This is a genomic window from Pseudomonas sp. FYR_2 (assembly GCF_043106425.1).
In the GTDB taxonomy this organism is placed as follows: domain Bacteria; phylum Pseudomonadota; class Gammaproteobacteria; order Pseudomonadales; family Pseudomonadaceae; genus Aquipseudomonas; species Aquipseudomonas monteilii.
This window is the reverse complement of the sequence record NZ_JBICMM010000012.1, coordinates 226809-338416: the sequence shown is the minus strand read 5'-3', so window position 1 is coordinate 338416 and position 111608 is coordinate 226809. Positions and strand designations below refer to the sequence as shown.

Genomic DNA, 111608 nt, shown 5'->3' with positions numbered 1-111608 from the left:
GGTCGTAACGCCCGCCATCCTTGGGCAGGTCGGCAGGGGCAAGGTTCTGGGTAATGCGCCGCTGCGGGTAGTTCAGCCCGGAGTTGACGATGGCGCTGCGCACCCGGTCCTTGCTTTCCTTGACGGTGGTTTCCGGCAAACCGACCAGGGTGAGATGGGGCAGGCCATTGGCCAAGTGGGTTTCAACGCTGACTGCCGGTGCCTGCACACCCACCTGGGCGCGGCTATGGACGAGGGCTAGGGACATGGACGCTCCGTTGTCGCTGGAAAGGGCCGCTTCCTGCGGCTGGGCCAAGGATAGCCAGCTCCGTGCCTGGGTGGCGCAAGAAGTGTGCGTCATGGTTTTTCAGGGCAGGGACTTTCCCTGTATTTTCAGGCAGATTGGCAAGAATGGATCCAATTACCTTTGCGCAGGTGCCCGCGATGGCTTAGTGTTGTTGGGCAACTGCCGTTGCCATGGGATGGCATCGCGGCTTCTTTCAAATGGACTTGAGGTATTGCTCCGTGCAAACGCTCGCCCGCACGCGCCAGGTTATCCGCGAACTGGTGCAGGCCAATTCATTCATAGAGCTCACCCGCTTTTTCGACAGCCTCGAGGCGCAATGGCACCAAGCCCCGCCCGGCGAGTTTCCCGCCTACATGGCGGCCCTCGAGGGGCACATGCTGGTCGACCTGGGCAGCCAGGGCGACAGGGCGCTGAGCCAGGTGCTCAAAGCCTGGATCGACGTCTGCCCCAAGGCCTACCACCCGCAGGTGGTAATGGGCCTGCATTGTTTTCATCGCGCCTGTCAGGTGCAGGGCGGCGGCCAAAGCAACGCGGCACGCGTGCTGGCCGTCGAGCAGATGTGTGAACGCGCGACGGCGCACTTGCTCCGCGCCATGGACCGTTCTGCCCAGCCTGTGGCAGCGGCCATTGGTATGCTGCGCATCAGTGCGCAATTGCGCGAGCCCGGCTGGTTGGTCGAACTGTTCCAGGGTCAGCCCGCACGCTACAGGCCCAGTGCCCATACCGATGTGGAGGTGCAGGAGGCTGCGGCCCCACTGCTGGTGAAGCATGGGTTGCTGCCCCTGGCCGAATTGCCACTGGCATTGCCGGCATGCCTCAGCAGGCGAGTCGATCACGAGAACGAAGCCCCCCGCTATTACTGGCTGCGCCATGCGCTGGTTGCCCGCCCGGGTTGCTTCGAAGCGATCCAGGCCCTCGCCGAATACTTGCTGCCCCGTTGGGGCGCCAGCTTCGATGCGCTGGAGCTATTGGCCAATGGACCGTTGTGCGAGGCGTGGGACGAAGCGTTGCGTAATGCGTTGCGCTGGATGGCCGTCGAAGACCGGCTGAAACTGCCCCATGGCGACCAGTTGCAGGCCGTCGCGGATTGGCAGCAGCTGTTCGACGCCTGGTTGCAACGCTCGCTAAGGCCCAGGGAGCGCGCTGTCGTGTTGGCTTGGCGAGCCGCGCTGCGCAGCAGTGCCTTGCAGGACGCTGTCGGTGGTATGCGCGACTTTACCGCGAGCTTTGCGTGCAACGCCGATCACGGCGCAATCCGCGCCATGGGCGTGCCGTTTCGCTGTCTGGTCGAGCTGATACTGCGCGATGGCATGGCAGATGAACAACAGCTGTTGCGCACCGCCATCGAGCGCCTGTGTGACGGTCGCTTGCATGCTGGCGCCAGTGCACTGCGCGCTGTCGGGCATCGCTTCGGCCTCTGGGGGATGCCGCGCTCGGCCGAGCAGGCAAGGGTATGGTCGCAGGTGGCGGTGAAACTCCAGCGCGCGGGCCAGGTATCGGGCCTCGAGGTGCTTGGCGCGGCGCGGCTGCTGTGGGCTGCCAACCGGCATGAGCTGGCCTGTTACCTGTATGAGCGCTGTGCCGAGCTGAACCTGCCGGGGGCTGCCCTGGGACTGTACGAGCTGCACAGCGGCGGCCTGAGCAACACGCCGGCGCACTATCTGGATGACGAGGCGGCAGAGCACTGGCTGCTGCGTGCGGTGGAAACAGGCAGCCGGCAAGCCAAGTACAACCTGGCCTGCTTGCGCATGGAGGGTGATGAGGACCTTAACGAGCGCAGTGCCATGCTGGCCGTCAGGTGCCTGCTGGTCGACGCGCTGGGCAATGCACAAACCAATGCACGCGCGCGCTTGCACCTGGGGATTCTGTTGCGCCAGTTTGGCCAAACGCAGGAACGGGCCGAAGCGGTCGCCTACCTGTCGAGCCTGGTCGAGCACCCGGACCCGTGGATTGCCGGGCGTGCCAGCGCCGAACTGGGGCTGGCCTGGATGCAGGGGCGCGGCACCCGCAAGCAGAGCCGTTTTGCCGCCATCGAATGGGCCAACCGTGCGGCCGCTTTGCAGCCAGGGGATTCGGCCATCGAGGATATCCAGGCCGAGATACTCAATTCACACAACCGGGTGAAAACCCTGTTCACTCAGTGCGGTGCGGCCCTGTTTCGCGGCACTCTGCATGCCAGTGAGCTACCGCCGAAACAAGCGGCATCCCGGCTACCTCGATTACGGGCCTCGGCCTGATTCAGGCGCGCACATAAACCCAGGCAGTCAGGCCCGAGGCAAGGGTGACGGCGACACGCTTGTAGTCGGCGACTTCATAGCGGTCTGCTGCCGCCAGCTCTTCTTCGCTGATCTGGAAGACCATGCCGGCCACGCTGTCATCGGCCTGGCTGCTGGGGGAAACGATGGGGTGACGGGATTTGCCGCTGGCCGCCAGTACGGCCGGGTCGGTGATCTCGACCCAGTCCTGGCGGTAGCCCGGCATGCGGTCGGCCTGGCCGTTCAGCTCACGGCCGAAGTTGGCCAGTTGCACGGCCTTGTCCTGCAAGGTGCCGTAGGAAAACAGCAATACCGGGTAGGCGCTGGAGGGCTGCATTCACTCATCCTGTGGGGTCGGGTTCAGCCGTGCTTCCAGCTCGGCTACTTGTTTTTCCAGGGTCTCGAGGCGTGCGCGGGTGCGCGCCAGCACGACCATCTGGCTGTCAAATTCATCGCGGCTGACCAGGTCCAGCTTGCTGAAGGCACCTTGCATCAGCACCTTGAACTGGCTTTCCAGCTCTGCGCGGGGCTGGGCGGTATCGCCGCTGAACAGGCGCGAGGCCTGGTCGCTCAGGGCATCGAGAAGGGCTTTTGGCGCGAGCATGGGGCTGTCCACTGAAACTGAGAATGGCCGGCAGTGTAGCACGGGCCATGACGCGGCTTGGGGCCACACGCCTGCACGTTTTTCGCGCAGCGCGGCCTGCCGGTGCGCACCGAAATTGTGCATGTTTTCCATGCTGGCGACTGGCCAATCCCGACTGATTTGCATAACCCACTGTTTTCCGGTGCTTTGCCCGAACTGGCAAGGTTTCTGCAAAGACCTGTACGAGCCATGCACTGATGCAGTTCCTTGTGACCAGGCAGTGCGCACGCGGAGCCGGATGCCGACGACGCGTTACAAAGCCAACCGCTGCGCTTAGACTTGAGACGGGTTTGTTTTCCTGGGGCAAGTCCACCAAATCGGGAGAGAGTTTCATGAAGCTAGTCACAGCCATCATCAAGCCGTTCAAGCTGGACGACGTGCGCGAGTCGCTGTCGGAAATCGGCGTGCAGGGCATCACCGTCACCGAAGTCAAAGGTTTCGGTCGCCAGAAGGGCCACACCGAGCTGTATCGCGGTGCTGAATATGTGGTCGATTTCCTGCCCAAGGTGAAGATCGATGTCGCCATCGATGACAAGGACCTTGATCGGGTAATCGAAGCCATCACCAAGGCAGCCAACACCGGCAAGATCGGTGACGGCAAGATTTTCGTGGTGAATCTGGAGCAGGCGATCCGCATCCGTACCGGCGAAACCGATACCGACGCGATCTAAGCAGCAACAAAGCCTCACCAAACCCAAAGCCCCAGGAGAAAACAACATGACTCTGCGTAAGATCGCAGGGCTAGGAGCCCTATTGTCCCTCGTAATGCCCGGGCTTGCCCTGGCAGAGGAAGCTGCCCCAGCGCTGAACTCCGGCGACACCGCTTGGATGCTGACCGCAACGGCGCTGGTGCTGTTCATGACCATTCCGGGCCTGGCCCTGTTCTATGGCGGTATGGTGCGCTCCAAGAACGTGCTGTCGGTGATGATGCAGTGTTTTGCAATCACCGGCCTGATGAGCATTCTCTGGGTCGTCTACGGCTACAGCATGGCCTTCGATACCACCGGTATGGAAAAGGGCGTGCTCAACTTCAACTCCTTCGTCGGCGGCTTCTCCAAGGCCTTCCTCAGTGGCGTCACGCCCGAGAACCTGACGTCGGCCACCGCGCTGTTCCCTGAGGCGGTGTTCATCACCTTCCAGATGACTTTCGCCATCATCACCCCGGCGCTGATCGTGGGTGCCTTCGCCGAGCGCATGAAGTTCTCCGCGATGCTGGTGTTCATGGGCATCTGGTTCACTTTGGTGTACGCGCCGATCGCGCACATGGTGTGGAGCGGTGACGGTGCACTGATGTGGGACTGGGGCGTACTGGACTTCGCGGGCGGCACCGTGGTGCACATCAACGCCGGTATCGCAGGCCTGGTCTGCTGTCTGGTGCTGGGCAAGCGCAAGGGCTACCCGACCACCCCGATGGCCCCGCACAACCTGGGTTACACCCTGATGGGCGCCGCCATGCTGTGGATCGGATGGTTCGGCTTCAACGCAGGCTCCGCCGCTGCCGCCAACGGCACCGCCGGCATGGCCATGCTGGTTACCCAGATCGCCACTGCCGCTGCTGCACTGGGCTGGATGTTCGCCGAGTGGATCGGCCACGGTAAGCCAAGTGCCCTGGGCATTGCCTCGGGTGTGGTTGCCGGCCTGGTCGCCATCACCCCGGCTGCAGGCACCGTAGGCCCGATGGGCGCCCTGGTGATCGGTCTGGCTTCGGGTGTGATCTGCTACTTCTGCGCCACCACCCTCAAGCGCAAGCTGGGTTATGACGACTCGCTGGACGCCTTCGGCGTGCACGGTATCGGCGGCATCATCGGTGCCATTCTCACTGGCGTGTTCGCAGCTCCGGCGCTGGGCGGCTTCGGCGCCGTCACCGACATCGGCATGCAGGTCTGGATCCAGGCCAAGGGCGTGATCTTCACCGTGGTCTACACCGCCATCGTTACCTACGTGATCCTCAAGGTGCTGGATGTGGTGATGGGCCTGCGGGTCAACGAAGAAGAAGAGTCGGTCGGTCTCGACCTGGCTCAACACAACGAACGCGGCTACAACCTGTAACTGCGACGCGGTAAAAACTTGCCCGGCTTGCCGGGCATTTTTTTGCCAGATTTTTAGCATTTCCCGCACGGCAAACGGTTTATCCAACACGTTCGCGACGTAGGTAGAAAACTTACAAGTCGTAGGGCATTTATGGTGCTTTGCTTTTTCCACGGGCGCGCTAGAATGCGCGCCGAAGGGTGTTTTACGAGTAGTCCACACACTTCTCCAGCCTTTGCTAGGCTTGCCAATAGCGTGTGGCCAGCAGGGGCTAATGGATTTGTCAGGTCCTGCCAGGAGCAGGGCCTGCTGGGTGCCGCCTCCCATCAGGAGCGCCGACCCAAGGGCAGTGGCCTAACCCACGGCCAGTTGAATTTTCACTGGTGGCTGCCGGTCTACGGCTGCACTGGTCTATAACTAACCTGCTTTTCGCAAGTCATGAGGTAGAACATGAGCGACGACGATCTGGAAAACGACGACCTCGAAGTAGGCGACGAAGACGAGGGTGATGAAGGCCTCGACGCGGCAGCTGACGACGGCGCCGAAGACGCTGGCGATGACGACAGCAGCCCGGCACCCACTGCCAAGGGCAAATCCAAGGCGGCGGTCTCGGTAGACGAGATGCCGAGCATGGAAGCCAAGCAGAAAGAGCGTGATGCACTGGCCAAGGCGATGGAAGAATTCCTTTCTCGCGGTGGCAAGGTGCAGGAAGTCGAGGCCAACGTGGTCGCTGACCCGCCCAAGAAGCCGGACAACAAGTACGGCAGCCGCCCTATCTGAGTGGCTGATCGCAAAAAAGCCCGCCGTCGCTGCGGGCTTTTTTGTGCCTGCGGGTTATGGGTTGCCTGTGCCCGCGAATGGGCCGCGTAGCGGACCCTGTCAGCGCCAGCGCGAAAGGACGTCGGGTAACTGCGACAGCCGCTGGATCTCGGCATCCGGCGCCTGCTCACCCGCCCAGGCCTTGCCCTGTGGGTTGAACCACACTGCCCGCAGTCCGGCGCGTTGGGCGCCGGCAATGTCATCGCCAGGGTGGTCGCCGATGTGCACAGCCGCGCTGGCGTCCACTTCGCCACGGCGAAGGGCTTCCAGGAACGGGGCCGGGTCTGGCTTGCCGATGCCAAGGTCCTCGGCGCACAGGGCAAAGCGGAAGTAGTCCGCCAGCCCCAGTCGGCTTACGTCGGCGTTGCCGTTGGTAACCACACCCAGGGTGTACTGATGGCGCAAGATCTCCAGCACCGGCTGCACCTCGGGGAAGATCTCCACCTGGTGGCGAGCATGCAGGAACACTTCAAAGCCTTCATTGGCCAGCTCCTGCGCATGTTTTTCGCTGTAGCCGACCTCTTCCAGGGCATGGAACAGCACCCGCCGGCGCAGGGCGCTGATGCGGTGCTTGAGGCCGGGCTCGGCCTGCACCAGGCGCTCGCGGATAGCAAACAGGTGCTCTACCGGCACACCGCCCAGGATCGGGGCGTTGGCTTCCAGCCAGTCGCGCAGCACGACTTCTGCACTGGCGATGACCGGCGCGGTGTCCCACAGGGTGTCGTCAAGGTCGAAGGTGATCAGCTTGATGCTCATGAGTCTGTGCCTTTGCTGCGTTTGGCCCGAGGGTGGGCGCTGTCGTACACCGCGGCCAAGTGCTGGAAGTCCAGGTGGGTGTAGATCTGGGTGGTGCTGATGTCGGCGTGGCCGAGCAGCTCTTGCACCGCGCGCAGGTCCTGAGACGACTCCAGTATATGGCTGGCGAAGGAATGGCGAAGCATGTGAGGGTGCAGGTGCTGGCCCAGCTCGCGTTCGCCGGCTGCCTTCACCCTTCGCCGAACGTCCCGGGGGCTGATGCGGTTGCCGTTGCGGGTGATGAACACCGCGCGATCGCGCGGGTTACCGATGCCGCGCAGGCGATACCAAGCCTGCAACGCCTCGCGTGCCTTGCGGCCCACCGGCAGCACGCGTGCCTTGCCGCCTTTGCCCAACACCTGTACCAGGCCGGCGGCCAGGTCGAGGTGATCGAGGTCGAGGTTGGTCAGCTCGGACAGGCGCAGGCCCGACGAGTAGAGCAGTTCCAGGATGGCGTGGTCACGGCGGGCGAAGAAGTCGTCGTCGACGCCGCCATCGAGCAGCTGCTGGGCACGGTCGGTGTCCAGCACCTTGGGCAGCCGTCGCTCACCTTTGGGCGCGCTCAGGCCGGAAGCCGGATCGTGCTGGCACAGGCCTTCGCGGATGAGGTAGCGGTACAGGCCGCGTACTGCCGAAAGTAGCCGTGCCAGGCTGCGCGAAGACTGGCCGTGGTGGTGCAGGCGGGCGATCAGCTGGCGCAACGGCTGGATCTGCAGCGTTTGCCAGTCGGCAATGCCGTGCTCTTCGCAGTAGGCCATGACCTTGTTCAGGTCGCGACGGTAGCCCAGCAGGGTGTGCTCCGACACCTGGCGCTCGTTGCGCAGGTGTGCGCAATAAGCCTCCAGTTGGCGCTCCATCAGCGTACCGGGCGCAGGGTTTGGGTCACGCGTGGCACAACGCGGCCGAGCACCTCGGCAATGTAGCCGAGGAACAGGGTACCGACGCTGCTCTTGTAGTGTTGCGGGTCGCGGCTGCCGATTGCCAGCACCCCATGCAGCCCTTGGTACTCAAGGGTAGCGACGGCGCTGGAGCCCACTTCCCGGCGCTGTTCCTCACCGAACAGAAAGGCCAGCTCGTGCTCGCGCAGGTTGCCACTGACCGTCTTGCCGCCGCCCAGCAGGGCTCCGATGGCTTGTTGCGCTTCGGTGTTGCTGACCCAGCGCCCGACCGGCGCGACGTTGTCGCCGAACAGGATCAGGCTGACGAAGGGCACCTGGAACTCCTGGCGCAGGCTGTCCTCGACGGCCATCACCACTTCTTCCAGGCTGCCGGCATCGAGCAGGTCCAGGATCAGCCGGCGGGTCTTGTCGAACAGCCGGTCGTTGTCGCGGGCCACGTCCATCAGTTGCGACAGGCGATGGCGCATCTCGATGTTGCGGTCACGCAGCAGCTTCAGCTGGCGCTCAACCAGCGAAACGCTGTCGCCACGCTGGTGCGGGATGCGCTGCTCGATCAGCAGCTCGTCGTGCTCGGCGAAGAAGGTGGGGTGGGCGCGCAGGTAGGCGACCACCGCTTCGGCATCGAGCTCGACGGACTGCGTGGGTACAACCTTGGGCTGATCGGTCATGGCGTTTACTCGCTTAGAGACGAACCTGTCCTTCGTAGACGCGTACGGCCGGGCCGGTCATCAGCACGGGCTTGCCGGGGCCGGCCCATTCGATGTGCAGGCGGCCGCCGGGCAGATCGAGGGACACCGGGGAGTCCATCCAGCCTTGGCTGATTGCCGCCACGGCTGCGGCGCACGCGCCGGTGCCGCAGGCCTGGGTTTCGCCCGCGCCGCGCTCCCACACGCGCAGGTTGGCGCGGTGGCGGTCGATGACCTGGATGAAGCCGGCATTCACCCGCTGCGGGAAGCGTGGGTGGTTTTCGATCTTCGGGCCCAGCTCATGCACGGGGGCAGTCTGCACGTCGTCAACGCGCAGCACCGCATGCGGGTTACCCATGGACACGGCGGCAATCGAATACAGCTGGCCGTCGACGTCCAGTGGGTAGCTCTGTGCTTGCGCGTCAGCGATGAAGGGGATTTCGGCAGGGATGAAGCGCGGAGGGCCCATGTCGACACTCACCTGGCCGTCGTTCTGCACGTCCAGCACGATGATGCCGCTCTTGGTTTCCACCCGAATGCGCTTTTTCGCGGTCAGGCGCTTGTCCAGCACGAAGCGGGCGAAGCAACGCGCACCATTGCCGCACTGCTCGACCTCGGAGCCGTCGGCGTTGAAGATGCGGTAGCGGAAGTCCACTTCCGGGTTGTTCGGCGCCTCGACGATCAGCAACTGGTCGAAGCCGATACCGGTGTGGCGGTCACCCCATTGCTTGGCATGCTTGGGCTGGATGTGCGCGTGCTGGCTGACCAGGTCGAGGACCATGAAGTCGTTGCCCAGCCCATGCATCTTGGTAAAACGCAGCAGCATGGGCTTACTCCGGCAGCAGGCTTTCGCCAGCGTACAGTTCGGCGATGGTCTCGCGGCGGCGTACTTCGAACGCCTGGTCGCCGTCGACCAGGATTTCAGCGCAACGGCCACGGGTGTTGTAGTTGGAGCTCATGACAAAACCATAGGCGCCCGCGGACTGTACGGCCAGCAGGTCACCTTCGGCCAGGTTCAGTACACGGTCCTTGCCCAGGAAGTCCCCGGTCTCGCAGATCGGGCCGACCAGGTCGTAGGCACGGCCTTCACCGGCGCGTGGTTTGACCGCACTGACACCCATCCAGGCCTGGTACAGGGCCGGGCGGATCAGGTCGTTCATGGCCGCATCGATGATGGCGAAATCTTTGTGCTCGGTGTGCTTGAGGTATTCCACGCGGGTCAGCAGCACGCCAGCGTTGGCCACGATGTAGCGGCCCGGCTCGAACACCAGGGCCAGGTCGCGCGTGCCTACGCGTTCGCGGATGGCCTTGATGTAGTCGGCCACCAGCGGCGGCTGTTCATCGCGGTAACGCACGCCCACACCGCCGCCCAGGTCCAGGTGGCGCAGGTGGATGCCGCATTCGGCCAGGCGGTCGACCAGCACCAGCAGGCGGTCGAGGGCGTCGAGGAACGGCTCTACGGTGGTCAGCTGCGAGCCGATGTGGCAGTCGACACCGACCACTTCCAGGTTCGGCAACTGCGCGGCGCGCACGTAGATGGCCTCGGCGTCGGCAATGGCGATGCCGAACTTGTTTTCTTTAAGGCCGGTGGAAATGTACGGATGGGTACCGGCGTCGACGTCCGGGTTGACCCGCAGCGACACCGGGGCCACCTTGCCCATCTCGGCGGCCACCACTTGCAGGCGCTCCAGCTCGTCGGTGGATTCGACGTTGAAGCAGTGCACGCCCACTTCCAGGGCGCGGCGCATGTCTTCGCGGGTTTTGCCAACGCCCGAGAACACCACGCGGTCAGCGCGCCCGCCAGCGGCCAGCACGCGCTCCAGCTCACCGCCGGAGACGATGTCGAAGCCTGCGCCCAGGCGCGCCAGTACGTTCAGCACGCCCAGGTTCGAGTTGGCCTTGACCGCGAAGCACACCAGGTGCTCGGCGCCTTGCAGGGCGTCGGTGTAGCTGCGGTACTGGGCCTCGATGTGGGCGCGCGAGTACACGTAGGTCGGGGTGCCGAACTGTTCGGCGATGGCCGACAGGGCCACCCCCTCCGCGAACAGCTCACCGTCGCGGTAGTTGAAAGCATTCATCTGGTTTCCTTACTGCGCAGGCGACTGCTCGGGCTCGGACGGCAGCTCGGGCTGCTGTCCTTGTACCGGGGCCGGCTTGGCTTTTGGCTGGTGCTGATGTGCCTTGTGCGCTTTGCCGTTATCGCCGTCTTCAGGCAGATACAGCGGGCCCTTCTGGCCGCAGGCAGAAACGAGGCAGGCAACAGCGACCAGCGCCGCGAAGGAGGAAATCAGGCGCTTCATGGGTGAAATCCTTAGAAAATGCAGTATTGCGCCCGAGTATACCGAGCGACCGGCGGCTTGCCTATGCAAGGGCCGGTCAGCCGGACGGAGCAGCAGAAAACTGCAAGTTCTAGGCTTCAAGCGGCAAGAAAAGGCTGCCAGGTGTAGGCTGAGCTTTTTCTTGCCGCTTGAAGCTAGCAGCTTGCAGCTGGCGCTTTGTGCCCGTATCTTGCCCGGCTTGCCTGTAACGCAGCCAATTTCGAGGTTCCTGCAATGAGTTTGAGTGAAGCGCGTTTCCATGATCTGGTCGACGCGACCCAACAGGCCCTGGAAGACCTGTTCGACGAGAGCGGCCTGGACCTGGACATGGAGAACTCCGCTGGTGTCCTGACCATCAAGTTCGACAATGGCAGCACGCTGATCTTCAGCCGCCAGGAGCCGCTGCGCCAGCTGTGGCTGGCCGACCGTTCCGGCGGTTTCCATTTCGACTACGACGAAGAAAGCGGCAAGTGGGTGTGCGAGAAGAGCGAGGAGCTGCTGGGCGAAATGCTCGAGCGCATCGTCTGGGAGCGGGCCGGCGAGAAGCTGGACTTCGACGAGATCTGACATGAGCAGCACCCAGGCCCGGCCGCCCAAGCCGCTCTACAGCAACGTCAGCCCCGCAGTACCGTCGCCCTGCATCAGTGTTTGCCGGCTGGACGAACAGCGGGTCTGCACGGGTTGCCATCGGCATGTCGAGCACATCCGCGAATGGCGTTCGGCCGATGACGAACGGCGCCGGCAGATCTGCCGCGAGGCACAGGCCCTGCGCGACCAGGCTAAGGCACACTGAACGCAGGGGCTTGAGTATTTGCCCGGCTGTGGTAACGTCGGGTTCTGCGTCGGTGACGCCAAAGCCTTCTCAAACCCCGCCCTTGGGCGGGGTTTTGCTTTATCTGCACGATGAAAACCGCCTGTTCAAAGGAGTCTGACTGGATCATGAGCACCAAGCCTTCCCTCATCCTCACCCGATTGGACGTACAACGTCTGGAGCGTCTGATCGACAGCCTCGACGAGAGTACGCCGGGTGTGCTCGCCCTGCAGGACGAGCTGGACCGCGCCGAGCAGGTGGTCGGTCACGAGGAAGTGCCGGCAGGCGTGGTGACCATGAATTCCCGCGTGCACTGCCGTGAGGAAGCCAGTGGCAAGGACTACCACCTGACCCTGGTGTACCCGAAGGATGCCGGGCCGGAAGGCAAGGTTTCGATCCTGGCGCCGATCGGCTGTGCGCTGCTGGGGCTGTCGGTGGGCGAGCAGATCGACTGGCCGGCACCGGGCGGCAAAACCCTCAAGCTGAAGCTGCTGGAAGTGGAATACCAGCCGGAAGCGGCGGGCGATTTCGACCTGTAAGGGTCAAGGGGTCGCAAAGCGGCCCCGGCATTTCAGGCGCCTTCCGCCAACACCTGCTCCAAACCCTCATTCAACGCCTGCTCCAGCACCCGCTTGTAGCTCAGGTACACCTGCGTCGCCCCCAGCCGGTCATCCAGCAGCTCGGACAAATCCAGGTCGGTGATGTAGCACCGGTACCGCCCCGCGCCACGCCGCTGCCCGATGATCTGCCGGGCCACCACCGCATACAGCTGGTCACCATGCTCCAGCTCGGAAAACTCTTGCTGGTCGCAGTACAGCGTCACATGTGCCGTACCCGCCACACCGGCCTGGATGATGGCCTGCACCTCGTAGTAAGGCTGAGCGCTACCCTCGACCGGGGCCGGGCATGGCTCGATGCTGCGCGCCTTGCCAGGGCCGGCAGGCAACAGTTGTGCATAGTGGATGTCCAGCGAGGCCGCGCGCTGGCTGTCCAGCGGCAAGCGGGCATCGCGGCGCATCACCACCGAACGCAGGAAGCGCTGTAGCGGTAGCAGCAGGTGCGCTTCGTCATGCAAGGGCAGGCGTTGCTGCCAGAGGGCATTGTATTCATCCAGCACATACAGGTCGGCCCAGCCATCTTGCAGGCGGTAGAACACCTGGATGCACGCCGGCCGGCCTTGTTCCAGCACCAGGCGCAGATCGTGGTCCAGCAGGGCGTTGGCATCCAGGTACAGCGGGCTGTAGGCACTGCGCTCCTCGCCCAGGTGGCTGAGCAGCGCATCGTGCTCGGCCAGGGTGGCCAGGCTGACATGCCCGGGTAACAGCTCCAGTACATGGGTGTGCTGGGCTACCTGAAGCAGATAGCGGTGGTTCAGGCCTTGGTCCAGCAATAGCTGCACGGTGTCGAATATTTCCTCCACACGCTGGCCGATGGCCTGGGCGCGGCTCTGGCAGAAGCAACGCACCCGCACCCGTGGCCGGTGCCCGCGCAGCACCGGGCTGTTGAGGAAGTCGCGCAGGCAGCGTACCAGCGCGTGTTCGCCTTCGTAGCGCTGCACCAGCACTTCGTTCCAGCTGTTCAGGGTGACCTGGTCCAGGGTCAGCACCAGGTTCTCGCGCACGCCGGCATAGCTCAAGGCGTCGGTACGCTCGGTGGTCATCAGGATGTTCAGGTCGCGGTGGTGGCGCAGCGGGTCGACGGCGACGTTGACCAGCAATAGCACCTCGTCGGCAACACTGGGTTGCAGCAGGCGCACTTCGCTGACGATCGGCAAGGGCAGAGGGATACGCTGCTGCAGGCAGCCCACCAGATTGAACAGCTCGTACTCGGTGAGGTCGCTGACGCCCGGGTGCAGTGCCAGGCGCGTGCTGCTGTCGATTACGCCGTTGCGGTGTGCCCAGGCCAGCAGTTCAAGCAGCTCGCGGCAGCGTTTGATCGGGCTGAAGTGTTCAACTTCATGGGTATTCAGGTTGCCGGTGTACAGCTCCCAGTGGTAGCTGCCGGGCTCCCTGCGGTTGGGTGCCTGGACCAGGGTCAGGGTGCCTTCGGCAAGGTCCGGGGCGATGCCGGGGTTGATCACTTCGACCTTGCCTGCACGGCGCTCGAAGGCTGCATACAAACGCCGGCCCAGCACGTTGAGGTCGCGCTGGTCGGCGCGGCTGCTTGCGTTCTGGGTGCGCGCAAACTCGCTGAGGAAGCGATAGCTATGGTTCAGCTCGGCCACCAGTTCGCGGCGTTCGGCGGCCACCTGCTGCACTTTCCATTGGCTGCGGGTGTCCAGCAGGGCCAACTGACGTTTGTCCCAGCCCCACTCGTCGGCCAGGCGCTGCAACAGGCGGCGCTGCCAGCCCTGATTGCGGCCTTGGTCACTGAGTTTCTTGTTCACCTTCAGGTACAGGCTGCGCCGTACCAGTTCCAGGCGCGCAGGCTCGCCACGTTGCAGCAGGTAGCGCTCGATACGGCGGTAGACCATCACATACGGGTCCAGCTCGTCGAGGTCGAGCTGGTTGGCGAATACGGCTTGCTTGTAGTCCAGGCTCAGGCAGCGCACAGCGGGGTGTTCGCTGGCGTAGGTTTCGGTCAGCAGCAGCTTGAGCAGCGACTTGTAGGGTGAATCGATGCCCTTGAACAATTGCCACAGGCCGGCGCCGACGAACTCGCCTGGCGGTATGTGCGCGAGGTTGCCAAGGTCGAGTGCGTCCTGGCTGCGGATGAAACGCTTGGTCAGCAGGGTCTGGGTATACGCGTGGTAGTTGTGTTCCTGGTAGACGGGTACCAGCCACCACAGCGGTGTGCGCCCGGCTAGCCAGAGGGTGGTGCGGTAGAACTCGTCCAGCAGCAGGTAGTGCTGGGTGGTGCCGCAGTCGTCGGAGCCCAGCTGGCCCTCCCGCTGGCCCCGGGCAAAGCCTTGCGTGTCGATCAGGAAGAAGTGTGCCTCGGCGCCCAGGCTTGCGGCCCAGTCCTCCAGCAATTGGCATTTGCGGCGCAGCTCTTCCAGCAACGGCTCGGGTAAACCGGGCGCGTGGCACACCCACAGGTCCATGTCGCTTTGCTCGGCCTGGGCCAGCGAGCCCAGGCTGCCCATCAGGAACAGGCCGTGGATCGGGCGTGGCGGGTTGCCATGGCGGGCTTTGTAGGTGAACGAGCGGGCCAGGCGCTGGGCCTCGATCACCAGGTCGGCGCCTGGCTCGTAGCCCGATACGCCGGCTGGAGTGCTGCCCGAGACGTAACCCGGCAACAGCGGGTGGTTCACATGGAACAGCAGCGGCAGCAGCGTCAGTACCTGTTGCTGGCGCGTCGACAGGCCTTCCATGGCCCGCTGCAGCCGCCCTTGGTTCAGCCGCAGGAAGCGCGCACGCAACGTCGCCAGGACCTTGCGGTCGATGCCTTCGTCCAGGTCTGGGCGGATTTCGTGAGGGTGGTTCATTGCGCACTCGGGCAGGCCAGTGGGGCTGTGGCGAGTTTAGCCTGAGTGGCGGGGTCGGATAAGCGGCAATCGAAATATTGGCGCCATTTTTACAGCGCTTGCCGGGCGGCTGCAGTTTTCACCGGGCTTGAGGCATGATGGGGGCCTTGAATTCATGAAGAGTAGTCCGATGCGTGTATGGATCGATGCCGACGCCTGTCCCAAGGCGGCCAAGGATCTGATCGTCAAGTTCGCCCTCAAGCGCAAGTTCGAAGTGGTGATGGTGGCGGGCCAGGCCGTCGCCAAGCCGGCGTTCTCGATCGTGCGGTTGATCGTGGTGCCAAGCGGCATGGACGCAGCCGACGATTACCTGGTCGAGCACGCTGTGTCGGGCGAGTTGGTGATCTGCAGTGATGTGCCGTTGGCTGACCGCCTGGTGAAAAAGGGCGTGGCGGCGCTGGACCCGCGCGGGCGCGAATTCGACGAACGCAACATGGGCGACCGCCTGGCGGCGCGCAACCTGTTTACCGAGCTGCGTGAGCAAGGCCAGGTGGGGGGAGGGCAGGCGGCCTATGGCGAGCGCGACAAACAGGCGTTCGCCAATGCGCTGGACCGGATCATTGCCCGGCTGTCCAAGCCCTGAGGCGACCCTGTGAGGGCATGTTGTGGGTTAACTGTCTTCTGCAAATATTGGAAGCTTGCGCGGTACCTGTGGGAGCGGGCTTGCCCGCGAACACGGGCGAAGCCCGTGCCATCCACCGCGGTGCCTGCTTCGCGGGCTTGCCCGCTCTCACAGGGATTTGCGTAATACTTGCGGGTTACTCGTGCGTCAGCTCCAGCACCCGATCCACCAGCTTGTAGATCCCGCCAGCCGCTTCGCTGATCGACTTGGCCTCCATGTACGCCGGTGTCGTCACCAGTTTGCGCTGGGTATCTTCGACAATATCGTGCACATCGCACTCTTCATGGGTGCCGCCCATTTTCGTCACGGCTGCCGCAGTGCCTGCGTCGGTACCGATGGTGCAGACCACGCCCGGCCCGTAGATTTTCGCCGCCAGTGCCGGCGAGATGCAGATCAGGCCGACCGGCTTGCAGGCGTCGGCGAAGGCTTCGGCCAGGGCCAGCACGTCCGGGTTGACGCTGCAGTTGGCGCCTTCCACGGCAAAGTTGGACAGGTTTTTCGCTGCACCAAAACCGCCAGGCACGATCAGCGCATCGAAGTCTTCGGCCTTGGCTTCGCGGATGTCCTTGACCTCACCGCGGGCAATGCGCGCCGATTCCACCAGCACATTGCGTGATTCGGGCATTTCTTCGCCGGTCAGGTGGTTGATCACATGCATCTGCGCAATGTTCGGCGCGAAGCACTGCACCTGAGCGCCGCGCTGGTCGAGGCGCAGCAGGGTGATCACGCTTTCGTGGATTTCGGCGCCGTCATACACGCCACAGCCGGAAAGAATCACCGCCACTTTTTTTGTCATGTTTAAAACTCCAGTATTTTATGGCGCCTGGGAGATCGAGCGCCGCCCGCGCGGCGCATCGCGAGCTGGCGCTCGCTCCTACGTTTGTTTCGGGCCAGTCATGTCTGTGACAGGCCCATGGCTGCGATGTTCGTACTACGCGATACCAAGCCATTCGCCAAGGCGGTCGCGCGCAAATCCCACAGGTATTATTGGCCAGAAACAAACGTAGGAGCGAGCGCCAGCTCGCGATGCGCCGCGCGGGCTGCGCTCGATTTATGCATCACCTGAAAACTCAAGGCAGGCACTACTGGCCGGCGCAGTGGGCCTAGCGGTGGTCGCGCCGCTGGCCTGGTTCCTGCTCGTGGCTTACAGCCTGCTTAGCCTCTGGGGCCTGGCCCGCCGCCTTGCGCTCCGCACGCAGGGTGCGGAAGCGCCGGCGCAGCCACAGCAGGCCGCCCAGCGCCAGCAGGCCACCGAGCACCCATAGCTCGTAACGCTTCACATTGCCCAGCAGGCCTTCGAGAATGGCGCCGAAGTGGTAGGCAGCGGCGCCCAAGGCTATTGCCCAGATGGCCGCACCAATGCCGTTCAGCAGCAGGTAGCGGCGAGGCGGGTAGCCCGACAGGCCAATGGCCACCGGCATGACCGTGCGCAGGCCATAAACGAAGCGGAAACTCAGCACCCAGATATCGGGGTGGCGGCGGATGTGGTCCAGCGCCCGGTCACCCATGGCCTGCCAGCGCGGCTTGCGCGCCAGGATCCTGCGCCCGTGGCGGCGGCCCATGAAATACCACAGCTGGTCGCCGGCGTAGCTGCCGAAGAAGGCCACCAGGCACACCAGGTTGATGTCCATGTAACCGCGGAACGCAAGGAATCCTGCAAGCACCAGGATGGTCTCGCCTTCGAAGAAGGTGCCTAGAAAAAGGGCGAAGTAGCCGAAATCCTGCAGGAATTGTTGAAGCATTTTCTGAGGTGCTGGCGAAATGAACGCGCAGCCTACCCCTTCGCGCGCGTTCGTGAAAGTGTCCAAATGTGTCTCGACATGAACAATCCCTACTCAGACAATGCCAGAAGCCACGCGCCATGGCTTGCCCTGGTGTGTAACACAGGCGTCATAATGGGCGCTTATCTTGCCGCTCAATTGATGATAGGGCGTTAACGTCCTCAGGAACGCCAGATGAATAACGAAGTGCTCACCCCTGTCGCGATCAAGGATGCCCAGGAGCTCCCAGAAGAGATGGTGCAGACCCCGCCAGACCTGCCGCCTGCGCCCGAGCCGGTAGCGGAGCAGGTGGCCGAGCCTGTGGCCCCGGTGCCTGCCCCCGCGCCCGCCCCGGCAATCGCCGTCCCTGGCCTGGACGACAGCAGCCTGTACATTCATCGCGAACTCTCGCAGCTGCAGTTCAACATCCGCGTGCTGGAACAGGCGCTGGACGAGAGCTACCCGCTGCTCGAACGCCTCAAGTTCCTGTTGATCTTCTCCAGTAACCTCGACGAGTTCTTCGAGATCCGCGTCGCCGGCCTGAAGAAGCAGATCAACTTCGCCCGTGAGCAGGCTGGCGCCGACGGCCTGCAGCCGCACCAGGCGCTGGCGCGCATCAGCGAGCTGGTGCACATCGAGGTAGAGCGCCAGTACGCGATCCTCAACGACGTGCTGTTGCCAGAGCTGGAAAAACACCAGATCCGCTTCATTCGCCGCCGTTACTGGACACCCAAGCTCAAGACCTGGGTGCGCCGCTATTTCCGCGACGAAATCGCCCCGATCATCACCCCGATCGGCCTCGACCCGACTCACCCGTTCCCGCTGCTGGTGAACAAGAGCCTCAACTTCATCGTCGAGCTCGAAGGTGTCGACGCCTTTGGTCGCGATTCAGGCCTGGCGATCATCCCGGCCCCGCGCCTGCTGCCGCGGGTGATCCGCGTGCCGGAGGAGGTCGGTGGCCCAGGCGCCAACTACGTGTTCCTGTCGTCGATGATCCACGCGCACGCCGACGACCTGTTCCAGGGCATGAAGGTGAAGGGCTGCTACCAGTTCCGCCTGACCCGTAACGCCGACCTGGCGCTGGACTCTGAAGAAGTCGACGACCTGGCCCGCGCCCTGCGCGGCGAACTGTTCTCGCGCCGTTACGGCGACGCCGTTCGCCTGGAAGTGGCCGACACCTGCCCGAAACACCTGTCGGACTACCTGCTCAAGCAGTTCAGCCTCAGCGAAAGCGAGCTGTATCAGGTCAATGGCCCGGTCAACCTCACCCGCTTGTTCAGCATCACCGGTCTGGACAGCCACCCGGAGCTGCAATACACGCCGTTCACCCCGGCGATTCCAAAACTGCTGCAGAACGCCGACAACATCTTCAGCGTGATCGGCAAGCAGGACATCCTGCTGATGCACCCTTTCGAGTCCTTCACCCCGGTGATCGACCTGCTGCGCCAGGCCGCCAAGGATCCACACGTACTGGCCGTGCGCCAGACCCTGTACCGCTCCGGGGCCAACTCGGAAATCGTCGATGCCCTGGTGGACGCGGCGCGTAACGGTAAGGAGGTCACTGCGGTGATCGAATTGCGCGCGCGCTTCGACGAAGAGTCCAACCTGCAGATGGCCAGCCGCCTGCAAGCGGCCGGTGCGGTGGTGATCTACGGCGTGGTCGGCTTCAAGACCCACGCCAAGATGATGCTGATCCTGCGCCGCGAACAGGGCGAGATCGTGCGGTATGCGCACCTGGGTACCGGTAACTACCACGCCGGCAACGCCCGCCTGTACACCGACTACAGCCTGCTCACCTCTGACGACGCCCTCACCGAAGACGTCGGCAAGCTGTTCAGCCAGCTGATCGGCATGGGCAAGACCCTGCGCATGAAAAAGCTGCTGCACGCGCCGTTCACCCTGAAAAAGGGCATGCTCGACATGATCGCGCGGGAAACCCAGTTCGCCCTCGAGGGCAAGCCGGCGCACATCATTGCCAAGTTCAACTCGCTGACCGACGCCAAGGTCATCAAGGCGCTGTACAAAGCCAGCCAGTCGGGCGTGAAGATCGACCTGATAGTGCGTGGCATGTGCTGCCTGCGCCCAGGCATTCCGGGGGTTTCGCACAACATCCAAGTGCGCTCGATCATCGGCCGCTTCCTGGAGCACACGCGGGTGTTCTACTTCCTCAATGGCGGCGAAGAGCAGATCTACCTGTCCAGCGCCGACTGGATGGAGCGCAACCTCGACAAGCGTGTGGAGACCTGCTTCCCGGTGGAAGGCAAGAAGCTGTTGCTGCGGGTGAAGAAGGAGCTGGAAGGCTACCTGACCGACAACACCCACGCCTGGACCTTGCAGCCAGACGGGCGCTACGTGCGCAGCACGCCAACCGGCAACCAGAACCCGCGCAGTGCCCAGGCGACCCTGCTGGAGCGCCTGAGCAACCCGGTCCTCAACGTACGCTGAGGACGAAGCCGACCCGGGTCAGCCACTCCGCCTCGTTGGCGAAGTCGGCCTGGGTTAGCTGGTTCTGTTCCAGCCAGCCTTCCGGGAAGGCGACATCGAGGCTGTCATCGGCAGCCTTGAGCTGAACTTTTGGCATCTGCTGGTTGCCACGGATGTGGTGGAACAGGATGGCGAAGCGCAGCAGCACGCACAGGCGTAGCAGTTTGACGCCTTCTTCACCCAGTTCGGCGAACTTGTCCTTGGGGATGTTGCGGCGGTGGCCGCGCACCAGCAGGGCCATCATCTGCTGGTCCTCGCGGGAAAAGCCCGACAAGTCGGAGTGCTCGATCAGGTAGGCGCCGTGCTTATGGTAGTGGTAGTGGGCAATATCCAGGCCGATTTCGTGCACTTTCGCCGCCCAGCCTAGCAGATCGCGCCAGTTGCCGTCTTTCAGGTCCCAGGCATCGGCCACTTGGTCGAAGGCGTGCAACGCCTTGCGCTCGACGCGCGCGGCCTGGCCTTGGTCCACATGGTAGCGCTCCATCAGCGAGTTCAACGTGCGTTCGCGCACGTCTTCATGGTGGTGGCGGCCGAGCAGGTCGAACAGCACACCTTCGCGCAGTGCGCCGTCACAGTGGTCCATGCGCTGCAGTTCCAGGGCGTCGAAGATCGCCTCCAGAATCGCCAGGCCCGCTGGGAAGATGGTGCGGCGGTCCGGTTTGACGCCGTCGAAGTCAATCTTGTCGACCTCGCCCAGTTTGAACAGCTTGCGTTTGACCCAGGCCAGGCCTTCAGCGTTGACCTCGCCATTGCCCAGGCCGCCGGCCTTGATGGCGGCGCCGATGGCACGGATGGTGCCGGACGAGCCGATGGCCTCGTCCCAGGTCAGGCGGTGCAGGGCGTGTTCGATGCTCATCAGCTCCAGGCGTGCAGCGGTGTAGGCCTGTGCATAACGCGCCGGGGTGATCTTGCCGTCGCGGAAGTAGCGCTGGGTGAAGCTGACGCAGCCCATCTGCAGGCTTTCGCGCAGCAGCGGCTCGAAGCGCTGGCCGATGATGAATTCGGTACTGCCACCGCCAATGTCGGCCACCAGGCGCTTGCCTGGGGTGTCGGCCAGGGTGTGCGACACACCCAGGTAGATCAGGCGCGCCTCTTCACGGCCGGAGATGACCTCCACCGGGTGGCCGAGAATGGCCTCGGCGCGCTGGATGAATGCATTACGGTTGCGCGCTTCGCGCAGGGCGTTGGTACCGACGATACGCACGGCGCCGGCCGGCATGCCGTTGATCAGCTGTGCGAAGCGCTTGAGGCATTCGAGGCCCCGTTCCATGGCTTCTTCGCTAAGCAGGCGGTCCTCGCCGATGCCGGCGGCCAGCTGAACCTTCTCGCCCAGCCGCTCGAGAATGCGGATTTCGGTATGGTGGGCCTTGGCCACGACCATATGGAAGCTGTTGGAGCCAAGGTCGATGGCAGCGATCAGGGACAGGTTCTTCGCGATGGTATGCGGCATGATCTGGTTGTTCTCGGTCGTTAACCCGGCAATCGTGCCACGATAGCAGGCTGTCGCCAACGCGTGACACGCAGCCGGTGTGCTGGCCTTGATGCAAGGCAATGTGCCATTCGATTCTATGACGGCTGTGTGACAGTTTCGATTCGCGGCGTCTTGCACAACTATAGTTACACTCAATCGTCCGCAGCTTCCTGTAGACGGCAGGGGCGGCTATGATGGGCAACGTTTTTTATTGCTTACGACCTTGGAGATTTCCATGAGCGACAAAATCAAACACGTCACCGACGCCAGCTTCGACGCCGACGTACTGCAGGCTCAAGGCCCGGTGCTGGTCGACTACTGGGCTGAATGGTGCGGCCCATGCAAGATGATCGCTCCGGTTCTGGACGACATCGCTGCCACCTACGAGGGCAAACTGACCGTCGCCAAGCTGAACATCGACGAGAACCAGGAAACCCCGGCCAAGCACGGCGTGCGTGGTATCCCGACGCTGATGCTGTTCAAGAACGGCAACGTCGAAGCCACCAAGGTTGGCGCTCTGTCCAAATCGCAGCTGGCCGCGTTCCTCGACGCCCACCTGTGATGTGAAAAGGCCCCGCAAATGCGGGGCTTTTCTTTTTCAGAGCACTAGACGCAGAAAAAAGCAAGTGTTACATTCGGCCTCGCACTGCTTTTCCAGTGCCCTCTACACGCCGTCGCCGAAGCATCCCTAATTCGAATCAGTACGCGATCCTGTCGCCATCTAGCGGCGCGGCCTCATTAAGCCAGAAGCTTAATTCTCCCTTCTTACATGATTACGTCACTCCCCTTATGAACCTGACTGAACTCAAGCAAAAGCCGATTACCGATCTTTTGGAAATGGCCGAACAGATGGGCATCGAAAACATGGCCCGTTCGCGCAAACAGGACGTGATTTTCGCCCTGCTGAAGAAGCACGCGAAAAGCGGCGAAGAGATCTCGGGTGACGGCGTGCTGGAGATTCTCCAGGATGGTTTCGGTTTCCTGCGTTCGGCTGATGCGTCCTACCTGGCCGGCCCAGACGATATCTACGTCTCGCCTAGCCAGATCCGCCGTTTCAACCTGCGTACCGGCGACACCATCGTCGGCAAGATCCGCCCACCGAAGGAAGGGGAGCGTTACTTCGCCCTGCTGAAGGTCGACACCATCAACTTCGACCGTCCGGAAAACGCGAAGAACAAGATCCTGTTCGAAAACCTGACGCCGCTGTTCCCGAACAAGCGCCTGAAGATGGAGGCTGGTAACGGCTCCACCGAGGACTTGACCGGTCGCGTCATCGACCTGTGCGCCCCGATCGGCAAAGGCCAGCGTGGCCTGATCGTCGCTCCGCCAAAAGCGGGCAAGACGATCATGCTGCAGAACATTGCGGCCAACATCACCCGTAACAACCCCGAGTGCCACCTGATCGTCCTGCTGATCGACGAGCGCCCGGAAGAAGTGACCGAAATGCAGCGCACCGTGCGCGGCGAAGTGGTTGCCTCCACCTTCGACGAGCCGCCAACCCGCCACGTGCAGGTTGCCGAAATGGTGATCGAAAAGGCCAAGCGCCTGGTCGAGCACAAGAAGGACGTGGTCATCCTGCTGGACTCCATCACCCGTCTGGCGCGGGCCTACAACACCGTGATCCCGAGCTCCGGCAAGGTGCTGACCGGTGGTGTCGACGCCCACGCCCTGGAGAAGCCGAAGCGCTTCTTTGGTGCTGCGCGTAACATCGAGGAAGGCGGCTCGCTGACCATCATCGCCACCGCGCTGGTCGAAACCGGCTCGAAGATGGACGAAGTGATCTACGAAGAGTTCAAGGGCACCGGCAACATGGAGCTGCCACTGGACCGCCGCATCGCCGAGAAACGCGTGTTCCCGGCCATCAACATCAACCGTTCCGGTACCCGTCGCGAAGAGCTGCTGACCGCCGACGACGAACTGCAGCGCATGTGGATCCTGCGCAAGCTGCTGCACCCGATGGACGAAATCGCCGCCATCGAGTTCCTGGTCGACAAGCTCAAGCAGACCAAGACCAACGACGAGTTCTTCTTGTCGATGAAGCGCAAGTAAGATCGTCGTACCACGCAAAAGCCGGGGAAACCCGGCTTTTTGCTATCTGTACTTTGGCTATTGCGGCCCTATCGGCGCTACACTCTGCACCCCGACCGATACGGCCAACACGAGGCTTATGCATGCAGTATCGCGACTTGCGCGACTTCATCCGTGGCCTGGAGCAGCGCGGCGAACTCAAGCGCATCCAGGTTCCGATTTCCCCCGTCCTGGAAATGACCGAGGTCTGCGACCGCACCTTGCGTGCCAAAGGCCCGGCTTTGCTGTTCGAAAAGCCCACCGGCTTCGACATCCCGGTACTCGGCAACCTGTTCGGTACGCCAGAGCGCGTGGCCATGGGCATGGGCGCCGAGTCGGTCGACGAACTGCGTGAGATCGGCAAGCTACTGGCCTTCCTCAAGGAGCCCGAGCCGCCAAAGGGCCTGAAGGACGCCTGGTCCAAGCTGCCGATCTTCAAGAAGGTCGTGTCGATGGCGCCGAAAGTGGTCAAGGACGCGGTGTGCCAGGAAGTGGTGGTCGAGGGTGACGATGTCGACCTTGGTGCACTGCCGATCCAGCACTGCTGGCCGGGCGACGTGGCGCCGCTGATCACCTGGGGCCTTACGGTTACCCGTGGCCCGAACAAGGACCGCCAGAACCTGGGCATCTACCGCCAGCAGGTCATCGGCCGCAACAAGGTCATCATGCGCTGGCTCAGCCACCGTGGTGGCGCCCTCGACTACCGCGAGTGGTGCGAGAAGAACCCCGGCCAGCCGTTCCCGGTTGCCGTGGCACTGGGCGCTGACCCGGCAACCATCCTCGGCGCCGTGACCCCGGTGCCGGACACCCTCTCTGAATATGCCTTCGCCGGCCTGCTGCGTGGCAACCGCACCGAGTTGGTCAAGTGCCGTGGCAGCAACCTTCAGGTGCCGGCCACTGCCGAAATCATCCTGGAAGGTGTGATTCATCCGGGCGAAATGGCCCCGGAAGGCCCGTACGGCGACCACACCGGTTACTACAACGAAGTGGACAGCTTCCCGGTGTTCACCGTCGAGCGCATCACGCACCGGCAAAAGCCGATCTACCACAGCACCTACACCGGCCGGCCGCCAGATGAGCCGGCAATCCTCGGTGTGGCGTTGAACGAAGTGTTCGTGCCAATCCTGCAGAAGCAGTTCCCGGAAATTACCGACTTCTACCTGCCGCCGGAAGGCTGCTCGTACCGTATGGCGGTGGTGACCATGAAGAAGCAGTACCCGGGCCACGCCAAGCGCGTGATGCTGGGTGTGTGGTCGTTCCTGCGACAGTTCATGTACACCAAGTTCGTTATTGTGACCGATGACGATATCAACGCCCGTGACTGGAACGATGTGATCTGGGCCATTACCACGCGCATGGACCCCAAGCGTGATACGGTGATGATCGACAACACGCCGATCGACTACCTGGACTTCGCGTCGCCGGTATCGGGGCTGGGGTCGAAGATGGGCCTGGACGCCACGCACAAGTGGCCGGGCGAGACAACACGCGAATGGGGACGGGTCATCGTCAAGGACGAAGCCGTCACCCGCCGTATCGATGAGCTGTGGGATCAGTTGGGAATAGATTGATGCAGGTAACGTTGCAGCCGTCCGGGGCGGTGCTGGCGCTCGAACCCGGGGAACGGATCCTGGATGGAGCGCGGCGGTTGGGCTATGACTGCCCGAACAGCTGCCGCAATGGCAATTGCCATGTTTGCGCCGCGTTGTTGGTCGAAGGCCGGGTACGCCAGGATGGCGAAGTCCGCGACCATGGCGAGTTGTTCACCTGCATTGCCGAACCGCTGGAGGACTGTGTGTTGCTCTGGGACGGTGTGCTCGCCCTGGGCGAGCTGCCAGTGCGCAAGCTGGCGTGCAGCGTCAGCGAGTGCGTCGACGTCGGTGGCGACGTGTGGCGGGTGCGTTTGCGCGCGCCAGCCGGCAAGCCGCCGCGTTACCACGCCGGGCAATACCTGATGATCGAGCGCGAGGGCGGCAAGCAGGCGGCCTTCTCGCTGGCCTCCGCGCCCCACGGCGGTCGTGAGCTGGAGCTGCATGTGCTGGCGCGTGAGCCCAGTGCGCTGCAACTGATCGAGCAACTCAAGCGTGACGGTTTGGCGCGCATCGAAATGCCATTCGGCGACACTCACCTGGCCGAGCTGCCGGATGGGCCGCTGGTGCTGATCGCCGCGGGTACCGGCATGGGCCAGATGCACAGCCTGGTCGAGCATTGCCGGGCCAAGGGCTTCAAGCACCCGGTGCACCTGTACTGGGGCGTGCGCAGGCCCGAAGACTTCTACCAGATCGAGCACTGGGATGAATGGCAGCGCCTGCCCAACCTGTTCCTGCATCAGGTTGTCAGCGACCTGTGTGGCTGGGAAGGCCGTTGCGGCATGTTGCACGAGGCGGTTTGCGAGGACATTGCCGACCTCAACACCGTGCATGTGTATGCCAGTGGTTCCCCAAACATGATCTACGCCACCCTCGACGCCCTGGTCGAAGCCGGCATGGATGCACACCGCATGCGTGCGGATGTGTTTGCCTACGCACCGCGCGGTTAATAACCGAAGTTTGAAAGTGTGGGTATAAGGCGGTAATTGTTACCGCCTTGGCTAATAACTTTCACCGCTGTTGAAACAGTACTTTCCAGTCGTCGGAACCGCGCATGAAACACTGATGCGAGGGCTTGAGTATTCCTGCCGTTCTGGCCTATGTTTACTGCAAGCGCCCTTGGTATAGAGGCCTTGGGCCGCAGCGTAATCGAATCTCGCTACATCCGTAGTTCACAGGGATAATGGCGGCAGCTTATGTCGGCACTTGAAAGTATGTCCTGGGAAGTTTCATATCCTCCGGCACTCGACTTCGGTCAGCAACATACTCACGACCAGTTGTTCAACTCGATGAAGACGACCATGTCGCGCCATCAGGGTGGGCCGGTGTGGTTGTTTGCCTATGGTTCGTTGATCTGGCGGCCGGAGTGCAATTCGGTAGAACGCCAGCGCGCGCGGGTACATGGCTATCACCGGGGCTTGTACCTGTGGTCGCACGAACACCGCGGTACCCCGGAAACGCCCGGGCTGGTGTTTGGCCTGGACCGTGGCGGTTCCTGCAGCGGCTTTGCCTACCGGCTGGATGAAAGCAACCTGGATGACTCGCTGATGGCCCTGTGGCAGCGCGAGATGCCGTACCCGGCATACCGACCGCACTGGCTCACCTGCCGGCTGGGCGATGGTAGCAAGGTGCAGGCTTTAGGCTTTGTGCTGGAGCGGCATTTGCCGTGCTATGCGGGGAACTTGCCAGATACCTTGCTCAGCCAGATTCTGGCCAGTGCCAAAGGGCGTTATGGCACCACGCGGGACTACGTGGAACAGACGTTGAATGCCTTGCGCAGCCACCAGATGCCCGATCGCAACCTGGAGGCGCGGTTCCGGCGCTGCCATAACCTGCGCGAAGTGTGAGTAACCTGTACCGGCCTCTTCGCGCGCAAGCCCGCTCCCACAGGTACTGCACATTTCTCAAGGTCGGTGCGATCCCTGTGAGAGCGGGCTTGCCCGCGAAAGGGCCGGAACTTTCTTACTTGGCCAACACCACCAACTTACCCACAGCCTGCCGCTGCCCCAACTTCTCGATGGCAGCTCCAGCCTCAGCCAGTGGATAAGTCTGCGACACCAGCGGTTTCAACTTGCCCTCGGCATGCCAGGCAAACAGCTGCCTGAAGTTGGCCGCGTTATCTTCCGGCTGGCGCTGTGCAAACGCCCCCCAGAACACCCCCAGCACCGCAGCGCCCTTGAGCAACACCAGGTTGGCCGCCAACTGCGGAATGGTCCCGCTGGCAAAGCCCACCACCAGCAGCCGGCCATTCCAGGCCAGCCCGCGCACGGCCTGCTCGAACAACTCGCCACCGACCGGGTCGTAGATGACATCCACACCCTGGCCACCGGAAAGCCGCTTGATCTCGTCGCGCAGGCTGGCCTGGCTATAGTCGATCAGCTCATCCGCCCCGGCCGCCTTGGCCACGGCCAGTTTCTCGGCACTGCTGGCCGCCGCGATCACCCGCGCGCCCATGGCCTTGCCGATTTCCACTGCCGCCAGCCCAACACCGCCGGAAGCGCCCAACACCAGCAGGGTTTCAGCTGCTTGCAGTTGGCCACGCTGGCGCAGGGCGTGCATCGAGGTGCCGTAGGTCATGCCGAATGCCGCAGCGGTGGTGAAATCCATGCTCGCCGGGATCGGCAGTACGTTGTAGAACGGCACCGCCACCTGTTCGGCAAACGCGCCCCAGCCGGTCAGCGCCATGACCCGGTCACCCACCTTGAACGCTCCAGCCTTTTCCCCGACCGCAGCCACCACGCCCGCCGCTTCGCCACCCGGCGAGAATGGCAGCGGCGGCTGGAACTGGTACTTGCCTTCGATGATCAGGGTGTCGGGGAAGTTGACCCCGGCGGCCTGCACATCCAGCAGGATCTCGTTCTTCTTCGGCAGCGGGCTGGCCACGTCTTCCAGCACCAGGTTGCGCGCCGGGCCCAGGGTTTTGCACAACACAGCTTTCATCGGGGCTATTCCTTTGCGGGTAGTGGCCGATAAGTGTAGGAGGGCCACCTGCCGGGTCAACGAGCATGGCCCACCCTGATGTGCAGGCATAAGTGCCGGCATAAGCCCGGGCTTGGGTTTGAGCGGTGTGCTGGGTAAGCTGGCGCCAACTGTATTGAGGAGCGAATTCGTGAAAGCGTGGATCTTGATGGTATTGGCGCTGCTGCTGCCGGCTGCGGCCATGGCCGAAGAAGCCAAGGAAGGGGCGCCCAAGGTCGCCTACATCAGTCTGAGCCCGCCCTTTGTCGGCAACTATGCCCTCGACGGCGGCCCACGGCTGCGTGTGTACAAGGCCGATGTGGCCCTGCGCGTGACAGGCGATGAAGCCGCCAAGGCGGTGCAGCACCACGAACCGCTGATCCGCAACCAGCTGGTGGCGCTGTTCACCCAGCAGACGGTGGACAGCATGAGCAATGTCGAGGCCAAGGAACACCTGCGCCAGGAGGCGCTGAAGCAGGTGCAGCAGGTGCTGGAAGCAGAAGAGGGCAAGCCGATTGTTGAAGACTTGCTGTTCAATAACCTGATCGTGCAGTAATCAATTGTGGGAGCGGGCGTGTCCGCTCCCACAGATGCCTCCACGGTGCCTGCGTTATCAAGACGCCAGGCTCCGACGAAACCGCGCCAGCGCCACGCTGAAGAACACCAGGCCGATCAGGCCCAGCGCCAGGATATCCGGCCAAACCACCGCCCACCCTGCATCCCGGAACAGGATCGCCGCCCCCAGGCTGACGAAGTGCGTCGACGGCGAGCCCTGCATCACCCACTGCAACCACTGCGGCATGCTGTCCAGCGGTGTGCTGCCGCCTGACAGTAACAGCATCGGGATGATCACCGGGATCGCCAGCAGGCCGAACTGCGGTGTCGAGCGCGCCAGGGTGGCGAGGAAGATGCCCAGCGCGGTACTGGCGAACAGGTACAGCGCCGTCACGGCCAGGAACAGCCCCATCGAGCCGGACAACGGCACGCCCAGCGCACCTTTCACCACCACCACCAGCGAAATCCACGTGCAGATCACCACCACCAGCGCGTTGCTGCCAATCTTCGCCAGCATGATTTCCAGTGCCGTCAGCGGCAGCACCAGCAGGTGGTCGAGGGTGCCGTGCTCACGCTCACGCAGCAGCGCGGTGCCGGTGAGGATGATCGCCAGAATGGTGATGTTGTTGACGATCTGGATCACCGCCAGGAACCAACCACCCTCCAGGTTGGGGTTGAACAGCGCTTTGGGGTTGATCAGCACTGGGCTTTGCACATTGCCGCGTTGGCTGTAGTCGAGCAGTTCACGCTCGAAGATGCGGCCGATATAGCCAGCGCCCATGAACGCCTGGCTCATGGCCGTGGCATCGACATTGATCTGCAATTCCGGCGAGCGCCCGGCCAACAGGTCGCTCTGGAAATTCACCGGCACATTGATCACAAAGGTGTACTGGCCGCTGTCCATGGCCTGGTCCAGGTGCTCCGGTGCCAGCGGCACGGCGGGCTGGAACTCGGGCGGTTGCAGGGCTTCGCTGAGCTTGCGTGAGAGCAGGCTGTGGTCTTCGTCCACCACCGCGACGCTGGCGTTGTGCACGCCGATCACCGAGCCGGCTGCCGGCATGTAGATCGCCACGCTGAAGGCATACAGCAGGAACAGCAGCAGGACGCTGTCGTGGCGAAGGCTGGTCAGTTCTTTCAGGCCCAGGCGCAGGGTGTGGTTCAGGCGCGACATGTCAGGCCTCCTGCTTCTTCAGCATGGCCAGGCTCAGGCCGGTGAACGCGGCAAAGAAGCCCAGCAGGATCAGGCACTGCGGCCACAGTTCGCGCAGGCCCAGTGCCTTGGTGAAGGTGCCGACCGCGATATCGAGGAAATAGCCCGCCGGGAACAGCTGGCCCATCACCGCCGCTGCGCCGTCCAGCGACGAGCGTGGCACGATCAGCCCGGAAAACTGGATGGTTGGCAGGCTGGTGATGATCATGGTGCCCAGGATGGCCGCGATCTGGGTGCGGGTGAACGCCGAGATCAGCAGGCCCAGGCTGGTGGTGGCCAGCAGGTAGGCCACGCCCCCGCAGGCCAGGGCCAGCACGCTGCCCTTGAGCGGCACGGCGAACAGCCAGCGGTTCATCGCCACCAGCAGCGCCAGGTTGACCAGGCTTACGGCCAGGTAGGGCATCTGCTTGCCCAGCAGGAACTCCAGGCGCGTGAGGGGGGTGGCATAGAAGTTGGTGATGGAGCCCAGCTCTTTCTCGCGGACGATGCCCAACGCAGTAAGCATGGCCGGGATGAAGGCCAGGATCAGTGCCATCACGCCCGGGCCGATGGCATTCACGCTGACCACGTCCTGGTTGTAGCGAAAACGCGTTTCCAGGCGCACCAGGTCCTGCCGTGCCTGCGGCGGTGGGCTGGCCCTTGCCAATTGCTCCAGGTTGGCCTGGTGCACGGCTTCCACGTAGTTGCGGCTGGTTTCCGCCCGGAACGGCATGCCGCCGTCGAGCCAGGCGGCCACCACCGGCTGGCGCCCGGCATACAGGTCACGCCCAAAACCGGGAGGAATCTCCAGCGCCAGTTTGATTTCCGAGCGTTGCAGGCGCTGGTGCATTTCGCGGCTGTCGCGGATCGGCGCCTGCTCGGCGAAATACCGTGAGCCACGGAAGGCCTCGAGGTACGCCCGGCTTTGCGGGCTCTGGTCCTGGTCGTGCACAGCAAAGGCAAGGTTTTCCACATCCAGCGAAATGCCGTAGCCGAAGATCACCATCATGAACAGCGCACCCAGCAGGGCGAAGGCCAGGCGTACCTTGTCGCGCAGCAGCTCCTTGCCCTCGCGGCTGGCCACCGCCAGCAGGCGGCGCAGGCTGAAGCCCTGGCGCAGCGGCGGCGCGGCCGTGGCGGCCTGCTCCAGCACAGCGTTGTCCGTGGCTTGTGGTGCCAGCTCCTGGGCTTGCTCCAGGCAGCGAACGAATGCGTCTTCCAGGGTGACGCCGTGGTACTGGCGCTGCAAGGCATCCGGTGTGTCGCAGGCCAGTACCCGTCCGGCATGCATCAGCGAGATGCGGTCGCAGCGCTGGGCTTCGTTCATGAAGTGAGTGGAAAGGAAAATGGTCACGCCCTGCTCGCGGGACAGCTCTACCAGCAGGCGCCAGAAGTCGTCGCGGGCGGCCGGGTCGACGCCAGAGGTTGGCTCGTCGAGGATCAATACTTCCGGGCGGTGCAGCACCGCCACCGCCAACGACAGGCGCTGACGCAGGCCAAGGGGCAGGGCGCCGGACGGTTGGTCGGCGATAGCGGCAAGGTCGAAGCGCTCTATCAATTCGTCGATGCGCTGGGCGCTTTCGGCTTTGGGCAGGTCGAACAGGCGGGCATGCAAGGCCAGGTTTTGCCGGGTGCTGAGCTCGCCATACAGCGAGAAACTCTGCGACATGAAACCGACCCGCTTGCGCGTGGCCAGGTCGCTGGCGTCCACCGGGCGCCCCAGCAGGCTGGCGTTGCCCTCGCTGGCCGGCATCAGGCCGGTCAGCACTTTCATGGTGGTGGTCTTGCCGCAGCCGTTGGAGCCGAGGAAGCCGAAGATCTCCCCACGGCCGATGGCGAAGCTGACCTTGTTCACCGCTGTGAAGTCGCCAAAGCGCAGGGTCAGGTCGTGGGCCTCGATGGCGATCTGGCCGTCCTTGGCCTCACGCGGCGGGATGGTCAGGGGTTGATGCTGCGCCTTGCCTGCGCCCTGGTAGTGGGTGAAGGCATCGTCCAGCTTGCCACTGGGAGTGGCTGCGGCCAGCTCATGGCTGGGGCCTGCGGCCAGCAGGCGGCCGCCATCGAGCATCAGGCAATGTTCGAATTGTTCGGCCTCTTCCATGTAGGCGGTGGCCACCAACAGTGTCAGCTGGGGGCGTTGTGCGCGCACCTGTTCGACCAGCTCCCAGAAGCGCCGCCGCGACAACGGGTCGACGCCAGTGGTCGGCTCGTCGAGGATCAGCAGGTCCGGTTCGTGGATCAACGCGCAGCACAGGCCCAGCTTCTGCTTCATGCCGCCTGACAGCTTGCCGGCCGGCCGCTCGGCAAAGCGCTGCAGGTCGGTGGCTTGCAGCAGGTTGGCCATACGCTGCTCGCACTCGCGCCGACCCAGCCCGAACAGGGTGGCGAAAAAGCGGATGTTCTCGCTGATCGACAGTTCCGGGTACAGGTTGTTGCCAAGCCCCTGCGGCATGAACGCCACTTTCGGGTACAGCGCAGCCCGATGACGGCGCTGGCGGATCGAGCCGCCCAGCACCTGCAACTCGCCCTGTTGCAGGCGCTTCACGCCGGCGATCAGCCCAAGCAGGGTCGATTTGCCCGCGCCATCAGGGCCGATCAGTGCGCAGCGGGTACCGGCAGGCAGGCTGAAACCCAGTGTATGCAGGGCTGTCAGGTCGCCATAGCGGTGGCTGATACCCTCGGCCAGCAGTGCCGGGGCGTTCATTGCAGGTTGGCCGGCCAGTCCACCTCAGCCGTGCGCACGTAGCCGGCGCCAGGCATGCCCGGTTTGGCCTGCGGCACGGTGCCCGGATCGGTCAGGCGCAGTTTTACCCGGAACACCAGCTTCTGCCGCTCGTCGCGGGTTTCCACCTGTTTGGGAGTGAACTGGGCCTTGGCCGCAACGAACGCCACTTTCGCCGGCAGGGCACGTTCGGGCAGGGCGTCGAGCACGATCCGCGCCTGGTCGCCTACCATCAGCCGGCCGCTGGTGGAAGCCGGGAGGTACAGGTTCATGTACTGGTCGCTGGGGTCGATCAGCATCAGCACGCGGCCGCCAGCACCCAGCACTTCACCGGGCTCGGCCAGGCGCAACTGGATAATGCCGTCGATGGGCGCACGCAGGCTGCTGTCGTCGATTTCACTGGTGAGCTGGGCCACCTGGGCTTCGGCGGCGCCGATGGCGGCCTTGATTGCTGCCAGCTGGGCGCGGGCCGCGACCACGGCCGAGTTGGCCGTGTCGAAGCGCGCCTGCTGTTGGTCGAGCAATTGCTGACTGGCGTACTTGCGCTGGAAAATTTCGCGCACGCGCTTGAGTTCCTGGCTGGCCAGCAGCAATTCGCTCTGGCGCAACTGTACGGACGCCTGGGCCGCTGCGTAGTTTTCCCGGGCGCGCAGCACTTCGGCCTCGGCCTGGGTGCGCTGGGCCTCCATGGTGCGGGTGTCGATACGTGCCAGTAACTGGCCGCGGGTGACCTTGTCGCCTTCGTCGACCAGCACTTCGGCCAGGCGACCGGGAATTTTGCTGGCGATCTGCACTTCGGTGGCCTCCAGGCGGCCATTTCCCATGCTCAGGCCTTCGGGCAACTGGTCGTGAAGCGATTTCCAGTACCCCAGCCCACCGGCTGTTGCCAGCAGGGCGATCAGTGCGGTGGCGAAGATTCTGGGGGCGTATCGGTTCATCGTTCTGCATCCTTGCGGTCATGCACGCCACATCATGGCGCGCGGCCCTGTATGGCGTGTTGATATCGGTCAAACCCTTGACCTTAGCTGCACATTCAACGCAACGCGACAATCACCGCCCATTGTTCGGGTGTTACCGGCATCACCGACAGGCGGCTGCCTTTTTGCACCAGCGGCAACTCGGCCAGGCCGGCTTGTTGTTTCAGCCAGCCCAGCTCCAACACCCGAGGCAGGGTTTGCACATGGGCCACATCCACTGCGCTCCACGGGTTTTTCTCGGGCGTGGCCTTGGCATCGTAATAGTGGCTTTGCGGGTCCAGTGCGGTCGGGTCGGGGTAGGCCGCGCGGGTGATCCTGGCAATACCGGCGATGCCCGGTTGCGGGCAGCTGGAGTGGTAGAAGAAAAATTCGTCACCCACGCTCATGGCCCGCAGGAAATTACGCGCCTGATAGTTGCGCACGCCGTCCCAGCGCGCTTCGCCCAAGCGGCCGAGGGCTTCGATGGAGAGCTCGTCGGGCTCGGATTTCATCAGCCAATAGGCCATGGAGGTTGCTCCTGAAAAGGTTTGAAATAACCTGTTGCACGAAACCGACAGCCGGTTGGCGTCAAGGTTTGCGTGCGGACGCAGGTTGTCGGAAAATGCGCCCCGTTTAAAGCGCTATGCGCTGGCGATTCCCAGAAAATCGCCGCGCACTGAACAGTTTGCCTGGGGGGCAATCTTCGATGAATCAACGTAAAAAGCCGGATCTGCTGTGGATCCTGGTGTTCATTTTTGGCCTGGGTGTGGTCACTACCGGTTATGCGCAAGGGTTCTGGGAGCGTAAGCTGGACAACGCCTACCAGATGCCGGTCGACGCCAGCCAGCCACAACAACGTTGATGCCCTCGCTGGCGCCGCTCAACGCGGCGCCAGGTACCAGCCACGGTCCGAGACCGTCCCCTGCAGCGGTACATCCCAGCTGGCCTGCGCCAGCCGCTCGACCTTCTGGCATTCATGCGCCAGCCCCAGCAGCAAAGGCTTCTTCCAGGTGTTGCGACGCCCTTGGTAGGCCAGGCTGCGATCATAAAAGCCGCCGCCCATGCCCAGGCGCCCGCCCACTTCATCGAAACCGACCAGCGGCAGCAGGATCAGGTCCAGCGCCCAGATCGGCCGTTGGCGCTTGCGGTCGGTGACCGGTTCGGGAATACGGAAACGGTTGGGCTTGAGCTTTTCGCCCTGCTCGAAACGCTGGAACACCATGCGCGTACGTGGCCAGGCGTGCAGCACCGGCAGGTAGGTGCGCTTGCCGCGGCGCTGAGCTTCGCGCAGCAGCAGGCCGGGGTCGATTTCGCCGTCGTTGGGCAAATACAAGGCAATGTGCCGAGCGCGGCGGAACAGCGGGTGTTGCGCCAGTTGGCGGTACAGGCCGAGGGTGGCCTGGCGTTGCTGGGCAGGGGTAAGGGCGCGGCGGGCGTTGCGAAGCAGGCGACGGAGCTGGGGGCGGGTGAGCGGCGCGGTGTCGGTCATGGCACGGGCGATCCCAGAAGTGATGGCCGACATTGTCGGCCAAAACGAATTGCCCGCCAGAAGGGGCGGGCAAGAAAATTCAGGCTCCCCGATAAGACCGCTATCGGTGTAGCCCTTGAACCCGAAAGTTCAAGGTGGAGATTGCAGGGGGCGTTAAGGCTTTCCGTCGGGCGGACATGCACACCGGCCCCAGCGTGCAACCCCCGTGGTTGTGCGTATCGGCTCAGGGACATAACCGACTGGCGCATCCCCCAGGGAGTGGCGCCAGTATACCAATGTCAGCCGATTTTGGTACCCGTGTCGTCGGACAGCGCCTGATCGACCCGCTCCAGCAGGTCGCGCACCTGTTCGCGGGTGGTGCCGCTGGCCGGCGCTTCATTGCGGTCTTCCTGGCGGTGCAGCATCTCGTGGGTAATGTTCAAGGCCGCCATCACCGCGATACGGTCGGCGCCAATCACCTTGCCGCTGCTGCGGATCTCGCGCATTTTACCGTCCAGGTAGCGGGCGGCGCTGACCAGGTTGTTGCGCTCTTCCGGCGGGCAGATGATCGAGTATTCCTTGTCGAGGATCTGCACGGTGACGCTATTGCTTGAACTCATGAGTCTTGCTCCAGAGCCTTGAGGCGTAAAATCATCGACTCGACTTTGCGCTTGGCGATCTCGTTCTTTTCGATGAGGTGGGCGCGCTCTTCGCGCCAGGATTTTTCCTGCGCTACTAGGAGTGCATTTTGCCGTTTTAGTTGCTCGACGCGTTCGATCAGCAACTCGAATCGGCTCATCAGTGCCTGCAGGTCGTTCTCTTGCGTGGGTTGCACTCGATTCGCTCCGTCGTTGAGTCACCTGGCGATGATGCCTCTCCCTGGGCGGCGACGGCCAGTGCCGATGGTCTTGGCGCGCCTGCCGGTGCTAGGATACAAGGTCTCCATTCTAGTCATTGCGCCGTCTGGCGCCTAGCTGCCCATGCCCAATACCCAATCGCCCTACATCGCCTTCGCCATGCTGCTTTCGAGCAATGGCCACCCTGTTACCCCGGCCGAGCTGCACGGCCTGCTGATCGGCCGCAGCTGCGCCGGTGCCGGCTTTGACGCCGACAGCTGGCTGGCCGATGCCGCCCAGCTGCTGGAAACCGAGCCCGGTGATACCGTGCGCAACGCTCTGGTCGGCCTGCAGGAAATGGTCAAGGGCGAGCTCACCAGCGACGACATGGCCATCGTCCTGCTGTTGCCTTCCGACGACGCCGCACTGAGCGACCGCGCCACCGCGCTGGGCCAGTGGTGCCAGGGCTTCATTACCGGTTTTGGCCTGAATGCCGGTGGCAAGGACCTGTCCGACGAGGCCAAGGAAGTGCTGCAGGACCTGGTGGCCATTTCCCAGGTGCAGGAAGCGCTCGAAGAGTCCGAAGACGGCGAGAGCGACTACATGGAAGTCATGGAATACCTGCGCGTGGCACCGCTGTTGCTGTTCTCCGAGCTGGCCAAGCCGGCCGCACCCGCGCCCAAGCCATCGCTGCACTGATCAACCGGGGGTAGTCTGCCCATGAGCCACATTCCCAAGGCCGAGTATGCCCGTCGGCGCAAGGCGCTGATGGCGCAGATGGTCCCCAACAGTATCGCCATCCTGCCCGCCGCCGCCGTTGCCATCCGCAACCGCGACGTCGAGCACGTGTACCGCCAGGACAGCGATTTCCAGTACCTCAGCGGCTTCCCGGAGCCGGAGGCAGTGATTGCGTTGATCCCCGGGCGTGAGCACGGCGAGTACGTGCTGTTTTGCCGTGAACGCAACCCCGAGCGCGAGCTGTGGGACGGCCTGCGGGCCGGCCAGGAAGGCGCCGTGCGCGATTTTGGCGCCGACGATGCTTTCCCCATCACCGACATCGACGAGATTCTGCCGGGCCTGATCGAAGGCCGCGAGCGGGTGTACAGCGCCATGGGTAGCAATGCCGAGTTCGACCGCCGGCTGATGGACTGGATCAACGTGATCCGCTCCAAGGCCCGCCTGGGCGCGCAGCCGCCGAACGAGTTCGTTGCGCTGGATCATCTGCTGCACGACATGCGCCTGTATAAATCGGCGGCGGAAGTAAAGGTGATGCGCGCAGCGGCAGACATTTCGGCACGGGCTCATGTGCGGGCCATGCAGGCCTGCCGGGCCGGGCTGCACGAATACAGCCTGGAAGCCGAGCTGGACTACGAATTCCGCAAAGGCGGGGCGAAGATGCCGGCCTACGGCTCGATCGTCGCGGCCGGGCGCAACGGCTGCATCCTGCACTATCAGCAGAACGACGCCCCGCTCAAGGATGGCGACCTGGTGCTGATTGACGCCGGCTGCGAAATCGACTGCTACGCCAGTGACATCACGCGCACCTTCCCGGTTAGCGGGCGTTTTTCGCCCGAGCAGAAGGCCATCTACGAGCTGGTGCTCAAGGCACAGGCGGCGGCCTTTGCCGAAATTGCCCCCGGCAAGCACTGGAACCACGCGCATGAGGCGACCGTGCGGGTGATTACCGAGGGCCTGGTGGCGCTGGGCCTGCTCACCGGTGAGGTGCAGGCGCTGATCGACAGTGAGGCCTACCGCGCCTTCTACATGCACCGTGCCGGGCATTGGCTGGGCATGGATGTGCATGATGTGGGCGAGTACAAAGTGGGCGGCGAGTGGCGGGTGCTGGAGCCCGGCATGGCGCTGACCGTCGAGCCAGGCATCTACATTGGCGCCGACAATCAGGCCGTGGCCAAAAAATGGCGCGGCATTGGTGTAAGGATCGAGGACGACGTGGTGGTGACCAGGCAAGGTTGTGAAATCCTGACTTCGGGCGTGCCGCGCACGGTTGCCGAGATCGAGGCGCTGATGCAGGCCGCCCGCAAGGACGCGGCATGAACCGGGTAAACCTGGCGATCATCGGTGGTGGGCTGGTCGGCGCAAGCCTGGCCCTGGCCCTGCAAGCCGGGGCCAAAGCGCGTGGCTGGAAGATCCTGCTGATCGAACCGTTCGCCCCCGGCGACAGCTTCCAGCCCAGCTACGATGCGCGCTCTTCGGCGTTGTCGTTCGGCACCCAGCAGATCTACCAGCAGCTGGGCCTGTGGCAGGCCATCGGTCAGCGTGCAGAGCCGATCCGTCAGATTCACGTGTCCGACCGTGGCCGCTTTGGCGCCACTCGCCTGGATGCCCTGGAAGAGGGCGTACCAGCGTTGGGCTACGTGGTGGAAAACGCCTGGCTGGGCCAATGCCTGTGGCAGGGGCTGGACAGTGAGGTGGTGAGCTGGCGCTGCCCGGCGGAAGTCACCTCCATGCAGGCGATCGAGGGCGGTTACCGCCTGTGCTTGAACGACGATACCCAGCTGGAGTGCGACCTGGCGGTACTGGCCGACGGCGGCCGTTCCGGCCTGCGCGAGCAGCTGGGTATTCACGTACGCCACACGCCTTACCAGCAGAGCGCCCTGATCGCCAACATCACCCCGGGTGAAGCCCACGGCGGCCAGGCGTTTGAGCGTTTCACAGAAGAAGGCCCCATGGCCCTGCTGCCGCTGCCGGAAAACCGCTGCGCGCTGGTGTGGACACGCCAAGGCATGGACGCACGGCGCCTGGCCGACATCGACGAGCGTAGCTTCCTGCGTGAGCTGCAGGGCGTGTTTGGCTATCGCCTGGGCGCGTTGCGCCAGGTTGGCGCACGGCACCTGTACCCGCTGTCGCTGATCGAAGCCCAAGAGCAGGTGCGGCCGCACCTGGTGGTGCTGGGCAACGCCGCGCACAGCCTGCACCCCATTGCCGGCCAGGGTTTCAACCTGTCGCTGCGCGATGTGCAGTCGCTGGCCGACGCGCTGCTGGCCGGGCCGCAGCAGCCTGGCGACCTGACCACGCTGCAGGCCTATCACCAGCGTCAGCGCCTGGACCAGGCCATGACCATCGGCTTTTCCGACCAGGTCACGCGCCTGTTCGGCAGCAACCAGCCGTTGCTCGCCGCCGGGCGTAACCTCGGCCTGCTCGGGCTCGACCTGCTGCCGCCGGCCAAAAGCTGGTTCGCCCGCCAGGCCATGGGCCTGGGTACCCGCCCCGATCCGCGGGGCCAGGCATGAGCAACCCTCGTAAACTGGCGCGCCGGGCGCGCATGCTGCGCTGGCTGCTGAACCTCTATCCACCCTACCTGGGCGCCGGGATCCGCGTGCAGCACATCAGCCCGGACATGCGCAGCGTCAAGGTAGCGATGAAGCTGACCCGCTGGAACCGCAATTATGTCGGTACGCAGTTCGGCGGCAGCCTGTATTCGATGGTCGACCCGTTTTACATGTTGCTGCTGATCGAGCAGTTGGGCCGCGATTACATCGTCTGGGACAAGGCCGCCAGCATCGATTTCATCTCGCCGGGCAAAGGCCCGGTGTATGCCGAATTCCACGTCGATGACGCGCTGCTGGACGACATTCGCCAGCAGACCGCCACCGGCAAGAAGTGCCTGCCGCGTTTGCAGGTCGATATCCGCGATGGTGCCGGCGAACTGGTCGCGCGGGTCGATAAAACCCTATACGTGCGGCTCAAGCCGCAAGCGAGGCTGGCGTAAGGCATGGAAATGCGCGCAGATCTGTTGATTGTCGGTGCCGGTATGGTCGGCAGCGCCCTGGCCCTGGCATTGCGCCACAGTGGCCTGCAAATCCTCTTGCTCGATGGCGGGCCGCTCACGGTCAAGCCATTCGATGCCCAAGCCCCGTTCGAGCCGCGTGTCAGTGCGCTTTCGGCGGCCAGCCAGCGCATTCTCGAACGCCTTGGCGCCTGGGACGGCATTGCCCAACGGCGTGCCACACCGTATTCCGACATGCATGTGTGGGACGGCAGTGGCACTGGGCAGATTCATTTCTCGGCCGCCAGTGTGCATGCACAGGTGCTCGGCCATATCGTCGAGAACCGGGTGGTGCAGGACGGCCTGCTGGAGCGCCTGCACGACAGTGACGTAGGCCTGTTGCCCAACGCCCGGCTGGAGCAGCTGCGTCGTTCCGGCGATGAGTGGCTGCTGACCCTTGCCGACGGCCGCCAGCTGCGTGCGCCGCTGGTGATCGCGGCCGACGGCGCCAATTCGGCCGTGCGACGCCTGGCCGGCTGCGAAACCCGCGAGTGGGATTACCTCCACCACGCCATCGTGACCAGCGTGCGTTGCAGCGCCGGGCACCAGGCCACGGCCTGGCAGCGCTTTACCGATGAGGGGCCACTGGCATTCCTGCCGTTGACCCGCGATGGCCAGCAGGACTGGTGCTCGATTGTGTGGTCGACCACGCCGGAGCATGCCGAGCAGCTGATGGCGCTGGATGAAGCGGCCTTCTTGCGGGCCCTTGAGCGGGCGTTCGAGGGGCGGCTGGGTGACGTGTTGCAGGCCGACCCACGGGTGTGCGTGCCGCTGCGTCAGCGCCATGCCAAGCGCTATGTGGATGAGGGCTTGGCGTTGATCGGCGATGCCGCGCACACCATTCACCCGCTGGCCGGGCAGGGTGTGAACCTGGGCTTCCTGGATGCTGCGGTGCTGGCCGAGGTGCTGGTCAATGCCTGCGCGCGTGGTGAGCGGCTGGCAGATGTGAAGGTGTTGAGCCGTTACGAGCGGCGGCGCATGCCGCACAACCTGGCGTTGATGGCGGCCATGGAAGGTTTTGAGCGGTTGTTCCAGGCTGATCCGCTGCCGTTGCGCTGGTTGCGTAACAGTGGGTTGAAACTGGTGGAGAAGATGCCGGAGGCCAAGGCGGTGTTTGTGCGCCAGGCGCTGGGTTTGAGTGGGGACCTGCCGGATTTGGCCAGGGCTTGAGATTGCTGGGGCCGCAAAGCGGCCCCCTCTGCAACATCCGGTAACGGCTAGGTAGATGAGCCAGAAAATGGGATTCACTACCATTTGCACCTCTCATACGATCCGAGGAGTGCTTCACATGTTGCCACGCAAGCCCCTACTGGCCGCTCTGGCCCTGACCCTGTTCGGCGGCACCGCCCAAGCGGCGGACGAAGTGGTGGTGTACTCCTCGCGCATCGACGAGCTGATCAAGCCGGTGTTCGATGCCTATACCGCCAAGACCGGGGTCAAGATCAAGTTCATCACCGACAAGGAAGCCCCGCTGATGCAGCGCATCAAGGCCGAGGGCGACAACGGCGTGGCCGACCTGTTGCTGACCGTCGATGCCGGCAACCTGTGGCAGGCCGAGCAGATGGGCATCCTGCAGCCGATCAAGTCCGACATCATCGACCAGAACATCCCGTCGCAGTACCGCGCCTCGTCCCATGACTGGACCGGCCTGAGCCTGCGCGCGCGCACCATCATCTACTCCACCGAGCGGGTCAAACCCGAAGAACTGAGCACCTACGAAGCCCTGGCCGACAAACAGTGGGAAGGCCGCCTGTGCCTGCGCACGGCGAAGAAGGTGTACAACCAGTCGCTCACCGCCACCCTGATCGAAACCCATGGCGAGGCCAAGACCGAGCAAATCGTCAAAGGCTGGGTCAACAACCTGTCCACCGACGTGTTCTCCGATGACAACGCGGTGATCCAGGCCATCGAAGCCGGCCAGTGCGACGTGGGCGTGGTCAACACTTACTACTACGGCCGCCTGCACAAGCAGAACCCGAACCTGCCGGTGAAGATCTTCTGGCCCAACCAGGGAGACCGTGGCGTGCATGTGAACCTGTCGGGTATCGGCCTGACAAAGCACGCGCCGCACCCGGAAGCCGCGAAAAAGCTGGTGGAATGGATGACCGGTGAAGAAGCGCAGAAACTGTTTGCCGACATCAACCAGGAATTCCCGGCCAACCCGAAGGTGAAGCCATCGGAGGAAGTGGCCGCCTGGGGCAGCTTCAAGGCCGATACCATTCCGGTGGAAATTGCCGGCAAGCGCCAGGCTGAAGCCATTCGTCTGATGGATCGGGCTGGTTACAACTAAGCGCCAGGCTTTATCCTTTCGGGGCCCGCAAGGGCCCTTTCGCGGGCAAGCCCGCTCCCACAGGAACTGCACAGAGTCCAAACCTTGTGCGGTCCCTGTGGGAGCGGGCTTGCCCGCGAACGACCGCAAAGCGGTCGCAAACCAGCCACAGAGACATTGAACTTGCCCCACACCCCCCAACGCCGCTGGTACCTCCCGGTCTCCCTGATCGCCGCCCTGGTGCTGTTGCCCCTGAGCGTCCTGCTATTGTCCTGGCAGTCGATCGATACGCAGATCTGGTCGCACCTGCTCGACACCCAGATGACCCGCCTGCTCAGCAACACGCTGACGCTGGTGATGGGCGTCGGCATCGGCGTCACCGTGCTGGGCGTCAGCCTCGCCTGGCTCACCAGCCTCTGCGAGTTCCCCGGCCGACGCTGGCTGGACTGGGCACTGATGCTGCCATTCGCCATCCCTGCCTATGTGCTGGCGTTCGTCTTCGTCGGCCTGCTGGATTTCGCCGGCCCGGTGCAAAGCGCCTTGCGCGAGGTATTCGGGCTCATGCGTTTGCCACGGGTGCGCTCCACTGGCGGGGTGATCATCGTCCTGGTGCTGGTGTTCTACCCCTATGTCTACCTGCTGGCGCGGACAGCCTTCCTGGCCCAGGGCAAGGGCCTGATGGAAGCGGCACGGGTATTGGGGCTGTCACCGGTACAAGCGTTCTGGCGCGTGGCCCTGCCCATGGCACGGCCAGCCATCGGCGCCGGCATCGCCCTGGCCCTGATGGAAACGTTGGCCGACTTCGGCGCGGTGGCGGTGTTCAACTTCGACACCTTCACCACCGCTATCTACAAGACCTGGTACGGCTTCTTCAGCCTGTCCAGTGCTGCCCAGTTGGCCAGCCTGCTGTTGCTGGCCGTTATGTTGGTGCTGTACGGCGAGCGGCGTGCCCGGGGGGCCAGCCGCAGCGGCAACGAACGGCCACGGGGGCAGGCGTTGTACCACCTGCGCGGGGTCAAGGCACTCTTGGCCAGTGGCTGGTGCCTGCTGGTGTTCGCCTGCGCCTTCGTCATCCCGCTGCTGCAGCTGCTGGCGTGGTTCTGGCAACGTGGCCGACACGACCTGGACGAGCGTTATGTCGGCCTGGTGCTGCACACCCTGTACCTGGGTGGCATGGCGGCGCTGGTCACCGTGTGTGTGGCGCTGCTGCTGGCCTTTGCCCGCCGCCAGGCACCGACCGGTGGTATTCGCGCCGGGGTCGGCCTGGCCAACCTGGGCTATGCCTTGCCAGGCTCGGTGCTGGCCGTGTCGATCATGCTGGCCTTCAGCTACCTCGATAACCACTTGGTGATCCCGCTGTCCAGCTGGCTGGGCGGGGCCGGCAAGCCGCTGCTGCTGGGCAGCCTCTCGGCGTTGCTGCTGGCCTATCTGGTGCGTTTCATCGCGGTGGCCTACGGGCCGCTGGAGAGCAGCCTAGAGCGCATACGCCCGTCGCTGCCCGAGGCGTCCCGCAGCCTGGGCGTCGGTGGCGCGAGATTGTTTTTCAAGGTGTATCTACCGTTGTTGGTACCGGGCGCGCTCAGTGCCGCGCTGTTGGTGTTCGTCGATGTGCTCAAGGAAATGCCGGCCACCTTGCTGATGCGACCGTTCGGCTGGGACACCCTTGCCGTCCGGGTGTTCGAGATGACCAGCGAGGGCGAGTGGGCACGTGCCTCGCTGCCAGCATTGACGCTGGTGCTGGTGGGGCTGCTGCCGGTCATCGGCCTGATCCGCCGTTCGGCGCGTCGACCCGGTCACAGTCACTGAGGGTGCCAGCTTGCGGCCTTGCGGCTACAATGCGCGGCATTCGCGCGGCGGGTCTTTACAACAAGAGCTGACGACCAACGTCATCGACCGCCGCCGCTTCGCCACGCCCGGAAGGAGAAACCCATGGGACAGCGCACGCTTTTGTATGACCTGCACCTGGCGCTAGGCGCCAAAACGGTCGATTTCGGTGGCTGGGACATGCCCCTGCACTATGGCTCGCAGGTCGAGGAGCACCACCAGGTGCGCAGTGACTGCGGCGTTTTCGATGTTTCCCACATGACCGTGATCGACGTCGATGGCACCGATGCCTGCGTTTGGCTGCAGCGTTTGCTGGCCAACGACGTGGCCCGCCTCGACGACGTCGGCAAGGCACTGTACAGCCCGCTGCTCCACGAGCAGGGTGGGGTAATCGACGACTTGCTCGTCTACCGCATGGAAAACGGCTACCGCCTGGTCACCAATGCCGCCACCCGAGCCAAAGTGCTCGACTGGTTAGAGCAGCAGCGGGCCGGTTTCGCCGTGAACTTCCAGCCCCGTCCCGACCTTGCCATCCTCGCCATCCAAGGGCCGCATGCCCGCGAAAAGGTCGCCGCTTTGCTCAGCCCTGCACGCGCGGCCCTGATTCGTGAACTGCGCCCGTTTGAAGGCGTTGCCGAAGGCGACTGGTTCATTGCCCGCACCGGCTATACCGGTGAAGACGGCCTGGAGATCATCTTCCCGGGTGAGCAGGCCGTGGCTTTCTTCAACGACCTGGTCGGCGCCGGCATCGCGCCCAGCGGCCTCGGCGCCCGCGATACCCTGCGGCTGGAAGCCGGCATGAACCTGTACGGCCAGGATATCGATGAAACCCACACCCCGCTGACCTCCAACCTGGGCTGGAGCATCGCCTGGGAGCCGGCCGAGCGTGACTTCATCGGCCGCAGCGGCCTGCTGGCGGAAATCGAGCACGGCGTGAAGGAAAAACTGGTCGGCCTGGTGCTGGAAGAGCGCGGCGTTTTGCGTGCTCATCAGGTGGTGCGTGTATCAGGCATTGGCGAAGGGGAGATCACCAGTGGTAGTTTCTCGCCTACGCTGAGTAAGTCCATTGCCTTGGCGCGCGTACCCATGGCCACCGGTGACCGGGCCGAGGTGGAAATTCGCGGCAAGTGGTACCCGGTGCGGGTCGTCAAACCGACCTTCGTGCGCCACGGCAAGATCCTGATCTGAACCATTTTTAACCGGCGGGCGTACCGCTGAGCCAATCGAGGAATTCAAGACATGAGCAATATCCCCGCCGACCTGCGTTTTGCCGAAAGCCACGAGTGGGCTCGCCTGGAAGCCGATGGCACTGTGACCGTGGGCATCAGCGACCACGCCCAGCAAGCCCTGGGTGACGTGGTGTTCGTCGAGCTGGCCGAAGTTGGCAAGGTGTTCGCTGCAGGCGAGGCTGCTGGTGTGGTCGAGTCGGTGAAGGCCGCTTCGGACATTTACGCACCGATCGGTGGCGAAGTGATTGCGGTCAACGAAGAACTGGCCGACAGCCCGGAGCTGCTCAACGAAGAACCATACGAGTCGTGGATCTTCAAGCTGAAGCCAAGCAACCCGGCCGAGCTGGACAAGCTGCTGGATGCTGCCGGTTACGCCGCTGCTATCGGCGAGTAAGACCGCCTCGCCTGCTTCGCGGGCATGCCCGCGAAGAGGCCGGAACAGGCAAAGCAAGATTCCCCGCAGAATCGGCAATCCTTCCTAGACTTATAAGTCTCCATGAGACCCGGTCTAGGAAGAGAGCGTCGTCATGTCACAGTCGCCATCCCTGCATCAACTGCAAGAGCTCAACCCTTTCCTGCGTCGCCACCTGGGCCCCGATGCCGCAGAGCAGCAGGCCATGCTCAACGCGCTGGGTATTGCCACCCGCAGTGAGCTGATCGAGCAGACCGTCCCCCCCGACATCCGCCTCAACCGCCCCCTCGACCTGCCGCCAGCGTTGGACGAACAGGCCGCCCTGGCCAAACTCGCCGCCTACGCCGAACAGAACCAGGTGTGGACCAGCCTGATCGGCATGGGCTACCACGGTACCATCACCCCCACGGTCATCCTGCGCAACGTGCTGGAAAACCCCGGCTGGTACACCGCCTACACACCGTATCAACCCGAAATCGCCCAAGGCCGCCTGGAGGCGCTGCTGAACTTCCAGCAAATGGTCATCGATCTGACCGGTCTGGCGCTGGCCAATGCCTCGCTGCTCGACGAAGCCACCGCTGCCGCCGAAGCCATGGCCCTGGCCAAGCGGGTGGCGCGTAACAAGAGCAACGCCTTCTTTGCCGACGAGCACTGCCACCCGCAAACCCTGTCGGTGCTGAAGACCCGCGCCGAAGGCTTTGGCTTCGAGCTGATCGTCGATGCTGTGGATAACCTTGGCAAACACGCGGTGTTCGGCGCTTTGTTGCAGTACCCCGACACCCACGGCGAGGTGCGCGACCTGCGCCCGCTGATCGACCTGTTGCACGGCCAGCAAGCGCTGGCCTGCGTGGCCGCCGACCTGCTCAGCCTGGTCGTGCTGGCACCGCCCGGCGAGCTGGGGGCCGATGTGGTACTGGGCTCGACCCAGCGCTTTGGCGTGCCGATGGGCTACGGCGGCCCTCACGCGGCTTACTTCGCCTGCCGCGACGATTACAAGCGGGCCATGCCGGGGCGCATCATTGGCGTGTCGCGCGATGCCCGTGGCAACACCGCGCTGCGCATGGCCCTGCAAACCCGCGAGCAGCATATCCGCCGCGAGAAGGCCAATTCCAACATTTGCACGGCCCAGGTGCTGCTGGCCAACATTGCCGGCTTCTATGCGGTGTACCACGGCCCGGAAGGCCTGCAACGCATCGCCCAGCGTGTGCATCGACTGACCTTTATCCTAGCGGCAGGGCTTGAGGCCAAAGGCATCAAGCGCCTCAATCAGCATTTCTTCGACACCCTAACCCTGGAGGTTGGTGGGGCCCAGGCGGCCATCATCGAAAGCGCCGAAGCGGCGCAGATCAACTTGCGTATTCTCGGACGCGGGCACCTGGGCGTGAGCCTGGACGAAACCTGTAACGAACAGACGGTGCTGCGCCTGCTCGACATCTTTCTGGGGGTGGATCACGGCCTGGAAATCGCCGCCCTTGACCAGTTGACCCTGCCCGAGGGCATCCCCGCCAATCTGGTACGGCGCACACCGTTCCTCGCTCATCCGGTGTTCAACCAGCACCACAGCGAAACCGAGATGCTGCGCTACCTCAAACAGCTGGAGAACAAGGACCTGGCGCTGAACCAGTCGATGATCCCGCTGGGTTCCTGCACCATGAAGCTCAACGCTACCAGCGAGATGATCCCCATCACCTGGCCCGGTTTTGCCCAACTGCACCCGTTTGCCCCGGCAGGCCAGGCCACGGGCTACAAGGCGATGATCGACGAGCTGGAAAGCTGGTTGTGCGCGATTACCGGTTTCGATGCCATCTGCATGCAGCCCAACTCCGGTGCCCAGGGTGAATACGCCGGCCTGATGGCCATTACCCGCTATCACCGCAGCCGCCATCAGCCACAGCGCACACTGTGCCTTATTCCCTCGTCAGCCCACGGCACCAACCCGGCTTCGGCGCAGATGGCCGGCATGGAGGTGGTGATCGTCGATTGCGACGACCATGGCAACGTCGACCTGGCCGACCTCAAAGCCAAGGCCCACGCAGCTGGCGAGCGCTTGTCGTGCCTGATGATCACTTACCCCTCGACCCACGGCGTGTACGAAGAAGGCATTCGGGAAATCTGCGAGGTGGTGCATCAGCACGGTGGCCAGGTGTACATGGACGGCGCCAACCTCAATGCCCAGGTGGGCCTGGCGCGCCCGGCGGATATCGGGGCTGATGTTTCGCACATGAACCTGCACAAAACCTTCTGCATCCCCCACGGCGGTGGTGGCCCGGGCATGGGGCCGATCGGCATTCGCTCACACCTCAAGCCGTTTGTCGCCAGCCACCCGGTGGTGCCGGTGCCTGGCCTGGACCCGAACAACAGCGCGGTCAGCGCCGCCCCTTGGGGCAGCGCGAGCATCCTGCCGATCAGCTGGATGTACATCGCCATGATGGGGCCGCAGTTGGCTGATGCGAGCGAGGTGGCCATTCTCTCAGCCAATTACCTGGCCTGCCAGCTGGGCAGTGCCTTCCCGGTACTTTATCGCGGGCGCAACCAGCGCGTGGCGCACGAGTGCATTCTCGACCTGCGGCCGCTGAAAGCGCAGACCGGCATCAGTGAAGAGGATGTGGCCAAGCGCCTGATGGACTATGGCTTCCATGCCCCGACCATGTCATTCCCGGTGCCGGGCACGCTGATGGTGGAGCCGACCGAGAGTGAATCGAAGGCCGAGCTGGACCGGTTTGTCGAGGCGATGCTGGCGATTCGTGCAGAGATTGCCGAGGTGCAGGAGGGCAACTGGCCGGCGGAGGATAATCCGCTCAAGCATGCGCCGCATACGCTGGAAGATGTGTTGGGGGTGTGGGATCGGTCGTATAGCTTGGCGCAGGCGGTGGCGCCCAGTGCACATGTGCGCCAGCACAAGTATTGGCCGGCGGTGAACCGGGTCGACAACGTGTATGGGGACAGGAATTTGTTCTGTTCTTGTGTGCCGGTGGAAGCTTACCGCTGAGATTGGTGGTGGATTCTTCGCGGGCAAGCCCGCTCCCACAGGATATCTACTGCTGCAGACCCAGTAGATATCCTGTGGGAGCGGGCTTGCCCGCGAAGCAGGCGACGCGGTTATTCGGCTACCGCGTTCTTGGCCAGAATGGCATTGGCCAGCTCCATGTCAGAAGCCTGCATCTCCGGATTCTCCGCCCGCACCTGCTTCAACGCTGCCTCCAGGAACGGCCCACGAATGGCGCCTTCGCTGGCCACGAAGCTGCCGGCATCATCCTGTGCGGCTACTACCAGCTTGTGATCGTGCGAGGTCAGGTAGCTCGATGCCGTGGTTGCACCGGAAGTCATCACGTTACGCCAAAAGGTATCGGCCATGGCCGAGCCAATAGGCAGAGAAAGCAAGGCAGCGGCGGCGATGGCGGTTTTGAGACGCATGTTGAAACACCTCGAAGGGTGAGGGTTGAAGATGCGCCGTTGGATCTTTTCCGGTGAGGCAAGTTCCTTGAATACAAAGGACTTTTCGTCAGTTGCAGACGCGCAGCACTTCCTCTGTGCGGGTCTGCCCGCAAGCCACTTTGGCCTCCCCGCAACGGCGCAGGTCAATCAGTCCATCGACCAGCGCCTGGCGCCGTAGATGCGTCAGGTCGGCGTTCGGGCCAATCAGGGCGCGCAGGTTTTCGCTGGGTTGCAGCAGTTCGAACAACCCTGTGCGCCCGTGGAAGCCAGTGCCACGGCAGGTTCGGCAGGTTGCTGATGCATGGGCCTGGCAGTCTGAGCACACCGTACGCACCAGGCGCTGAGCCATGACCCCGACCAGGGTCGCCTTGATCAGGTAATCGGCTACACCCAGCTCTTGCAGGCGGGTGATTGCAGAACAGGCATCGTTGGTATGCAGGGTCGACAACACCAGGTGCCCGGTCAATGCCGCCTGCACTGCCACCAAGGCAGTTTCGCGGTCACGGATTTCGCCGATCATGATGATGTCCGGGTCCTGGCGCAGCATGGCCCGCACCGCGTTGGCAAAACCCAGGTCCAGTGCGGGCTGCACCTGCAGCTGGTTGAAGGCGGGTTCCAGGCGTTCGATCGGGTCTTCGATGGTGCACAGGTTGACCTGTGGCGTGGCCAGCAGCTTGAGGCTGGCGTACAGCGTGCTGGTCTTGCCGGAGCCGGTCGGGCCGGTGACCAGGATGATGCCCTGGCGCTGGCGCAACAGGCTTTGCCACTGGGCCAGTTGCGGCCCTTCCAGGCCGAGGCGGTCGAAGCCCTCGTGCAGCTGATGCGGGTCGAACAGGCGCAGTACCAGTTTTTCGCCGAACGGGGTCGGCAGGGTAGACAGCCGCAGCTCCACCTCGCCGCCGCCCGGCAGCCGGCTTTGCAGGCGACCGTCCTGTGGCCGGCGCTTTTCTGCGACATCCATGCGGCTCAGGTGCTTCAGGCGGCTGACCAGCGCCAGGGTGACATTGGTGGGAAAGGTATAAACGGTATGCAGCAGGCCATCGATGCGGTAGCGCAGTTGGCCCTGTTCGCGGCGTGGCTCCAGGTGGATATCGCTGGCGCGTTGCTCGATGGCGTACTGCAGCAGCCAGTCGACGATATGCACGATGTGCGCGTCGTCCGCGCTGGCCTCGGTTTGACGCTTGCCCAGCTCCAGCAGCTGTTCGAGCTCGCCCAGGCTGGCCGACTGCTGGTGTTGCGCGCCTTTCACCGACTGGGCCAGGCGCTGGAACGACTGCCCTGACTGGCGGATCTGCACCGGGCTGGCCAGCACGCGGCGGATCGGCCGGCCCAGGCTGCGGGCCAGGTCTGCCTGCCAGTCATCCTGGTACGGCTGGGCGCTGGCGACGGTGATGCCGGATGCGTCGGCGCCGACAATCAGGATGCCGTGGCGCTGGGCGAAGGCCGGGGAGATCAGGCCGGTGACCTGGGGCAGGTCGAGCTGCATCGGGTCGATGCGCAGGTAGGGCTGGTCGACCTTGTTCGCCAGCCATTGGCAGAGGCGGTCCAGGTCCAGAAGCTGGCCGGGGTGTTGGCGGTTTTCCAGGCTGCAGGCGGCTATCTGCTCAAGCGGGTGGCCGGCCGGGTGGGCGGCGGCGTATTCCAGGACTTGCAGGGTGTCGTTGGCGTGCAGGTGCTGGTCGGCGAGCAGGGCTTCGAGCACGCGCTTGAGGTCGAGTGCCGGGTTGTCGGGGGTGTGCATGTTGGCGTCCGTGCCTGATAAGGAAGTCCTGACCAAGGCTAGACGGATGGAGGAGGGGCACCGAAGCTGAAGGGTTTCGGGATTTTACTGTGGCTGTCAGACCACCGCCAGTTCCACCCGTTGCTGGTTGGTCAGGCTTACTTCACCCACACACACCAGGTTACGCAGTTTCTGCGCAATCACCTCGGCCCGGTGCCAGCTCAGTCCGCCAATGCCCACTTCGATATTCAGCCAGTCGTCCTGCTGGCTGACCTGCACGCTGTGCGGGGTCAGGAACTGCAGGGCAAACAGGTTGAGCACCCGGCACAGGCTGTCGGGCTCGGCTTCCGCTTGCAGGCGGTAGTGCACGGTGCTGTGGGCGTTGCTGGCGGCCCAGGCGTCGGTACGGGGCTGTGCGTTCATGCTGGTCTCCGCGAATGTGGGAGAAATTCTTGCACGTTCGGGGCGGTATTTTTTCGCTATGATTTGGCTGTTGTGCGGACTGTTCGAATAGATCTATTCGAAATTTGACTAGTTGGAGAATTATCAATGCATAGCGAGCTGGATGCCTACGACCGTCGCATTCTTGAGCTGCTACAGGAAGACGCTTCGCTGTCCAGCGCGCAGATCGCCGAGCGTGTGGGGCTGTCGCAATCGCCGTGCTGGCGGCGCATTCAGCGGTTGAAGGAGGAGGGGGTGATTCGTGGGCAGGTAACCTTGCTGGACCGCAAGAAGATCGGCCTTAACACGCAGATTTTCGCTGAGGTGAAGCTGAATGCCCATGGGCGCTCGAACTTTACCGAGTTCACCGAGGCGATCCGCGGGTTCCCGGAGGTACTGGAGTGTTATGTGCTGATGGGGTCGGTGGACTTTCTGCTGCGGATCGTCACATCGGACATCGAGGCCTATGAGCGCTTCTTCTTCGAAAAGCTGTCGAACGTGCCGGGTATCCAGGAAGTGAACTCGATTGTGGCGCTATCGGAGATCAAGTCCACCACTAGCCTGCCACTGTCGCGTTAGAGCATTCGCGGGCACGCCCGCTCCCACAGGTATTGCGCCAAGCTTGAGGCCAGCGCTGTACCTGTGGGAGCGGGCGATGCGGTATCAAGCCTTGAGCAGATGCTTCCAGCCGCGGCTCTGATCCACCGCCCGAGCTTGCTCGATACGTGCTTCCAGCAACTCAGCGGTGATCGATTGCTCCGCCTGTTCATCGCTGATTGGTTGTACCGCCAGCTCATGCAGCTTCTTCAGGTCGCCATACAGGCGGTCCATCTGCGGCGCGTCGAGTACCTGGCGGGCATGGTGCAGCCAGGCCAGCAGCTGTTCGATACGTGGCAATTGCTCGGCCAGGTCTTCCGGGCGCTGGGTGTACAGCGGCAGCTTCAACGCGCGGCCTTCTTCGCCCAGCAGGTGCCCCAGCCAGCTGGCCAGTTGCGCCTTGCCCTGACGCTCGCCACGGCCCTTGCGCTCGGCGGTCCAGGCGCGGGCCAGCAGCCAGCGCGAAGTTTCCAGCGAGAACTGGCCCCAGCGCACGTCTTCCAGCTCTTCGGCGAACTGCTCGGGCGCGGCGCGGCGAATGTCTTCGTCATCGTTGCCGGCCTGCACCAGCGGGCGCCAGTCTTCCAGCAGGGCGTCCAGGCTGCTGCGCAGGTCGCGGGTAGTGGCACGCGGCGCGGCCTGGCCCAGGCTGGCGGTGATGGCGCGCAGCTCGCTCAGGCACTCGACCCAGTCCTGCAGCAGGCGCCAGTGGCCGTTGTGGCGGTATTGCTCGGCCAGGCGCTGGCTGCTGCCCAGCAGTTGCCAGGCCAGGGCGGCGTAAGCGTCGTCTACGGCCATTTCGGCGTCCAGCTCGGTGTGCGGCAGGCCCAGCTCGTAGCTGTCCGGCTCCAGCAGGCGGTAGCCACGCTCGGCCTTGCTGATGTCGCAAGGCATCAGGGGCAGGCTGGCGGCCAGCTCGGCGGCCAGTTCCAGCAGGGCTTGCGGATCACCTTCGCGCAGTTCCAGCTCCAGCTCGCAGATTTCTTCCTTGCGCTTGCCGGCGATCACGAAGCCCTGGTCCAACGCAGCCTCGATCACGACTTTGCTCTTGCCACGGCCCCAGGCGATTTCGGCGTATTCACGGCTGAAGTCGGTGGTGAACAGTGGCTTGATGGTTTTCTTGTCCAGGTTGGCCAGTTGCTCGGGCCAGCAGGTGGCGTCCAGCTTTTTCAGGTCGAGCTTGACCTTGTCCAGGTTCCACTCGTACTCGTTGCGCTCGGACAGGCCGGCCACGCTGGTGCCGCGGCACTTGAGGGTCTGGATGACGGCGTCGCCGTCGCGGCGCAGGCGCAGGGCGACACGGGCGGCGGACAGCTCACGCTCGGGGGTGTCGAAGTACTGGTTGAGCAGTTCGCGGGTCTGCCAGCCGGACTTGTTGCGCTTTTTCAGCAGAGGGTGCTCGCGCAGGGCGGCAAGGGTCTCGCGGCTGGCGCGGAGCTTCAGTTCGGTTTCTTTGTGCATCACAGACTCGAAGGGGGGCGTGGTTGACGCAGAGTCTACAGCAGTCCGCCGCCAACGGTTTATTCCAGACAGCGGATAGTCCTATGATGGGCAACGCTTCCGAGGAGTATGCGCATGCCGTTGCCGACGCTGAAAGACCAGTTTGCCGCCTTGATCGCCGCGCCTTCGGTCAGTTGCACCCAGCCCGCGCTGGACCAGTCCAACCGCCAGGTCATCGACCTGTTGGCCGGCTGGCTGGGCGACCTGGGTTTCACGTGCGACATCCAGCAGGTCAGCCCCGGCAAGTTCAACCTGCTGGCCAGCCGTGGCAGCGGCCCGGGCGGCCTGGTGCTGGCCGGGCACAGCGACACCGTACCTTACGACGAACAACTGTGGACCAGCGACCCGCTGACGCTCACCGAGGTCGATGGCCGCTGGGTCGGCCTGGGCAGCTGCGACATGAAGGGCTTCTTTGCCCTGGTCATCGAAGCTGTCATCCCGCTGCTGGAGCACGACTTCAAGCAGCCATTGCTGATTCTGGCCACTTGCGACGAAGAAAGCTCAATGTCCGGCGCCCGCGCCCTGGCCGAAGCCGGCCAGCCGTTGGGCCGTGCGGCGGTAATCGGTGAGCCGACCGGGCTGCGGCCGATCCGCATGCACAAGGGCATCCTCATGGACCGCATCGACATCCTCGGGCGCAGCGGCCATTCGTCGGACCCAAACCTGGGCCGCAGCGCCATGGAGGCCATGCACGCGGTGATGGGCGAGCTGATGGGCCTGCGCCAGCAATGGCAGCAAACCTACCGCAACCCGCAGTTCACCGTGCCGACGCCGACTATGAACTTCGGCTGTATCCACGGGGGTGACAACCCCAACCGCATCTGTGGCCAGTGCGCCCTGGAGTTCGACCTGCGGCCATTGCCGGGCATGGACGTGGAGCAACTGCGCGCCGCCATCCGCGAGAAGCTGGTGCCGGTGGCCGAGCGCCATGATGTGCGCATCGACTACGCACCGCTGTTCCCGGAGGTGCCGCCGTTCGAGCAGGCCGCCGATGCCGAGCTTGTGCAAGTGGCGGAGCGCCTGACCGGCCACCGCGCCGAAGCGGTGGCGTTCGGCACCGAAGCGCCTTATCTTCAGCAGCTGGGCTGCCAGACCATCGTGCTCGGCCCTGGCGACATCGCCTGTGCCCACCAGCCTGGCGAATACCTTGAAATGTCACGAATCGAGCCTACCGTGCGTCTATTGCGTGACCTGATCCGGCACTATTGCCTGAACTAAACGTCCATTGACCTGATTCGTTCCTGCCTAGAGGAGACCGCGCGTGACCGCAAGCCTGTTCCGACGATGATCCTGAACGCCCCTGTACCGCCGTTCTCCGTCCACTTATCCACAGGCCCTGTCATGCCCGACTACGTCAACTGGCTGCGTCATGCCTCCCCGTACATCAATGCCCATCGCGACTGCACCTTCGTGGTCATGCTCCCTGGCGATGGGGTGGAACACCCTAATTTCGGCAACATCGTCCACGACCTGGTGCTGCTGCACAGTCTTGGCGTGCGGCTGGTGCTGGTGCATGGCTCGCGCCCGCAGATCGAAAGCCGCCTGGCCGATCGTGGGCTGACCCCGCATTACCACCGTGGCCTGCGCATCACCGATGCCGCCACCCTGGACTGCGTGATCGATGCTGTCGGCGCCCTGCGCCTGGCCATCGAAGCACGCCTGTCGATGGACATTGCTGCTTCGCCGATGCAGGGCTCGCGCCTGCGCGTGGCGTCCGGCAACCTGGTCACTGCGCGGCCGATTGGCGTGCTGGAAGGGGTGGACTACCACCACACCGGTGAAGTGCGTCGGGTCGACCGCAAGGGCATCAGCCGCCTGCTCGACGAGCGCTCCATCGTGCTGCTGTCGCCGCTCGGCTACTCGCCCACCGGCGAGATCTTCAACCTGGCCTGCGAAGACGTGGCCACCCGCGCTGCCATCGAGCTGGGCGCCGACAAGCTGCTACTGTTCGGCGCAGAGCCGGGGCTGCTGGATGCTGACGGCAAGCTGGTGCGCGAGCTGCGCCCGCAGCAGGTTGCCCCGCATCTTCAACGACTGGGCAGCGATTACCAGGGCGAGCTGCTGGATGCCGCCGCCGAGGCCTGCAAGGGCGGTGTGGCGCGTAGCCATATCGTCAGCTATGCCGAAGACGGCGCGTTGCTGACCGAGCTGTTCACCCGTGGCGGTGGCGGTACGCTGGTGTCGCAGGAGCAGTTCGAGGTGGTGCGCGAGGCGACCATCGAGGACGTGGGTGGCTTGTTGGAGCTGATCAGCCCGCTGGAAGAGCAGGGCATTCTGGTGCGCCGTTCGCGCGAGGTCCTGGAGCGGGAAATCGAGCAGTTCAGCGTGGTGGAGCGCGAGGGCATGATCATCGCCTGTGCGGCGCTGTACCCGATTGCCGACTCCGAGGCAGGGGAGCTGGCGTGTCTGGCGGTGAACCCGGAGTATCGCCATGGCGGGCGTGGGGATGAATTGCTGGAGCGTATCGAGAGCCGGGCGCGGCAGATGGGGTTGAATACCTTGTTTGTACTTACTACGCGTACGGCGCACTGGTTCCGCGAACGCGGGTTTGCGCCCAGTGGGGTTGAGCGACTGCCGGCTGCTCGGGCTTCGCTGTACAACTATCAGCGTAATTCGAAGATTTTCGAGAAGTCCTTGTAAGGTATCTGCCTGTGGCAAGGCCGCTCCTACAGGGATCGAGTTGCCTGCAGCCTAATGAAAAACGCCGCCCTTGTGGGCGGCGTTTTTGCTTACACGGTGTGCAGGTACCAGTTGTACTCGAGGTCGGAGATGGAGTGTTCGAACTCCTCCAGCTCGCTTTCCTTGCACGCGACAAAGATGTCGATGTACTTCGGATCGATGTACTTGTTCAGGATCTCGCTGTCGTCCAGCTCGCGCAGGGCATCGCGCAGGTTGTTCGGCAGGCTCTGCTCCAGCTGCTCGTACGAGTTGCCTTCAATCGGCTCACCCGGTTCGATCTTGTTGGTCAGGCCATGATGCACACCGGCCAGCACGGCAGCCATCATCAGGTACGGGTTGGCGTCGGCACCGGCCACCCGGTGCTCGATGCGCACGGCGTCCGGCGAGCCGGTCGGCACGCGCAGGGCCACGGTGCGGTTGTCCAGGCCCCAGCTCGGCGCGTTCGGTACGTAGAACTGCGCGCCAAAGCGGCGGTACGAGTTCACGTTCGGGCAGAGGAACGCCATGGACGCTGGCAGGGTCTCGAGCACACCGCCGACAGCGTGACGTAGCGCGGCGTTCTGCTCGGGATCCTCGCTGGTGAAGATGTTGTTGCCATCTTTGTCCAGCACGGAAATGTGTACATGCAGGCCGTTGCCTGCCTGGCCCGGGTAGGGCTTGGCCATGAAGGTGGTGTCCATTTCATGGTCGTAGGCGATGTTCTTGATCAACCGCTTGAGCAGTACCGCGTAGTCGCAGGCCTTGAGCGGGTCGGCCACGTGGTGCAGGTTAACTTCGAACTGCGCCGGGGCGCTTTCCTTGACGATGGCGTCGGCCGGGATGCCTTGCTCTTTCGCGCCTTCGAGGATGTCCTGCAGGCAGTCGGCATATTCGTCGAGGTCGTCGATCAGGTACACCTGGGTCGACTGTGGGCGTTTGCCCGAAATTGGCGAGCGCGGCGGCTGCGGGCGGCCGTTCACGTTCTCCTGGTCGATCAGGTAGAACTCCAGCTCGAACGCGGCACAGATGGTCAGGCCCATCTCGGTGAACTTGCTCACCACCTGGCGCAGCACTTCACGCGGGTCGGCGAAGAACGGCTCGCCTTCCAGCTCGTGCATGGTCATCAGCAGCTGGGCGGTCGGGCGTTTTTGCCAGGGTTCGTTGGAGAGGGTGCCAGGGATCGGGTAGCAGATGCGGTCAGCATCGCCGATGTCCAGGCCAAGCCCGGTGCTTTCGACGGTGGAACCGTTGATGTCCAGGGCGAAGAGGGAGGCAGGCAGGTTGATGCCTTTCTCGTAAACCTTGTGGAGGCTGGTGCGCTCGATGCGCTTGCCACGCACCACACCATTCATATCTGCAATCAGAAGGTCAACGTAGAGAACCTCAGGATGTTCCTTAAGGAACGCGTTCGCTTCGTTAAGCTGAACGGCACGCGGGGGTACCGACATGATGCAACACCTTTGTTGTTAAAAATATCAATCAAGGGGGGCTTGCAGGACCAGTCAATCGAAAAGCCATACTGATGTCAAGCCAACCCCATGATGCCCTGAAATGGCACATCTACGGCAGATTTGCTGCATATCGGGGCAAGCCATTATCCGCTATTTCCCGCGTAAAGGGCTATCTCCGACACGCCGTGTTTTATTTTTTACGGAGGTGTTGTGTAAAAAAATGAACAAGGCTAAGCTCGGTCTCAACCCAAAACACAATAATACGAGGGTCACATGGTCCGCTTGCCGCGACCTGAAAGTACTGCCTGCGCAGTGCCGTCGGGTACCTCCGCCGTTTTTGCAAGCTTCGTCAATGGCGTGGCCGCCCTGGCCGCAATAATTGACGTTTGGCGCTTCCGGGCCCGCCCTCGTAGCGGCTTGCCGCCCTTCGCTTCGTCTTCCTGCCTTTTGAACTCATTACGGACACAGCTGTTTTCAGTGTATCCACTGTGGCTCTGCGCGGGGGTTTTTGCTTTAGCAATGTACTCCATCCAGAATCAGAGCGTGGACCACCTTACCTCCTGAGGTATTTATGAGTAACAACCTCGACCAGCTCACCGATTGGTTGAAAGAGCACAAGATCACCGAAGTCGAATGCATGATCAGTGACCTGACCGGCATCACGCGCGGCAAGATTTCGCCTACCAACAAATTCATCGCCGAAAAAGGCATGCGCCTGCCCGAGAGCGTGCTGCTGCAGACCGTGACCGGCGACTACGTCGACGACGACATCTATTACGAACTGCTCGACCCGGCCGACATCGACATGATCTGCCGCCCTGACGAGAAGGCGGTGTTCCTGGTGCCGTGGGCCATCGAGCCGACCGCGCAGGTGATCCACGACACCTACGACAAGAAGGGCAACCCGGTCGAACTGTCGCCGCGCAACGTGCTGAAAAAAGTGCTCAAGCTCTACGCCGACAAGGGCTGGCAGCCGATCGTAGCGCCCGAGATGGAGTTCTACCTGACCAAGCGCAGCGAAGACCCGGACTTCCCGCTGCAGCCGCCGGTTGGCCGTTCGGGCCGCCCGGAAACCGGCCGCCAGTCGTTCTCGATCGAAGCCGCCAACGAATTCGACCCGCTGTTCGAAGACGTCTACGACTGGTGCGAACTGCAACAGCTGGACCTGGACACGCTGATTCACGAAGACGGCACGGCGCAGATGGAAATCAACTTCCGTCACGGCGACGCGCTGCACCTGGCCGACCAGATCCTGGTGTTCAAGCGCACCATGCGCGAAGCGGCGCTCAAGCACAACGTGGCCGCCACCTTCATGGCCAAGCCGATGACCGGCGAGCCGGGCAGTGCCATGCACCTGCACCAGAGCGTGATCGACGTGGCCACCGGCAAGAACATCTTCAGCAACGAAGACGGCAGCATGAGCGCGCTGTTCCTCAACCACATCGGTGGCCTGCAGAAGTTCATCCCCGAGGCGCTGCCGCTGTTCGCCCCCAACGTCAACTCGTTCCGCCGCTTCCTGCCTGACACCTCGGCGCCGGTAAACGTGGAGTGGGGCGAAGAAAACCGCACCGTCGGCCTGCGCGTACCGGATGCCGGCCCGCAAAGCCGTCGGGTCGAGAACCGCTTGCCGGGCGCCGACGCCAACCCGTACCTGGCCATCGCCGCCAGCCTGCTGTGTGGCTACATCGGCATGGTCGAAGCCATCGAGGCCAGCGCGCCAGTACAGGGCCGTGGCTACGAGCGCCGCAACCTGCGCCTGCCGCTGACCATCGAAGACGCCCTGGAACGCATGGAAAACAGCCGCGCGCTGGTGCAGTACCTGGGCAAGAAGTTCATCACCGGCTACGTCGCCACCAAGCGCGCCGAGCACGAGAACTTCAAGCGTGTCATCAGTTCCTGGGAGCGTGAGTTCCTGCTGTTCGCTGTCTGATAAACCCTGGTGCCGCTGGAGCGCGGCGGTCGAATTACGGAGAAGCACATGAGCGTCAACAACCCGCAAACCCGTGAATGGCAAACCTTGAGCGGGGAGCATCATCTCGCACCTTTCAGTGACTACAAGCAGCTGAAAGCCAAGGGGCCGCGCATCATCACCAAGGCCCAGGGTGTGCATTTGTGGGACAGCGAGGGGCACAAGATCCTCGACGGCATGGCCGGCCTGTGGTGCGTGGCGGTCGGTTACGGCCGTGAAGAACTGGTGCAGGCGGCAGAAAAGCAGATGCGCGAACTGCCGTACTACAACCTGTTCTTCCAGACCGCTCACCCGCCTGCGCTGGAGCTGGCCAAGGCGATCACCGACGTGGCGCCAGAGGGCATGACCCATGTGTTCTTCACCGGCTCCGGCTCCGAAGGCAACGACACCGTGCTGCGCATGGTGCGCCACTACTGGGCGCTGAAGGGCAAACCGCACAAACAGACCATCATCGGCCGCATCAATGGCTACCACGGCTCCACCGTGGCCGGTGCCAGCCTGGGCGGCATGAGCGGCATGCACGAACAGGGCGGCCTGCCGATCCCGGGCATCGTGCATATCCCGCAGCCTTACTGGTTCGGTGAAGGTGGCGACATGACCCCGGACCAGTTCGGTGTGTGGGCAGCCGAGCAGCTGGAAAAGAAAATTCTCGAAGTCGGCGAAGACAACGTCGCCGCCTTCATTGCCGAGCCAATCCAGGGCGCCGGCGGCGTGATCATCCCACCGGAAACCTACTGGCCGAAGGTGAAGGAGATCCTTGCCAAGTACGACATCCTGTTCGTCGCCGACGAAGTCATCTGTGGTTTCGGCCGCACCGGCGAGTGGTTCGGCTCTGACTACTACGGCCTCAAGCCCGACCTGATGACCATCGCCAAGGGCCTGACCTCCGGTTACATCCCCATGGGCGGTGTGATCGTGCGTGACAAGGTTGCCCAGGTACTCAGCGAAGGGGGTGACTTCAACCACGGCTTCACCTACTCGGGCCACCCGGTAGCGGCTGCAGTGGGCCTGGAAAACCTGCGCATCCTGCGCGACGAGCACATTGTCGAGAAGGCGCGCACCGAAGCGGCACCGTATTTGCAAAAGCGTTTGCGTGAGCTGCAGGACCACCCGCTGGTGGGCGAAGTACGCGGCCTGGGCCTGCTCGGCGCGATCGAGCTGGTCAAGGACAAGGCCACGCGCAGCCGTTACGAAGGCAAGGGCGTGGGCATGATCTGCCGTAACTTCTGCTTCGAGAACGGCCTGATCATGCGCGCAGTGGGTGACACCATGATCATCGCCCCGCCGCTGGTGATCAGCCACGCGGAGATCGACGAACTGGTGGAAAAGGCGCGCAAGTGCCTGGACCTCACCCTCGAAGCGATCAACTGATCACCTGCTAGGCTAGCGATGTGACATTAAGTCGTTACAAGGCCCTGCTTTCCTTGAAACAGAGCCTTGTAACTTGCCAGACTAGCGACTGCTTCAGTCGCCCAAACGCGTGTACTGCGGGACCTGGCTGCTGAACGGATGGCTAATCAAAAAAATCTGGAGCATGACGCATGAATAAAATGGGCAAGACGTTGCTGGCCGCAGCCCTGATGGGTGCCATGGCTACTGCTGCACAGGCTGAAGACAAGGTGTTGAACGTCTACAACTGGTCGGACTACATCGCACCAGACACCATTGCCAAGTTCGAGAAGCAGACCGGTATCAAGGTCAAGTACGACGTCTTCGACAGCAACGAAACCCTCGAAGCCAAGCTGCTGGCCGGCAAGTCGGGCTACGACATCGTGGTGCCGTCCAACAACTTCCTGGCCAAGCAGATCAAGGCCGGTGTGTACGAAGAACTGGACCGCTCCAAGCTGCCGAACTGGAAGAACCTCGACACCGACCTGCTCAAAGCCGTTGGCGACGCCAGCGACAAGGACAACAAGCACGCCTTCCCGTACATGTGGGGTTCGATCGGCATCGGCTACAACCCGGAGAAAGTCAAGGCCGCGCTGGGCGTGGACAAGATCGACTCGTGGGACGTGGTGTTCAAGCCTGAGAACATCGCCAAGCTCAAGAGCTGCGGCGTGAGCTTCCTCGACGCTCCGACCGAAATGCTGCCTGCCGCGCTGCACTACCTGGGCCTGCCGAGCAACAGCACCAAGAAAGAAGACCTGAAGGCCGCCGAGGATCTGTTCCTCAAGATTCGTCCTTCGATCACCTACTTCCACTCGTCCAAGTACATCGGCGACATGGCCAACGGCAACATCTGCGTGGCCGTCGGTTACTCGGGTGACCTGGAGCAGTCCAAGGCCCGCGCCCACGAAGCTGGCGACAAGGTCAAAGTGGACTACGTGATTCCGAAAGAAGGTGCCGGCACCTTCTACGACATGGTCGCCATCCCGAAAGATGCCGAGCATAAAGACGCTGCCTACCAGTTCATGGACTTCCTGATGCAGCCAGAAATCATGGCTGAAATCACCAACGCCGTGCGCTTCCCGAATGGCAACGCTGCTGCCACTCCGTTCGTGGACAAAGACATCACCAGCGACCCGAGCATCTACCCGCCAGCCGAAGTGAAGAAGCAGCTGTACGCCATCGCTGCGCCTGAAGCTTCTGCCCAGCGTGTGATCACCCGCAGCTGGACCAAGATCAAGTCGGGCAAATAAGCTCGATGCGGCACCTCTGGGCCGGGGCTTCCCGGCTCAGAGCCAGTGAAAGGCAATTGATGATTGCGGCATCGAAGCTGCGAAGGTAAGTTGCGCGCCGGTTTTGCGTGTGCGGCAGCATTGTCGCTACCCAGGCACTGATTGTGAGGAGCACCCACTTGTCTATTTCTGTATTCCGCAAGGCCTTGATGGCTGGTGCGGGCCTGACGCTGGCATGCAGCGTCCAAGCGGCGCCTACGGTGCACTTCTACAACTGGTCCGACTACATCGGCCCAACCACACTCGCGGACTTCGAGACAGCCACGGGCATCAAGCCCGTGCAGGACGTGTTCGACTCCAACGAAACCCTGGAAGGTAAGCTGCTGGCCGGTAACACCGGCTATGACGTGGTGGTGCCGTCCAACCATTTCCTCGGCAAGCAGATCAAGGCGGGCGCGTTCCAGAAGCTCGACAAGAGCCTGCTGCCCAACTATTCCAACCTCGACCCGGCGTTGATGAAGCGCCTGGAAAAGAACGACCCGGGCAACCAGTACGCCGTGCCTTACCTGTGGGGCACCAACGGCATCGGTTACAACGTCGACAAGGTGAAGGCCGTGCTGGGCGTGGACACCATCGACTCCTGGGCCGTTTTGTTCGAGCCCGAGAACATGAAGAAGCTCTCCAAGTGCGGTGTGGCCTTCCTCGACTCGGCGGATGAAATGCTCCCGGCGGTGCTCAACTACATGGGGCTCAACCCCAACAGCACCGACCCCAAGGATTACGCAAAAGCCGAGCAGAAGCTGCTGGCCGTACGCCCGTACGTGACCTACTTCCACTCGTCCAAGTACATCACCGACCTGGCCAATGGCGACATTTGCGTCGCGGCGGGTTTCTCGGGTGATGTGTTCCAGGCCAAGGCCCGCGCTGAAGAAGCGAAGAAGGGCGTGAACCTGGCCTACGCCATTCCCAAGGAAGGCGGCAACCTCTGGTTCGACGTGCTGGCGATCCCTAAGGACGCCAAGAACGTCAAAGAGGCCCATGCCTTCATCAACTATTTGCTGAAACCTGAGGTTATCGCCCAGGTCAGTGATTACGTCGGTTACGCCAACCCGAACCCCAAGGCTGGCGACCTGATGGACCAGGCCGTGAGGACTGACGCCGCGGTTTACCCACCGCAGGAAGTGCTGGACAAGATGTTCGTGAACTCAGAGTTGCCACCCAAGGTGCAACGGCTGATGACCCGCAGCTGGACCAAGGTCAAGTCGGGCAAGTAATTATCCAGACCCGCAGCGCACCTGCAGATCAGGCCGCGCGGGTACAAAAATCTTGTTGGGAGTTTCACTCATGGCAGTTGCCTCCGGTGCCTATAAAAAAGCCCTCGAGGGTGGCCAGCAACCCAAGCAGGTGCTGGTCAAGATCGACCGGGTTACGAAAAAATTCGACGAAACCGTAGCCGTGGACGATGTGTCCCTGGAAATCCGCAAGGGCGAGATCTTCGCCCTGCTGGGCGGCTCCGGCTCGGGCAAGTCCACCTTGCTGCGCATGCTGGCCGGCTTCGAGCGCCCGACGGAAGGGCGGATTTTCCTCGATGGCGTAGACATCACCGACATGCCGCCCTACGAGCGGCCGATCAACATGATGTTCCAGTCCTACGCGCTGTTCCCGCACATGACCGTGGCGCAGAACATCGCCTTCGGCCTGCAGCAGGACAAGATGCCCAAGGCCGAGATTGACGCCCGCGTGGCCGAGATGCTCAAGCTGGTGCACATGACCCAGTACGCCAAGCGCAAGCCGCACCAGCTGTCCGGTGGTCAGCGTCAGCGTGTGGCCCTGGCACGCTCCCTGGCCAAGCGCCCCAAGCTGCTGCTGCTCGACGAGCCGATGGGCGCGCTGGACAAGAAACTGCGTTCGCAGATGCAGCTGGAGCTGGTAGAGATCATCGAGCGCGTGGGTGTGACCTGCGTAATGGTGACCCACGACCAGGAAGAGGCCATGACCATGGCCCAGCGCATCGCCATCATGCACCTGGGCTGGATTGCCCAGATCGGCTCGCCGGTGGACATCTACGAGACCCCCACCAGCCGCTTGGTGTGCGAGTTCATCGGTAACGTCAACCTGTTCGAAGGTGAAGTGGTCGACGATGCCGAAGGCCACGCGATCATTGCCAGCCCGGAGCTGGAGCGCAAGATCTACGTCGGCCACGGCATCACCACCTCGGTGGAAGACAAGCACATCACCTACGCCTTGCGCCCGGAAAAGATGCTGGTCACTACCCAGCAGCCCACCTGCGAGCACAACTGGTCGCGCGGAAAGGTGCACGACATCGCCTACCTGGGTGGTCATTCGGTGTTCTACGTAGAGCTGCCGAGCGGCAAGATCGTCCAGTCGTTCGTTGCCAACGCCGAGCGCCAGGGCACCCGCCCGACCTGGGGCGATGAAGTGTACGTGTGGTGGGAAGACGACAGCGGCGTGGTACTGCGGTCATGAAACCTCGCAAGCTCAAGCGAGCACTCCAGCGCATCATTCCGGAGGGGCGGCACCTGGTGATCGGCGTGCCGTTCATCTGGCTGTTCCTGTTCTTCATGCTGCCGTTCTTCATCGTGTTGAAGATCAGCTTTGCCGAAGCTGACGTGGCGATCCCGCCGTATACCGAGATCTACAGCTACGTCGAAGACAAGATCCAGCTGGTACTCAACCTGGCCAACTACGGCCTGCTGACCGAGGATGAGCTGTACATCTCGGCCTACCTGGGCTCGTTGAAGATGGCCTTCTTCAGCACCCTGCTGTGCCTGCTGATCGGCTACCCGATGGCCTATGCCATCGCCAACGCCAAGAAGGAGACGCAGACGGTATTGCTGCTGCTGATCATGATGCCGACCTGGACCGCGATCCTGATCCGCGTCTATGCCTGGATGGGCATCCTCAGCAACAACGGCCTGCTCAACGGCTTCCTGCTGTGGACCGGGTTGATCGACCAGCCGCTGCAAATCCTCAACACCAACCTGGCGGTGTACATCGGCGTGGTCTATTCGTACCTGCCGTTCATGATCCTGCCGCTGTTCGCCAACCTGGTGAAGCATGACCCTTCGTTGCTGGAGGCCGCTTCGGACCTGGGTTCGAGCACTTTCAACAGCTTCTGGAAGATCACCGTGCCGCTGTCGAAAAACGGCATCATCGCCGGCTGCATGCTGGTGTTCATCCCGGTGGTGGGCGAGTTCGTGATCCCTGAACTGCTCGGCGGCCCGGAAACCCTGATGATCGGTAAGGTGCTGTGGCAAGAGTTCTTCAACAACCGTGACTGGCCGGTGGCCTCTGCCCTGGCGGTGGTGATGCTGGCGATCCTGATCGTGCCGATCCTGCTGTTCAACCGCAGCCAGGCCAAAGAAATGGAGGGCCGCGCATGAAACGCTTCAGTTTCTCCAAGCTGATGCTGGTGCTGGGCTTGCTGTTCATCTACCTGCCGATGCTGATTTTGGTGATCTACTCGTTCAACGCCTCCAAGCTGGTAACGGTGTGGGGCGGTTGGTCGGTGAAGTGGTACGTCGGCCTGCTCGACAACACCCAGCTGATGGGTTCGGTGATGCGCTCGCTGGAAATCGCCTGCTACACGGCGGTGGCTGCGGTAGCGCTGGGTACCCTGGCGGCCTTTGTGCTGACCCGGGTCACCCGCTTCAAGGGCCGTACGCTGTTCGGTGGCCTGGTCACCGCGCCGCTGGTAATGCCTGAAGTGATCACCGGTCTGTCGCTGTTGCTGCTGTTCGTGGCCATGGCGCAGATGATCGGCTGGCCGCAGGAGCGTGGCATCGTGACCATCTGGATCGCCCACACCACGTTCTGTGCAGCGTACGTGGCGGTGGTGGTGTCGGCACGCCTGCGCGAGCTGGACCTGTCGATCGAAGAAGCGGCAATGGACCTGGGTGCCAAGCCGTGGAAGGTGTTCTTCCTGATCACCATCCCGATGATCGCGCCATCGCTGGCGGCGGGAGGCATGATGTCGTTCGCGCTGTCGCTGGACGACCTGGTACTGGCCAGCTTCGTGTCCGGCCCGGGCTCGACCACCTTGCCGATGGAAGTGTTCTCGGCCGTGCGCCTGGGCGTGAAGCCAGAGATCAACGCCGTGGCCAGCCTGATCCTGCTGTCGGTGTCGCTGGTGACCTTCTTTGTCTGGTACTTCAGCCGCCAGGCCGAAGAGCGTCGTCGCAAGGCGATTCAGCAGGCGATCGAAGAGGGTGCGGCGGCCAATGCTTCGCAGCCACAGGTCAAGCGCCCGGCGCAGGTTGCGGCGTCGGCCTGACTGTGTAGACATCCCCGCAGGGTTTCGGCTCTGTGGGGTGTCAGGGCAGCCAGGTGCATGGCTGGCCATTGTTAGCGCCTATCAGATCGAGCGCCGCCTGCGCGGCGCATCGCGAGCTGTGCTCGCTCCTACGTTTTTTCGGGCCAGTCAATCTTGTGGCAGACGCCCAATACCGAGTTGTTGGTACGACGCAATATAACGCCATGCGCCAAGGCGTACGCGCGCAAATCCCCCGGGAATAATTGGCCCGAAACTAACGTAGGAGCGAGCACAGCTCGCGATGCGCCGCGCGGGCGGCGCTCGATCTGATAAGCACCGAAAAAATCGAGGCGTGCACCTTGATGCCCTGACGCGCATACGTCCTCTATCCGTCAGTGATGTTTATCGAACCCTGAACTACGCTGACAGTCGCATCTCACAAATCATTTGTGCGCAAGCTAGGAGCCTGCATGAGGGTGACGCGTCCACTGTTGCTGGCAGGCTTGGGCTTGCTGTCCATGCTCACCGGCTGTAGCAAGGAAGAGGTCCCCGAGACGCTGCCTCGGGTCGGTGTGCAACAGGTCCAACCCACCGATTTCGCTGCCAGGGTCACCCTGACGGGCGATGTGCAAGCGCGGGTGCAGACTGACCTGTCGTTCCGTGTGGGCGGAAAGATCATTTCGCGCAGCGTCGATGTGGGCGACCACGTCAAGGCCAACCAGGTGCTGGCCCGGCTGGACCCGAAAGACCTGCAGAACAACGTCGACTCGGCCAAGGCCGAGGTGTTCGCCGCCCAGGCGCGGGTCACCCAGACCAGCGCCGCCTTTGTGCGCCAGCAAAAACTGCTGCCCAAGGGCTACACCAGCCAAAGTGAATACGACTCCGCCGAAGCCGCGCTGCGCAGCAACCAGAGCGCGCTCAAGGCCGCCCAGGCGCAACTGGCCAACGCCAACGAACAGCTCAGCTACACCGCACTGGTCTCCGAGGCCGCGGGGGTCATCACCGAGCGTCAGGCCGAAGTCGGCCAGGTGGTGCAGGCCACGATGCCCATCTTCAGCCTGGCCACCGATGGCGACCGTGATGCGGTGTTCAACGTGTACGAATCGCTGCTGGTGGCGCCGCCCAGCGATGCCGGGGTGATCGTCAGCCTGCTGGACAACCCCAAGGTCCAGGCACATGGCTTCGTGCGTGAAATCACCCCCACGGTATCGGCGCAAAGCGGCACGGTGCAGGTCAAGGTAGGCCTGAAAGATGTGCCCGTGGGCATGCAGTTGGGCGCACCGGTCACCGCCACCACCAATGCCCAAGGCCGGCCCAGCGTCGAGCTACCGTGGTCGGCACTGACAAAAGCCCTGCATGAGCCCGCCGTGTGGGTGGTAGGCGAGGGCGACAAGGTGGAACTGCGCAAAGTCGAAGTCAGCCGTTACCTCACCGGCAAAATTGTGGTCGCCAGCGGCCTTAAAGGCGGCGAGACCGTGGTGGTCAATGGCGGCCAGTTATTGCACCCCGGCATGCAGGTTCAGAAGGTCGACGCCAAGGCCCAAGGGGGTGAGCTATGAAGCGCCTGCTGCTGATGCTGTCGGCTGGCGTGCTGCTGGTGGGTTGCAGCAGCGAGGACGAGGCGCCAGAGCCGATTCGGCCGGTGTTGTCGGTGAAGGTCGAACCCCAGGTCGAGTCGCAGCTGGGTCGTTTTGCCGGCAGTATCCAGGCGCGCTTTGAAAGCACCCTGGGCTTTCGGGTTTCCGGCCGTATTGCCCGGCGTTGGCTGGACGTGGGCGCCCAGGTGAAGCCGGGCGACACCTTGGCTACCCTCGACCCGACCGACCAGCAAAACCAGCTGCGTGCCGCCGAAGGCGACCTGGCCAAGGTGCAGGCCCAGTGGATCAACGCCCAGGCCGATGCCCGCCGCCAGCAGCAGCTGTACGACCGCGGAGTGGGCGCCCAGGCCCAGCTGGATATCGCCCAGACCAACCTGAAAACCACCAGCGCAGCACTGGAGCAGGCGCGCTCGGCGCTCAGCCAAGCCCGTGACCAGCTTGACTACAGCACCTTGCGCACCGACCACGCTGCCGTGATCACCGCCTGGCAGGCCGAAGCCGGGCAAACCGTCACCGCAGGCCAGGCCGTGGTAACCCTGGCCCGGCCGGATGTGAAGGAAGCGGTGATCGACCTGCCGATCGGCCTGGCCGAGCAGTTGAGCCAGGGCCTGACCTTTACCGTGGCCTCGCAACTGGACCCGACCATCAACACCACGGCCAGCCTGCGCGAGCTGGAACCCCAGGCCGACGCCACCACCCGCACCCGACGCGCCCGGCTGACCCTGGCGAGCACACCGGCGGCGTTCCACCTGGGCACCGCCATCAGCGTGACCTTGAGCGCGGAAGTGACGCCACGCAGCGAGCTACCCGCGAGTGCCTTGCTGGAACGTGACGGCAAAACCCAGGTGTGGGTGATCGACACGCAGCAGAAGACCGTGGCCACCCGTGATGTGGCGTTGATCGACCGCACCGCCGACAGCATCGTCCTGACGTCGGGCGTGCAGCCTGGCGAGCGCGTCGTGACCGCAGGTGTGAACAGCCTCAAGCCTGGCCAGAAGGTCACCTTCGACGAGGATGCGCAATGAAAGGAAGCTTCAACCTGTCCGACTGGGCACTCAAGCATCAATCCTTCGTCTGGTACCTGATGTTCGTTGGCCTGCTGATGGGGATATTTTCCTATTTCAACCTGGGCCGTGAGGAAGACCCGTCGTTCACCATCAAGACCATGGTGATCCAGACCCGTTGGCCAGGCGCGACCCAGGACGAGACGCTGTACCAGGTCACCGACCGCATCGAAAAGAAACTCGAAGAACTCGATTCCCTCGATTACACCAAAAGCTACACCCGGCCGGGTGAGTCCACGGTCTACGTGTACCTGCGCGACACCACCAAGGCCAAGGACATCCCGGACATCTGGTACCAGGTGCGCAAGAAGATCCAGGACATTCGCGGCCAGTTCCCTCAGGGCATCCAGGGGCCTGCGTTCAATGACGAATTCGGTGATGTATTCGGCTCGATCTACGCCTTTACCTCCGATGGCCTTACCCTGCGCCAGTTGCGCGACTACGTGGAGCAAGCCAGGGCTGAGGTCCGCGATGTGCCCAACATCGGTAAGATCGAGTTGGTCGGTACCCAGGATGAAGTGCTGTACCTGAACTTCTCCACCCGCAAGCTGGCTGCGCTGGGCATTGACCAGCGCCAGGTCATGCAGGCCTTGCAATCGCAGAACGCCGTGACCCCGGCCGGCGTGATCGAGGCCGGCCCCGAGCGCATTTCGGTGCGCACCACCGGGCAGTTCGCCTCGGAAAAAGACCTGGAAACGGTCAACCTGCGCATCAATGACCGCTTCTTCCGCCTGGCGGATATTGCGGATATCGAACGCGGGTATGTCGACCCGCCGTCACCCATGTTCCGCTACAACGGCCAGACCGCGCTTGGGCTGGCCATCGGCATGAAGGCCGGGGGCAACATCCAGGTGTTCGGTGCGGCGCTGAAAAAGCGTATGGACAAAGTGGTCGAGGACTTGCCGATAGGGGTTGGGGTACACACCGTGTCGGACCAGGCGGTGGTGGTGAAACAGGCCGTCGGCGGCTTCACCAGCGCACTGTTCGAGGCGGTAGTGATCGTACTGGGGGTGAGTTTCATCAGCCTGGGCGTGCGCGCAGGCCTGGTGGTGGCGTGTTCGATCCCGCTGGTGCTGGCCATGGTGTTCGTATTCATGGAGTACAGCGGCATCACCATGCAGCGGATTTCGCTGGGGGCGCTGATCATTGCGCTTGGTCTGCTGGTGGACGATGCAATGATCACCGTGGAGGTGATGGTCACGCGGCTGGAGATGGGTGAAAGCAAGGAGCAGGCGGCGACGTTTGCCTACACCTCCACAGCCTTCCCCATGCTGACCGGCACCCTGGTGACTGTGGCCGGTTTCGTGCCGATCGGCCTGAACGCCAGTTCGGCCGGTGAATATACCTACACCCTGTTTGCCGTGATTGCCGTGGCGCTGATCGTGTCATGGGTGGTGGCGGTGTTCTTCGCGCCCGTGCTGGGCGTACACATCCTTAGCAGCAAGGTCAAACCCCATGAAGCCGAGCCTGGCCGCCTGGGCAAGGCTTTCGAACATGGCCTGCTGTGGTGCATGCGCAACCGCTGGCTGACCATCATCGGCACCGTGCTGTTGTTTGTGCTGGCCATTTTCTGCGAGCGCTTTGTGCAGAACCAGTTCTTCCCGTCCTCGGACCGCCCGGAAATCCTGGTCGACCTCAACCTGCCGCAAAACGCCTCGATCGAGGAGACGCGCAAGGTGGTCGACCGCTTCGAGGCACGGATCAAGGATGACCCGGACCTGGTGCACTGGAGCACCTACATCGGCCAGGGTGCCATTCGTTTTTACCTTCCCCTCGACCAACAATTGCAGAACCCGTACTACGCGCAGTTGGTGATCGTCAGCAAAGGCTTCGAAGAGCGTCAGGCCATGATGGCTCGTTTGCAGAAGATCCTGCACGAAGAGTTCGTCGGCATTGGTACCAACGTACAGTCGCTGGAAATGGGCCCGCCGGTAGGGCGGCCGATCCAGTATCGGGTCAGTGGTGCCAACATCGACGAAGTGCGCAAGCATGCCATCGAACTGGCCACCTTGCTCGACCAGAACGAGCACATCGGCGAGATGATCTATGACTGGAACGAGCCGGGTAAGGTGCTGCGCGTGGAAATCGCCCAGGACAAGGCACGCCAGCTAGGGTTGTCGTCGGAAGACGTGGCCAATGTGATGAACAGCATCGTCAGCGGCGTGCAGATCACCCAGGTCAATGACAACATCTACCTGGTCAACGTGGTGGCCCGTGCCGAAAACAGCGAGCGCGGCTCGCCTGATACCCTGCAGAACCTGCAGATCCTCACGCCCAACGGCACCTCGATCCCGTTGCTGTCGTTCGCCACGGTGCGTTATGAGCTGGAGCAGCCGCTGGTGTGGCGGCGGGACCGCAAACCGACCATCACCATCAAGGCGTCGGTCAACGGCGACATCCAGCCCACCGACCTGGTGGCCCAGCTGAAGCCGAAGATCGACGAATTCGCCAGCAAGCTGCCGGTGGGCTTCGAGGTGGCTACCGGCGGTACGGTGGAGGAAAGCGCCAAGGCGCAAGGGCCGATCCGCAAGGTGATCCCGCTGATGCTGTTCCTCATGGCCACTTTCCTGATGATCCAGCTGCACAGCGTGCAGAAGCTGTTCCTGGTGGTGAGCGTGGCGCCGCTGGGGCTGATTGGCGTGATCATCGCACTGGTGCCCACAGGCACGCCCATGGGCTTTGTGGCGATTCTCGGCATCCTCGCGCTGGCGGGTATCATCATTCGCAACTCGGTGATCCTGGTGACCCAGATCGACGAGTTCGAGGCCCAGGGCTTCTCGCCCTGGGACGCGGTGGTGGAGGCTACTAACCACCGGCGCCGGCCGATATTGCTGACGGCGGCGGCGGCGAGCCTGGGCATGATCCCGATTGCCCGCGAAGTGTTCTGGGGGCCGATGGCGTACGCCATGATTGGCGGGATCATTGTGGCCACCCTGCTGACGCTGTTGTTCCTGCCGGCCTTGTATGTGGCCTGGTACAAGATCCGTGAGCCTGAAAACAGCACTAAAACCCAACACTGAACACTGTGGGAGCAGGCGTGCCCGCGAATGCGGTGGTGGATTCACTGCCGCATTTGCGGGCACGCCCGCTCCCACAGAGGTTGTTGTCGCCTGTAAAATCGTGATTTTAATTTGGTTATATAAACATTCTTAAACAGTATTTTTAAGAATAACTCCGCCTCACTACTATTGCCCTCAAGCCAGGCGCAAATCCCCTTCAAACCTCTGCCCGGCACCCTCACTCCAAGGAGAACGAGCATGAGTGCATCTCTGCGTAGCATCGACGGTCAGGACGAAGCCACCATTCTGCGTGAAATCCAGAGCGCCTTGCGCGACCTGCGTTTCGGTGCGGTGGAGATCACTGTGCACAACGCTCAGGTCGTACAGATCGAGCGCAAGGAGAAGTTCCGCCTGCAACAGCCCGGCAACAAGGCCGGCTGATCGCGCCTCACATTCAAAACTAGAAAAATGCCAATCGGGAGCTTCACCATGTCCATCCGCCGTTATGCGCTTGCCGCTTTGGCCAGCGCTGTTTTTGCCGGTTCCGCCATCGCCAAGGACTACGAACTGCTGAACGTGTCCTACGACCCGACCCGCGAGCTGTACCAGCAGTACAACGCCGAGTTCATCAAGCACTGGCAGCAGGCCCACCCGGGCGACAAGGTGAAGATCCAGCAGTCCCACGGTGGCTCGGGCAAGCAGGCCCGTGCGGTGATCGACGGCCTGCGCGCCGACGTGGTGACCCTGGCCCTGGCCGGTGACATCGACGAAGTCGCCAAGCTCGGCAAGACCCTGCCGGACAACTGGCAGACCCGCCTGCCGGACGCCAGCACCCCGTACACCTCGACCATCGTGTTCCTGGTGCGCAAGGGCAACCCGAAAGGCATCAAGGACTGGGGCGACCTGATCAAGAAAGACGTGTCGGTCATCACCCCCAACCCGAAAACCTCCGGCGGTGCGCGCTGGAACTTCCTGGCCGCCTGGGCCTACGGCCTGAAGGCCGGCGGTAGCGAAGAGAAGGCCAAGGAATACGTGCAGGAGCTGTTCAAGCACGTACCGGTGCTGGACACCGGCGCCCGTGGCTCGACCATCACCTTCGTCAACAACGGCCAGGGCGACGTGTTGCTGGCCTGGGAAAACGAAGCCTTCCTGGCGCTGAAGGAAGACGGTGGCGCCGACAAGTTCGACATCGTCGTGCCGTCGCTGTCGATCCTGGCCGAACCGCCAGTGGCCGTGGTGGACAAGAACGCCGAGAAGAAGGGCAATACCGAGATTGCCACCGAATACCTCAAGCACCTGTACAGCCCGGCCGGGCAGAAAATTGCCGCCGAGAACTTCTACCGCCCGCGTGACGAGAAAGTTGCTGCCGAATTCGGCAAGCAATTCCCGAAACTGGACCTGGTAACCATCGACAAGGACTTCGGTGGCTGGAAAACTGCACAACCCAAATTCTTCAATGATGGCGGTGTGTTCGACCAGATCTATCAGGCACAGTAAGGGCCATGGAAAAGCGGGGCCGCGTTGCGGCCCATTCGCGGCACAAGGCCGCTCCTACATGGAATCGCGATCCCTTGTAGGAGCGGCCTTGTGCCGCGAATGGGCTGCAAAGTAGCCCCAGGATTCAAAAGCTTGCACCAGCCCGGGATCGATTCCGGGCTTCGTGCGTTCAACCAGGGATACTTATGTCACGTCGTATTTCCCCCGTCATACCCGGCTTCGGGCTGACGCTGGGCTACACCTTGGTGTACCTCAGCCTGATCGTGCTGATACCGCTGGCAGCCATGTTCATTCATGCCGCGCAGCTGACCTGGGAGCAGTTCTGGAACATCATCAGTGCGCCGCGGGTACTCGCCGCGCTCAAGCTGAGTTTCGGCACCGCCCTGTTCGCCGCCATCATCAACGGTGTGATCGGCACCCTGCTGGCCTGGGTGCTGGTGCGCTACACCTTCCCCGGGCGCAAGATCATCGATGCGATGATCGACCTGCCGTTCGCCCTGCCTACCGCCGTTGCCGGTATCGCCTTGACCGCCCTGTACGCGCCTGCGGGCTGGGTTGGCCAGTTCGCCACCGACCTTGGCTTCAAGATCGCCTACACCCCGCTGGGTATCACCCTGGCGCTGACCTTCGTCACCTTGCCGTTCGTAGTGCGCACGGTTCAGCCGGTACTGGCCGACATCCCGCGTGAAGTGGAAGAGGCCGCTGCCTGCCTGGGCGCCAAGCCGCTGCAGGTGTTCCGCCATGTACTGGCGCCGGCCTTGCTGCCTGCCTGGCTCACCGGCTTTGCCCTGGCCTTCGCCCGTGGCGTGGGTGAGTATGGTTCGGTGATCTTCATCGCCGGCAACATGCCGATGAAGACCGAGATCCTGCCGCTGCTGATCATGGTCAAGCTCGACCAGTACGACTACACCGGCGCAACCGCCATCGGCGTGCTGATGCTGGTGGTTTCCTTCATCCTGCTGCTGCTGATCAACCTGTTGCAGCGCCGCATCGAAACCCCTTGAAGGAGGCCGGCATGTCCAGTTCATCCCTGAGTGCAAGCGCGGCCGCCAACGCCGCCCGCCGTGGCAACGCCACTTCGCGGCGTATCCTGATCGGCCTTGGCTGGCTGGTGTTCGCCCTGTTCCTGCTGTTGCCGCTGGTGATCGTGGTGTCGCAGGCGCTGAAGAACGGTTTTGGTACCTTCTTCGAGGCTATCTTCGAGCCCGACGCCTTGTCGGCACTGAAGCTGACGCTGCTCGCAGTCGTCATCTCGGTGCCGCTCAACCTGGTGTTTGGCGTCAGCGCCGCCTGGTGCGTCAGCAAGTACACCTTCCGTGGCAAGAGCATCCTGGTCACCCTGATCGACCTGCCGTTCTCGGTGTCGCCGGTGATCGCCGGCCTGGTCTACGTGCTGATGTTCGGTGCGCAAGGCCTGTTCGGCCCCTGGTTGCAGGACCACGACATCCAGATCGTGTTTGCCCTACCGGGCATCGTCCTGGCGACCATTTTCGTCACCGTGCCGTTCGTGGCCCGTGAACTGATCCCGCTGATGCAGGAGCAGGGCACGCAAGAAGAGGAGGCCGCGCGACTGCTCGGCGCCAATGGCTGGCAGATGTTCTGGCACGTGACCTTGCCCAACATCAAATGGGGCCTGATCTATGGCGTGGTGCTGTGTACCGCACGGGCCATGGGCGAGTTTGGCGCGGTGTCGGTGGTGTCGGGCCACATTCGTGGCGTGACCAACACCTTGCCGCTGCACGTGGAGATCCTCTACAACGAGTACAACCACGTCGCGGCCTTCAGCGTGGCCAGCCTGTTGCTGATCCTGGCGCTCTTCATCCTGCTGCTCAAGCAGTGGAGCGAGAACCGTATTAACCGCCTGCGCCACAGCGCCGCGGAGGAATGATTCATGTCGATCGAAGTTCGTAACGTCAGCAAGCGCTTCAACAGCTTCCAGGCCCTGGACAACATCAACCTGGACATCAACAGCGGCGAGCTGGTGGCTTTGCTCGGCCCGTCCGGCTGTGGCAAGACCACGCTGCTGCGCATCATCGCCGGCCTGGAAACCCCGGACCAGGGCAATATCGTGTTCCATGGCGAAGACGTGTCCGGCCATGACGTGCGTGACCGCAACGTCGGTTTCGTGTTCCAGCACTACGCGCTGTTCCGCCACATGAGTGTGTTCGACAACGTCGCTTTCGGCCTGCGCATGAAGCCCAAGGGCGAGCGCCCGAGCGAGAGCAAGATCGCCGAGAAGGTGCATGAGCTGCTGAACATGGTGCAGCTGGACTGGTTGTCCGACCGCTACCCCGAACAGCTCTCTGGCGGTCAGCGTCAGCGTATCGCCTTGGCCCGCGCGCTGGCGGTGGAGCCCAAGGTGCTGCTGCTGGACGAGCCGTTCGGTGCGCTGGATGCCAAGGTGCGCAAAGAGCTGCGCCGCTGGCTGGCGCGGCTGCACGAAGACATCAACCTGACCTCGGTATTCGTGACCCACGACCAGGAAGAAGCCATGGAAGTGGCCGACCGCATCGTGGTGATGAACAAGGGCGTGATCGAGCAGATCGGCTCGCCGGGCGAAGTGTACGAGCAGCCGGCCAACGACTTCGTCTACCACTTCCTGGGCGACTCCAACCGCCTGGCCCTGAGCGAAGGCCACCATGTGCTGTTCCGCCCGCACGAAGTGTCGCTGTCGCGGCATGAGACCGAAGGGCACCATGCGGCCGAGGTGCGGGATATTCGCCCGTTGGGCGCGACTACCCGGGTGACCTTGAAAGTCGAGGGGCAGAGCGAGCTGATCGAGGCCGAGGTGGTGAAAGACCATGACAGCCTGATCGGGCTGGCGCGGGGGGAGACATTGTTCTTCCGGCCGAAGGTTTGGCAGAAGGTGGCGGATATCTGAGCCTCTTCAGGTAATGAGAGCCCGGGCATGGTCCCGGGTTTTTTATGCCTGCAATTCCATGCCTTGCCTGAATATTTTGCATGCCCACAAAGCATCGAGTTTTGCTTGGTCAGCCACAGCCCGCGCAGTTCTTGGCCTTCACGCTACCCTCCAAAAACAATATTCACTTAAGTTATAACTATAATTTTAAACATTACTTTAAGAGATAAGCCTCTGGCCCTGATGATTCAGCCATACCTGAATCGAGACCCCAGGAGTTTGATCAATGGGTAATGTCCAGTCGGCCGTCAGGGCCTACGACCAGCCATGGCGCCCGGCCCCGGGTGACCTGGTCGAGCTTGGACGCACGCTTCGCCTACCGCTTGGTCAGCTGCGCCTGCAACGCACGCCCGTCAGCGGGCTCAAGCGCCGCGACAAGTTGGTGTTGGGCCTGCTGGTGCTGGCTTTGCACGGCGCTGCGGCGTACTGGGTAAGCCAGGCACCCACGCCAGAGCTGCCCGTGGTGCCACCGCAAGTGCCGCCCATGACCATCGAGTTCGCAGCGCCCGCGCCCCCTGTGGTCGAACCGCCACCGCCTGCGCCTGCACCACCCGTCGTCGAGCCGCCGCCACCACCACCCGTGATCGACGAACTGGCCGCCAAGCCCAAACCCAAGCCAAAGCCCGTGCCCAAGCCTGTGGTCAAGCAAGCACCCAAACCACAGCCCAAACCGGTCGAAGCGCCGCCGCCAGCCCCAGTGGCCGCCCCGGCACCACCTGCACCCGCACCACCCGCGCCGGCCCCGGTTACGCCCGCTTCGGCCAACGCCGCGTATCTGAAAAACCCGGCGCCGGAGTATCCGCAGATGGCCCAGCGGCGGGGTTGGGAAGGCACCGTGCTGCTGCGTGTAGAGGTGCTGCCCAGCGGTAAACCCGGGCAGATCCAGGTCCAGAAGAGCAGCGGCCGTGATGCCCTCGACGCCGCAGCGTTGGCTGCGGTGAAGCGCTGGAGCTTCGTGCCCGCCAAGCAGGGCGACGTGGCCCAGACCGGCTGGGTCAGCGTGCCGATCGATTTCAAGCTTCGCTAACTTTTTCGCAGAACACAGGAAGACATCATCATGAGCCTGCTGGCATCCCCCCTCGAATCCGTTGAAAGCGCAGTCATCTGGCTGCTGGTTGGTTTTTCTGTCGTCACTTGGGGCCTGGCCCTGGTCAAGGTCGCGCAGTTTGTGCGGCTGAAGAACCAGGACAAACGCTTCCACCAGCAGTTCTGGGCGGCCTCCAGCCTGGACTCGGCCGCCGAGCTCAGCCACGAGCTGCCAGGCCCGGCTGCCCGCGTTGCCCAGTCTGGCTACGCCGCGATTGCCGTTGGCGACACCCAGGCCAACGACCTGAGCCACGCCATCAACCACCAGGACCGCCTGGAGCGTGCCCTGCGTCAGCAGATCGTGCGTGAGCGCCGCTCGCTGGAAACCGGCCTGGCGGTGGTCGCCAGTATCGGCAGCACCTCGCCCTTCATCGGCCTGTTCGGCACCGTGTGGGGCATCATGGAAGCGCTCAAGGGCATCAGCGCGGCCGGCTCCGCCAGCCTGGAAACCGTCGCCGGCCCCATCGGTGCTGCACTGGTGGCCACCGGTGTGGGTATCGCCGTCGCAGTGCCTGCGGTGCTGGTCTACAACTACTTCCTGCGTCGTCTGAAGCTGACCGCTGCCGACCTCGATGACTTTGCCCACGACTTCTACAGCCTGGCGCAGAAGAGTGCCTTCCGTGTGTTGGTGCACCCCGCTGTGCAAAAAGCCCAGGCTGGTTTTACCCAGCCGGTGAAGGAGGCGTCCTGATATGGCCTTTTCGACCCAGGACAGCGACGAAGTCCTCAGTGAAATCAACGTCACGCCGCTGGTGGACGTCATGCTGGTGCTGCTGGTGGTGTTCATCGTCACCGCGCCGTTGCTGACCAACGCGATCCCCATCAACCTGCCCAAGACCGAGGCCGTGGCCCCGGTGGAGCAGAAGGACCCGCTGGTGGTCAGCATCGACGGTGAAGGCAAGCTGTTCATCAACAAGGACCAGATCCAGCCCGACCTGCTGGAAACCAACCTCAAGGCTGCCAAGGACAAGGACGCGGACGTGCGCGTGCAGCTGCAGGCCGATGACGGCGTGAACTACGGCGAAGTGGCGCGGGCCATGGCAGCCATCGAACGTGCAGGGATCAGCAAACTGGCGGTGATAACCGCGCGCTGACTTTTACCAAGCCTCTTCAGGCAAGTGCTTATGGGCCACATCTCTTGGCAGGGGTTGGCCCTTTTTTTTGCGTGATCCCTGTGGGAGCGGGCGTGCCCGCGAACACGGGCGAAGCCCGTGCCATCCACCGCGGTGCTCGCTTCGCGGGCATGCCCGCTCCCACAGGGATCGCACAAGGCATAAATATTTTTGTTATTAATAAATAGCTTCTTATTCCTTTACGAATATAACTGCCTCCCTATACTGGTCTCCAAGCACGCAAACTTACTGGAGGCGTCCCCATGCGCAATGAGTCGATTCGTTACCTGATTGTGCCGGGCTGGCAAGGATCGCCAGACAACCATTGGCAAAGTCACTGGCAGCGCACCCTGCCCAACAGTGCACGGGTCGAGCAGCACGACTGGCTGACCCCGCAACGGCAGGACTGGGTGCAGGCGCTGGAGCAGGCGATCATCGCCGAAGACTCGCCCGTGATCCTGATTGCCCACAGCCTGGGTTGCATCACCGTCGCCCACTGGGCCGCGCAGGCCAGCCCGGCGTTGCTGCGCCGGGTGCGCGGCGCGCTGCTGGTGGCGCCAGCGGATGTCGAGCGGCCTACCTGCGCGCCAGCCTTGCGCAACTTTGCGCCGATCCCGACCGAAGCGCTGCCGTTTCCCAGTCAGGTGGTCAGTTCGGACAACGACCCGGCCGTGAACGTGCCTCGGGCGCTTTACTTGGCCAAGGCCTGGGACGCAGAGGCGGGTTTGCTGAGCAATGCCGGGCACATCAACGTCAAGTCCGGCCATGAACGCTGGGAACAAGGCTTCGCCTACCTGTATCGCTTGCAAAGCCGGGTCGAGCAGCGCGCACTGCGCCGCGCCTGATCGCCTTTACTGTTTACCGCTTACCTGACGCCCGGCCAATGAAGGCCAGGGGCGGGAGTTTGTCATGACTTTTCAAAACCCGTTTGGCCAGCCGCTGTTGACCTTTCCCGAGCTGGACAAGAGCCCGCTGAGCATCCGCGCCAAGGCGCTGGTGTTCATCGACCCGCGTTCGCAGCAACTGCGCGAAGACCTTGAGCGCCTGGCGCCGCAACCCTTGCCCGTGCTGATCCGTGGCGAGACCGGCACCGGCAAGGAGTTGCTGGCCCGGCAAATCCACCGTGCCAGTGATCGTGGCGGGCTGTTCGTGTCGGTCAACTGCGCGGCCATCAGCCCCACGTATGCCGATGCCGAGCTGTTCGGCTACAGCGCCGGCAGCCATGGCGGTACGGCCAGCAGCCGCGCCGGCTGGTTCGGCTCGGCCAATGGCGGCACGTTGTACCTGGACGAGATTGCCGACTTGCCGCTGGCCATCCAGGGCAAGCTGCTGGCTGCCCTGGAAAACCGCGAAGTCACCCGAGTGGGGGCGCAGCAGCCGCAGCCGGTGGATGTGCGGCTGGTGGCCGCGACCAGCATCGACCTGGTGCGAGTGGTACGGGCAGGGCGCTTTAACGAGCGCTTGTACCAGTACCTGCGCGAAGGTGCGCTGGAGCTGCCACCGCTGCGTGAGCGGCCCGGCGATATCCTGCCGCTGGCCGAGTACTTCGCGGGCATCTACAGCGTACGCCTGCAACGCCCTGTACCGCTGGTGAGCGAGGCGGCGCAGCAGGTGCTGGAAGCCCATCCATGGCCTGGAAATACCCGTGAACTGGAGAATGTCATCCACTTCGCCTTGCTGGTGAATGACGGCGAAGAGCTGCAGCCAGAGGACCTGGACCTGGCCAACCCCGCGCGTTAGACATCGCTCATAAGCAAACTGGCTAATGGCGATTTGTTTTTGGAATAAGCAGCTAAGTAAAAGATATTGTTACGGAATAAAAATTCTAGGTATTGTCCGCCTACGCCCGCTGGTGAACCGGTTGGGCACCCGATTCGCCATCGCTGATGGCCCAGATTCAGAACAAGGATCACCATGAAGAAGACCCTGCTGACCACTGCCCTGGCCGCTGCCCTGTCGTTCTCCGGCCTGGCCGCCGCCGCCGAGAAGCTCGTGGTTGCCGCTACTCCGGTACCGCACGCCGAAATCCTCGAGCTGATCAAGCCGACCCTGGCCAAAGAAGGCGTGGACCTGCAGATCAAGGTCTTCACCGACTATGTGCAGCCAAACGTGCAGGTTGACCAGAAGCGCCTGGACGCCAACTACTTCCAGACCTTGCCGTACCTGAAGAGCTTCAACGAAGGTAAGGGCACCCACCTGGAAACCGTGATTGGCGTGCACGTCGAGCCGTTCGGTGGCTATTCCAAGAAGATCAAGAACCTGTCCGAGCTGAAGGAAGGCGCAACCGTTGCCATCCCTAACGAAGGCAGCAACAGCGGCCGCGCCCTGATCCTGCTGCAGAAGGCTGGCCTGATCACCCTGAAAGACCCTAAGAATGCCCTGGCCACGCCTAAGGACATCGCCGAGAACCCGAAGAAGCTGAAGTTCCGCGAGCTTGAATCGGCCATGTTGCCGCGCGTGCTGGACCAGGTCGACCTGGACATGATCAACACCAACTACGCCCTGGAAGCCGGCCTGAATCCGGCCAAGGACGCACTGGTGATCGAAGGTGCCGACTCGCCGTACGTGAACTTCCTGGTTGCCCGCCCGGACAACAAGGACAGCGAGTCCATCCAGAAACTGGCCAAGGCCCTGACCAGCCCTGAGGTGAAGGCATTCATCGCCAAGAAGTATCAAGGTGCTGTGCTGCCGGCGTTCTGATGCACTCGTAGTGATAGAAAATGCCGACGCACTTGCGTCGGCATTTTTTTTTCTGGGCACGGTTACCTGTGGGAGCGGGCGTGCCCGCGAACACCGGCGTAGCCGGTGCCATCTACCGTGTCGCCTCCTTCGCGGGCACGCCCGCTCCCACATGTGGCTGTACAGCTGCGCCACTTGAGTCTCCGGGCACTAATCGCAAGGTGCTCTGCGCCGGGATTACCCCCATCTGTGCCTTTTTGTACTGCCCCTCCACATAACCTTTAGCCTGGTCCGCATAGTGTTGGTCAAACGGCACGCCACTCTGCCCGACCGGGTTGCTGGTCAGCGCCTGGCCGGCATCGGCAAAATCGATCAGCCGCCGCGTCGAAGGCCCGTAGGTCACCGGCCATGGCGCCGGGCCGATCTTCGCAGAAAGGTTGTTCGGCACCTCATGGGTACCGGGCGCGGCGAACGGCCCAACGTTGAACAGCAGGTTCAGCGGCTTTTTCACGCCAAGCGGGTGGTTGTGGGTCAGGGTATGGGCCTTGCCCCATTGCCAGCTGGCCGGGTCGCTACCCAAGGTGTCGCGCAGGTGCTTCAGGCTGTGCTGCCAGGCCAGGCGTACGATGGCGGTACGGTCGGTACGCTGGTTGCCACCTCGGGTGTTCCACCAAGGGGAGTCGGCGTCCGCCGCCAGGCGTGGCAAGGCAGCGTCGATGGCGCGGGTGCTGATCAGTACCGGGAACCAGGTGTCGCCCAGTTCGTCGTGCAGGGCCGCGAAGGCCAGTTCGTAGAGGAACTGGTTGAACAGCGTGGCGCTGGTCGAATCCAGCGGGTAGTCGCCACGCCAGGCGGCCAGCTGTTCGACCAGTTCCTTCTCCTCGTCACCTTCGGCCACTGCGCGCAGGGTTGCCAGCAGCGGTGCAAGGGTGCGCGGGCCGTGGTCACTGGCGGTGTCCAGCTGCAGGGCTTGGCTGTTCTGGGTGTCCCATTTCAGCTCAGGGTTGGCCAGGTGGCGGTCGAGCTGGCGGCCTCGGTCGGGCAGGTTGTAGTAACCCGGTATCGGCACCCCTGCTGGCGGCTGGAAGTTGGCCGAGACGATATAGCCGCGCGCCGGGTTCTCTTGCTGCGGGTTGACGCTGAAGGGGTAGAACCCGAGCTTGTCGGCTTGCGTGCTGGCGCCATCGAGGATGAACGCCGGGTCGACACCATCGGGGCGGATGGGTAGCTGCGCAGCGGCCCACCAGCCGATGTCACCTTGGGCATTGGCCCAGACAAAGTTCAGCCCCGGCGCATGAACCTTGGCCGCAGCTTCGCGCATTTTGCCCAGCGTGTCGGCACGGTTGAGCTGATAGAACCCTTCGAGAATCGGGTTTTCGGTTTCCAGAAACGCCCACCACATGGCGATGGGTGTAGGCCCGGCAGTAGCGCCTAGCACGTCGTTGACGATCGGACCATGGGGCGAACGGCGCAGGCTAAGCGTGACCGGCGCTTCGCCTTTGACGGCGATCTGTTGCTCGGTTTTTTCCAGCGCCTGCCATTTGCTATCGACCATCACCTGATTGGCGTCGGCCGGGTTGGTGCGCTCGGCGATCAGGTCGACGTCATCGTTCTGGAACATGGTCAGGCTCCAGCCGAAATCGCGGTTGTGGCCAAGCAGGGCAAAGGGGTTGAGCGCCTGGAAGTAGCCATACAGGTTGAAACCGGGTGCCGACAGTTCGGCCTCGTACCACACCGCCGGCACTGCAAAACCGATGTGCGGGTCGCCTGCCAGCAACGGTTTGCCGCTGCGGGTACGGCTGCCGGCCACCGCCCAGGCGTTGCTCCCTTCAAACTGCGGGATGCCCGCGTCACCCAGCGCCTGGTGGCTGAGGCGGGCGAGGGCTTCCAGGCTTTGCCAGTCCGCAGCGGCCAGTGGCGTGCCCAGGGCCCCCTCGGGTTTCCAGCCGAGGTCGAAGATGTTCAGGTAGTCGGGGCCAAGCTGGTCGCGGATGTAGGTCAGTGCGGGCTCGGTGCGAAACGCAGCGGCGAAACTGTAAGCGAGGTAACCGGCAATGCTCAGGGTATCTTCGGCGGTAAACGGGCGAGGGGTGATACCCAGCAGGTCGAACTCCACGGGCTTGGGATGGCTGGCTTGCCAGCCGTTGACCCCGTCGAGGTAGGCTTGCAGGGCCTGCCAGGCAGGTGACTGGCGGTCCTGACGCTTGGCCATCCGTGCGGCCTGTTCGCGAATGCGCAGGCTGCGGAACAAGGTATCGGTGGGCAGCAGCTTGTCGCCCAGCACCTCGGCCAGTTCGCCTCGGGCCAGGCGACGTAGGATTTCCATCTGGAACAACCGGTCCTGGGCATGCACGTAGCCCAGGGCGCGGTACAGGTCTGCCTCGTTTTGCGCCTGCAGGTGCGGCACGCCGCGAGCGTCGTAGCGCACGCTGACCGGCGCCTGCAAGCCAGCCAGGGGCAACTCGCCCTCGCGCTGCGGCAGCTTGCCCTGCACGTACCAGTAACCGGCGCCGGCAGCCACGGTAACCACCACGGCCAACAGGGTCAGGCTGCGCTTCATGCAAGCTCCTTGTGCGTCAAAGCAGAAAATGTGGTCCGATCATCGGCGGATTCGCGAACAGAGCATAGCCCCGGGAAGGAGATTCCATGTCACTCAGCGAAAAACAGAAGATGCTTACAGGCCAGCTCTACCACGCTGGCTGCCCCGAACTGCAGGCCGAGCAGATCGCCAACAAGCACTGGATGCACCGCTACAACAGCAGCGTCGAACTGCTCAACGACGTACGCCATGGGCTGTTGCTGGAGCATTTCGGCGAGGTTGGCGAAGGCGCGGTGATCCGCCCGCCGTTCTATTGCGACTACGGTTACAACATCAGTGTTGGCCGCAATACCTTCATGAACTTCAACTGCGTGATCCTCGACGTGATGCCGGTGCGCATCGGTGATGACTGCCAGATCGGCCCCAATGTGCAGATCTACACCGCCGACCACCCGCTCGACCCTGACCTGCGGCGCAGCGGGCTGGAGAGTGGGCGGGCGGTGACCATTGGCAACAACGTGTGGATTGGCGGTGCGGCGATCATCCTGCCAGGGGTGACGATTGGCGATAACGCCGTGGTCGGCGCGGGTAGCGTGGTAACCCGAAATGTGCCAGCTGGAGCGACGGTGGTGGGTAACCCGGCGCGGATACGTCAGCCAGCCCAAGGGCAGTAGCAGCCCACCGCCAGTGTGTTGGACGCGGTCACCTGGCGGCCGTCGAGCAGTGCCTTGAGGATGGGCTCGACGAAGCTGTTGCTGGCGTTGCACACCGCACCTTCACTGTAGGGGCCGAAGTAGGCCAGTTGGCCTTGCCGGTCCCAGATGGCCACGGCCGGGGAGGCGGGCAGGTGCTCGCTACCGGGCAGGCTGGTGATGGGCTTGAGGGCGGAGAGGTTGGCGGGCAGCTGGTTATGGCTACCGGGCTTTTGCAGCACATGGAAGGTCACGCCTTGGGCTGCGAACTGGCTGACCAGGTCGCCCAGGTGTTGCTGGTTGCCGACGTTGCAGGGGCAGGCCGGGTCCCAGAAGTGCACCACGCGGATCGGGCCAGGGCCGGCCAACTCGGCAGGTAGTTGCAGTTGGCTGCCGTCGAACAGTGTGGTCTGGTTGTCGAATGGGCGCAGATAGCGTGCCTGGAAGGTGGTGTAGGCCTGCCAGAAAATGGCGGCGCCTATCGTCAGAGCAAGCGCCGTGCACAACGGTTTGATGATTCGGCTACTCATGAAGCGTCGGTGGCCCTTTGTGGGAGCGGGCTTGCCCGCGAAGCAGACTGCGCGGTGGATGGCACGGGCTATGCCCGTGTTCGCGGGCAAGCCCGCTCCCACAGTGAGCGCGCAATTTTTTAGATTTTGAGCAAGACAGTTGATCCGACAATCACATCGGTGCTGGTTGTTCGAGGTGAGCAAGCTTGCCACGACGCCGGCCAGAGCTGAATATCCCAGATCAATACTTGCTCCGCCGTGGATGTACCCGATGCCTGTTGCTTTTCACCCCGATCACTTGCGCACCAGCCTTGCGCCGTTGAGCGCTCGCCAGCCGTTGTCCGTGCAGGCGCAGGACTACCAGCGCTTCTATGGCCTGAACGTGTCAGCCCAGAGCTGGCTGGGCGGCTTTCAGGCGGCGGGGTTCGACCTGGTCGGGCAGGTGTGGCTACCCGAGCAGCCGACCGCGACGTTGTTTCTGCTGCACGGCTACTACGATCACATGGGCCTGTATCGGCATGTGATCGACTGGGCGCTCACGCAGGGTTTTGCCGTGATCAGCTGCGACCTGCCCGGCCACGGCCTGTCCAGTGGCGAGCGGGCCAGCATCAGTGATTTTTCGGTGTATCAGCAGGTGCTGGAGGCGTTGTTCGAACAGGCGCGCACGCTGCAGCTGCCGCGCCCCTGGCACCTGTGCGGGCAAAGCACCGGTGGCGCCATCGCCGTTGACCACCTGCTGCATCAGGGGGCGCGCAGCCCCATTGATGGCCAGGTGATCCTGTTGGCACCGCTGGTGCGGCCTTGTTCCTGGCGTTGGTCGAAGTTGAGCTATCGCGTGCTGCGTCACTTTGTGAACGGCATCGAACGGCGCTTCAGCGAAAACACCAATGACCCGGCCTTCCTGCCGTTCCTTGAGGCCGACCCGCTACAACCGCGTCGCCTGCCCACCGCCTGGGTGGGCGCGCTGATCGCCTGGGTCAAGCGCATCGAAGCCGCGCCGCATAGTCCGCGGCGGCCGTTGATCGTGCAGGGGGAGGCCGATGGCACGGTGGATTGGCCCTACAACCTCGAAGTGCTCAAGGCCAAGTTTGCCGACCCACAGATATTGATGCTGCCCGAGGCCCGTCACCACCTGGCCAACGAGCTGCCGGGCATTCGCCAGCGGTACTTCGACTTCATCGACCAGCGCCTGGGCTGATCACCTCAGGTCGTTGCTGCTCTGGCCAACCGCCAGGCCCGCACGCACAGCCGCCAGCGCTGCCTGGTAGTAGGCTTTGCCGTCGGCTGATTCGGCAAAGGTGGCGAACGCTTCCAGCTCGGCATCGGACAGGTCGCGGTAGACATACAGCAAGGTGTTGTTGAGGTCTTCGCCGATCTGGTTCATCAGGCGCTGGCGCTGGCCGTCGAGCAGGCCCTGTGCCTGGCCGCCGCCGAACAGGCCGGGGATCATCGAGCTGAGGCTGTCAGCCGCCACGCCAGCAATGGCCAGGCTGACTTCGGCACCGGCTTCACGCGCAGGCAGGGCCTGGGCCAGGTGGCCGATGACCAGCAGGCGGTCGTCGCTGGCCTGGATCTTGGGTAGGCCTTTGGCATTCTTGGCCAGTTCGTCCTTGCGGGTGGCCTTCAGCTCGGCGGCCACCACCTTGCGCCCCAGCGGCGACTGGAAAAAGGCCAGGGCCGGTGCCGGATTGGCCAGTGTGGCGCGCAGCTGCGCCTGGGCGCGACGGTCCACCGCCTGGGCCTGGAAGCGCTGGTTGCTGTTGTTGACCAGCGCCTGGTACACGGCGGGGGGCAAACTGTTGCGGTAGCGCGCCTGGGCGGCGGTGAGGGCATCGTTGAAGTGGGCGCGCTGGTCGGGCCAGCCGGCGGCCTTGTACAGTTGATCCAGGTTGTCTGCCCAGACAGGCATGGTGCAGATCATCAGCAGAATCAGGGAAAACAGACGGCGCATTCAGGACTCCTGTCGGCAGGTGGCTATTGTCCTTGGCCGGGCGGCGGTTTGTCGAGATATCCGCGTGTTTCTCGGCCAAGTGGCGCTGTGCGCCGGCATGGCGAATGGATATGATGCGCGCCATGCACAACTCCCCCGAACACCCGATGCTTGCGGCCGTCGTCGACGATCTGGCCACCCATGGCTGGTCCCAGCAGGCGCTGTTTTTGCCTGCCGACCTGGTGCGCGCGCTGGCGGCCGAATGCCGGCGCCGTGATGCCGAAGGGGAGCTTAACCCCGCAGGGGTTGGACGCGGGGTTGCCCAAGAGGTGCGCGAGGCCATCCGTGGCGACCATATCCAGTGGATCGACCCTGGGCAGGCCGAGGCCTGCGACCAGTACCTGGCGGCCATGGACCAGTTGCGCCTGGTCATCAACCAGGGGCTGTTCCTGGGCCTGGAAGATTTCGAGTGCCATTTTGCCTTGTATCCGCCGGGGGCCTTCTATCGCCGGCACCTGGACCGCTTCCGCGACGATGACCGGCGCATGGTGTCGGCCGTGCTGTACCTGAATGAAGGCTGGCAGCCTGAGGACGGCGGCCAGTTGCGCATGTTCCTGGCCGATGGCATCGAGCACGACGTTGAGCCTGTGGCGGGTTGCCTGGTGGTATTCCTTTCGGGTGAAGTGCCCCATGAGGTGCTGCCAGCCGGGCGCGAGCGGCTGTCGTTGACCGGTTGGTTCCGGCGCCGTGGCAATGACCTGTTCTGATTTGCCCAAGGTGCTGGTCAGCGCTTGCCTGCTGGGGCAACCGGTGCGCTATGACGGCCGGGCCAGCGGTCACCCAAACCTGTTGCAGCAGTGGCAGGCCGAAGGGCGCGTGGTGCCGTTGTGCCCGGAGGTGGCAGGTGGCTTGCCGACGCCGCGCCCGCCAGCAGAGATTCCGGGCGGGCAGGGTGGTGCAGTGCTTGATGGCAGCGCGCAGGTGCTGACGGTGACGGGCGAAGATGTCAGTGGCGCGTTTCTGACCGGGGCGCAGTTGGCGCTGGAGCTGGTGCGGCGACATGGCATCCGCGTGGCGGTGCTCAAGTCTGGTAGCCCTTCGTGTGGCAACCGGTTGACCTATGACGGCACGTTCAGCGGTGTGAAGGTGGCGGGTGAAGGGGTGACCACGGCGTTGCTGCGGCGGGCGGGGGTGCGGGTGTTCAGTGAGCTGGAGCTGTATGAGGCGGAACGGGCTTTGGCTGAGCTTTCGGTGTAAGCCAGTCCCGGCCTCTTCGCGGGCAAGCCCGCGAAGAGGCCAGTGCAGGCGGTAAAAAACCTCACTGCCCGGCCGCAGTCTCCTGCACACCCGTGAACCACTTCTGTTCAAGCTCGGCAGTGCGGCCACTGTCCTTCAAGCGTTGCAGTGCATTGTTTACGGCACTTTCGAAAGCCGGGTTGTCCTTCTGGAACGGAATCACCAGCTTCTTTTCGCCAATCGGCAGGCTCACATCGAGTGGGCCGTCGCCCTTTGGCGCATCGGTCGATGGGGTGAGCGCAACGTCATATTTGCCACTCTCGACACCGCTCAGCACTTCGGCGGCCGGGGCTTCGACGAATTCGGCGCGCAAGTCCAGCTCCCGGGCCAGGTCCTGGCCAAATTCGATGTCGAACCCCGTCAGGTGGTCGTCTTGCTTGAAGGCGTACGGTGAGTTGTCGGCCTGTACCGCAATGCGCAGTTCGCCCCGGTCGGCGACTTCGTCTATCAGCTCCGCCTGGGCCAATGGACTGATCAGTACTGCCAGCAGTACCCCTATGGTCGAACGCATGAATGCCCCTTTTCTTTCAGCAGATGAATAACTGTCGCCACGGCTTTCTTCCTCGCCGTGATCGAGCGCAGCTTATGACCTTGAAGCCTCGGCATTGTTTAACCCTGACGGAAATATTTCTGTCAGGCAATGTGAACACCTTGGCGAATATTTCAACTAAGGTGAACTACCGCTGCCGTTGGATCCCAGGCTGCGGTCAATAAGTGAATCACAGGAGAAGTGAATGAACAGCCTATTTTCGCGTGCTGCCGTTGCCGGTCTGCTGATGGGAGCGTCGGTGTTCGCCAGTGCCGCAGACGCCCTGAAGAGCCAGGAGCCGCCCAAGGAGGCCAAGGTCTTCATCGTTTCCCCCGCCGATGGTGCCACGGTCGACAAGACCTTCACCGTCAAGTTCGGCATCGAGGGCATGGCACTCAAGCCAGCGGGTGACCAGACCCCGCACACTGGGCACCACCACTTGCTGGTGGATGTGGATAAAGAACCCGTGGCTGACATGCCGCTGCCAACCAGCTTGATGCCGGAAGCCGGCACCGCGCTGCCGGCGGGCCCGCAGGTGCTGCACTTCGGCAAGGCGCAGACCGAGACCAGCATTACCCTGACACCGGGCAAGCACACCCTGCAATTGATTCTGGGTGACCAGTATCACGTGCCGTTCAAGCCGAGCGTCGAGTCGAAGAAGATCACGGTTGAAGTGAAATAAAAAAAAGGGAGGCCACCAGGGCCTCCCTTTTTCATGCAGCAAGCTTAGAACAGGACGCGGGAGCGGATGGTGCCCTTGACCTGTTGCAGTTTCTCTTGCGCCAGGTCGGAGTACTCGGCGTCAACGTCGATTACCACGTAACCGACTTTCTCGTTGGTCTGCAGGAACTGACCGGAGATGTTGATGCCGTTCTCGGCGAACACCTTGTTGATCTCGCTGAGCACGCCCGGGATGTTTTCGTGGATGTGCAGCAGGCGGTGCTTGCCTGGGTGCGCCGGCAGGGCCACTTCCGGGAAGTTGACCGAGGACACCGAGGTACCGTTGTCGCTGTACTTGACCAGCTTCTCGGCCACTTCCAGGCCGATGTTGGCCTGGGCTTCGGCGGTGGAACCGCCGATGTGCGGGGTCAGGATCACGTTGTCCAGGCCGCGCAGCGGGCTTTCGAACTCTTCGTCGTTGGAGCGTGGCTCGACCGGGAATACGTCGATGGCGGCGCCGATCAGGTGCTTGTCCTTGATGGCGGCGGCCAGATGGTCCAGCTCGACCACGGTGCCACGGGCGGCGTTGATCAGGATCGCGCCCTTCTTCATCGAGCGGATTTCTTTCTCGCCGATCATCCACTGGGTGGACGGCAGCTCAGGCACGTGCAGCGAAACGATGTCGGCCAGGCCCAGCAGCTCGTTCAGGCTGGTGACCTGCACGGCGTTGCCCAGTGGCAGCTTGGTCAGCGGGTCGAAGAAGTACACCTGCATACCCAGGTTCTCGGCAAGGACCGACAGTTGGGTACCGATCGAGCCGTAGCCGACGATGCCCAGCTTCTTACCACGGATCTCGAACGAGTTGGCCGCGCTCTTGATCCAGCCGCCACGGTGGCAGGAGGCGTTTTTCTCAGGGATGCCGCGCAGCAGCAGGATGGCTTCGGCCAGCACCAGCTCGGCCACCGAACGGGTGTTGGAGTACGGCGCGTTGAACACGGCGATACCGCGCTCGCGGGCCGCTTCCAGGTCTACCTGGTTGGTGCCGATGCAGAAGCAGCCAACAGCGACCAGTTTCTTGGCGCAGTCGAAGATCTCTTCGGTGAGCTGGGTGCGTGAACGGATGCCGATGAAGTGGGCGTCGGCGATCTTTTCCTTCAGCTCGGCTTCCGGCAACGAACCAGTGAGGTATTCGATGTTGGTGTAGCCGGCAGCCTTGAGGGTATCGACTGCGTTCTGGTGCACACCTTCAAGAAGAAGGAACCGGATCTTGCTCTTGTCGAGAGAAGTCTTGCTCATCTGCGTAAACCTGTATCCCGGAGAAAAAATGGCGAGGGGTGATGCCAGGCGCGAGGGCAGCCTTAGCATGAACAGCGGGAGGGCTATGCTAGCATACGCGACACAATCTGAGCTTATCCCGACAGGTGAAGAGTGCTCAGGGTGACTATGAATAAGTCGAGAGTTCCAGCGATGACCCACCCCGCTGTAATTGAAGAACTGATGACCCTTGTCGACCCTGGCAAGGTCCTGACCGACGCGGCTTCCCTCGAAGCCTATGGCAAGGACTGGACCAAGCATTACCCGCCGGCGCCCAGCGCCATTGTCTTCCCCAAGACGGTAGAACAGGTGCAGGCGATTGTGTGCTGGGCCAATGCGCACAAGGTGGCGCTGGTGCCTTCTGGCGGGCGTACCGGGCTTTCGGCCGGCGCCGTGGCGGCCAATGGCGAGGTGGTCGTTTCTTTCGACTACATGAACCAGATTCTCGACTTCAATGCCTTCGACCGCACCGTGGTCTGCCAGCCGGGGGTGATCACGCGTCAGTTGCAGGCCTACGCCGAAGAACAGGGCCTTTATTACCCAGTGGACTTCGCTTCCAGCGGATCTAGCCAGGTTGGCGGCAATATCGGTACCAATGCCGGCGGGATCAAGGTAATTCGCTATGGCATGACCCGCAACTGGGTGGCCGGGTTGAAAGTGGTCACCGGCAAGGGCGAGCTGCTGGAGTTGAACAAGGACCTTATCAAGAACGCCACCGGCTACGATCTGCGCCAGTTGTTCATTGGTGCCGAAGGCACGCTGGGCTTCGTGGTCGAGGCCACCATGCGGCTGGACCGGGCACCGCGCAACCTCACGGCGATGGTACTGGGCACGCCGGACTTCGACTCGATCATGCCGGTGCTGCATGCCTTTCAGGGCAAGCTGGACCTGACTGCCTTCGAGTTCTTCTCCGACAAGGGGCTGGCCAAGATCCTGGCGCGCGGTGACGTGCCAGCGCCGTTCGAGACCGACTGCCCGTTCTATGCGTTGCTGGAGTTCGAGGCCAGCACCGAGGAGGTGGCCAATGAAGCGTTGGCTACCTTCGAGCACTGCGTCGAGCAAGGCTGGGTGCTGGATGGGGTGATGAGCCAGAGCGATACGCAGCTTAAAAACCTGTGGAAGCTGCGTGAGTACCTGTCGGAAACCATCTCGCACTGGACCCCATACAAAAACGACATTTCCGTCACTGTATCGAAAGTGCCGGCGTTCCTGCGTGATATCGACGCTATCGTCGCAGAGCATTACCCCGACTACGAAGTGGTGTGGTACGGCCACATCGGCGATGGCAACCTGCACCTGAACATCCTCAAGCCCGAGCACATGAGCAAGGATGACTTCTTTGCCTCGTGTACCAAGGTCAACAAGTGGGTGTTCGACATCGTCAAGCGCTACAACGGCTCGATCTCGGCCGAGCACGGCGTGGGCATGACCAAGCGCGACTACCTGGGCTACAGCCGCTCGCCCGAAGAAATCGCCTGCATGAAGGCGATCAAGGCCGTATTCGACCCTAACGGCATCATGAATCCGGGTAAGATCTTCGCACCTGAATAAAAAGCAGTATCCAGAGGAGTCGGCCATGAGTTACCAGCACCAGTACGTAGACGGCACACGCATTCACTTCCCGCTGGGCAAGGTGGTGTGCATCGGCCGTAACTATGCCGAGCATGCCAAGGAACTGGACAACCCGATCCCTACCGAGCCGCTGCTGTTCATCAAGCCAGGCAGCTGCGTGGTGCCGGCCGAAGGCGGCTTCAAGATCCCGGCCGAGCGTGGCTCGGTGCACTATGAGGCGGAAATTGCCGTGCTGCTGGGCAAGCCACTGTCGACTCACCCGAGCGAGGAAGAGGTGCTGGACGCCATTTCCGGTTACGCCCCGGCGCTGGACCTGACCCTGCGCGATGTACAGGCCAAGCTGAAAGAGAAGGGCCTGCCGTGGGAGCTGGCCAAGTGCTTCGACGGCGCCTGTGTGCTGCCGCCGTTCGTCTCGGCTGGCAGCTTCGAGGACGTGACCGACATCCCGGTGCGCCTGACGGTCAACGGCGAAGTACGCCAGGACGGCAACAGCGCGATGATGCTGAACCCGATCGTGCCGATGATCCAGTACATGGCGGCGCATTTTTCGTTGCAGGCGGGGGATGTGATTCTCACCGGCACCCCGGCGGGCGTGGGGCCGTTCAGTGTGGGTGATGAGCTGGTGCTTGAACTGCCGGGTGTAAGCCGCTTCGAAAGCCGGGTGCTCTGAGCGAGAACCGCGTCGCCTTCTTCGCGGGCACGCCCGTTCCCACAGCTACAGCGCCGCCCTTGAGCGTTGCGCAGTTCCTGTGGGAGCGGGCTTGCCCGCGAAGAGGCAGGTCCTGTTTACCGATTTTTCACACTTGATCCGGATAATGCGCGGACCTACGCCCATTTCCCCAGGACCCGCGCATGCCATCACCCTCCGCCCCGGCAACCCCCAAGCGTCGCTTCTACCTGCGCTGGCCCTTCGGCCTGGCCGTGGCAGCGGTGATCGCTTATGGCGTGGCCGTGGCCATGCACTGGGATGACCGCGGTGCGTTGTGGGTAAAAGAAAGCTTCGAAAGCACCGCCGAGCGCAGCGAAAGCGTGTGGTTGCCGGACTACCAGGTAGACATCGATGCCAAGCCGCTGCCAGGCATGGACGATGACGAAGCCTCGGACCTGGCCTTCAACCCACATACCCGTACCTTGTTCGCGGTCATGGGCAAGAACCCGATCCTGGTCGAGCTGAGCCTGGAGGGTGATGTACTGCGCAAGATCCCGCTCAATGGCTGGAACAACCCGGAAGGCGTTGCCGTGCTGGAAGACGGCTACCTGGCCATCACCGACGAGCGCCTGCGTGATCTGACCGTGGTCAAGGTGGATGCACAGACCACGGCGTTGAACCATGACGACTTCCAGAGCTACGACCTGGGCCCGTCGGTGAAAAGCAACAAGGGCTTCGAGGCCGTGGCCTGGGACCCGATGCGCCAGCGCCTGATCATCGGCGAAGAGCGCCCGCCCAAGCTGTACACCTGGAACACCGATGGCCGCAGCCCGCTCAAGGGTGAGAAGCAGCCTTTGCCCAGCGATGAACTCGACCTGCGCAACCTCTCGGCGCTGGGTGTCGACCCGCGTACCGGCCACCTGCTGGTGCTCTCGGCCGACTCCAACATGCTGCTGGAGCTGGACGAACAGGGCCAGCAGGTCAGTTTCATGACCTTGCTTGGCGGCTTCAACGGGCTTGAAGGCACCATCCCGCGTGCTGAGGGCGTGGCCATGGACGACAAGGGCAACCTGTATATGGTCAGTGAGCCAGCGCTGTTCTATCGCTTCAAGAAAAACTGACAGCATCTTCGGACTTGCCTGACGCTGGCATTAAGCTTTGCTTCAGCCGTTAATGGTTAGATTCGCCACCCCTGTGTCGAGTCTGCCTTATGCGCCGTTTTGTTCGCCTGTTTCTGATTCTTATCGCCCTCGGCCTACTCCTGCTTGGCTGGGCCGGGCAGGAGTTTCGCCTGTTCGAGCGTGGCTGGTTCAACCTAAAAACCTGGTGGCAGCCCGCCGAGCAGAGCATTGGCCTGGACCGCTACCGGGTGGTGGTGGAGGCCAAGCTGGTCGAAGGCCTGGATGATGACATCTCGGCGCTGACCTACGACCCCGACCGTAAGACCCTGTTCACCGTTACCAATGCCCGTTCGGAGCTGATCGAGCTGTCGCTGGATGGCCGCATCCTGCGCCGCGTGCCATTGACCGGGTTTGGCGACCCGGAAGCCGTGGAGTACGTGGGGCCCAACAGCTATGTAATCACCGACGAGCGCCAACAGCGGCTGATTCGCGTACGGCTGGAAGACGACACGATGTTCCTTGATGCCGGTGACGCCGAGCAGCTTAGCCTGGGCATTGGCCTGAACGGCAACAAGGGTTTCGAGGGGCTGGCCTACGATTCGGCGGGTAAGCGCTTGTTCGTGGCCAAGGAGCGTGATCCGATGCTGATCTACGAGGTGCACGGCTTCCCGCATGACAACCCGGAAAAGCCTTACGCGGTGCATGTGGTGCAAGACCGCAAACGCGATGCGCGGCTATTTGTGCGGGATTTGTCGAGTTTGCAGTTCGATGAGCGCAGCGGGCACTTGCTGGCGCTTTCGGACGAATCGCGCCTGGTGCTGGAGCTGGATGTTGAAGGCAGGCCGCTGAGCACCTTGTCGTTGCGCAAGGGCTTCCAGGGGTTGCAGGCGACGGTGCCGCAGGCAGAGGGGATTGCAATGGATGAGGCGGGGACCATCTACCTGGTCAGTGAGCCGAATCTGTTTTATGTGTTCAAACAACCGGCTGATTGATTGCCTGTCCTGGCCTATTCGCGGGCAAGCCCGCTCCCAGAGATACTTCACAGGGTTTGAAACCTGCGCAATTCCTGTAGGAGCGGGCTTGCCCGCGAAGAAGGTTACTTGGCCTTGAGGGCTTTCACGCCTTCAGCGGTACCCAGTAGCAGCAAATCCGCCGGCCGCGCTGCGAACAGGCCGTTGGTCACCACGCCAACGATGGCGTTGATCTGCGCTTCAAGCTCCACCGGGTTGGTGATCTGCAGGTTGTGCACGTCGAGGATCACGTTGCCGTTGTCGGTCACCACACCCTCGCGATACACCGGGTCGCCGCCCAGCTTCACCAGTTGGCGAGCTACATGGCTGCGGGCCATCGGGATCACTTCGACCGGCAGCGGGAAGGCGCCCAGCACCGGTACCAGCTTGCTGCCGTCGGCGATGCAGATGAAGGTCTTGGCCACGGCCGCGACGATCTTCTCACGGGTCAGGGCCGCGCCACCGCCTTTGATCAGGTTCAGGTGCGCGTCGCTTTCGTCGGCGCCGTCCACGTAGAACTCCAGCTCGCTGACGCTGTTCAGCTCGTAGACCGGGATACCATGGCCTTTCAGGCGCTGTGCGGTGGCTTCGGAGCTGGCGACTGCGCCGTCGAAGGCGGTCTTGTGCTGAGCCAGGGCGTCGATGAAGAAGTTGGCGGTCGAACCGGTACCGACGCCGACAACGCTCTTTTCATCCAGCTTGGGCAGAATGAAGTCGACAGCGGCCTGGGCGACGGCCTGTTTGAGTTGGTCCTGGGTCATGCGGGCTCCGAAAAGGGGCAGGGCGGTTTTCAAAGTTGCCTAGTATAACGGCTTGGGCGGCTTTGCTGTGGTCGCCCGACGTAGCGCTGGGGTAGACTCCCAGCCCTCGTCCCGCGGCCCAGTGATGCTTTCCCGATGCTCGAACAGTACGTCAAGAAGATCCTCACCTCGCGCGTCTATGACGTTGCCGTCGAAACCCCGTTGCAGAGCGCCGGGCAGCTGAGCAAGCGCCTGGGCAACCAGATTCTGCTCAAGCGTGAAGACCTGCAGCCGGTGTTCTCGTTCAAGATCCGTGGGGCGTACAACAAGCTGGCCCAGCTGAGCCCGGAGGAGCTGGCCCGTGGCGTGGTTACCGCCTCGGCGGGCAACCACGCCCAAGGCCTGGCCCTGGCCGCGCGCGAGATGGGCATCAAGGCCACCATCGTGATGCCCAAGACGACTCCTGAGATCAAGGTCGAAGGTGTGCGTTCGCGCGGTGGCAAGGTGGTGCTGCATGGCGACTCGTTCCCTGAGGCGCTGGCCTATTCGCTGAAGCTGGTGGATGAAAAGGGCTTTGTCTACGTCCACCCCTACGATGACCCGCACACCATTGCTGGGCAGGGCACCGTGGCCATGGAAATCCTGCGCCAGCACCCTGGCCAGCTGGACGCGATCTTCGTGCCTGTGGGGGGCGGCGGCTTGATCGCCGGCATTGCTGCGTACGTGAAGTACCTGCGCCCCGAAATCAAGGTGATCGGCGTGGAGCCGGACGACTCCAACTGCCTGCAGGCGGCCATGGCGGCCGGCGAGCGCGTAGTGTTGCCACAGGTCGGGTTGTTCGCCGACGGCGTGGCGGTGGCCCAGATCGGCCAGCACACCTTCGATATCTGCCGTCACCATGTGGATGAGGTGGTGACGGTCAGCACTGATGAAATCTGTGCGGCAATCAAGGATATCTACGACGATACCCGCTCGATCACCGAACCTGCCGGCGCTCTGGGCGTGGCGGGCATCAAGAAGTATGTCGAGCTGTACGGCGTGACCGGGCAGACTCTGGTGGCTATCGATTCCGGGGCCAACGTCAACTTCGACCGCCTGCGCCATGTGGCCGAGCGTGCCGAGCTGGGTGAAAAGCGCGAGGCGATCATCGCCGTGACCATCCCCGAGCGCCCGGGCAGCTTCAAGGCGTTCTGTGAGGCCATCGGCAAGCGCCAGATCACCGAGTTCAACTACCGCAAGCACACCTCTGACGAGGCGCACATCTTCGTCGGCGTGCAGACCCACCCGGAAAACGACCCGCGAGCGGCGCTGGTGCAGCACCTGACCGAGCAGGGCTTCCCGGTTACCGACTTGACCGACAACGAACTGGCCAAGCTGCACATTCGCCACATGGTCGGCGGCCATTCGGCCGGTGCCAGCGATGAGATGGTGCTGCGCTTCGAGTTCCCCGAGCGGCCGGGGGCGCTGTTCAACTTCCTCAACAAGCTGGGCGGGCGCTGGAACATCTCGATGTTCCATTACCGCAACCATGGCGCGGCTGACGGGCGTGTGGTGGCGGGGTTGCAGGTGCCGGAGGACGAGCGCCACCTGGTGCCGGCGGCGTTGGCCAAGATCGGTTATCCCTACTGGGATGAGACCGAGAACCCGGCGTACAAGCTGTTCCTGGGTTGAGCGGCTAAGCTTGGCTTATTGCTCAAGGATGTGAAGACATGGAACACCTGACCACCCTCAAGACCTTGCACATGATTGCCACCGCCCTGCTGCTTCTGGGCGCTCTGGGCCTGGCGATCTGGACCGTGCGCGCCCGCAGGCAAGGCGATGCCGAGGCCTATGCCAAGCTGCTGCGTCGACCGCTGGTGTTTGTCTGGCTGGTCATGGGCCTGTGCCTGGTGAGCATGCCATTTACCGGCTGGTGGCTGGTGCACCTCGTGGGCTGGCCGCTGGGGCAGACCTGGGTGCTGGCGTCCAGCATCATCTATACCGTTGGCGCGTTTGCCGTGTGGTGGCTGTTGGTGCGGCTGAACCGGCTGCGCAAGGCCGAGGTGGTGGGGTTGAGGTTTACCCTGGCGCTGGCGGTGTTCAGCGGGGTTTGTCTCCTGTCCATTGCCGGGTTGATGGGCGCAAAGCCAGTCTGATAACCCTGTGCTGTATGTTCCGGCCTCTTCGCGGGCATGCCCGCGAAGAGGCCGGAACAGGAATACTCAGTCCCTGAGCGAAACCACCGGCCACCCACGCTCCTCAGCCTCGGCCCGAAGATTCGGGTCCGGGTCCACCGCCACCGCATGCGTCACCCGCTGCAACAGCGGCAAATCATTCATCGAGTCGCTATAGAAATAGCTGTCCTCAAGATCAAAGCCGTTCTCCAGCATCCAGCGCTCCAGCCGCGTCACCTTCCCTTCACGGAAACACGGTATATCGGTACTGCGCCCGGTATAGCGACCGTCACCCATTTCGCATTCAGTCGCCAACAACACCTTCACCCCAAGGCGCCGGGCAATCGGTGCGGTAACGAAGCGGTTGGTAGCGGTAATGATCACCAGCTGGTCGCCGGCTTCACGGTGTTGCTGCAGCAAGGCGAGGGCCTTGGGCAGGATGATTGGCTCGATGCAGTCGCGCATGAAGTCGCGGTGCCATGCGTCCAGCTGGGCTTTGGGCGTTGCTGCCAGGATCTCCATGGAGAAGGCCAGGTAGGCCTGCAGGTCCAGGGTGCCGTTGAGGTAGTCCTGGTAGAAGCCATCGTTGCGCTGCTTGTAGGCAACCGGGTCAAGGATGCCGCGCTGGCACAGGTAGTCACCCCAGGCATGGTCGCTGTCGCCACCGAGGAGGGTATTGTCCAGGTCGAATAAAGCCAGGGGCATTGCGGTCACTCGTATCAGCCTCAGGGTAGGCCAGCAGAATACGGAGTTTTCACGCTGCTGCACATAAGCTTGGCGGGCGCGTTGCTGCGCTCGCAAGCTTTGTGGAACAATGCGGTGACATGCGTTTGCGAGGTTGCTGCCGTGATCGACCCGGATGGTTTTCGCCCCAATGTCGGGATCATTCTCACGAATGATGCCGGGCAGGTGCTATGGGCTCGACGGATCAACCAGGATGCCTGGCAGTTCCCCCAGGGTGGTATAAACCCTGACGAGACGCCGGAAGATGCCCTGTACCGCGAGCTGAACGAAGAAGTTGGCCTTGAACGCGATGATGTGGAAATTCTTGCCTGCACCCGCGGCTGGTTGCGTTATCGTTTACCCCAGCGACTGGTCCGAACCCACAGCCAGCCGCTGTGCATCGGCCAGAAGCAGAAGTGGTTCCTGCTGCGCCTGGTCAGCAACGAACAGCGGGTGCGGATGGACCTGACCGGCAAGCCGGAATTCGACGGCTGGCGCTGGGTGAGCTATTGGTACCCGCTGGGCCAGGTTGTGACATTCAAGCGCGAGGTGTACCGGCGCGCCCTGAAAGAGCTAGCACCGCGTCTGCTGACGCGCGACTGACGACGGAGTTCGACCCCGAGCCATGCTCAATACGCTGCGCAAGATCGTCCAGGAAGTAAACTCCGCCAAAGATCTCAAGTCGGCGTTGGGGATCATTGTCTTGCGCGTCAAGGAGGCCATGGGCAGCCAGGTCTGCTCGGTCTATCTGCTCGACCCGGAAACCAACCGCTTCGTGCTGATGGCCACCGAAGGCCTGAACAAGCGCTCAATCGGCAAGGTCAGCATGGCCCCCAACGAAGGCCTGGTCGGCCTGGTCGGTACCCGGGAAGAGCCGCTGAACCTGGAAAACGCCGCCGACCACCCGCGTTACCGCTACTTTGCCGAAACCGGTGAAGAAAAATTCGCCTCCTTCCTCGGTGCGCCGATCATCCACCACCGCCGCGTGGTCGGGGTGTTGGTCATCCAGCAGAAGGAGCGCCGCCAGTTCGACGAGGGCGAAGAAGCCTTCTTGGTCACCATGAGCGCCCAGCTTGCCGGGGTTATCGCCCACGCCGAGGCCACCGGTTCGATCCGTGGCCTGGGCCGCCAGGGTAAAGGTATCCAGGAAGCCCGCTTCGTCGGTGTGCCAGGCTCGCCTGGTGCCGCCGTGGGCCGCGCGGTGGTGATGCTGCCACCTGCCGACCTGGAAGTGGTGCCGGACAAGACCGTCGATGACATCGACGCCGAACTCAAGCTGTTCCAGAACGCCCTTGAAGGCGTGCGCGACGACATGCGCAAGCTGTCGGCCAAGCTGGCCACTCAGCTGCGCCCGGAAGAGCGCGCGTTGTTCGATGTGTACCTGATGATGCTCGAAGACGCGGCCCTGGGCGGTGAGGTGACCGAGGTCATCAAGACCGGCCAGTGGGCCCAGGGCGCGCTACGTCAGGTGGTCGGCGAGCACGTCAACCGCTTCGAGCTGATGGACGATGACTACCTGCGCGAGCGCGCTTCCGACGTCAAGGACTTGGGCCGGCGCCTGTTGGCCTACCTGCAGGAAGCCCGCTCGCAGTCGCTGGTGTACGCCGACAACACCATCCTGGTCAGTGAGGAGCTGACCCCGGCCATGCTCGGCGAAGTGCCGGAAGGCAAGCTGGCTGGCCTGGTCTCGGTGCTGGGCTCGGGCAACTCGCACGTTGCTATCCTGGCTCGCGCCATGGGCATCCCCACGGTGATGGGCCTGGTCGACCTGCCGTATTCCAAGGTCGACGGCATCGAGCTGATTGTCGATGGCTACAAGGGGGAAGTCTTTACCAACCCGAGCGAAGTGCTGCGTAAGCAGTACAGCGACGTGGTCGAGGAAGAACGCCAGCTGGCCCAGGGCCTGGACGCCCTGCGCGAACTGCCCTGCGTCACCCCGGACGGCCACCGCATGCCGCTGTGGGTCAACACCGGCTTGCTGGCCGACGTGGCCCGTGCCCAGCAGCGTGGCGCCGAAGGGGTTGGTTTGTACCGTACCGAAGTGCCGTTCATGATCAACCAGCGCTTCCCCAGCGAGAAGGAGCAGCTGGCCATCTACCGCGAGCAGCTGGCGGCCTTCCACCCGCTGCCGGTGACCATGCGCACCCTGGACATTGGCGGTGATAAGGCACTCTCGTACTTCCCGATCAAGGAAGAAAACCCCTTCCTCGGCTGGCGCGGCATCCGCGTCACCCTCGACCACCCGGAAATCTTCCTGGTGCAGACCCGCGCCATGCTCAAGGCCAGCGAGGGCCTGAACAACCTGCGCATTCTGCTGCCGATGATCTCCGGCATCCACGAGCTGGAAGAAGCCCTGCACCTGATCCACCGCGCCTGGGGTGAGGTGCGTGACGAAGGCACCGATGTGCCGATGCCGCCGGTGGGCGTGATGGTGGAAATTCCAGCGGCGGTGTACCAGACCAAGGAACTGGCGCGGCAGGTGGACTTCCTGTCGGTGGGGTCCAACGACCTGACCCAGTACCTGCTGGCGGTGGACCGCAACAACCCACGGGTTGCCGACCTTTACGACTACCTGCACCCGGCGGTGCTGCAAGCGTTGAACACGGTAGTGCGCGACGCCCATGGCGAAGGCAAGCCGGTGAGCATCTGCGGTGAGATGGCCGGTGACCCGGCGGCGGCGATCCTGTTGATGGCCATGGGTTTCGACAGCTTGTCGATGAACGCCACCAACCTGCCGAAAGTGAAGTGGATGCTGCGCCAGGTGAACATGGGTAAGGCCAAGGAGCTGTTGGCTGAAGCCTTGAGCCATGACAACCCGCAGGTTATCCACAGCTCGCTGCAGCTGGCGCTGAAGAACCTTGGGTTGGCGCGGATGATTGGGCCTGGGGCCAATAAAACACTTTGAATGTGAGGTTGCCTGTTCCGACCCTTTCGCGGGTAAACCCGCGAAGAGGCCCGCACAGGCAGCATCAAATAATCAGACAAACACCTCAACTTCCCCCAAGTGCCCACCAAATGGTCCGAAGCTGCGCTCAACCAGCTGCCTTCGTCCCTGATCATCCACAATCAGCACCGTACTGGCCCGCGTCCCATAATTCTGGCTGGCAATAAACACACTCGACAGCAACTTCTCGGTCGCTACCCCAACGCCTGTCTCAGGTAGATCACCATCCGCCGCAGGCTCGTTATCTGCCAGCAACGCCAGCAACCGGTGCGGTTCCGGCATTTCCAGCAATCCTTCCAGCCCACGGCGCGCCTTCACCAACTTCGGCCACGGCGTGTCCAGCCCGGCATTGGAAAGCCCGTAAACCCCCGCCTCCAGCAGGCGCGGCGTGGCATCCCGGGCATGCAGGTAACCCAGCTGCTGCCCATCGCCCACCAACAGGTTGAACCCCGAATACTGCCCATTGCGGCTGGCCACCTGGTCCAGGTAAGCCTCGACCCCCAAGTCGCCTTTCAGATACGCCGCCACCAGCTCGCCCCGTGAGCGCGGCCCCACCGCCTGACCCGGGTCACGGATATTGGTCAACGCGGCAAAGCGCCCCTGCGGCCCCACGCCCAGCCAGGTGCCACCGGCTTCCAGGTCGCGGCCGGCATGCACGCCGAGGGCATCCTCCCAGGCCGCCAAGGCCTGGGTGGGGCGGGCATAGAACTCGTCGCGGTTGGCCGCGACGATCAGCGGCAGGGCATGCCCCGGCCGCCAGGCGAATACGATCAGGCACATTGGTCGGGCCTCTGTGTTTTATGCCACTGTACCCACAGCGGCGGGGCGGATCCATCCTGTCACAGAGTTCACTAGAGCCCTGAGCCCGGCTTCCGTTACCATGCCGGATTGTTTTGCTGGGGAAGCCGAATGGAATTCGTGCTCTATCTGCTGTTGGGCGCCTGTGCCGGTGTGCTGGCCGGGCTGTTTGGCGTGGGCGGCGGCATCATCATCGTGCCGGTGCTGGTGTTCAGCTTCACCTTGCAGGGCTTCGATGCCTCGGTGCTGACCCACCTGGCCGTCGGCACGTCGCTGGCCACCATCGTCTTTACCTCGATCAACGCCGTGCTCGAGCACCAGCGCAAAGGTGCCGTGCAATGGCCGATCTTCGCCTGGATGACCCTCGGCATCCTCATTGGCGCCGGCATCGGTGCCAAGACGGCCTCGCTGATCCAGGGCCCGCTGCTGCAGAAGATCATCGGCGTGTTCGCCCTGGTCATCGCCGCGCAGATGGCCCTGGACCTCAAGCCCAAGGCCAGCCGTGGCATCCCCGGCAAGCCCGCGTTGATCGGCGCGGGCGGGGTGATTGGCTGGGCCTCGGCCATTTTCGGCATTGGCGGCGGTTCGCTGACCGTGCCGTTCCTGACTTGGCGCAGCCTGCCCATGCAGCAGGCAGTGGCCACGTCCTCGGCCTGTGGCCTGCCGATTGCCGTGGCCAGTGCCTTGAGCTTCATGCTACTGGGCTGGCACGAAGAGCACCTGCCACCCCATAGCCTGGGCTACGTGTACCTGCCGGCGCTGGTCGGCATTGCCGTGACCAGCATGTTTTTCGCCCGCTTTGGCGCGCGCCTGGCGCACAAGCTGTCGCCCCGTTTGTTGAAGCGCCTGTTCGCAGCACTGCTGTTCTGTGTCGGCCTCAGCTTTTTGATTTGAATCGAGAGGAAGTTCCATGCTGCCTTACCCGCAGATAGACCCCGTGGCCGTGGCCCTCGGGCCGCTGAAAATCCACTGGTACGGCCTGATGTACCTGATCGGCATCGGCGGCGCCTGGCTGCTGGCCTCGCGCCGGCTGAACCGCTTTGACCCTACCTGGTCGCGTGAGAAGCTGTCCGACCTGGTGTTCTGGCTGTCGATGGGGGTAATTGTCGGCGGGCGATTGGGCTATGTGCTGTTCTATGACCTGCACCAGTACCTGGCCAACCCGACGCTGATCTTCGAGGTGTGGAAGGGCGGCATGTCGTTCCATGGCGGCTTCATTGGCGTAATGCTGGCGGCCTTGTGGTTTGGCAAGCGCAACAACAAGTCGTTCTTCGAACTGATGGATTTCGTCGCCCCACTGGTGCCGATCGGCCTGGGCGCCGGGCGTATCGGTAACTTCATCAACGCCGAACTGTGGGGCAAGCCTACCGACGTGCCATGGGCGATGATTTTCCCGCCGTTCAGCGACCCGGCGCAGTTGCCGCGCCACCCGTCGCAGCTCTACCAGTTCGCCCTTGAGGGTGTGGCGCTGTTCGTCATCCTCTGGCTGTTCTCGCGCAAGCCACGGCCGACCATGGCGGTATCGGGCATGTTCGCGTTGTTCTACGGCATCTTCCGCTTCATCGTCGAATTCGTCCGCGTACCGGATGCCCAGCTGGGTTACATTGCCTGGGGCTGGCTGACCATGGGTCAGATTCTGTGCGTGCCGATGATCCTGGCTGGCCTCGGCCTGATCTGGTGGGCTTATAATCGCAAGCCCACGGCGAAACCCGCCTGATTAATCCCACGGCAGGGGCGATCCCCCTGCCGTTTTTGCTACAGGTAAGCCATGAAACAGTATCTGGACCTGGTCCGCGACGTTATCGACAACGGCACGCTGCAGGAAAACCGCACCGGCATCCGCACCATCAGCCTGCCGGGCGCGATGCTGCGCTTCGACCTGCAGAAGGGCTTTCCGGCCATCACCACGCGCAAGCTTGCGTTCAAGTCGGCGATTGGCGAAATGGTCGGTTTCCTGCGTGGCGTGAAGAACGCCGGTGAATTCCGCGAGCTGGGCTGCAAGGTGTGGGACCAGAACGCCAACGAGAACGCCCAGTGGCTGGCCAACCCGTTCCGCCAGGGCCATGACGACCTGGGCGAGATCTACGGCGTGCAATGGCGCCAGTGGCCGGGCTACAAACGCATCCCGCTGAGCAACCCGGCGGCCATCGAAATGGCCGAAAAGGCAGGCTTCCGTCGCATTGCTCAGGACGAAGAGGACGGCGTCGCGTTCGTCATCCTGTACAAGGCCATCGACCAGGTGCGCCAGTGCTTGGACACCATCGCCAACGACCCAGGCAGCCGCCGCATCCTGTTCCACGGCTGGAACTGCGCGCAGCTGGACGAAATGGCCCTGCCGCCGTGCCACCTGCTGTACCAGTTCCACCCGAATGTAGAGACCAGGGAAATCTCCCTGACCCTTTACATCCGCTCCAACGACCTGGGCCTGGGCACGCCGTTCAACCTCACCGAAGGCGCGGCGCTGCTGTCGCTGTTCGGCCGCCTGACCGGGTATACCCCGCGCTGGTTCACCTACTTCATCGGCGATGCCCATGTGTATGAAAACCACCTGGACATGCTGAACGAGCAACTCAAGCGCGAGCCGCTGGAGGCGCCGAAGCTGGTGATCAGTGATCGCGTGCCGGCGTTTGCCGAGACCGGCAAGTATGAGCCGGAGTGGCTGGAAAAGATCGAGCCGAGTGATTTCTGGCTGGAAGGGTATGAGCACCATGCGCCGATGACGGCGCCGATGGCGGTCTGAAAGACCTTTACTGCCTGAACTGGCCTCTTCGCGGGTAAACCCGCTCCCACAGGGACCGCGCCGCAGTTGAAGGCTGCGCTGTACCTGTGGGAGCGGTCTTGCCCGCGAATGCTTTCAGGTCAATGCCCGTGGCTTCGCCCTACATGCGAATGCTCGGTATCCGGCACCGATACCGCCCCGTTCGTCTCCAGTTGCTGCAAGATCGCGCACTCACTCCCCTGCGCATTGCAGCGCCGCCGCAGCTCCACCAGCTGCTCCTGCAACGCCACCAAGCCATCGATCCGCGCCTGCACATGCTCGATATGCTCGTCGATCAGCGCATTGACGCTGCCGCATGAGTCATCCGGGCTGTCGCGCAGCCGCAACAGGCTGCGGATTTCGTCCAGGGTCATGTCCAGGGTGCGGCAGTTGCGGATGAAGGTCAGCCGCTCGACGTGGGCCTGGGTATACAGCCGGTAGTTGCCTTCGGTGCGCGCAGGCTCGGGCAAAAGGTTTTCACGCTCGTAGTAGCGGATGGTTTCCACCGCGCAGTCTGTGGCTTTGGCCAGTTCTCCGATCTTCATCACGAAATCTCCAGCAAATGGCTTGACCCTATAGTGGCTACAGGGTGTTCACTTGGCAACAGGCTCAATTTAAGGATGACCCCATGAACCAGCCTGTCAGCCACGAACACAAGCACCCGCACGATCACGCCCATGGCGATGACGACCATGGCCATGCCGCCCACGGGCACAGCTGCTGCGCTTCCAAAGCCGCGCCGTCTCGGGTGCAAGTGACCGAAACGGCCAGTGCTCAGGCGCAGCTCAGTCGTTTCCGTATCGAGGCCATGGACTGCCCCACCGAGCAGACCCTGATCCAGGACAAGCTGGGCAAGCTGGCCGGGATCGAGCAGCTGGAATTCAACCTGATCAACCGCGTGCTTGGCGTGCGCCATACCTTGAACGGCACCGGCGATATCGAACGGGCCATCGACAGCCTGGGGATGAAGGCCGAGCCGCTTGGTGCCGAAGATGACGGCACAGCCGCTGCACCGCAACCGGCCAAGACCCGCTGGTGGCCGCTGGCCTTGTCGGGCATTGCCGCGATCGCCGCCGAAGTCGTGCACTTTGGTGCGTTGGCGCCTGAATGGGTGGTGGCGGCATTGGCGCTGGCGGCCATTGCTGGCTGCGGCTTGGGTACCTATAAAAAGGGCTGGATCGCCCTGAAGAACCGCAACCTCAACATCAATGCGCTGATGAGCATCGCCGTGACCGGCGCCGTGCTGATCGGCCAGTGGCCGGAAGCGGCCATGGTGATGGTGCTGTTCACCGTCGCCGAGCTGATCGAAGCGCGCTCGCTGGACCGCGCACGCAATGCCATCGGCGGGCTGATGCAGCTGACCCCGGACATGGCCACGGTGCAGCAGGCCGACGGCCAGTGGCGCGAGGTAGAGGTGCGTGAAGTGGCCCTCGGCGCCTTGGTGCGGGTACGCCCTGGTGAGCGCATTGGCCTGGATGGTGAAGTGACCAGCGGCCAATCCAGCGTCGATCAGGCGCCGATCACCGGCGAAAGTCTGCCTGTAGAGAAAGCGGTGGGCGACAAGCTGTTCGCCGGTACCATCAACCAGGCGGGGGCGCTGGAGTTTCGCGTTACTGCCGCCGCCGGGCAATCGACCCTGGCGCGAATCATCAAGGCCGTGGAGGAAGCGCAAGGCGCGCGGGCGCCGACCCAGCGCTTCGTCGACCGGTTCTCGCGCATCTACACCCCGGTGGTATTCGCCATCGCCCTGGCCGTGGCGGTGATTCCGCCGCTGTTCATGGCCGGTGCGTGGTTCGACTGGATCTACCGCGCCTTGGTGCTGCTGGTGGTCGCGTGCCCGTGCGCCCTGGTGATCTCGACCCCAGTGACCATCGTCAGCGGCCTGGCCGCTGCGGCGCGCAAAGGCATCCTGATCAAGGGCGGTGTTTACCTGGAGGGCGGTCGCCACCTGGACTTCCTGGCTCTGGACAAGACCGGCACCATTACCCACGGCAAGCCTGTGCAGACCGACGCCAAGGTGCTGGAGCCGCTGTTCGGAGGCCGCGCACAAGCCCTGGCCGCCAGCCTGGGTGAGCGCTCGGATCACCCGGTGTCCCGCGCCATTGCCCAGTTCGGCAAGGCGCAAGGCCTGGCCTTGAGCGAAGTGGATGACTTCGCTGCCCTGGCCGGTCGCGGCGTGCGTGGCACCATTGCCGGTGAGGTTTACCACTTGGGCAATCACCGCCTGGTCGAAGAACTGGGGCTGTGCTCGCCCGCGCTGGAAGCCCAGCTGGATGCACTGGAGCGTCAGGGCAAAACAGTGGTTTTACTGCTCGACCGCTCTGGCCCGCTGGCGCTGTTCGCGGTGGCCGATACGGTCAAGGACAGCAGCCGCCAGGCCATCGCCGAACTGCATGAGCTGGGTATCAAGACTGTCATGCTGACCGGCGACAATCCGCATACCGCGCAGGCCATCGCCGGCGTGGTGGGTATCGACCGCGCCGAGGGTAACCTGCTGCCGGCCGACAAGCTGAAAACCATCGAAGCCCTTTACGCCCAAGGCCATCGGGTGGGTATGGTGGGTGACGGCATCAACGACGCCCCGGCCCTGGCCCGTGCCGAAATCGGCTTTGCAATGGCGGCGGCTGGCACCGACACCGCCATCGAGACTGCCGATGTAGCGTTGATGGACGACGACTTGCGCAAAATCCCGGCCTTCGTCAGGCTGTCGCGCCAAAGTGCGGCGATCCTCATGCAGAACATCGTTCTGGCGTTGGGCATCAAGGCAATATTCCTGGCGATCACCTTCGCTGGCATGGCCACCATGTGGATGGCGGTGTTCGCTGACATGGGCGTGAGCCTGCTGGTGGTGTTCAACGGCTTGCGCCTGCTGCGCAAATAGAGGACGTGCATGCTGAGTTCGGAGCTGAAAGCCTTCTACATGGTGGCCCGCCTGGGCAGCATCACCCTGGCGGCGAAGAAGCTCGGGCTCAGCCAGCCCACGGTGACCACGCAGATCCGCAACCTGGAAAGCCAGTACGCGGTCGAGCTGTTCTACCGTGGCGGGCGGCGCCTGGTGTTGAGTGAAGAGGGCGTGCGCCTGCTGCCGATGGTCAAGGCGCTGTTGCAGCAAGAGGCGGACATCGAGTTCGAACTGCGCAACAGCGGCCAGGCCCAAGGCACCCTGCGCATTGCCGCCACGGCGCCTTACTACATCCTCGACTTGGTGAAGATCTACCGCGAACGGCTTCCGCAGGTGGAAGTGGCGGTGGAGATCGGCAACTCGCAGCAAGTGCTGGAAATGCTTGAAGACTACCGGGTGGACATCGCCGCTTCGTCGCAGCTCGTGGAGGATGCCCGGTTGGTGCGGCGGGTCCTGGGCACGGATCCATTGGTTGTGGCGGTGCACCGCAACCACCCGTTGGCCCACCGCCAGGCGGTGTCCATCGACGTCTTGGCCGGGCATTGCCTGCTGATGCGCGAGAAGGGCTCGACCACGCGCAAGCTGACCGAGCAGATGCTGCAGGAGGCCGGGGTGAAGGCCGGGGCTTTGCTGGAAATCGGCAGCCGTGAGTCGATCCGCGAGGCGGTGCTGCGCAATATCGGTATCAGCGTGATTGCCCGGCATGAGGTGCCGCATAACCCTGAATTACGGGTGCTGGCGCTGGAGGATGCGCCGGTGATGCATGAGTATTTGTATTGCCTGAAGGAGCGGCGCCAGGCCCGGTTGCCAGCTGCATTCCTGGGCGTGGCGCAGGAAGTGGCTGGTTCGCATTTCTAGATCGGTGTGGGCTTCTTCGCGGGTTTACCCGCGAAGAGGCCTTTGAGGGCCAATACAAAATCTGCCAATACCACTATCACTTGCTTTTGCCTTAAAGCCACAGAACCTTCGCACAGCCTGCCTAGCATGGCCCCCATCTCTTCGATGAGGCCTTGCCATGAACCACGCCACCCCCGGCGCACAAATGAAAGTGCGCAACATCCACAAGCGCTTCGGTGCCTTTACGGCGCTCAACGATGTCTCGCTGGACATCGCCGCCGGCGAGCTGGTGTGCCTGCTCGGCCCGTCCGGCTGTGGCAAGACCACGCTGCTGCGCTGCATCGCCGGCCTGGAGCGCCAGGACCGCGGCACGCTGTACATCGGCGAGCGCGATATCTCCGAACTGCCGCCCCAGGCCCGTGATTACGGCATCCTGTTCCAGTCCTATGCGCTGTTCCCCAACCTCACCGTCGAGGCCAACATTGCCTACGGCCTGACTGGCAGTGGCCGCGAGCAGGCCCGTCAGCGGGTGGCTGAAATGCTTGAACTGGTGGGCCTTTCTGGCAGCGAGAAGAAGTACCCCGGCCAGCTTTCCGGTGGCCAGCAGCAACGCGTGGCCCTGGCCCGTGCGCTGGCACCGTCCCCCTCGCTGTTGCTGCTCGATGAGCCCATGTCGGCGCTGGACGCACGGGTGCGCGAGCACTTGTGCACCGAACTGCGCCAGCTGCAACGCCAACTGGGCATTACCACCTTGATGGTCACCCACAATCAGGACGAGGCCATGCTGATGGCTGACCGTATTGCGGTGATGAACAACGGCCAGGTTGAGCAGTACGCCACCCCACAGGAAATCTACGACCAGCCGGCCACACCGTTCGTCGCCGAGTTCGTTGGCCAGGGCAACTGGCTGCCGTTCCAGCGCAACGATGACAGCCATGCCCAGGTCGGCGCCATGAGCATGCGTCTGGCGCCGGGTTCGGCACAGGCCAGCAGCGGCCGGTTGTTCTGCCGCCCGGAGGCAATCACGGTCAACCCGGTGGTGCACGAGGAAAACCTGTTCCCGGCCATGGTCCGCGAGATTACGTTCCTGGGTAACCGCTGCCGCATGAGCTTCGAACTCAAAGCCCTGCCTGGCCATGCCCTGCTGGCTGAACTGGCCCCCGAGGCCATACCGCGCCTGGGCTCGCAGGACATCTGGGTGGCCCTGCCGCCGCAGAGGCTGCAGGTGTTTGCCTGAGATGGCCGCGCCAATGTCCCTGCCGCTGAGCCAGGCCAACGCCGCGCCACGTGCTGGCGTCGCCCTGGGTGACCGGTTGTTCGTGGTCGGCGGCAGGAGCCTGCTGCTGATCCTTCTGGTGCTGGCTGTGCTGATGCCACTGCTGGCGATCTTCTGGCGTGGCTTCAGCGCTGACGCGGACCAGGGTGGAGGCCTGCTGGCAGCCCACGAACTGTTCGCCAGCGACAATTTCCACTGGTTGCTGGGCAACAGCCTGTCGGTGGCGTTCACCGTGGCGGCCATCGTGGTGCCGCTGGCGTACCTGTTCGCCTATGCGCTGCAACGCACGCGGATTCCGGCCAAGGGCGTGTGGCGGGGGATTTCCCTGCTGCCGCTGCTGGCGCCGTCGATGCTGCCGGCCATCGCGCTGGTCTACCTGTTTGGTAACCAGGGGCTGCTGCGCGGGTTGCTCAGCGACAACATCTATGGCTTCTGGGGCATCGTGCTGGGCGAGGCGATCTACACCTTCCCGCATGCGCTGATGATCCTGCTGTCGGCGCTGTCGTTGGCCGATGCCCGGTTGTTCGATGCGGCCTCCAGCATGGGGGCCGGCCCGTGCCGGGCATTTACCAGCATCACCTGGCCAGCCACGCGGCAAGCGGTATTCGCGGCGTTCTGCCTGGTGTTCACCCTGACCATCACCGACTTCGGTGTTCCGGTCGTGGTCGGTGGTGACTATCAGGTACTGGCGCTGGAGGCCTACAAGGCGGTGGTGGGCCAGCAACAGTTCGGCCGTGGCGCGTTGATTGGCATGGTCCTGCTGCTCCCGGCGCTGTTCAGCTTCACGGTCGATGCCTGGCTGCGTCGGCGCCAGGGCGAAGCCATGAGCGGTCGTGCCCAGGTGTTCGAGCCCAAGTCATCGCGCAGCCGAGATGCCTGCTTCCTGGCCATCGTGCTGCTGGTGTGCGCGGCGTTGCTGCTGGTGATCGGCATGGCGGTGTATTCCTCGCTGGTCACCTTCTGGCCGTACAACCTGTCGTTGTCGCTGCGCCATTACATGTTCGAAGATACCGCAGGTGGCGGCTGGCTGGCTTATCGCAACAGCGTGACCATGGCCATTGGCACCGCGCTGATCGGCAGCATCGTGATCTTCACCGGTGCTTACCTGATGGAGAAAACCCAAGGTCAGCGCCTGCTCAACCAGATGCTGCGCCTGCTCAGTTTCATCCCCATGGCTGTACCTGGCCTGGTGCTGGGTCTGGGCTACGTCTTCTTCTTCAACCTGAACGGCAACCCGCTGCATGTGCTGTATGGCGGCATGGGGCTGCTGGTGGTGTGCACCATTGCGCACTACCTGACCACCGCGCAGATGACCGCAACCACGGCACTGCGGCAGCTCGACGGCGAGTTCGAGGCCGCCGCGCTGTCGCTGAAGGCACCGCTGTACAAGCACTTCGTGCGGGTGACCGTGCCGATTTGCCTGCCGGCACTGCTGGACATCATCCGCTACCTGTTCGTGTCGGCCATGACCACCGTGTCGGCGGCGATCTTCCTGTACAGCCCCGACACCATTCTGGCTGCCGTCGCCGTGCTGAACATGGACGACGCCGGTAACGTGGGCGGTGCTGCTGCCATGTCCACCCTGATTTTGCTGACCAGTGCCGGCGCTTCACTGCTGCTGGCCGCAGCCTCACGCGGCCTGCTGCGCCGCTCCCAAGCCTGGCGCCAACGCGCCGCGACCGTCTGACCTGTAAGGAACCTACCCATGTACAAGCACCTTGCACTTGCCGCTGCCGTTTCTGCCGTGTTCAGCCTACAGGCTTCGGCCGCCGGTACCCAGTTGACGGTCTACACCGCCCTGGAAGCAGAACAACTGAAGAGCTACAAGCAGGCCT

At 63.1% G+C, this 111608-nt stretch carries 106 protein-coding genes and 1 other RNA gene (2 of these 107 cut by a window edge); 71 read left to right on the top strand and 36 right to left on the bottom strand.

All coding sequences use genetic code 11. The annotated features are described in order from the left end of the window. Positions 1-247, bottom strand: partial view of a YifB family Mg chelatase-like AAA ATPase gene (locus tag ACF8R4_RS03465; RefSeq protein WP_392491694.1) — the beginning only. It extends 1244 nt beyond the left edge of the window; the window shows 247 of its 1491 coding nt (coding positions 1-247); it begins with the start codon at positions 245-247; its stop codon lies off the left edge, out of view. 257 nt (positions 248-504) lie between these two features. Here ACF8R4_RS03465 and ACF8R4_RS03460 point away from each other — a divergent pair, with 257 nt between their 5' ends. Continuing rightward, the gene (locus ACF8R4_RS03460; RefSeq protein ID WP_392491692.1) at positions 505-2523 is read left to right on the top strand and encodes a DUF4034 domain-containing protein; all 2019 of its coding nucleotides are present in this window, start codon (positions 505-507) and stop codon (positions 2521-2523) included. Between the two features lies 1 nt (position 2524). On the opposite strand, the gene ACF8R4_RS03455 is transcribed toward ACF8R4_RS03460, so the two are convergent. Next, the gene (locus tag ACF8R4_RS03455) at positions 2525-2878 is read right to left on the bottom strand and encodes a gamma-glutamylcyclotransferase family protein (RefSeq protein ID WP_060498165.1); all 354 of its coding nucleotides are present in this window, start codon (positions 2876-2878) and stop codon (positions 2525-2527) included. Then, complete coding sequence (locus tag ACF8R4_RS03450; protein ID WP_060498175.1) at positions 2879-3145, bottom strand: accessory factor UbiK family protein; 267 nt, start codon at positions 3143-3145, stop codon at positions 2879-2881. Positions 3146-3516: 371 nt separating this feature from the next. Between ACF8R4_RS03450 and glnK the strand changes: the two genes are divergently transcribed. The 3 genes from glnK (at position 3517) to sutA (ending at position 5992) form a co-directional block, all read left to right on the top strand. After that, the gene (glnK, locus tag ACF8R4_RS03445; RefSeq protein ID WP_002555808.1) at positions 3517-3855 is read left to right on the top strand and encodes a P-II family nitrogen regulator; all 339 of its coding nucleotides are present in this window, start codon (positions 3517-3519) and stop codon (positions 3853-3855) included. Positions 3856-3901: 46 nt separating this feature from the next. Then, the gene (locus ACF8R4_RS03440) at positions 3902-5233 is read left to right on the top strand and encodes an ammonium transporter (RefSeq protein ID WP_019096449.1); all 1332 of its coding nucleotides are present in this window, start codon (positions 3902-3904) and stop codon (positions 5231-5233) included. A gap of 429 nt (positions 5234-5662) precedes the next feature. Continuing rightward, positions 5663-5992 (top strand): transcriptional regulator SutA, encoded by a 330-nt coding sequence (gene sutA / locus ACF8R4_RS03435; protein ID WP_060498164.1) that lies wholly within the window; start codon positions 5663-5665, stop codon positions 5990-5992. A gap of 99 nt (positions 5993-6091) precedes the next feature. On the opposite strand, the gene ACF8R4_RS03430 is transcribed toward sutA, so the two are convergent. Genes ACF8R4_RS03430 through ACF8R4_RS03405 form a run of 6 tightly spaced genes read right to left on the bottom strand, consistent with a single transcriptional unit; the run spans position 6092 to position 10711 of the window. Further along, the gene (locus tag ACF8R4_RS03430; protein ID WP_104833759.1) at positions 6092-6787 is read right to left on the bottom strand and encodes an HAD family hydrolase; all 696 of its coding nucleotides are present in this window, start codon (positions 6785-6787) and stop codon (positions 6092-6094) included. Then, positions 6784-7683 carry a tyrosine recombinase XerC gene (gene xerC / locus ACF8R4_RS03425; protein ID WP_060498162.1) on the bottom strand — a complete coding sequence of 300 codons (900 nt, stop codon included), beginning with the start codon at positions 7681-7683 and terminating at the stop codon, positions 6784-6786. Before xerC ends, ACF8R4_RS03430 begins: the two co-directional genes overlap by 4 nt. Further along, positions 7683-8393 (bottom strand): DUF484 family protein, encoded by a 711-nt coding sequence (locus tag ACF8R4_RS03420; protein ID WP_016712636.1) that lies wholly within the window; start codon positions 8391-8393, stop codon positions 7683-7685. The genes xerC and ACF8R4_RS03420 overlap by 1 nt, the downstream gene beginning before the upstream one ends. Before the next feature lie 13 nt (positions 8394-8406). Further along, on the bottom strand, positions 8407-9237 hold the full coding sequence (gene dapF / locus ACF8R4_RS03415) for a diaminopimelate epimerase (RefSeq protein WP_060498161.1): 831 nt from the start codon (positions 9235-9237) through the stop codon (positions 8407-8409). Positions 9238-9241: 4 nt separating this feature from the next. Continuing rightward, positions 9242-10489, bottom strand: a complete 1248-nt coding sequence (gene lysA / locus ACF8R4_RS03410) for a diaminopimelate decarboxylase (protein ID WP_060498160.1) — start codon at positions 10487-10489, stop codon at positions 9242-9244. A gap of 9 nt (positions 10490-10498) precedes the next feature. Beyond that, positions 10499-10711: a lipoprotein gene (locus ACF8R4_RS03405; protein WP_164525196.1), complete on the bottom strand. Its 213-nt coding sequence runs from the start codon at positions 10709-10711 to the stop codon at positions 10499-10501. A 252-nt stretch (positions 10712-10963) separates the two neighbouring features. On the opposite strand from ACF8R4_RS03405, the gene cyaY reads away from it, so the two are divergent. From cyaY to rnk, 3 genes are all read left to right on the top strand, one after another. Further along, the gene (gene cyaY / locus ACF8R4_RS03400) at positions 10964-11296 is read left to right on the top strand and encodes an iron donor protein CyaY (RefSeq protein ID WP_004375540.1); all 333 of its coding nucleotides are present in this window, start codon (positions 10964-10966) and stop codon (positions 11294-11296) included. Between the two features lies 1 nt (position 11297). Then, entirely contained in the window at positions 11298-11522 is a 225-nt protein-coding gene (locus ACF8R4_RS03395) for a DUF1289 domain-containing protein (protein WP_013974742.1), read from the top strand. Between the two features lie 146 nt (positions 11523-11668). Continuing rightward, entirely contained in the window at positions 11669-12079 is a 411-nt protein-coding gene (gene rnk / locus ACF8R4_RS03390; protein WP_016712630.1) for a nucleoside diphosphate kinase regulator, read from the top strand. A 32-nt stretch (positions 12080-12111) separates the two neighbouring features. On the opposite strand, the gene ACF8R4_RS03385 is transcribed toward rnk, so the two are convergent. Continuing rightward, entirely contained in the window at positions 12112-14967 is a 2856-nt protein-coding gene (locus tag ACF8R4_RS03385; RefSeq protein WP_182408340.1) for a class I adenylate cyclase, read from the bottom strand. Positions 14968-15136: 169 nt separating this feature from the next. Here ACF8R4_RS03385 and ACF8R4_RS03380 point away from each other — a divergent pair, with 169 nt between their 5' ends. After that, positions 15137-15589, top strand: coding sequence for a YaiI/YqxD family protein (locus ACF8R4_RS03380; protein WP_060498157.1), 453 nt, complete (start codon positions 15137-15139; stop codon positions 15587-15589). Between the two features lie 175 nt (positions 15590-15764). On the opposite strand, the gene elbB is transcribed toward ACF8R4_RS03380, so the two are convergent. Beyond that, a complete protein-coding gene (elbB, locus tag ACF8R4_RS03375; RefSeq protein WP_060498156.1) occupies positions 15765-16424 on the bottom strand; it encodes an isoprenoid biosynthesis glyoxalase ElbB in 660 nt (219 codons plus the stop codon). A 307-nt stretch (positions 16425-16731) separates the two neighbouring features. Then, positions 16732-17370, bottom strand: a complete 639-nt coding sequence (locus ACF8R4_RS03370) for a DedA family protein (RefSeq protein WP_164525194.1) — start codon at positions 17368-17370, stop codon at positions 16732-16734. Positions 17371-17583: 213 nt separating this feature from the next. On the opposite strand from ACF8R4_RS03370, the gene ppk1 reads away from it, so the two are divergent. After that, complete coding sequence (gene ppk1, locus ACF8R4_RS03365) at positions 17584-19833, top strand: polyphosphate kinase 1 (RefSeq protein WP_060498153.1); 2250 nt, start codon at positions 17584-17586, stop codon at positions 19831-19833. On the opposite strand, the gene ppx is transcribed toward ppk1, so the two are convergent. Continuing rightward, the gene (gene ppx / locus ACF8R4_RS03360; protein ID WP_016712623.1) at positions 19820-21322 is read right to left on the bottom strand and encodes an exopolyphosphatase; all 1503 of its coding nucleotides are present in this window, start codon (positions 21320-21322) and stop codon (positions 19820-19822) included. The genes ppk1 and ppx overlap by 14 nt on opposite strands. A 256-nt stretch (positions 21323-21578) precedes the next feature. On the opposite strand from ppx, the gene trxA reads away from it, so the two are divergent. From trxA to ACF8R4_RS03335, 5 genes are all read left to right on the top strand, one after another. After that, on the top strand, positions 21579-21905 hold the full coding sequence (gene trxA / locus ACF8R4_RS03355) for a thioredoxin TrxA (protein WP_016712622.1): 327 nt from the start codon (positions 21579-21581) through the stop codon (positions 21903-21905). A gap of 227 nt (positions 21906-22132) precedes the next feature. Continuing rightward, positions 22133-23392, top strand: coding sequence for a transcription termination factor Rho (gene rho / locus ACF8R4_RS03350; protein ID WP_003253661.1), 1260 nt, complete (start codon positions 22133-22135; stop codon positions 23390-23392). A 122-nt stretch (positions 23393-23514) separates the two neighbouring features. Beyond that, positions 23515-24981 carry a 4-hydroxy-3-polyprenylbenzoate decarboxylase gene (gene ubiD, locus ACF8R4_RS03345; RefSeq protein WP_016489755.1) on the top strand — a complete coding sequence of 489 codons (1467 nt, stop codon included), beginning with the start codon at positions 23515-23517 and terminating at the stop codon, positions 24979-24981. Further along, on the top strand, positions 24981-25949 hold the full coding sequence (locus tag ACF8R4_RS03340) for a CDP-6-deoxy-delta-3,4-glucoseen reductase (protein WP_060498152.1): 969 nt from the start codon (positions 24981-24983) through the stop codon (positions 25947-25949). Before ubiD ends, ACF8R4_RS03340 begins: the two co-directional genes overlap by 1 nt. Before the next feature lie 246 nt (positions 25950-26195). After that, positions 26196-26846, top strand: coding sequence for a gamma-glutamylcyclotransferase (locus tag ACF8R4_RS03335; protein ID WP_016712620.1), 651 nt, complete (start codon positions 26196-26198; stop codon positions 26844-26846). 115 nt (positions 26847-26961) lie between these two features. Here ACF8R4_RS03335 and ACF8R4_RS03330 read toward each other — a convergent pair whose 3' ends face one another. After that, positions 26962-27939 (bottom strand): NADPH:quinone oxidoreductase family protein, encoded by a 978-nt coding sequence (locus ACF8R4_RS03330; protein WP_060498151.1) that lies wholly within the window; start codon positions 27937-27939, stop codon positions 26962-26964. A gap of 169 nt (positions 27940-28108) precedes the next feature. On the opposite strand from ACF8R4_RS03330, the gene ACF8R4_RS03325 reads away from it, so the two are divergent. Continuing rightward, the gene (locus ACF8R4_RS03325; protein WP_016712618.1) at positions 28109-28513 is read left to right on the top strand and encodes a flagellar basal body-associated protein FliL; all 405 of its coding nucleotides are present in this window, start codon (positions 28109-28111) and stop codon (positions 28511-28513) included. 57 nt (positions 28514-28570) lie between these two features. Here ACF8R4_RS03325 and ACF8R4_RS03320 read toward each other — a convergent pair whose 3' ends face one another. The 4 genes from ACF8R4_RS03320 to ACF8R4_RS03305 all read right to left on the bottom strand — a co-directional run bounded on the left by ACF8R4_RS03320 (position 28571) and on the right by ACF8R4_RS03305 (position 33906). Continuing rightward, complete coding sequence (locus tag ACF8R4_RS03320) at positions 28571-29683, bottom strand: ABC transporter permease (RefSeq protein ID WP_019096508.1); 1113 nt, start codon at positions 29681-29683, stop codon at positions 28571-28573. Between the two features lies 1 nt (position 29684). Beyond that, positions 29685-32405, bottom strand: coding sequence for a ribosome-associated ATPase/putative transporter RbbA (gene rbbA / locus ACF8R4_RS03315; protein WP_060498149.1), 2721 nt, complete (start codon positions 32403-32405; stop codon positions 29685-29687). Further along, complete coding sequence (locus ACF8R4_RS03310) at positions 32402-33361, bottom strand: HlyD family secretion protein (RefSeq protein ID WP_164525191.1); 960 nt, start codon at positions 33359-33361, stop codon at positions 32402-32404. The genes rbbA and ACF8R4_RS03310 overlap by 4 nt, the downstream gene beginning before the upstream one ends. A gap of 95 nt (positions 33362-33456) precedes the next feature. Next, a complete protein-coding gene (locus ACF8R4_RS03305; protein ID WP_025752145.1) occupies positions 33457-33906 on the bottom strand; it encodes an EVE domain-containing protein in 450 nt (149 codons plus the stop codon). 179 nt (positions 33907-34085) lie between these two features. Between ACF8R4_RS03305 and ACF8R4_RS03300 the strand changes: the two genes are divergently transcribed. Then, on the top strand, positions 34086-34241 hold the full coding sequence (locus ACF8R4_RS03300; RefSeq protein ID WP_164525190.1) for a hypothetical protein: 156 nt from the start codon (positions 34086-34088) through the stop codon (positions 34239-34241). A gap of 18 nt (positions 34242-34259) precedes the next feature. On the opposite strand, the gene ACF8R4_RS03295 is transcribed toward ACF8R4_RS03300, so the two are convergent. The 4 genes from ACF8R4_RS03295 to ACF8R4_RS03280 form a co-directional block, all read right to left on the bottom strand. Then, entirely contained in the window at positions 34260-34868 is a 609-nt protein-coding gene (locus ACF8R4_RS03295; RefSeq protein ID WP_060498155.1) for a 5-formyltetrahydrofolate cyclo-ligase, read from the bottom strand. 81 nt (positions 34869-34949) lie between these two features. Further along, a non-coding RNA gene (gene ssrS, locus ACF8R4_RS03290) (6S RNA) lies at positions 34950-35129 on the bottom strand. A 17-nt stretch (positions 35130-35146) separates the two neighbouring features. Further along, positions 35147-35467 carry a cell division protein ZapA gene (locus ACF8R4_RS03285; RefSeq protein ID WP_028698408.1) on the bottom strand — a complete coding sequence of 107 codons (321 nt, stop codon included), beginning with the start codon at positions 35465-35467 and terminating at the stop codon, positions 35147-35149. Further along, complete coding sequence (locus tag ACF8R4_RS03280) at positions 35464-35646, bottom strand: TIGR02449 family protein (RefSeq protein ID WP_029886233.1); 183 nt, start codon at positions 35644-35646, stop codon at positions 35464-35466. The genes ACF8R4_RS03285 and ACF8R4_RS03280 overlap by 4 nt, the downstream gene beginning before the upstream one ends. Positions 35647-35827: 181 nt before the next feature. On the opposite strand from ACF8R4_RS03280, the gene ACF8R4_RS03275 reads away from it, so the two are divergent. From ACF8R4_RS03275 to gcvP, 10 genes are all read left to right on the top strand, one after another. Continuing rightward, on the top strand, positions 35828-36382 hold the full coding sequence (locus tag ACF8R4_RS03275; protein WP_060498147.1) for a YecA family protein: 555 nt from the start codon (positions 35828-35830) through the stop codon (positions 36380-36382). Positions 36383-36403: 21 nt separating this feature from the next. Beyond that, positions 36404-37738: a Xaa-Pro aminopeptidase gene (gene pepP / locus ACF8R4_RS03270; protein WP_060498146.1), complete on the top strand. Its 1335-nt coding sequence runs from the start codon at positions 36404-36406 to the stop codon at positions 37736-37738. After that, positions 37735-38934 carry a 2-octaprenyl-6-methoxyphenyl hydroxylase gene (gene ubiH, locus ACF8R4_RS03265; protein WP_060498145.1) on the top strand — a complete coding sequence of 400 codons (1200 nt, stop codon included), beginning with the start codon at positions 37735-37737 and terminating at the stop codon, positions 38932-38934. Before pepP ends, ubiH begins: the two co-directional genes overlap by 4 nt. After that, complete coding sequence (locus tag ACF8R4_RS03260) at positions 38931-39413, top strand: DUF4442 domain-containing protein (protein WP_060498144.1); 483 nt, start codon at positions 38931-38933, stop codon at positions 39411-39413. The genes ubiH and ACF8R4_RS03260 overlap by 4 nt, the downstream gene beginning before the upstream one ends. A 9-nt stretch (positions 39414-39422) precedes the next feature. Then, entirely contained in the window at positions 39423-40640 is a 1218-nt protein-coding gene (locus ACF8R4_RS03255) for a 2-octaprenyl-3-methyl-6-methoxy-1,4-benzoquinol hydroxylase (protein WP_392491778.1), read from the top strand. Between the two features lie 118 nt (positions 40641-40758). Further along, positions 40759-41760 carry an extracellular solute-binding protein gene (locus ACF8R4_RS03250; protein WP_164525189.1) on the top strand — a complete coding sequence of 334 codons (1002 nt, stop codon included), beginning with the start codon at positions 40759-40761 and terminating at the stop codon, positions 41758-41760. Positions 41761-41922: 162 nt separating this feature from the next. Further along, the gene (locus tag ACF8R4_RS03245; protein WP_060498142.1) at positions 41923-43545 is read left to right on the top strand and encodes an iron ABC transporter permease; all 1623 of its coding nucleotides are present in this window, start codon (positions 41923-41925) and stop codon (positions 43543-43545) included. 123 nt (positions 43546-43668) lie between these two features. Next, positions 43669-44751, top strand: coding sequence for a glycine cleavage system aminomethyltransferase GcvT (gene gcvT, locus ACF8R4_RS03240; RefSeq protein WP_060498141.1), 1083 nt, complete (start codon positions 43669-43671; stop codon positions 44749-44751). Positions 44752-44802: 51 nt separating this feature from the next. After that, positions 44803-45186: a glycine cleavage system protein GcvH gene (gene gcvH, locus ACF8R4_RS03235; RefSeq protein WP_060498140.1), complete on the top strand. Its 384-nt coding sequence runs from the start codon at positions 44803-44805 to the stop codon at positions 45184-45186. Positions 45187-45319: 133 nt separating this feature from the next. Then, on the top strand, positions 45320-48193 hold the full coding sequence (gene gcvP / locus ACF8R4_RS03230) for an aminomethyl-transferring glycine dehydrogenase (protein WP_060498139.1): 2874 nt from the start codon (positions 45320-45322) through the stop codon (positions 48191-48193). A 110-nt stretch (positions 48194-48303) separates the two neighbouring features. On the opposite strand, the gene ACF8R4_RS03225 is transcribed toward gcvP, so the two are convergent. The 3 genes from ACF8R4_RS03225 to ACF8R4_RS03215 all read right to left on the bottom strand — a co-directional run bounded on the left by ACF8R4_RS03225 (position 48304) and on the right by ACF8R4_RS03215 (position 50782). Beyond that, the gene (locus ACF8R4_RS03225) at positions 48304-48618 is read right to left on the bottom strand and encodes a DUF2388 domain-containing protein (protein ID WP_060498138.1); all 315 of its coding nucleotides are present in this window, start codon (positions 48616-48618) and stop codon (positions 48304-48306) included. An 88-nt stretch (positions 48619-48706) separates the two neighbouring features. After that, positions 48707-50380, bottom strand: a complete 1674-nt coding sequence (locus tag ACF8R4_RS03220; protein ID WP_392491679.1) for a GspE/PulE family protein — start codon at positions 50378-50380, stop codon at positions 48707-48709. A 96-nt stretch (positions 50381-50476) separates the two neighbouring features. Next, on the bottom strand, positions 50477-50782 hold the full coding sequence (locus ACF8R4_RS03215; protein WP_060498136.1) for a hypothetical protein: 306 nt from the start codon (positions 50780-50782) through the stop codon (positions 50477-50479). A 126-nt stretch (positions 50783-50908) separates the two neighbouring features. Between ACF8R4_RS03215 and ACF8R4_RS03210 the strand changes: the two genes are divergently transcribed. After that, on the top strand, positions 50909-51379 hold the full coding sequence (locus ACF8R4_RS03210; protein WP_027592247.1) for an Lrp/AsnC family transcriptional regulator: 471 nt from the start codon (positions 50909-50911) through the stop codon (positions 51377-51379). Between the two features lie 84 nt (positions 51380-51463). Here the strand turns inward: ACF8R4_RS03210 and ACF8R4_RS03205 are convergent, their stop codons facing one another. Next, positions 51464-52858: an inorganic triphosphatase gene (locus ACF8R4_RS03205; protein WP_156866849.1), complete on the bottom strand. Its 1395-nt coding sequence runs from the start codon at positions 52856-52858 to the stop codon at positions 51464-51466. A gap of 114 nt (positions 52859-52972) precedes the next feature. On the opposite strand from ACF8R4_RS03205, the gene argE reads away from it, so the two are divergent. Together argE and argA are read left to right on the top strand one after the other, a co-directional pair. Next, a complete protein-coding gene (gene argE / locus ACF8R4_RS03200; protein WP_060498134.1) occupies positions 52973-54115 on the top strand; it encodes an acetylornithine deacetylase in 1143 nt (380 codons plus the stop codon). 123 nt (positions 54116-54238) lie between these two features. Continuing rightward, positions 54239-55537, top strand: coding sequence for an amino-acid N-acetyltransferase (gene argA / locus ACF8R4_RS03195; protein WP_060498133.1), 1299 nt, complete (start codon positions 54239-54241; stop codon positions 55535-55537). A gap of 89 nt (positions 55538-55626) precedes the next feature. On the opposite strand, the gene ACF8R4_RS03190 is transcribed toward argA, so the two are convergent. Beyond that, entirely contained in the window at positions 55627-57003 is a 1377-nt protein-coding gene (locus tag ACF8R4_RS03190) for a glutamine synthetase family protein (protein WP_016712594.1), read from the bottom strand. A gap of 574 nt (positions 57004-57577) precedes the next feature. Here ACF8R4_RS03190 and ACF8R4_RS03185 point away from each other — a divergent pair. The 21 genes from ACF8R4_RS03185 (at position 57578) to ACF8R4_RS03085 (ending at position 80842) form a co-directional block, all read left to right on the top strand. Beyond that, entirely contained in the window at positions 57578-58936 is a 1359-nt protein-coding gene (locus tag ACF8R4_RS03185) for a glutamine synthetase family protein (protein WP_060498131.1), read from the top strand. A 48-nt stretch (positions 58937-58984) separates the two neighbouring features. Then, a complete protein-coding gene (locus tag ACF8R4_RS03180) occupies positions 58985-60346 on the top strand; it encodes an aspartate aminotransferase family protein (RefSeq protein WP_060498130.1) in 1362 nt (453 codons plus the stop codon). A 170-nt stretch (positions 60347-60516) separates the two neighbouring features. Further along, positions 60517-61614 carry a polyamine ABC transporter substrate-binding protein gene (locus tag ACF8R4_RS03175; RefSeq protein ID WP_060498129.1) on the top strand — a complete coding sequence of 366 codons (1098 nt, stop codon included), beginning with the start codon at positions 60517-60519 and terminating at the stop codon, positions 61612-61614. Positions 61615-61772: 158 nt separating this feature from the next. Continuing rightward, positions 61773-62867, top strand: coding sequence for a polyamine ABC transporter substrate-binding protein (locus tag ACF8R4_RS03170; RefSeq protein WP_104833768.1), 1095 nt, complete (start codon positions 61773-61775; stop codon positions 62865-62867). 70 nt (positions 62868-62937) lie between these two features. After that, on the top strand, positions 62938-64080 hold the full coding sequence (gene potA / locus ACF8R4_RS03165; RefSeq protein ID WP_016712588.1) for a polyamine ABC transporter ATP-binding protein: 1143 nt from the start codon (positions 62938-62940) through the stop codon (positions 64078-64080). A 35-nt stretch (positions 64081-64115) separates the two neighbouring features. Continuing rightward, positions 64116-64997, top strand: coding sequence for an ABC transporter permease subunit (locus tag ACF8R4_RS03160; RefSeq protein ID WP_177337089.1), 882 nt, complete (start codon positions 64116-64118; stop codon positions 64995-64997). Then, a complete protein-coding gene (locus ACF8R4_RS03155; RefSeq protein ID WP_003258560.1) occupies positions 64994-65887 on the top strand; it encodes an ABC transporter permease subunit in 894 nt (297 codons plus the stop codon). Before ACF8R4_RS03160 ends, ACF8R4_RS03155 begins: the two co-directional genes overlap by 4 nt. A gap of 449 nt (positions 65888-66336) precedes the next feature. Continuing rightward, on the top strand, positions 66337-67425 hold the full coding sequence (locus tag ACF8R4_RS03150) for an efflux RND transporter periplasmic adaptor subunit (RefSeq protein WP_156866848.1): 1089 nt from the start codon (positions 66337-66339) through the stop codon (positions 67423-67425). After that, complete coding sequence (locus ACF8R4_RS03145; RefSeq protein WP_060498123.1) at positions 67422-68489, top strand: efflux RND transporter periplasmic adaptor subunit; 1068 nt, start codon at positions 67422-67424, stop codon at positions 68487-68489. Before ACF8R4_RS03150 ends, ACF8R4_RS03145 begins: the two co-directional genes overlap by 4 nt. Further along, positions 68486-71548 carry an efflux RND transporter permease subunit gene (locus ACF8R4_RS03140; protein ID WP_060498122.1) on the top strand — a complete coding sequence of 1021 codons (3063 nt, stop codon included), beginning with the start codon at positions 68486-68488 and terminating at the stop codon, positions 71546-71548. Before ACF8R4_RS03145 ends, ACF8R4_RS03140 begins: the two co-directional genes overlap by 4 nt. A 237-nt stretch (positions 71549-71785) precedes the next feature. Beyond that, positions 71786-71968, top strand: a complete 183-nt coding sequence (oscA, locus tag ACF8R4_RS03135) for a sulfur starvation response protein OscA (RefSeq protein WP_016712582.1) — start codon at positions 71786-71788, stop codon at positions 71966-71968. Between the two features lie 48 nt (positions 71969-72016). Beyond that, positions 72017-73024 carry a sulfate ABC transporter substrate-binding protein gene (locus ACF8R4_RS03130; RefSeq protein ID WP_012274725.1) on the top strand — a complete coding sequence of 336 codons (1008 nt, stop codon included), beginning with the start codon at positions 72017-72019 and terminating at the stop codon, positions 73022-73024. Between the two features lie 185 nt (positions 73025-73209). Next, positions 73210-74028 carry a sulfate ABC transporter permease subunit CysT gene (gene cysT, locus ACF8R4_RS03125; RefSeq protein WP_104833771.1) on the top strand — a complete coding sequence of 273 codons (819 nt, stop codon included), beginning with the start codon at positions 73210-73212 and terminating at the stop codon, positions 74026-74028. An 11-nt stretch (positions 74029-74039) separates the two neighbouring features. Further along, positions 74040-74912 carry a sulfate ABC transporter permease subunit CysW gene (gene cysW, locus ACF8R4_RS03120; protein WP_060498120.1) on the top strand — a complete coding sequence of 291 codons (873 nt, stop codon included), beginning with the start codon at positions 74040-74042 and terminating at the stop codon, positions 74910-74912. A 3-nt stretch (positions 74913-74915) separates the two neighbouring features. Next, entirely contained in the window at positions 74916-75905 is a 990-nt protein-coding gene (locus tag ACF8R4_RS03115; RefSeq protein WP_016712579.1) for a sulfate/molybdate ABC transporter ATP-binding protein, read from the top strand. Positions 75906-76170: 265 nt separating this feature from the next. Beyond that, complete coding sequence (locus tag ACF8R4_RS03110; RefSeq protein ID WP_025752181.1) at positions 76171-76971, top strand: energy transducer TonB; 801 nt, start codon at positions 76171-76173, stop codon at positions 76969-76971. A gap of 30 nt (positions 76972-77001) precedes the next feature. After that, on the top strand, positions 77002-77721 hold the full coding sequence (locus ACF8R4_RS03105; RefSeq protein ID WP_012274720.1) for a MotA/TolQ/ExbB proton channel family protein: 720 nt from the start codon (positions 77002-77004) through the stop codon (positions 77719-77721). 1 nt (position 77722) lies between these two features. Further along, positions 77723-78124, top strand: coding sequence for a biopolymer transporter ExbD (locus ACF8R4_RS03100; RefSeq protein WP_012274719.1), 402 nt, complete (start codon positions 77723-77725; stop codon positions 78122-78124). A 281-nt stretch (positions 78125-78405) separates the two neighbouring features. After that, positions 78406-78987: an alpha/beta hydrolase gene (locus ACF8R4_RS03095; protein WP_392491670.1), complete on the top strand. Its 582-nt coding sequence runs from the start codon at positions 78406-78408 to the stop codon at positions 78985-78987. Between the two features lie 64 nt (positions 78988-79051). Continuing rightward, positions 79052-79882, top strand: coding sequence for a sigma 54-interacting transcriptional regulator (locus tag ACF8R4_RS03090; RefSeq protein WP_060498116.1), 831 nt, complete (start codon positions 79052-79054; stop codon positions 79880-79882). Positions 79883-80056: 174 nt separating this feature from the next. Beyond that, a complete protein-coding gene (locus ACF8R4_RS03085) occupies positions 80057-80842 on the top strand; it encodes a MetQ/NlpA family ABC transporter substrate-binding protein (protein ID WP_060498115.1) in 786 nt (261 codons plus the stop codon). Between the two features lie 112 nt (positions 80843-80954). On the opposite strand, the gene ACF8R4_RS03080 is transcribed toward ACF8R4_RS03085, so the two are convergent. Beyond that, positions 80955-83381 carry a penicillin acylase family protein gene (locus ACF8R4_RS03080; protein WP_392491668.1) on the bottom strand — a complete coding sequence of 809 codons (2427 nt, stop codon included), beginning with the start codon at positions 83379-83381 and terminating at the stop codon, positions 80955-80957. A gap of 86 nt (positions 83382-83467) precedes the next feature. On the opposite strand from ACF8R4_RS03080, the gene ACF8R4_RS03075 reads away from it, so the two are divergent. After that, the gene (locus ACF8R4_RS03075; RefSeq protein ID WP_392491666.1) at positions 83468-84034 is read left to right on the top strand and encodes a sugar O-acetyltransferase; all 567 of its coding nucleotides are present in this window, start codon (positions 83468-83470) and stop codon (positions 84032-84034) included. On the opposite strand, the gene ACF8R4_RS03070 is transcribed toward ACF8R4_RS03075, so the two are convergent. Further along, the gene (locus tag ACF8R4_RS03070; RefSeq protein WP_060498113.1) at positions 84013-84582 is read right to left on the bottom strand and encodes a DUF6436 domain-containing protein; all 570 of its coding nucleotides are present in this window, start codon (positions 84580-84582) and stop codon (positions 84013-84015) included. The genes ACF8R4_RS03075 and ACF8R4_RS03070 overlap by 22 nt on opposite strands. A 250-nt stretch (positions 84583-84832) precedes the next feature. Here ACF8R4_RS03070 and ACF8R4_RS03065 point away from each other — a divergent pair, with 250 nt between their 5' ends. Next, positions 84833-85759, top strand: coding sequence for an alpha/beta hydrolase (locus ACF8R4_RS03065; protein WP_060498112.1), 927 nt, complete (start codon positions 84833-84835; stop codon positions 85757-85759). Here ACF8R4_RS03065 and ACF8R4_RS03060 read toward each other — a convergent pair whose 3' ends face one another. Beyond that, positions 85760-86512 (bottom strand): DUF2059 domain-containing protein, encoded by a 753-nt coding sequence (locus ACF8R4_RS03060; protein ID WP_060498111.1) that lies wholly within the window; start codon positions 86510-86512, stop codon positions 85760-85762. 113 nt (positions 86513-86625) lie between these two features. Between ACF8R4_RS03060 and ACF8R4_RS03055 the strand changes: the two genes are divergently transcribed. Continuing rightward, entirely contained in the window at positions 86626-87258 is a 633-nt protein-coding gene (locus tag ACF8R4_RS03055; RefSeq protein WP_060498125.1) for a 2OG-Fe(II) oxygenase, read from the top strand. Then, complete coding sequence (locus ACF8R4_RS03050; RefSeq protein WP_060498110.1) at positions 87245-87748, top strand: DUF523 domain-containing protein; 504 nt, start codon at positions 87245-87247, stop codon at positions 87746-87748. Before ACF8R4_RS03055 ends, ACF8R4_RS03050 begins: the two co-directional genes overlap by 14 nt. A gap of 61 nt (positions 87749-87809) precedes the next feature. Here the strand turns inward: ACF8R4_RS03050 and ACF8R4_RS03045 are convergent, their stop codons facing one another. Further along, the gene (locus ACF8R4_RS03045; RefSeq protein WP_060498109.1) at positions 87810-88298 is read right to left on the bottom strand and encodes a transporter substrate-binding domain-containing protein; all 489 of its coding nucleotides are present in this window, start codon (positions 88296-88298) and stop codon (positions 87810-87812) included. A gap of 223 nt (positions 88299-88521) precedes the next feature. Between ACF8R4_RS03045 and ACF8R4_RS03040 the strand changes: the two genes are divergently transcribed. Next, positions 88522-88998 carry a DUF4399 domain-containing protein gene (locus ACF8R4_RS03040; RefSeq protein ID WP_016712565.1) on the top strand — a complete coding sequence of 159 codons (477 nt, stop codon included), beginning with the start codon at positions 88522-88524 and terminating at the stop codon, positions 88996-88998. Positions 88999-89042: 44 nt separating this feature from the next. Here ACF8R4_RS03040 and serA read toward each other — a convergent pair whose 3' ends face one another. Then, complete coding sequence (gene serA / locus ACF8R4_RS03035; protein WP_016712564.1) at positions 89043-90272, bottom strand: phosphoglycerate dehydrogenase; 1230 nt, start codon at positions 90270-90272, stop codon at positions 89043-89045. A 171-nt stretch (positions 90273-90443) separates the two neighbouring features. Between serA and ACF8R4_RS03030 the strand changes: the two genes are divergently transcribed. From ACF8R4_RS03030 to ACF8R4_RS03015, 4 genes are all read left to right on the top strand, one after another. Then, a complete protein-coding gene (locus ACF8R4_RS03030) occupies positions 90444-91841 on the top strand; it encodes an FAD-binding oxidoreductase (protein WP_104833775.1) in 1398 nt (465 codons plus the stop codon). A 25-nt stretch (positions 91842-91866) separates the two neighbouring features. Then, positions 91867-92532, top strand: coding sequence for a fumarylacetoacetate hydrolase family protein (locus ACF8R4_RS03025; protein WP_060498106.1), 666 nt, complete (start codon positions 91867-91869; stop codon positions 92530-92532). A gap of 182 nt (positions 92533-92714) precedes the next feature. Continuing rightward, positions 92715-93632: an SdiA-regulated domain-containing protein gene (locus ACF8R4_RS03020; protein ID WP_164525184.1), complete on the top strand. Its 918-nt coding sequence runs from the start codon at positions 92715-92717 to the stop codon at positions 93630-93632. 89 nt (positions 93633-93721) lie between these two features. Further along, on the top strand, positions 93722-94624 hold the full coding sequence (locus ACF8R4_RS03015; RefSeq protein WP_104833777.1) for an SdiA-regulated domain-containing protein: 903 nt from the start codon (positions 93722-93724) through the stop codon (positions 94622-94624). A 104-nt stretch (positions 94625-94728) separates the two neighbouring features. Here the strand turns inward: ACF8R4_RS03015 and rpiA are convergent, their stop codons facing one another. Beyond that, entirely contained in the window at positions 94729-95403 is a 675-nt protein-coding gene (gene rpiA, locus ACF8R4_RS03010; RefSeq protein WP_164525183.1) for a ribose-5-phosphate isomerase RpiA, read from the bottom strand. Positions 95404-95538: 135 nt separating this feature from the next. Here rpiA and ilvA point away from each other — a divergent pair, with 135 nt between their 5' ends. Further along, a complete protein-coding gene (gene ilvA / locus ACF8R4_RS03005; protein ID WP_016712558.1) occupies positions 95539-97053 on the top strand; it encodes a threonine ammonia-lyase, biosynthetic in 1515 nt (504 codons plus the stop codon). A gap of 38 nt (positions 97054-97091) precedes the next feature. Then, positions 97092-97517, top strand: coding sequence for a DUF2269 domain-containing protein (locus tag ACF8R4_RS03000; RefSeq protein WP_060498102.1), 426 nt, complete (start codon positions 97092-97094; stop codon positions 97515-97517). 66 nt (positions 97518-97583) lie between these two features. On the opposite strand, the gene ACF8R4_RS02995 is transcribed toward ACF8R4_RS03000, so the two are convergent. Then, on the bottom strand, positions 97584-98240 hold the full coding sequence (locus tag ACF8R4_RS02995; RefSeq protein ID WP_060498101.1) for an HAD family phosphatase: 657 nt from the start codon (positions 98238-98240) through the stop codon (positions 97584-97586). 141 nt (positions 98241-98381) lie between these two features. Here ACF8R4_RS02995 and ACF8R4_RS02990 point away from each other — a divergent pair, with 141 nt between their 5' ends. Together ACF8R4_RS02990 and ptsP are read left to right on the top strand one after the other, a co-directional pair. Then, positions 98382-98861, top strand: coding sequence for an RNA pyrophosphohydrolase (locus tag ACF8R4_RS02990; protein ID WP_003249017.1), 480 nt, complete (start codon positions 98382-98384; stop codon positions 98859-98861). Between the two features lie 22 nt (positions 98862-98883). After that, a complete protein-coding gene (gene ptsP / locus ACF8R4_RS02985) occupies positions 98884-101163 on the top strand; it encodes a phosphoenolpyruvate--protein phosphotransferase (protein WP_110742178.1) in 2280 nt (759 codons plus the stop codon). A gap of 72 nt (positions 101164-101235) precedes the next feature. Here the strand turns inward: ptsP and ACF8R4_RS02980 are convergent, their stop codons facing one another. After that, the gene (locus tag ACF8R4_RS02980) at positions 101236-101982 is read right to left on the bottom strand and encodes an NRDE family protein (protein WP_060498099.1); all 747 of its coding nucleotides are present in this window, start codon (positions 101980-101982) and stop codon (positions 101236-101238) included. 129 nt (positions 101983-102111) lie between these two features. On the opposite strand from ACF8R4_RS02980, the gene ACF8R4_RS02975 reads away from it, so the two are divergent. The 3 genes from ACF8R4_RS02975 to ACF8R4_RS02965 are packed head-to-tail and all read left to right on the top strand — an operon-like array spanning position 102112 to position 104740. Next, the gene (locus ACF8R4_RS02975; RefSeq protein WP_104833779.1) at positions 102112-102894 is read left to right on the top strand and encodes a sulfite exporter TauE/SafE family protein; all 783 of its coding nucleotides are present in this window, start codon (positions 102112-102114) and stop codon (positions 102892-102894) included. A 16-nt stretch (positions 102895-102910) separates the two neighbouring features. Then, positions 102911-103717, top strand: coding sequence for a prolipoprotein diacylglyceryl transferase (gene lgt, locus ACF8R4_RS02970; protein WP_060498094.1), 807 nt, complete (start codon positions 102911-102913; stop codon positions 103715-103717). 51 nt (positions 103718-103768) lie between these two features. After that, on the top strand, positions 103769-104740 hold the full coding sequence (locus tag ACF8R4_RS02965; RefSeq protein WP_060498093.1) for a thymidylate synthase: 972 nt from the start codon (positions 103769-103771) through the stop codon (positions 104738-104740). Between the two features lie 119 nt (positions 104741-104859). Here ACF8R4_RS02965 and cadR read toward each other — a convergent pair whose 3' ends face one another. Continuing rightward, positions 104860-105303 carry a cadmium resistance transcriptional regulator CadR gene (cadR, locus tag ACF8R4_RS02960; protein WP_016489679.1) on the bottom strand — a complete coding sequence of 148 codons (444 nt, stop codon included), beginning with the start codon at positions 105301-105303 and terminating at the stop codon, positions 104860-104862. A gap of 83 nt (positions 105304-105386) precedes the next feature. Between cadR and ACF8R4_RS02955 the strand changes: the two genes are divergently transcribed. From ACF8R4_RS02955 to ACF8R4_RS02935, 5 genes are all read left to right on the top strand, one after another. Beyond that, positions 105387-107639, top strand: coding sequence for a heavy metal translocating P-type ATPase (locus ACF8R4_RS02955; protein WP_392491660.1), 2253 nt, complete (start codon positions 105387-105389; stop codon positions 107637-107639). A gap of 9 nt (positions 107640-107648) precedes the next feature. Further along, a complete protein-coding gene (locus tag ACF8R4_RS02950) occupies positions 107649-108518 on the top strand; it encodes a LysR family transcriptional regulator (protein ID WP_060498091.1) in 870 nt (289 codons plus the stop codon). 157 nt (positions 108519-108675) lie between these two features. Beyond that, a complete protein-coding gene (locus ACF8R4_RS02945; protein WP_060498090.1) occupies positions 108676-109734 on the top strand; it encodes a putative 2-aminoethylphosphonate ABC transporter ATP-binding protein in 1059 nt (352 codons plus the stop codon). A 1-nt stretch (position 109735) separates the two neighbouring features. Beyond that, positions 109736-111460 carry a putative 2-aminoethylphosphonate ABC transporter permease subunit gene (locus ACF8R4_RS02940; protein ID WP_392491657.1) on the top strand — a complete coding sequence of 575 codons (1725 nt, stop codon included), beginning with the start codon at positions 109736-109738 and terminating at the stop codon, positions 111458-111460. An 18-nt stretch (positions 111461-111478) separates the two neighbouring features. Next, positions 111479-111608: the start of a putative 2-aminoethylphosphonate ABC transporter substrate-binding protein gene (locus tag ACF8R4_RS02935; RefSeq protein WP_060498088.1), read on the top strand. Its footprint extends 896 nt past the window's final position; the window shows 130 of its 1026 coding nt (coding positions 1-130); its start codon is at positions 111479-111481; its stop codon lies off the right edge, out of view.

Bases quoted from the DNA above. Each gene is read 5' to 3' on its own strand.
- ACF8R4_RS03295 (WP_060498155.1), bottom strand. From the start codon at position 34,868: ATGACCGACACCGCGCCGCTCACCCGCCCCCAGCTCCGTCGCCTGCTT.
- ACF8R4_RS03440 (WP_019096449.1), top strand. From the start codon at position 3,902: ATGACTCTGCGTAAGATCGCAGGGCTAGGAGCCCTATTGTCCCTCGTA.
- serA (WP_016712564.1), bottom strand. From the start codon at position 90,272: ATGAGCAAGACTTCTCTCGACAAGAGCAAGATCCGGTTCCTTCTTCTT.
- ptsP (WP_110742178.1), top strand. From the start codon at position 98,884: ATGCTCAATACGCTGCGCAAGATCGTCCAGGAAGTAAACTCCGCCAAA.
- ACF8R4_RS03075 (WP_392491666.1), top strand. From the start codon at position 83,468: ATGTCACTCAGCGAAAAACAGAAGATGCTTACAGGCCAGCTCTACCAC.
- ACF8R4_RS03140 (WP_060498122.1), top strand. From the start codon at position 68,486: ATGAAAGGAAGCTTCAACCTGTCCGACTGGGCACTCAAGCATCAATCC.
- ACF8R4_RS02950 (WP_060498091.1), top strand. From the start codon at position 107,649: ATGCTGAGTTCGGAGCTGAAAGCCTTCTACATGGTGGCCCGCCTGGGC.
- ACF8R4_RS03380 (WP_060498157.1), top strand. From the start codon at position 15,137: ATGCGTGTATGGATCGATGCCGACGCCTGTCCCAAGGCGGCCAAGGAT.
- ppx (WP_016712623.1), bottom strand. From the start codon at position 21,322: ATGCCGCATACCATCGCGAAGAACCTGTCCCTGATCGCTGCCATCGAC.
- sutA (WP_060498164.1), top strand. From the start codon at position 5,663: ATGAGCGACGACGATCTGGAAAACGACGACCTCGAAGTAGGCGACGAA.
- ACF8R4_RS03310 (WP_164525191.1), bottom strand. From the start codon at position 33,361: ATGAACCGATACGCCCCCAGAATCTTCGCCACCGCACTGATCGCCCTG.
- dapF (WP_060498161.1), bottom strand. From the start codon at position 9,237: ATGCTGCTGCGTTTTACCAAGATGCATGGGCTGGGCAACGACTTCATG.
- rnk (WP_016712630.1), top strand. From the start codon at position 11,669: ATGAGCACCAAGCCTTCCCTCATCCTCACCCGATTGGACGTACAACGT.
- rpiA (WP_164525183.1), bottom strand. From the start codon at position 95,403: ATGACCCAGGACCAACTCAAACAGGCCGTCGCCCAGGCCGCTGTCGAC.
- ACF8R4_RS02980 (WP_060498099.1), bottom strand. From the start codon at position 101,982: ATGTGCCTGATCGTATTCGCCTGGCGGCCGGGGCATGCCCTGCCGCTG.
- cysW (WP_060498120.1), top strand. From the start codon at position 74,040: ATGTCCAGTTCATCCCTGAGTGCAAGCGCGGCCGCCAACGCCGCCCGC.
- ACF8R4_RS03030 (WP_104833775.1), top strand. From the start codon at position 90,444: ATGACCCACCCCGCTGTAATTGAAGAACTGATGACCCTTGTCGACCCT.
- ACF8R4_RS03055 (WP_060498125.1), top strand. From the start codon at position 86,626: ATGCGCGCCATGCACAACTCCCCCGAACACCCGATGCTTGCGGCCGTC.
- ACF8R4_RS03065 (WP_060498112.1), top strand. From the start codon at position 84,833: ATGCCTGTTGCTTTTCACCCCGATCACTTGCGCACCAGCCTTGCGCCG.
- ACF8R4_RS03000 (WP_060498102.1), top strand. From the start codon at position 97,092: ATGGAACACCTGACCACCCTCAAGACCTTGCACATGATTGCCACCGCC.
- gcvH (WP_060498140.1), top strand. From the start codon at position 44,803: ATGAGCAATATCCCCGCCGACCTGCGTTTTGCCGAAAGCCACGAGTGG.
- ACF8R4_RS02975 (WP_104833779.1), top strand. From the start codon at position 102,112: ATGGAATTCGTGCTCTATCTGCTGTTGGGCGCCTGTGCCGGTGTGCTG.
- argE (WP_060498134.1), top strand. From the start codon at position 52,973: ATGCCGTTGCCGACGCTGAAAGACCAGTTTGCCGCCTTGATCGCCGCG.
- ACF8R4_RS03040 (WP_016712565.1), top strand. From the start codon at position 88,522: ATGAACAGCCTATTTTCGCGTGCTGCCGTTGCCGGTCTGCTGATGGGA.
- gcvT (WP_060498141.1), top strand. From the start codon at position 43,669: ATGGGACAGCGCACGCTTTTGTATGACCTGCACCTGGCGCTAGGCGCC.
- gcvP (WP_060498139.1), top strand. From the start codon at position 45,320: ATGTCACAGTCGCCATCCCTGCATCAACTGCAAGAGCTCAACCCTTTC.
- ACF8R4_RS03260 (WP_060498144.1), top strand. From the start codon at position 38,931: ATGAGCAACCCTCGTAAACTGGCGCGCCGGGCGCGCATGCTGCGCTGG.
- ACF8R4_RS03205 (WP_156866849.1), bottom strand. From the start codon at position 52,858: ATGCACAAAGAAACCGAACTGAAGCTCCGCGCCAGCCGCGAGACCCTT.
- ACF8R4_RS03115 (WP_016712579.1), top strand. From the start codon at position 74,916: ATGTCGATCGAAGTTCGTAACGTCAGCAAGCGCTTCAACAGCTTCCAG.
- ACF8R4_RS03210 (WP_027592247.1), top strand. From the start codon at position 50,909: ATGCATAGCGAGCTGGATGCCTACGACCGTCGCATTCTTGAGCTGCTA.
- ACF8R4_RS03050 (WP_060498110.1), top strand. From the start codon at position 87,245: ATGACCTGTTCTGATTTGCCCAAGGTGCTGGTCAGCGCTTGCCTGCTG.
- ACF8R4_RS02940 (WP_392491657.1), top strand. From the start codon at position 109,736: ATGGCCGCGCCAATGTCCCTGCCGCTGAGCCAGGCCAACGCCGCGCCA.
- ACF8R4_RS03330 (WP_060498151.1), bottom strand. From the start codon at position 27,939: ATGAAAGCTGTGTTGTGCAAAACCCTGGGCCCGGCGCGCAACCTGGTG.
- ACF8R4_RS03275 (WP_060498147.1), top strand. From the start codon at position 35,828: ATGCCCAATACCCAATCGCCCTACATCGCCTTCGCCATGCTGCTTTCG.
- ACF8R4_RS03130 (WP_012274725.1), top strand. From the start codon at position 72,017: ATGTCCATCCGCCGTTATGCGCTTGCCGCTTTGGCCAGCGCTGTTTTT.
- ACF8R4_RS03430 (WP_104833759.1), bottom strand. From the start codon at position 6,787: ATGAGCATCAAGCTGATCACCTTCGACCTTGACGACACCCTGTGGGAC.
- rho (WP_003253661.1), top strand. From the start codon at position 22,133: ATGAACCTGACTGAACTCAAGCAAAAGCCGATTACCGATCTTTTGGAA.
- ACF8R4_RS03250 (WP_164525189.1), top strand. From the start codon at position 40,759: ATGTTGCCACGCAAGCCCCTACTGGCCGCTCTGGCCCTGACCCTGTTC.
- ACF8R4_RS03020 (WP_164525184.1), top strand. From the start codon at position 92,715: ATGCCATCACCCTCCGCCCCGGCAACCCCCAAGCGTCGCTTCTACCTG.
- ACF8R4_RS02945 (WP_060498090.1), top strand. From the start codon at position 108,676: ATGAACCACGCCACCCCCGGCGCACAAATGAAAGTGCGCAACATCCAC.
- ACF8R4_RS03080 (WP_392491668.1), bottom strand. From the start codon at position 83,381: ATGAAGCGCAGCCTGACCCTGTTGGCCGTGGTGGTTACCGTGGCTGCC.
- ACF8R4_RS03190 (WP_016712594.1), bottom strand. From the start codon at position 57,003: ATGTCGGTACCCCCGCGTGCCGTTCAGCTTAACGAAGCGAACGCGTTC.
- cyaY (WP_004375540.1), top strand. From the start codon at position 10,964: ATGAGTTTGAGTGAAGCGCGTTTCCATGATCTGGTCGACGCGACCCAA.
- lgt (WP_060498094.1), top strand. From the start codon at position 102,911: ATGCTGCCTTACCCGCAGATAGACCCCGTGGCCGTGGCCCTCGGGCCG.
- ACF8R4_RS03110 (WP_025752181.1), top strand. From the start codon at position 76,171: ATGGGTAATGTCCAGTCGGCCGTCAGGGCCTACGACCAGCCATGGCGC.
- glnK (WP_002555808.1), top strand. From the start codon at position 3,517: ATGAAGCTAGTCACAGCCATCATCAAGCCGTTCAAGCTGGACGACGTG.
- ACF8R4_RS03385 (WP_182408340.1), bottom strand. From the start codon at position 14,967: ATGAACCACCCTCACGAAATCCGCCCAGACCTGGACGAAGGCATCGAC.
- potA (WP_016712588.1), top strand. From the start codon at position 62,938: ATGGCAGTTGCCTCCGGTGCCTATAAAAAAGCCCTCGAGGGTGGCCAG.
- ACF8R4_RS03300 (WP_164525190.1), top strand. From the start codon at position 34,086: ATGAATCAACGTAAAAAGCCGGATCTGCTGTGGATCCTGGTGTTCATT.
- trxA (WP_016712622.1), top strand. From the start codon at position 21,579: ATGAGCGACAAAATCAAACACGTCACCGACGCCAGCTTCGACGCCGAC.
- ACF8R4_RS03175 (WP_060498129.1), top strand. From the start codon at position 60,517: ATGAATAAAATGGGCAAGACGTTGCTGGCCGCAGCCCTGATGGGTGCC.
- ACF8R4_RS03340 (WP_060498152.1), top strand. From the start codon at position 24,981: ATGCAGGTAACGTTGCAGCCGTCCGGGGCGGTGCTGGCGCTCGAACCC.
- ACF8R4_RS03070 (WP_060498113.1), bottom strand. From the start codon at position 84,582: ATGAGTAGCCGAATCATCAAACCGTTGTGCACGGCGCTTGCTCTGACG.
- ACF8R4_RS03225 (WP_060498138.1), bottom strand. From the start codon at position 48,618: ATGCGTCTCAAAACCGCCATCGCCGCCGCTGCCTTGCTTTCTCTGCCT.
- ACF8R4_RS03185 (WP_060498131.1), top strand. From the start codon at position 57,578: ATGAGTAACAACCTCGACCAGCTCACCGATTGGTTGAAAGAGCACAAG.
- elbB (WP_060498156.1), bottom strand. From the start codon at position 16,424: ATGACAAAAAAAGTGGCGGTGATTCTTTCCGGCTGTGGCGTGTATGAC.
- ACF8R4_RS03180 (WP_060498130.1), top strand. From the start codon at position 58,985: ATGAGCGTCAACAACCCGCAAACCCGTGAATGGCAAACCTTGAGCGGG.
- ACF8R4_RS03285 (WP_028698408.1), bottom strand. From the start codon at position 35,467: ATGAGTTCAAGCAATAGCGTCACCGTGCAGATCCTCGACAAGGAATAC.
- ACF8R4_RS03455 (WP_060498165.1), bottom strand. From the start codon at position 2,878: ATGCAGCCCTCCAGCGCCTACCCGGTATTGCTGTTTTCCTACGGCACC.
- ubiH (WP_060498145.1), top strand. From the start codon at position 37,735: ATGAACCGGGTAAACCTGGCGATCATCGGTGGTGGGCTGGTCGGCGCA.
- ACF8R4_RS03420 (WP_016712636.1), bottom strand. From the start codon at position 8,393: ATGACCGATCAGCCCAAGGTTGTACCCACGCAGTCCGTCGAGCTCGAT.
- ACF8R4_RS03145 (WP_060498123.1), top strand. From the start codon at position 67,422: ATGAAGCGCCTGCTGCTGATGCTGTCGGCTGGCGTGCTGCTGGTGGGT.
- lysA (WP_060498160.1), bottom strand. From the start codon at position 10,489: ATGAATGCTTTCAACTACCGCGACGGTGAGCTGTTCGCGGAGGGGGTG.
- argA (WP_060498133.1), top strand. From the start codon at position 54,239: ATGCCCGACTACGTCAACTGGCTGCGTCATGCCTCCCCGTACATCAAT.
- ACF8R4_RS03105 (WP_012274720.1), top strand. From the start codon at position 77,002: ATGAGCCTGCTGGCATCCCCCCTCGAATCCGTTGAAAGCGCAGTCATC.
- cadR (WP_016489679.1), bottom strand. From the start codon at position 105,303: ATGAAGATCGGAGAACTGGCCAAAGCCACAGACTGCGCGGTGGAAACC.
- ACF8R4_RS03335 (WP_016712620.1), top strand. From the start codon at position 26,196: ATGTCGGCACTTGAAAGTATGTCCTGGGAAGTTTCATATCCTCCGGCA.
- ppk1 (WP_060498153.1), top strand. From the start codon at position 17,584: ATGAATAACGAAGTGCTCACCCCTGTCGCGATCAAGGATGCCCAGGAG.
- pepP (WP_060498146.1), top strand. From the start codon at position 36,404: ATGAGCCACATTCCCAAGGCCGAGTATGCCCGTCGGCGCAAGGCGCTG.
- ACF8R4_RS03085 (WP_060498115.1), top strand. From the start codon at position 80,057: ATGAAGAAGACCCTGCTGACCACTGCCCTGGCCGCTGCCCTGTCGTTC.
- ACF8R4_RS03095 (WP_392491670.1), top strand. From the start codon at position 78,406: ATGCGCAATGAGTCGATTCGTTACCTGATTGTGCCGGGCTGGCAAGGA.
- ilvA (WP_016712558.1), top strand. From the start codon at position 95,539: ATGCTCGAACAGTACGTCAAGAAGATCCTCACCTCGCGCGTCTATGAC.
- cysT (WP_104833771.1), top strand. From the start codon at position 73,210: ATGTCACGTCGTATTTCCCCCGTCATACCCGGCTTCGGGCTGACGCTG.
- oscA (WP_016712582.1), top strand. From the start codon at position 71,786: ATGAGTGCATCTCTGCGTAGCATCGACGGTCAGGACGAAGCCACCATT.
- ACF8R4_RS03255 (WP_392491778.1), top strand. From the start codon at position 39,423: ATGCGCGCAGATCTGTTGATTGTCGGTGCCGGTATGGTCGGCAGCGCC.
- ACF8R4_RS03280 (WP_029886233.1), bottom strand. From the start codon at position 35,646: ATGAGCCGATTCGAGTTGCTGATCGAACGCGTCGAGCAACTAAAACGG.
- rbbA (WP_060498149.1), bottom strand. From the start codon at position 32,405: ATGAACGCCCCGGCACTGCTGGCCGAGGGTATCAGCCACCGCTATGGC.
- ACF8R4_RS03025 (WP_060498106.1), top strand. From the start codon at position 91,867: ATGAGTTACCAGCACCAGTACGTAGACGGCACACGCATTCACTTCCCG.
- ACF8R4_RS03060 (WP_060498111.1), bottom strand. From the start codon at position 86,512: ATGCGCCGTCTGTTTTCCCTGATTCTGCTGATGATCTGCACCATGCCT.
- ACF8R4_RS03450 (WP_060498175.1), bottom strand. From the start codon at position 3,145: ATGCTCGCGCCAAAAGCCCTTCTCGATGCCCTGAGCGACCAGGCCTCG.
- ACF8R4_RS03305 (WP_025752145.1), bottom strand. From the start codon at position 33,906: ATGGCCTATTGGCTGATGAAATCCGAGCCCGACGAGCTCTCCATCGAA.
- ACF8R4_RS03155 (WP_003258560.1), top strand. From the start codon at position 64,994: ATGAAACGCTTCAGTTTCTCCAAGCTGATGCTGGTGCTGGGCTTGCTG.
- ACF8R4_RS03220 (WP_392491679.1), bottom strand. From the start codon at position 50,380: ATGCACACCCCCGACAACCCGGCACTCGACCTCAAGCGCGTGCTCGAA.
- ubiD (WP_016489755.1), top strand. From the start codon at position 23,515: ATGCAGTATCGCGACTTGCGCGACTTCATCCGTGGCCTGGAGCAGCGC.
- ACF8R4_RS03215 (WP_060498136.1), bottom strand. From the start codon at position 50,782: ATGAACGCACAGCCCCGTACCGACGCCTGGGCCGCCAGCAACGCCCAC.
- ACF8R4_RS03395 (WP_013974742.1), top strand. From the start codon at position 11,298: ATGAGCAGCACCCAGGCCCGGCCGCCCAAGCCGCTCTACAGCAACGTC.
- ACF8R4_RS03090 (WP_060498116.1), top strand. From the start codon at position 79,052: ATGACTTTTCAAAACCCGTTTGGCCAGCCGCTGTTGACCTTTCCCGAG.
- xerC (WP_060498162.1), bottom strand. From the start codon at position 7,683: ATGGAGCGCCAACTGGAGGCTTATTGCGCACACCTGCGCAACGAGCGC.
- ACF8R4_RS03045 (WP_060498109.1), bottom strand. From the start codon at position 88,298: ATGCGTTCGACCATAGGGGTACTGCTGGCAGTACTGATCAGTCCATTG.
- ACF8R4_RS02965 (WP_060498093.1), top strand. From the start codon at position 103,769: ATGAAACAGTATCTGGACCTGGTCCGCGACGTTATCGACAACGGCACG.
- ACF8R4_RS03320 (WP_019096508.1), bottom strand. From the start codon at position 29,683: ATGTCGCGCCTGAACCACACCCTGCGCCTGGGCCTGAAAGAACTGACC.
- ACF8R4_RS03100 (WP_012274719.1), top strand. From the start codon at position 77,723: ATGGCCTTTTCGACCCAGGACAGCGACGAAGTCCTCAGTGAAATCAAC.
- ACF8R4_RS03405 (WP_164525196.1), bottom strand. From the start codon at position 10,711: ATGAAGCGCCTGATTTCCTCCTTCGCGGCGCTGGTCGCTGTTGCCTGC.
- ACF8R4_RS02955 (WP_392491660.1), top strand. From the start codon at position 105,387: ATGAACCAGCCTGTCAGCCACGAACACAAGCACCCGCACGATCACGCC.
- ACF8R4_RS03015 (WP_104833777.1), top strand. From the start codon at position 93,722: ATGCGCCGTTTTGTTCGCCTGTTTCTGATTCTTATCGCCCTCGGCCTA.
- ACF8R4_RS02995 (WP_060498101.1), bottom strand. From the start codon at position 98,240: ATGCCCCTGGCTTTATTCGACCTGGACAATACCCTCCTCGGTGGCGAC.
- ACF8R4_RS03370 (WP_164525194.1), bottom strand. From the start codon at position 17,370: ATGCTTCAACAATTCCTGCAGGATTTCGGCTACTTCGCCCTTTTTCTA.
- ACF8R4_RS03150 (WP_156866848.1), top strand. From the start codon at position 66,337: ATGAGGGTGACGCGTCCACTGTTGCTGGCAGGCTTGGGCTTGCTGTCC.